The following is a 113,124-nucleotide window of genomic DNA, read 5'->3' as shown; positions in this document are numbered from 1 at the left end:
GGGCACCAGGAGGGTGAGTCCGGTCTGGAGCGTGGCGTCCCCCAGGAGTCCGATGAGCTTGTTGGTGAGCCAGCCGAGCACCAGGCCGACGACCGTGGCGACCACCGCGGACAGCACGAACTCGCCGATCGCCTCGGGCCAGGAGAAGGAGCCGCTGACGACGGCGGCGATCGCCACGTGGTAGAGCACGATCGCGGTGACGTCGTTGAAGAGACCCTCGCCCTCCAGGATCGACACGAGCCGCCGCGGCAGCCCGAGCGAACCGGCGACGGCGGTCGCCGCGACCGGGTCCGGCGGTGCGACGAGGGCGCCGAGCGCGATCGCGGCGGCCAGCGAGATACCGGGCACGAGCGCGTGCGCGACCGCGCCGACGGCGGCGGTGGTCACGAAGACGAGGGCGACCGCGAGCAGGAAGATGGGCCGTCTGTTCGCCGCGAACTGGCGCCAGGACGTGCGCTGCACGGAGGCGTACAGCAGGGGCGGCAGCACCAGCGGGAGGATGAACTCCGGCGAGATCTCGACGTTCGGCACGAACGGCAGGAGGGCCAGCACGATCCCGATGAGGGTCATCAGGACGGGCGCGGGCAGTCCGAGCCGGTCGCCGAGGGGCACGGTGAGCAGAGCGCCGAGCAGCAGCAAGAACAACAGGGCCAATTGATCCACGGACACACCCTGCCACGTATGTCCGTTTTCACAGCAACTGCCCCCGTGGCCGTCCCGACGCAGCCCGGAAGGCGGACACGGCGCCCGGCCCGCCCCCCGGCTGCGCCTCCGGCCTACAGAGCCCTTCGCATGGCCCGGTGCGGCATGTCCGCGTCCGGGAACTCGGGGCCGTACGCCTCGTAGCCGAGCCGCTCGTAGAAGCCGAGGGCGTGGGTCTGCGCATGCAGGTCGACGGCGGTCAGACCGCGCTCCCGCGCCGCGTCCTCGATGCCCCGCACAAGGGCCGCGCCGACGCCGAGGCCGCGCGCGGCCTCGGAGACCGCGAGCCTGCCGAGCGAGCCCACCGAGGTGTCGGCGCCGGTCTTGCCGACCGCGTCCGCCCCGAGGAGAAGCCGGCCGGTGCCCAGCGGCAGCCCGTCCTCGCGCACCGCGAGCACATGCACGGCGGTCGCGTCGTACGTGTCGTACTCCAGCTCCTGCGGAACGCCCTGCTCCACCACGAAGACCTCGCGGCGGACCGCGAAGCAGGCCTCCCGGTCCTCGGGGCCGAGCGCCTCACGGACGCGGTAGGCGGCGGTCACTGGCTCTCCGCCGCGATCCGGTCCAGGGCCTTCTGGAGGTCCTCGGGGTAGGTGCTGGCGAACTCGACCCACGAGCCGTCGCCGGGGTGCTCGAAGCCGAGGCGGACGGCGTGCAGCCACTGCCGCGTCAGGCCGAGGCGCTTGGCGAGCGTCGGGTCGGCGCCGTAGGTGAGGTCACCGACGCAGGGGTGGCGGTGGGCGGACATGTGCACCCGGATCTGGTGGGTGCGGCCCGTCTCCAGCTTGATGTCGAGCAGCGAGGCCGAGCGGTACGCCTCGATGAGGTCGTAGTGCGTCACGGAGGGCTTGCCCTCGGCGGTGATCGCCCACTTGTAGTCGTGGTTCGGGTGCCGGCCGATCGGCGCGTCGATGGTGCCGCTCATCGGGTCGGGGTGGCCCTGCACCAGCGCGTTGTAGCGCTTGTCCACCACGCGCTCCTTGAACTGGCGCTTGAGCGAGGTGTACGCGTACTCGGACTTGGCGACCACCATCAGGCCGGAGGTGCCGACGTCGAGGCGGTGCACGATGCCCTGGCGCTCGGCGGCGCCGGAGGTGGAGATGCGGTACCCGGCGGCGGCGAGGCCGCCGATGACCGTGGTGCCGGTCCAGCCGGGGCTGGGGTGCGCGGCGACGCCGACCGGCTTCATGATCACGACGATGTCGTCGTCGTCGTGGATGATCTCCATGCCCTCGACGGGCTCGGCGACGATCTGCACGGGCGCGGGCGCCCCCGGCATCTCGACCTCGAGCCACGCGCCGCCGCTGACCCGCTCGGACTTGCCGACGACGGAGCCGTCGACCTGGACCTTGCCTGCGGCGGCCAGTTCGGCCGCCTTCGTGCGGGAGAACCCGAACATCCGGGCGATGGCGGCGTCGACTCGCTCGCCCTCCAGGCCATCGGGAACGGGCAGCGTGCGGATCTCGGGACTCGTACTCACCCGTCGAGTATGCCTTGCGCGGGAGGTACTCCGTACTGGCCGGGCCCCGCGCCCGGCCCCTGCCCGGCCCGCGCCCGGTCCCGCTCAGTCCTTGTGGACGGTCCCGTCCGGGTCCACGCCGCGGAAGGACAGGAACACGATGAGGATGCCGCCGCAGACGATCGCCGAGTCGGCGAGGTTGAAGACGGCGAAGTGCGCGGGGGCGATGAAGTCCACGACCGCGCCCTCGAAGACGCCCGGCGAGCGGAAGATCCGGTCCGTGAGGTTGCCGAGCGCGCCGCCGAGCAGCAGACCGAGGGCGATGGCCCAGGGCAGGCTGTAGAGCTTCCGCGCCAGCCGGAAGATCACGATGATCACGACGGCGGCGATGCAGGTGAAGACGATCGTGAAGGCCTCGCCCATGCCGAAGGCGGCGCCCGGGTTCCGGATGGCGTCGAGGCGCAGCAGGTCGCCGATGAGCGGAATGGCCTCGCGGCCCTCCAGCTTGGCGACCACCAGCATCTTGCTGCCCAGGTCGAGCAGGTAGGCCAGCACGGCCACCACCAGCAGCGCGACGATCCTGCGCCTGCCCTTGGGCTGCTCCTCGGGAGCGGCCGTGCCGTCGTCGGAGGCGGCCGACTCGTCGGCCCCTGCTGAATCCGGCGTACCGATGATGCGCTCCGCCTCTGCCACGTGAGTGAGTCCCTCGACCTCGATGCCTGACCGTGCCCCGAGGGTACGGCACAGGCGTACGAGACCGGCAGCCGAGATCGTCAGCCGCGCCGCTCCTGACGCTGCTTGTCCTCGACGCAGAGGGTGGCCCGGGGGAAGGCCTGCATCCGCGCCTTGCCGATCGGCTTCCCGCACACCTCGCAGAGGCCGTACGTGCCCGCGTCGAGCCGCTCCAGGGCGTGCTCGGTCTGCTCCAGCATCTCCCGGGCGTTGGCGGCGAGCGCGAGCTCGTGCTCGCGGGTGATGTTCTTGGTGCCGGTGTCGGCCTGGTCGTCGCCCGCGCCGTCGCCCGAGTCCCGCATGAGGCCGGTGAGCTCCTCCCGCGAGTGGACGAGCTCGCTGCGCAGCCGCAGGACCTCCGCCTGGAGCGAGCTGCGGGCCTCCTCGACCTCCTCGGGCGTCCAGGGGTCCTCGCCGGGACGCACGGCGAGCTCACCGGTACGGGCCGAGGGCACCGCGGCCTCGTCCTCTGCGGTCGTCACGCCACCCGCGGTCTTCTTCGCTGCCACCGTCCTGGCTCCTGTCTGCTTCTTCGCGGCGGTCGCCTTCCTGGCGGCCGTCTTCCTCGCCGGGGCCTTCTTGGCCGGGGCGTGCGCGGCGGGGGTCTCCTCGGCGGCCTCCTCGGCCACGGCCGCCGCCTTACGGGCAGGGGCCGCCGTACCCGTCTTCTTCGCCGCGGCCTTCTTGCCGACCGCCTTCCCGGCGGTCGACTTCTTCCCGGCCACGTCCTTGCCGTCCACGGCCGTCGCACCGGTGGCGACGGCGGTCGCGGACTTCTTCGCGGCGGTCTTCTTCGCCACCATGTCGCGGCCCCTTCACATTTTGTGATCTTGCTCGCGAATCGTGCTGGGACGATAAATCGGCCCAGGGCCCGCGGCAACGGGGCACGCCGCCGTTCCCACCCGCCCCCGCTCCCCACGGGGCGGGCCTGCCTCCGTTGTGCCCAGCTCCCCGCCGGGTAATCCGCCCCGCCCCTCCCCCACATGGCCGTAACGGAACTCCGCCCCGCTTCGTATGGCCATTCGGGTGGCGGTTCGGGTGGCCGTGCGGGGCTCGGGAAAACGGGTCGGCCACCCCCCGTCGCGGCCCGTACACTGGGCACAGCGAAAGGCTTGGATGGGGACGAGTAGCGTCGTACGCAGCCATGAGCGACCCGGGGACGGTGAGAGCCCGGGGGCCAGCCCGATGTGAAGCATCACCCCGGAGCCGTCGGAAGAAAGCCGTGCGAGAGCGCGGTGACTAGACCCGGTGTCGCGACCCCAATGAGGGGGCTCAGGGCGCGTGCCTGCCCGGAGCCAAGGAGGGTGGTACCGCGGGAGCAGCGCTCTCGTCCCTCCGACGGAATGACGACAGTCCGCCGGAGGAATCTCGATGACACCGCCGCAGTACCGCCAGGTGCCCGCCCAGGTCGACCTGCCCGCGCTGGAGCACGACGTGCTCGACTTCTGGCGCGACAACAAGGTCTTCGCGAAGACCCTTGAGCAGTCCGAGGGACGCCCCGAGTGGGTGTTCTACGAGGGCCCGCCCACCGCGAACGGCATGCCCGGCGCGCACCACATCGAGGCCCGCGTCTTCAAGGACGTCTTCCCCCGCTTCCGGACCATGCGCGGCTACCACGTGGCCCGCAAGGCCGGCTGGGACTGCCACGGCCTGCCGGTCGAGCTCGCCGTCGAGAAGGAGCTCGGCTTCTCCGGCAAGAAGGACATCGAGGCGTACGGCATCGCCGAGTTCAACGACAAGTGCCGCGAGTCGGTGACCCGCCACACCGACGCCTTCGCCGAGCTGACGACCCGCATGGGCTACTGGGTCGACCTCGACGACGCCTACCGGACCATGGACCCCTCGTACATCGAGTCGGTCTGGTGGTCCCTGAAGCAGATCTTCGACAAGGACCTGCTGGTCCAGGACCACCGGGTCGCCCCCTGGTGCCCGCGCTGCGGCACCGGCCTCTCCGACCACGAGCTGGCGCAGGGCTACGAGACGGTCGTCGACCCGTCCGTCTACGTCCGCTTCCCGCTGACCTCCGGCCCGCTGGCCGGCAAGGCGGCGCTCCTCGTCTGGACGACGACCCCCTGGACCCTGGTGTCCAACACGGCGGTCGCCGCCCACCCCGAGGTCACCTACGTGGTCGCGACCGACGGCGACGAGCGGGTCGTCGTCGCGCAGCCGCTGCTTGAGAAGGCGCTCGGCGAGGGCTGGGTGACCACCGGCGAGTCCTTCACGGGCGCCGAGATGGAGCGCTGGACCTACCAGCGCCCCTTCGAGCTGGTCCCCTTCGACGCCCCGGCCCACTACGTGGTGAACGCCGAGTACGTGACGACCGAGGACGGTACGGGTCTGGTCCACCAGTCCCCCGCCTTCGGTGAGGACGACCTCAAGGTCTGCAAGGCGTACGGCCTGCCGGTCGTGAACCCGGTCCGCCCCGACGGCACCTTCGAGGAGGACGTGCCGCTGGTCGGCGGCGTCTTCTTCAAGAAGGCCGACGAGGCGCTCACCGCCGACCTGGACGCGCGCGGCCTGCTCTTCCGCCACATCCCGTACGAGCACAGCTACCCGCACTGCTGGCGCTGCCACACGGCCCTGCTCTACTACGCGCAGCCGTCCTGGTACATCCGCACGACCGCGGTCAAGGACCGCATGCTGGCGGAGAACGAGCGGACGAACTGGTTCCCGGACTCGGTCAAGCACGGCCGCTTCGGCGACTGGCTCACCAACAACGTCGACTGGGCGCTCTCCCGGAACCGCTACTGGGGCACCCCGCTGCCGATCTGGCGCTGCGAGGACGACCACCTCACCTGCGTCGGCTCCCGCGCCGAGCTCACCGAGCTGACGGGCACCGACCAGTCGGAGCTCGACCCGCACCGCCCGTACATCGACGCGGTCACCTTCGGCTGCCCGACGGAGGGCTGCTCGCTGGAGGCCACCCGCGTACCGGAGGTCATCGACGCCTGGTACGACTCGGGCTCGATGCCGTTCGCGCAGTACGGCTACCCGTACCAGAACAAGGAACTCTTCGAGTCCCGGTACCCGGCGCAGTTCATCTCCGAGGCCATCGACCAGACCCGCGGCTGGTTCTACACGCTGATGGCCGTCGGCACCCTGGTCTTCGACAAGTCGTCCTACGAGAACGTGGTCTGCCTGGGCCACATCCTCGCCGAGGACGGCCGGAAGATGTCCAAGCACCTGGGCAACATCCTCCAGCCGATCCCGCTGATGGACCAGCACGGCGCCGACGCGGTCCGCTGGTTCATGGCGGCCGGCGGCTCGCCGTGGGCGGCCCGTCGCGTCGGTCACGGCACGATCCAGGAGGTCGTCCGCAAGACCCTCCTGACGTACTGGAACACGGTGGCCTTCCAGGCGCTTTACGCCCGTACGTCCGGCTGGGCGCCGAGCGCCGCGGACCCGGCCCCGGCCGACCGCTCGGTCCTCGACCGCTGGCTGCTCTCCGAGCTGAACACCCTGGTCGCCGAGACGACCGAGGCGATGGAGACGTACGACACCCAGCGCACCGGCAAGCTCGTCTCGGCCTTCGTCGACGACCTCTCCAACTGGTACGTGCGCCGCTCCCGCCGCCGCTTCTGGCAGGGCGACAAGGCGGCCCTGCGCACCCTCCACGACGTCATCGAGACGATCACGCGCCTGATGGCCCCGCTGACCCCGTTCATCACGGAGCGGGTCTGGCAGGACCTCGTGGTGCCGGTGAGCCCTGAGGCCCCGGAGTCGGTCCACCTCGCCACCTGGCCGGAGGCGGACGCCGGACTGATCGACAAGACGCTCTCCGAGCAGATGCTCCTGGTCCGCCGTCTGGTGGAACTGGGCCGGGCGACGCGCGCCGAGTCGGGCGTGAAGACCCGCCAGCCGCTCTCCCGGGCCCTGGTGGCGGCGACGGGCTTCGCGGCCCTCTCCACGGACCTCCAGGCCCAGATCACGGAGGAGCTGAACGTCTCCTCCCTGGCCTCCCTCTCGGAGGTCGGCGGCTCGCTCGTCGACACGACGGCGAAGGCCAACTTCCGGGCCCTGGGCAAGCGCTTCGGCAAGGGCGTCCAGGACGTGGCGAAGGCGGTCGCCGCGGCGGACGCGGCGGCGCTGTCGCTGGCGCTCCGCTCGGGCGAGGCGACGCTCACGGTGAACGGCGAGGAGATCACCGTCTCCCCCGACGAGGTCATCATCACGGAGACCCCGCGGGAGGGCTGGTCGGTGGCCTCGGACGCCGGCGCGACAGTCGCCCTGGACCTGGAGATCACCCCGGAGCTGCGCCGCGCCGGCCTCGCCCGCGACGCGATCCGCCTGATCCAGGAGGCCCGTAAGAACAGCGGCCTGGACGTGGCGGACCGGATCGCCCTGCGCTGGACGTCCACCTCCCCGGAGACGACGGAGGCCCTGGCGGCCCACGCCGAGCTCATCGCGGACGAGGTCCTCGCGACGGACCACGCCGAAGGCGAAGCGGACGCCACGTACGGCACCCCGTTCACGGACGACTCCCTCGCCCTGACGTTCCGCCTCCGCAAGGCGTAACCACCCCCGAAAAGGCCCGGCCCCTCCTGGGAGCCGGGCCTTTTCCGTTCCCCCACCCCACCCCTTCCCGAAACCCTGCCGGGGGCGGGTGGGGGTGACGACGACTGCCGGCCGTCAGGGAGGGGCTGGGTGGGTGCCGGGGCGGAGGGGTCGAGCAGGCTCGTTCAGGGGCGCCTGGGGCGCGGAGCGGCCGCGGTCGCCTGGGGTTCGGGGCGGAGCGCCGGGCCGTTCCCGGGGTCTGGGGCGGGGCTGCTGCTGTCGCCGGGGAGGCCGGGGCGGGCCTCCCTGCGGTCCGGCGGCGGAGCCGCCGCTGTCGCCCGGGAGGCCGGGGGCGGAGGCGGGGCCTGCCTGTGGTCCGGCGGCGGAGCCGGCGTGGTCGCCTGGGGTCCGGGGCAGGAGCCGGGCCCTTGCCTAGGTTCGGGGCGGGGCAGCCGCTGCCTGGGGGCTGGGGCGGAGCCCGGGGGGGGTTCGGGGTCCGGGGCGGAGCCCCGGTTTCGGGAAGGGGCGGGGTGGGGGGAGGCCCGCCGCAGGCGCCACCCGGCCACCCGCAGCCGTGCGACCGCGTACCGGCCGCCCCGGGCCGGCCGCCCCCGCCGGCCGCCCCCGCCGGCCGCCCCGGGACCGGCTCGCCCCCGGGACCGGCCCGCCCCCGGGTACGGCGAAGGGCCGGGGCCCGGTGTTACCCGGGGCCCGGCCCTTGCAGCCTGCCGACGGCTACGCGCTCATCGCGCGACCGCCCGCCGTCAGTTGTCGTCCTCGTCGATCAGGAAGCCCCGCATCGGCGCCGGCGCCTGCTGCATCGGCTGGGGAGCCTGCGGCCTGACCGGAGCCATCGGCTGCGTCATCGCCGGGGACATCTGCTGCTGGCCGCCGTAGGAGGGCGCACCGCCCATGGACGGCGCGCCGCCCATGCCGCCGTTGCCACCGTAGGACGGGGCGCTCGCGCCGGCCGAGGCCATCGAGGGCGCCGGCGGCAGCGAGGCCGTCGCCGGGGTCCGCGGCGGAGCCAGCGAGTCGTCGGCCTGGGTCTCCAGCTGACGCAGCTGCGACTCCAGGTACGACTTCAGGCGCGTGCGGTACTCGCGCTCGAAGCCGCGCAGGTCCTCGACCTTGCGCTCCAGCGTGGCGCGGGCGGACTCCAGGGAGCCCATCGCGACGCGGTGCTTCTCCTGGGCGTCCCGCTCAAGGGCGTCGGCCTTGGCGCGGGCGTCCCGCTCCAGGCCCTCGGCGCGCGAGCGCGCCTCGCCGACGATCTTGTTGGCCTCGGAGCGGGCCTCGGCGATCGCCTGGTCGGCGGTCTGCTGGGCCAGCGAGAGGACACGCGCGGCACTGTCGCCACCCGGGGCCTGCGGAGGCTGCTGCTGCATCTGCTGCTGCTGCATCTGCTGCTGCGGGTGACCCATGGGGCCGCCCTGCATCGGGCCGGGACCCATGGGGCCGCCCTGCATGGGGCCACCCTGCATCGGGCCGGGGCCCATGGGGCCGCCCTGCATGGGGCCGCCCTGCATCGGGCCGGGGGGAAGCGCGGGGGCACCGGAGGGCAGCTGCGGCGGGCCCATCTGCGGCGGCTGCTGCTGGACCGGCGGTCCGGATATGGCCGCGGGCACGGGCGCGCCGGGACCGACGGGACGATCCTGCGGCTCCGGGGGCTTACGCATGCCCTGCTGCTGCTGGTTCTGCGCGGCGGCACGCGTCGCGGCGGCCAGCTTGGCGCGCAGGTCCTCGTTCTCCCGGAGCAGGCGGGTCAGCTCGGCCTCGACCTCGTCGAGGAAGGCATCGACCTCGTCCTCGTCATAGCCTTCTCGAAGGCGGACGGTCGTGAACTGCTTGTTCCGCACGTCCTCGGGGGTCAACGGCATCTCTTCTTCACCTCTACGTAGTCGTCGGCAGTCGGCAAGACCGTATCGTCCACATTCACCCGGCGAACCTGCTCACGAGGGAGATCAGGATGTAGACGATGATCATCAGAACGAAGAAGGACAGGTCGAGTGCCACGCCCCCGAGACGCAGCGGCGGGATGAGTCGCCGCAGAAGCTTGAGCGGTGGATCGGTGACAGTGTAAGTGGCCTCCAGAACGACCACCATCGCCTTACCGGGTTGCCATGAACGCGCGAACTGGAAGACGTAGTCCATGACCAGCCGGACGATCAGGAGGACGAGGAAGCACATCAGCACGATGTAGACCACCTGTAGTGCGACGCCCATCCCGCGTTTCCCTCTCCCCTGGCTTACGTGCTCTCACTTGCCCGGCCGCGTCGCGGCCGGTCCGTCCGGTTCCGTTCTCAGCTCTGGTTGAAGAATCCGCCCTCTGCGATCCGGGCCTTGTCCTCCGCCGTGACATCGACGTTAGCAGGCGACAACAGGAACACCTTCTGCGTCACGCGCTCAATGCTGCCATGGAGCCCGAAGACGAGTCCGGCGGCAAAGTCGACAAGTCGCTTCGCGTCCGTGTCGTCCATCTCCGTGAGGTTCATGATCACGGGGGTGCCCTCACGGAAGTGTTCCCCGATGGTACGGGCCTCGTTGTAGGTCCGGGGGTGCAGCGTGGTGATGCGGTAGGGCTCCCGCTCGGACACGACCTTGGGCATGATCACCGGTGCGTTCTTCTCCAGGCTCGGGCGTTCGGGTGTGATGGATGCCACGGGGGCAATTCGGGCCGGACGTCCGCTTTCGGCGAGTACCGGGACAGAATGAGCGACCGGTTCCCGGGGCGCCGGAGGCTGCTGCACCACACGCACCGGTTCCTCGCGCTCCATCTGTCGCGGAGGGGTGTGGCGCCGTTCACGCTCGGGCTCCGGCTCCAGCTCGGGTTCGAAGTCGTCGTCGGGGTCGAAGCCCCGGCCGTCGTACCCATCGTCCTCCACGAGGCCGAGGTAGACCGCCATCTTGCGCATCGCGCCGGCCATTCTCTGAGTCCTCCGCTCTGTGGTGGATCGCCGTACAGGCCAATGTCGCAGCGTCACGAAGTGCCCGCGATCCACAGGCCACCCCGCCGTTCTGCGGAATGACCATATTTTCTGCTGTGGTCCGACTTGCTTCGCGACGTTACCCGAGCTTCGGGCGGACGCCGAGTACCGCCGTACCGACGCGTACGTGTGTCGCCCCGGCAGCGACGGCCTCTTCGAGGTCCGCACTCATCCCTGCTGACACCATGTTCGCAGCCGGACGGGTCGCGCGCAGGGCAGTCGACAAATCCATCAACCGGTCGAAGGCGGCGCGTTGTCTGCCCGCGTACGGGCCGGAGAGCGGCGCGACGGTCATCAGGCCGTCCAGCCGCAGCCCGGGGGCGCCGTCCACCGCGGCCGCCAACTCCTCGACGCCCTCCGGCGAGACACCGCCACGGGCGCCGCGCTCCCCGGACTCGGCGTCGAGCGCGACCTGGAGCAGACAACCGAGCTCCCGCCCCTCCTTCTCCGCGGCCGCGGAGAGAGAGGAAACGAGCTTCAATCGGTCGACGGACTGCACCACATCGGCATAACCCACCACGGATCGGACCTTGTTGGTCTGCAACTGGCCCACGAAGTGCCAGGTCAGATCAAGGTCCGCACACGCGGCGGCCTTGGGAGCGGCGTCCTGGTCCCGGTTCTCGGCGACATGACGCACGCCCAGTCCGTGCAGCAGGCGCACATCGCTCGCGGGGTAGGTCTTGGTGACCACGATCAGGGTCACCTCCTCCCGCGCGCGCCCGGCGGCGGTGCAGGCGGCGGCGATGCGCTCCTCCACCCCGGCGAGATTCTCGGCGAGTTGCGACTTCCGGTCCGTCATGTCTCTTCCTGGGTCAACCAGACATATCCCGCGAGTCGCCCGGTGGTGCGGTCGCGGCGGTACGAGTAGTGGTCACCGGATTCCCGGGTGCAGACCGGGTCGGCCCGCCGGTCCGTGACGCCGAGCCGTTCGAGCTGGGCGTGCACTCCGGCGGTGACGTCGACGGCGGGGGTGCCCCAGCTCGTCTCGGCCCACGCGGCGGGCTCGGTCTCCGCGACCTCGGCCCGCATCGCCTCCGGCACCTCGTAGCACCGCCCGCAGACGGCGGGGCCGGTGCGGGCGACGATCCGGGCCGGGTCGGCGCCGAGGCGGATCATGGCCTCGACGGCGGCGGGGACGATCCCGGCGACCATGCCGGGCCGCCCGGCGTGGGCGGCGGACACGACCCCGGCGACGGGATCGGCGAGCAGGACCGGGACGCAGTCCGCGGTGAGGACGGCGAGGGCGAGGCCGCGGGTCGCGGTCACGAGACCGTCGACCGCCGGGACGGCCTCCCCGGTCCACGGGCCCTCGACCTCGGCGACGTCGGCGCCGTGCACCTGGTTCATCCAGACGACCCGCGCCGGGTCGAGCCCGAGGGCGCCGGCGGCCAGCGCCCTGTTGGTCCGTACGGACTCGGGGTCGTCCCCGACCGCGCCGCCGAGGTTGAGCTCCTCGTACGGAACGGCGCTCACCCCGCCCCACCTGTCGGTGAAGGCGAAGTGCGCGCCGTTCGCGTCGAAGGACTGCCCTATCACTTCAGAAAGTCCGGGACGTCCAGCTCTTCGGCCTGGGAGTCCGCGTACGGACGGGCCGGCGGGACGACCGGCGGGGCCGGCGTCAGCGGGGTCTCGTTGACGACCGGGAGCGGCTCGACCGGGACGGAGACCGGCTCCTCGCGGGGGGCCACCGTGCCGAGTCCACCCATCGGGCGGGAGGGCTCGCTGATGCGGGGCGCCGGAGCCGGCTCCTCGCGCTTGGCCGAGACCGAGCCGATGATGTTGTCCCGGCGGGCCGGCGGCTGGCCGCCGTCGAAGCCGGCCGCGATGACGGTGACCCGGACCTCGTCGCCGAGGGCGTCGTCGATGACGGCGCCGAAGATGATGTTGGCCTCGGGGTGGGCGGCCTCGCTGACCAGCTGCGCGGCCTCGTTGATCTCGAAGAGACCGAGGTCGCTGCCGCCGGAGATGGAGAGCAGCACGCCGCGGGCGCCGTCGATGGAGGCCTCCAGGAGCGGCGAGGAGATCGCCATCTCCGCGGCGGCCACCGCGCGGTCGTCGCCACGGGCGGAGCCGATGCCCATGAGGGCGGATCCGGCCTCGGACATGACCGACTTGACGTCGGCGAAGTCGAGGTTGATCAGACCCGGGGTGGTGATGAGGTCCGTGATGCCCTGGACGCCGCTCAGCAGCACCTGGTCGGCCGACTTGAACGCGTCGAGCACGGAGACCTGGCGGTCCGAGATCGACAGCAGTCGGTCGTTCGGGATGACGATGAGGGTGTCGACCTCTTCGCGGAGCTCGGCGATGCCGTCCTCCGCCTGGTTGGCGCGACGCCGGCCCTCGAAGGTGAAGGGTCGGGTGACCACACCGATCGTCAGGGCGCCGAGCGAGCGCGCGATGTTGGCGACGACGGGTGCGCCGCCGGTGCCGGTGCCGCCGCCTTCGCCGGCGGTGACGAAGACCATGTCGGCCCCCTTGAGGACCTCCTCGATCTCCTCACGGTGGTCCTCTGCCGCCTTGCGACCGACGGCCGGGTTCGCCCCGGCGCCCAGGCCGCGGGTGAGTTCACGACCGACGTCGAGCTTGACGTCGGCGTCGCTCATCAACAGCGCTTGCGCGTCGGTGTTGATCGCGATGAACTCGACGCCCTTGAGGCCGACCTCGATCATTCGGTTGATGGCATTGACACCACCGCCGCCGACACCGATGACCTTGATGACTGCGAGGTAGTTCTGCGGTGCTGCCACGTCGAAGGCCTCTCGCCTCGAGTTACGTGTCGCCGCTACGCGGTGGTTGGTCGCGCTGCGACGACGGATGCCGATTGGGGCGGTCCGGAACGCCGACCCAAACCCTAACGTTGAAGTTTAGGGTTACCAGTGTCTCTGTTCGCTGGACTCTTCCGAACGAGACACTAAGTCGACAAGCGGCGCACGTTCAACGAACACGCCGAACCTCCCGTTTTTCTTTTCACCCTATGTGATCACCCAGAGCGCTGGCCAACCAGGGTGCTGGCCAGGGCCGATACCCGTCAACTGCCGGACGACGCGGGTGCCGTGGGGGCACTTACATCGAAGTGCCCCGCTTTGGGCGAGGCCTTCATGAGAGCGGTCAGCACCCTGGCTTTCACCGGGCCGTGCTCGACGCTCCCCCAGAAGACGCTGCGCCCCTTGGTCAGTTCCAGAGTGACGGAGTCGTACGAGGTGACGCGGACGACACGAGTGTTCCGGGCGATTTCCTCCGGGAGTTCACCCCTGACGCGGACCGCCTCGCCCAGCAGCCGGTCCGCGTCGAAACGGCGCAGGCTGGGCGAGGAGGCCGCGTCGAGGACGAGCCGGGGGACGCCCTTGGGGGCGGTGTCGACGGTGGCGAACCGGACGCCGGTCGCGTCCACTTCGACGAACTTCGTGCCCTTTTCCAGCAGGAGAACGGGCTTCCGTTCTGTCACTTTCAGACCGATTCCGTGCGGCCAGGACCGCACGACGTCGACCGATTCGATGCGCGGGAGCGCCTGCCGGAGCCGTGCCTCGATCGCCTCGACGTCGACGGAGACGAGCGGCGCGCCCGCCGGAACGGCGGCTACCGCCTCGACCTCGCCCGGGGTCAGGACCCGGGTGCCGGAAGTCTTCACACGTTCCACACGGAACCAGGTCGACCCGTAGAGAGCCCAGACCACCCCGGCCGTGAGCAGCGCGATGCCGAGCACGACGAGGAGCACGCGGGGGGCGGGCACCCGGAATCGACGATTCCGGGCGCCTGTGCGGGACGGCCGCTCCGACGACCCCTTCGACTTCTTCGCGCCGCTCTTCTCGGCGGTCGTCGATCCGGCTGCCACGCTTCCGCCTTTCGCCGCCGCTACGCCTGTCGGCGGGCGGCGATCGCCTCGTACACCATGCCGACGAGCAGGTCGTCGGCGTCCCGGCGGCCGAACTCGGCGGCGGCACGGGACATCTCGTACAACCGGTGCGGATCGGCCAGTACGGGCAGGACGTTGCCCTGCACCCACTGCGGCGTCAGCTCCGCGTCGTCGACGAGGAGTCCGCCGCCCGCCTTGACCACCGGCTGGGCGTTGAGCCGCTGTTCGCCGTTGCCGATGGGCAGCGGGACGTACGCGGCCGGCAGCCCGACGGCGGAGAGCTCGGCGACGGTCATCGCACCCGCACGGCAGAGCATCATGTCGGCGGCGGCGTACGCGAGATCCATCCGGTCCACGTACGGTACCGGCACGTACGGCGGCATACCGGGCATGTTGTCGACGCGCGGCATTTCGTTCTTCGGGCCGACCGCGTGCAGGATCTGGATGCCGGAGCGCTGGAGCACCGGGGCGATCTGCTGGACGACCTCGTTGAGCCGCCGGGCGCCCTGCGAGCCGCCCGAGACGAGCAGCGTCGGCAGGTTCGGGTCGAGCCCGAAGGCGGCGCGCGCCTCGGGGCGCACCCGGGCGCGGTCGAGGGTCGCGATGGTGTGCCGCAGCGGGATGCCGATGTAGCGGGCGTTGCGGAGCTTGCTGTCCGGGGTGGCGACGGCGACCCCGGCCGCGTACCGCGAACCGATCTTGTTGGCCAGGCCGGGCCGGGCGTTGGCCTCGTGGACCACGATCGGCACCCCGAGCCGCTTGGCCGCGAGGTAGCCCGGCAGCGCCACGTAGCCGCCGAAGCCGACGACGCAGTCGGCCTTCGTGCGCTCCAGGATCTGCTCGGCGGCCTTGATGGTGCCGCGGAGCCGTCCGGGGACGGTGATCAGCTCGGGGGTGGGCTTACGGGGCAGCGGTACGGCGGGGATGAGCGCCAACTCGTAGCCCCGCTCGGGCACGAGCCGGGTCTCCAGACCCTTTTCCGTGCCCAGCGCTGTGATCCCCACGCTGGGGTCCTGCCTGCGCAGGGCGTCCGCGAGGGCCAGCGCGGGCTCGATGTGGCCGGCGGTCCCCCCGCCGGCGAGTACGACATGCACCGAAATTCACCGCTCTCCGGACGGGCGCTTCTTGACGCGCCGTCGCATCGACTTCCATCTCACCCCGGCCCGCTTGCCCCAGCCGGGGCGGCGCATGGCCAGGGCCGCTTTCGCGGCGGGATCCTGTCGCGCGAAGGCGATGAGGAGCCCGACGGCGAACATGGTCGGCAGCAGGGCCGACCCCCCGTACGAGAACAGCGGGAGCGGGACTCCGGCGATCGGCAGCAAGCCGAGCACCGCACCGATGTTGATCACGGCCTGCGCCGTGATCCAGGTGGTCACGCCTCCCGCGGCGTACCTCACGAAGGGGTCCTCCGTGCGTCCGGCCACGCGGATACCCGCATAGCCTAGAGCCGCGAACAGGGCGACTACCGACAGCGTCCCCGCGAGACCCAGTTCCTCACCGGTGACCGCGAAGATGAAGTCGGTGTGCGCTTCGGGGAGTTGGCCCCATTTCTCCACACTGGCACCGAGCCCGGAACCGAACCATCCGCCCGAGGCCAGAGCATAGATTCCGTGCGCGGCCTGGAGGCAGGGGGCTCCCTCGCCGCCTGGGTCGGTCGCGCCGATGCAGTCGAAGCGCTTCATCCTGTTGTCACTCGTCTTGATCAGCAGCACGCCGATCGCGCCGGCGACGGAGAGCACTCCGACGAAGAGCCGGGTGGGCGCGCCGGCCGTCCACAGCAGGCCGAAGAGGATCGCGGCGAGGATGATCGAGGTGCCCATGTCGCCACCGAGCATGATCAGACCGAGCAGCATGAAGGCCACCGGGACCAGCGGGACGAGCATGTGCTTCCACTGGGACAGCAGCCGCATGTCCTGCTTGCGGGCGAGCAGGTCGGCCCCCCACAGGATCAGCGCCAGCTTGCCGAACTCGCTGGGCTGGAGCTGGAAGGGGCCGCCGAGCGAGATCCAGTTCTGGTTGCCGTTGACCGAGTGCCCTATCCCGGGGATCTGCACGAGCACCATCAGGAAGACCGCGCCGACCAGAATCGGGTAGGCCAGCGCCCGATGCAGCTTCACCGGCATCCGGGAGGCGGCCAGGAGCAGTCCGGTGCCCAGGAGCGCGGCGAAGAACTGCTTCCGGAAGAAGTAGGAGGGCACGAGGTCGTAGCGGAGGGCCGTGATCATCGAGGCGGAGAAGACCATCACCAGGCCGAGCATGGTGATGAGCAGGGCCGCACCGATGATCACGTAGTACGCCGTGAGGGGCCTGTCCCAGGCCTTCAGCGCCCGCTCGTAGAGCCGCCGTACGCCCCCGCCGCGGGTCCGCCGCGGGGTCGCTGGGGCCCGCCCTCCGCCGCGTACGGCGGAAGGCCGGCGTGTCCCGGCGATCTTGCTCGGCATGGTCGCTGCCCCCTCCAGTCGTGCCCGGTCCGGCCGGACCCTCCCACTGGTCGGGTCAGGCGTCCCGGGTGGCGGCGAGGGCGCGGACCGCGTCCGCGAAGGCCTCGCCGCGCTTGTTGTAGTTGGTGAACATGTCCATCGAGGCGCAGGCCGGGGCGAGAAGCACCGTGTCCCCCGGGCGGGCCAGCCGGGCCGCTTCCCGGACCGCCTCGGACATCGCCCCAGTGTCGGTCCGGTCGAGGTCCACCACCGGTACCTCCGGGGCGTGTCGCGCCAGGGCTTCGCGGATCAGCGCGCGGTCGGCGCCGATCAGGACGGCCCCGCGCAAGCGCTTCGCCGACCTCTGTACGAGCTCGTCGAAGGCGGCCCCCTTGGCGAGGCCGCCGGCGATCCAGACGATCGGGTCGTAGGCCGCCAACGAGGCTTCCGCGGCGTGGGTGTTGGTGGCCTTGGAGTCGTCGACGTACGTGACTCCCTGGACCTCCTCGACCAGTTCGATGCGGTGCGGGTCGGGCCGGAAGGCCTTCAGTCCGTCCCGTACGGCCTTCGCGTCGACGCCGAAGGCTCGGGCGAGGGCGGCCGCCGCGAGGGCGTTGGCGATGTTGTGCGGGGCCGGGGGCTGCACGTCGGCGACCTCGGCGAGCTCCTGGGCGTTCTTCTGCCGGTTCTCGACGAAGGCGCGGTCCACGAGGATGCCCTCGACGACGCCCAGTTGGGACGGGCCGGGGGTGCCGAGGGTGAAGCCGATGGCACGGCAGCCCTCCTCGACGTCGGCCTCGCGGACCAGGTCCTCGGTGACCTTGTCCGCGACGTTGTAGACGCAGGCGACCTGGTTGCCCTCGTAGATCCGGCCCTTGTCGGCGGCGTACGCCTCCATCGAGCCGTGCCAGTCGAGGTGGTCGGGCGCCAGGTTGAGCACGGCGGCCGAGTGGACGCGGACCGAGGGCGCCCAGTGGAGCTGGTAGCTGGAGAGCTCGACGGCGAGTACGTCGAGATCGCGGTACGTCTCGTCGCAGACGGCGTCGAGGAGCGACACCCCGATGTTGCCGACGGCGGCGGTCCGCAGACCGGCCGCCTCCAGGATCGAGGCGAGCATCCGCACGGTCGTGGTCTTGCCGTTGGTGCCGGTGACCGCGAGCCAGGGGGCGGCCCCGGGGCCGCGCAGGCGCCAGGCAAGCTCGACGTCGCCCCAGACCTCCACGCCCGCCTCGGCGGCGGCCGCGAAGAGCGGCTTGTCGGGCCGCCAGCCGGGGGTGGTGACGATCAGCTCGGTGCCGGACGGCAGGGTGGCCCCGTCGCCGAGGCGGACGGTGATGCCCTCCGCCTCCAGGTCGGCCGCCTGGGCCCGGGAGCGCTCGTCGTCGCCGTCGTTGACGACGGTCACGAGCGCGCCGAGGCCGTGCAGGACGCGGGCGGCCGGGATGCCGGACACCCCGAGCCCCGCGACGGTGACCTTCTTGCCGTTCCAGTCGAGCTGTTCTGTCACTTCTCTGCTGCCCATCCCGCGTAGAAGAGGCCCAGGCCCACGATCACGCACATGCCCTGGATGATCCAGAACCGGACGACGACCAGGACCTCGGACCACCCCTTGAGTTCGAAGTGGTGCTGGAGGGGGGCCATCCGGAAGACGCGCTTGCCGGTCATCTTGAACGAGCCGACCTGGATGACCACGGACATCGTGATCAGCACGAACAGGCCGCCGAGCAGGGCCAGCAGGAGCTCCGTACGGGAGCAGATGGCGAGACCGGCCAGCGCGCCGCCGAGGGCCAGCGAGCCGGTGTCACCCATGAAGATCTTGGCGGGCGAGGTGTTCCACCACAGGAAGCCGAAGCAGGCACCCATCAGCGCGGAGGCGACGACCGCGAGGTCCAGCGGGTCGCGCACCTCGAAGCAGGCGTTGGGGTTGGTCAGGGTCAGGGCGTTCGCACAGGACTCCTGGAACTGCCAGAGCCCGATGAAGGTGTACGCGCCGAAGACCATCACCGAGGCGCCGGTGGCCAGGCCGTCCAGACCGTCCGTCAGGTTCACGCCGTTGGACATGGCGAGAATCATGAAGAGCGCCCAGATCACGAAGAGCACCGGGCCGATGGTCCAGCCGAAGTCCGTGATGAACGAGAGCTTCTCGGAGGCCGGGGTGAGACCGCGCGAGTCGGAGAACTGGAGCGCGAGCACCGCGAAGGCGATGCCCACGATCAGCTGGCCGGCCATCTTCGCCTTGGCCCGCAGGCCCAGCGAACGCTGCTTGACGATCTTGATGTAGTCGTCGAGGAAGCCGACCAGGCCCATGCCGGCCATGAGGAACAGCACCAGGACGCCCGAGTACGTCGGGTCCTCACCGGTGATGACCTTGGCCAGGGCGTACGCGATGAGCGTGGCCAGGATGAAGGAGATGCCGCCCATGGTGGGCGTGCCCTTCTTCCCGGCGTGGCCGCGCGGGCCGTCGTCGCGGATGAACTGCCCGTATCCCTTGCGGGCGAGCAGCTTGATGAGCAGCGGGGTGCCGATCAGGGTCAGGAAGAGCCCGATGGCCCCCGCGAAGAGGATCTGCCTCATCGTCCGGCGACCTCGCCCTCGGTGTCGAGGAGGGCCAGCGCGACCCGTTCGAGACCGACCGACCTGGAAGCCTTCACAAGGACGACGTCCCCCGGGCGCAGCTCACTGCGCAACAGGTCGACAGCCGCCTGCGCGTCGGACACGTGCACCGACTCCTCACCCCACGAACCCTCGTTATATGCGCCCAGTTGCAGCCAGGACGCTTCCCTGTCCCCGACCGCGACGAGCTTGCTGACGTTGAGCCGGACGGCAAGCCGTCCGACCGCGTCGTGCTCGACGAGCGATGCGTCACCGAGCTCGGCCATCTTGCCGAGCACCGCCCACGTACGAGCCCCTCGGGCCTGTGCGGCCCGGCCCATGGACGCGAGCGCGCGCAGGGCGGCTCGCATGGACTCGGGATTCGCGTTGTAGGCGTCGTTGACGATCGTCACGCCGTCCGGACGCTCGGTGACCTCCATGCGCCAGCGCGACAGGGTGCCGGCCTCGGAGAGCGCGGTGGCGATCTCTTCGACAGGCATGCCCAGCTCGTGCGCGACGGCGGCCGCGGCGAGCGCGTTCGACACGTGGTGCTCACCGTACAGGCGCAAGGTCACGTCACTGCACCCGGTGGGTGTGTGAAGCCTGAAAGAAGGCTGTCCGTTCTCTGTGAGGAGGACGTTCTCGGCCCGTACGGCCGCTTCGTCCGCTTCGCCGAAGAGGATCACGCGGGCCTTGGTGCGGCTCTCCATCGCGCGGACGAGCGGGTCGTCGGCGTTGAGGACCGCGACACCGCCCTCCTCGGCGGAGGGCAGGCACTCGACGAGCTCGCCCTTGGCCTCGGCGATCTGCTCCCGGCCGCCGAACTCGCCGATGTGGGCGGTGCCCACGTTCAGGACGAGGCCGATACGGGGTGGGGTGAGGCCGGTGAGGTAGCGGATGTGCCCGATGCCGCGGGCGCCCATCTCCAGGACCAGGTGCCGGGTCTCGTCGGTGGCCTTCAGCGCGGTGAGCGGCAGGCCGATCTCGTTGTTGAGGGAGCCGGGCGTCCACACGGTGGGCGCGTGCCGGTCGAGGACCTGGGCGATCAGGTCCTTCGTGGAGGTCTTGCCGGCGGAGCCGGTGAGGGCGACGACATCGGTGCCGAGCCGCCGGACGACCGCGCGGGCGAGGGCCCCCAGCGCGGCCTGGACGTCGTCCACGACGATCGCGGGGACGCCGACGGGGCGGGCGGCGAGTACGGCCGCCGCTCCCGCCTCGACGGCGCGCTCCGCGTAGTCGTGGCCGTCGACGTGCTCGCCGGCGAAGGCGACGAAGAGGCTGCCGGGCCGCACCTCGCGGGAGTCGATGACGACGGGCCCGGTCGCCCGGGCGGCCGGATCCGGTATGTCGTGCGTCTGCCCGCCGACGATTTCGGCGATCTCGGCGAGGGAGAGGGCGATCACTGCTTCATCCCTGACTGTTCTGGTGGCTGTCTGTGTCCTTGCCGCCCACCAGGGCGGCCCGGCCGTTCTGTTCGAGGATCGCCGCGCGCAGGACCTGGCGGTCGTCGAAGGGGCGTACGACCCCGGCGATCTCCTGGCCCTGCTCGTGGCCCTTGCCCGCGACCAGGACGGTGTCGCCCGGCTGCGCGCGGGCCACGGCTGCGGCGATGGCGGCGGCGCGGTCGGCGATGACGAGGACCTCGCCGCGGCCTTCTGCCGGGACCCCGGCGGCGCCCGCGAGCATGGCGGAGAGGATCACGAGGGGATCCTCGGAGCGGGGGTTGTCGGAGGTCAGGACGGCGGTGTCGGCGAGCCGGGCCGTCGCGGCGCCCATCGGGCCGCGCTTGGTGGTGTCCCGGTCGCCGCCGCAGCCGATGACCACGTGCAGCTTGCCCTCGGTGACCTCGCGCAGGGAGCGCAGGACCGATTCGACGGCGTCCGTCTTGTGGGCGTAGTCGACGACCGCGAGGTACGGCTGGCCGGCGTCGACCCGCTCCAGGCGGCCGGGGACGCCGGGGACGGCGGCGATGCCGTCGGCGGCGCTCTTCGCTTCGAGGCCGGCGGTGGCCAGGGTGGCGAGGGCGGCGAGGGTGTTGGCGACGTTGAACGGGCCGGGCAGCGGGGCGGTGGCGGAGATCCGCTCGCCCTTCGGGCCGACGGCGGTGAACGTCGAGTCGTGGGAGCCGAGGACGAGGTCCTCGGCGCGCCAGTCGGCTTCCGCGCGGCCCTCGGCGGAGAAGGTGACGACCGGGACGGTGGCCTCCTTCGCGAGCCTGCGGCCGTACGCGTCGTCGAGGTTCACGACGCCGAGCCTGCTGCGCTCGGGCGTGAAGAGCGCGGCCTTGGCCCGGAAGTAGTCCTCCATGTCGGAGTGGAACTCCATGTGCTCCGGGCTGAGGTTGTTGAAGACGGCGACGTCGAAGACGCAGCCGTCGACCCGGCCGAGCACGAGGGCGTGGCTGGAGACCTCCATGGCGACCGCCTCGACGCCCCGCTCGCGCATGACGGCGAAGAGCGCCTGGAGGTCGGTGGCCTCGGGGGTCGTGCGCTCCGACTTGATGCGCTCGTCGCCGATGCGCATCTCGACGGTGCCGACGAGGCCGGTGCTCCGTCCGGCGCCGCGCAGGCCGCCCTCGACGAGGTAGGCCGTGGTGGTCTTGCCGGAGGTGCCGGTGATGCCGATCTGGAGGAGGTCGGCGCCCGGCCGTCCGTAGATCTCGGCGGCGAGCTCGCCCATCCGGCCGCGTGGGTTCTCGACGACGAGGACCGGCAGGCCGGTCGCGGCGGCGCGCTCGGCGCCCGCCGGGTCGGTGAGGACCGCGGCGGCTCCGAGCCCGGCGGCCTGGGCGACGAAGTCGGCGCCGTGCGCGCGGGCGCCGGGCAGGGCCGCGTACACGTCGCCGGGGCGTACGGCCCGGGAGTCGTGTGTGATGCCCGTGATGACCACGGGGCCGGGGTCGGCGCCGGAGGTCTCGACGCCCAGCTGTGCGGCCAGGTCGCCCAGGGGTGTCGGGCGGGCCTGCTCCGGCCGGGGCGGGGTGGTTCGGTACTGATCAGCGTGTGGCACGGCGGTGAGCGTACCGGGCGCACCCTGTGCGGGGCCAAAAGAGCCCGGGGCGTCGCCGGAGTTCGATTTCCGGTTCCCGGAATGGTTGGTGATCGTTGTCACTGGTGCTCCCGGAGTGTCACGGGGTGGGTTCGAAGGTGACCGGCAGGCGGGCGGGCTCGCCGCCCGTGGGGGCGGTGTGCAGGGTCTTGAGGGCGAACTCCATGACCTTCTTGTAGATGGGGCCGCAGATCTGGCCGCCGAAGTAGCTGCCCTTGGTGGGGTTCTGGATGGCGCAGTAGACGGTGACCTGGGGGTTGTCGGCGGGGGCGAACCCGGCGAAGGAGGCGGTGTAGCCCTTGTAGCGGCCGAGCTCGGGGTCGACCCGGTTGGCGGTGCCGGTCTTGCCGGCGACGCGGTAGCCGGGGATGGCGGCCCGGTTGCCGGTGCCTTCCCGGTCGTCGACGACGGACTCCAGCATCTTGGCGAGGGTGTCGGCGGTCTTCTCGCTGACGACCCGGCTCTCCTTGGGGGCGGCGGCCGGGCTGAAGCGGCCGTCGGGCCCCTTGGTGCCGCGGACGAGCGTCGGCTCGATGCGTACGCCCTTGTTGGCGATGGTCGAGTAGACGGAGGCGGCCTGCATGGCGTTCACGGAGAGGCCCTGGCCGAAGGAGATTGTGTACTGCTGCGAGGTGGACCAGTCCTCGGGTTTGGCGAGGATGCCCGGGGTCTCCCCCGGGAAGTCGAGGCCGGTGGGACTGCCGATGCCGAACTTGCGCAGGTAGGTGTGGAGGATCCGGTTGGACTCGGGCTGGGTGGCGCCGAGCTGGCCGGTGGCGAGGATCGTGCCGATGTTGCTGGACTTGGCCAGGACGCCGTTGAGCGTCAGGTACCAGGTCGGGTGGTCGATGTCGTCCTCGAAGAGCCGGTCGCCGCGGTGGAGCCGGTTGGGGACGGTGACATGGGTCCCGGGGGTCGCCTTGCCCTCCTCCAGGACGGCGGCCATGGACATGACCTTGCTGGTGGAGCCGGGCTCGTAGGCGTCCTGGAGGGCGGCGTTGCCCATGGAGGCCGCGTTGGCGGCGGAGAGGTCGTTGGGGTCAAAACCGGGGGCGTTGGCCATGGCGAGGACCTCGCCCGTCCTCGTGTTCTGCACGACGACGTAGCCCCGGTCGGCCTTGGACTTCTTCACCTGCTCGGTGATGGCCTGCTGGGCGGCCCACTGGATGTCCCGGTCGATGGTGAGCTCGATGTCGGAGCCGGGGACGGCGGGAGTGCCCTGGGAGCCCGCGGTGGGCACCTGGCGGCCGCCGGACTCGGTGAAGCGGACCTTGCCGTCCTTGCCGGCGAGCTCCGGGTCGAGCATGGACTCGACGCCGCCGGCTCCCTTGCCCTCGGCGTTGACGTAGCCCAGTATCCCGGCGGCGAGCTCGCCGTTCGGGTACACGCGCTTGGTGCTGGGCTCGCTGAGGATGCCGCCGAGCAGATTGACGCCGGTGCCGCCGGTGGCGCGGGCCTTCTCCCCGTAGACCTTCCTGAGGTCCTTGATCTGGTTCCAGACCTGCGGGGTCTGCTTGCGCGCGAGCAGGGTGTAGCGGGACTTGGGGGTACGGAGCTTCTTCGCGAGCTCGGCGGGCTCCTTGCCCAGGATCGGGGCGAGGAGGGCCGCGGCCTGCTCGGGCGCGTCGGGGACCTTGGACTCCTCGGGCGTGAAGAGCTTGGGGTCGGCGGTGATGTCGTACGCGTCGACGCTGGCGGCGAGCGCGATGCCGTTGCGGTCGGTGATCTCGCCCCGCTCGGCGGAGAGCGTGTGGTCCTGGAAGCGGTACTTGTCGGCCTTGGCCGCGTACGCGCTGGCGTCGACGGCCTGGACCTGGAGCAGCCGGACGACGAAGACCAGCATGACGAGGGTCAGGCCGAGGGAGATCAGCCGGAGCCGGGGCCGGGGGCTGCCGAGCCGGATGGTGCGGGGCTGCCGGGCCGGGGGCCGGGGCGCGGGGCGCCTCGCGGCCGGGCGTGGCGCGGGGCGCGAGGCGGCGGGACGCGAGGGGCGGGCTCCGGCGGAGGCGGGCCGGGGGCGGGTGGGCCGGGCGGGTCCGGGGACGCGGCGGCGGGGTGGCTCCTTGGAGGGCACTGCTCGGTCACCTGCCGGAGGATCGTCGGGGGTCCGGGACCTCTGGTACCGGCGTTGTCCGTGCGGGGCTGGTGCCGGTGAGGCCCGGGCCGGTGGGGGTCGGGCGCGTGATGGCGGTGTTCGCCGCGGGCTGCTGGGCGCCGACGGGCGGGGGCTTCGGCGTGGAGGTCGGCGTGGGGGTCGGCTTCGGGGTGGGCGTGGGCTTCGGGGCGACCGCCACCGAGGGCTCGCCGAGCACCTTGCCGTCCGGGCCGAGGAAGGCGGGGCTGCCGCCCGGGACCATGCCCAGCTCACGGGCGCGCCGCTCCAGGGCGTCGGGGGCCGCGTAGTCGTCCACGTCCCGCTGGAGCGCCTGTTCCTCGTCGGTGAGCTCGGTGGTCCTGTCCTTGAGCTCGCGCAGCTTGAAGGAGCCCTGGTTGAGGGCCGAGTTCAGCAGGAGCAGGGCGATGAGCCCGCCGCCGAGGAGCACGAAGACGAGCAGGACGAAGGGGGTACGGGCGGCCGAGCTGGGCCCCGACGGCATGAGCCGACCGAGTCGCGCGGCCCGCCCTTTGAGGGGCCCCTTCGCCGTGCTCACAGCACGTCCTCCCGGATGCGCTGCGCGCCGCGGAGACGGGCGGGCGCGGCGCGCCGGTTCTCGGCGACCTCTTCCTCGGTGGGGAGCTCGGCGCCCCGGGTGAGCAGCTGGAGGCGCGGCTGGTACTTCTCCGGGACCACGGGCAGTCCGGGCGGCGCGGTGGTCGCGGCGCCGGCGGCGAAGACCTGCTTGACGATGCGGTCCTCCAGCGACTGGTACGAGAGGACGGCGACCCGGCCGCCGACGGCGAGGGCCTTCACGGCCGCCGGGATCGCCTTCTCGACGCTGTCGAGCTCGCGGTTGACCTCGATGCGCAGGGCCTGGAAGGTCCGCTTGGCCGGGTTGCCTCCGGTGCGCTTGGCCGCCTGGGGCAGGGAGTCGCGGATGAGTTCGACGAGCCGGGCGCTGTTGGTGAAGGGCTCCTTCTCGCGCTCGCGCACGACCGCGGAGACGATCCGCTTGGCCTGCTTCTCCTCGCCGTACGCGCGCAGGATGCGGACGAGTTCGCCGGCCGGGTAGGTGTTGAGGACCTCGGCCGCGCTGATGCCGGTCGTCTGGTCCATGCGCATGTCGAGCGGGGCGTCCTGCGCGTAGGCGAAGCCGCGGTCGGCCTCGTCCAGCTGCATCGAGGAGACGCCCAGGTCGAAGAGGACGCCGTCCACCTTGGGGATGCCGAGCCGGTCGAGGACCTCGGGCAGCTCGTCGTACACGGCGTGGACCAGCGTGGCGCGCTCCCCGTAGGGGGCGAGGCGCTCACCGGAGAGGCGCAGCGCCTCCTTGTCCCGGTCGAGGGCGACGAGCCGCACCTCGGGGAACCGCTGGAGCAGGGCCTCGCTGTGGCCGCCGAGGCCCAGGGTGCAGTCGACGACGACCGCGCCGGGGCGCTCCAGTGCGGGGGCCAACATGTCCAGGCACCGCTGGAGCATCACCGGGACGTGGCGGTCGTTGCTCAATGCGCCCTCTCAGATCCGGCGCGGTGGTACGTACCGCCGGGCTCTCGCCCCGCGCCGGCCGCCGCGCGAGCGGGAGCAGGCCGAGTCGTGGGTACCGCCGCGCACACGGGGGAGAAACCGCGGAAACCGCTCGATGTCTCCGTGAACTTCGCGTCACTTTAGTCCACGTGACCCGCCGGTCAATCAACCGGCTGGCGCGTCGCCCGGAGCCGGTGGAGCCGTGGGACATTCCGGACGGCTCACTCGTTCGGGGCCCTGCTTTCGACACCTGTGGGTTAGCTCACAACAAGGCTCATTGACGTTCTTTGTCCCCTCTCACACCAGGCCAGGCGGCCCTGTGCCCGTTAACGTCGGAGCCATGTCGACCTCCGCGCACCCCTCTGCCGACGCCATACGCACCGCCGGCACGGTCACCGACCGTCTCGTCGAGGCGAACGAGCGCTACGCCTCCGACTTCACCGACCCGGGAATGGACGCGCGGCCCGTGCTGGGCGTCGCCGTCGTCGCCTGCATGGACGCCCGTCTCGACCTGCACGCCGCCCTCGGCCTGGAGCTCGGCGACTGCCACACCATCCGCAACGCGGGCGGCGTGGTCACCGACGACGTGATCCGGTCCCTCACGATCAGCCAGCGCGCCCTCGGCACCCGCAGCGTCATGCTGGTCCACCACACGGGCTGCGGTCTCGAATCGCTCACCGAGGACTTCCGGCACGAGCTGGAGGACGAGGTCGGCCAGCGGCCGGCCTGGGCGGTCGAGGCCTTCCGCGACGTCGACCAGGACGTCCGGCAGTCGATGCAGCGGGTGCGGACCTCCCCCTTCCTGCTGCACTCCGACGATGTCCGGGGCTTCGTCTTCGACGTGACCTCCGGCCTGCTGCGCGAGATCGACCCCGCCTAGTACAGGCCCCGGGACCTGCTCCGGAGCCTGTCCGCTCCGGCTCGACCCGCCCGGCGTCGAGTCGGCATACCGGATCAAACCCCGGCATTTCCCTCGCACTTGTCCACAGGCGAGTGACACGACACGGCCACGCCAACAAGAATGCTCGCGTGACACCCCCCGAAACATGTCCCCGGGGGCAGGTGTCCGTGTTCCGGAAGGCCGAGGAGGGCCGGGTGACGACCTATGACGATCGAGCGAGCCTCACTGATCTGACCACGACCGCGGAGCGTGTCCGCGGGTCGGTGGAGAGTGTGATCGAGGGCAAGCCCGAGGTCGTACGGCTTTCTCTGACCGTGCTGCTCGCCGAGGGGCACCTCCTCATCGAGGATGTCCCCGGCGTCGGCAAGACCATGCTCGCCAAGACCCTGGCGCGGTCCATCGACTGCTCGGTGCGCCGCATCCAGTTCACCCCCGACCTGCTGCCCTCGGACATCACGGGCGTGTCGATCTTCGACCAGCAGCGTCGGGAGTTCGAGTTCAAGCCGGGCGCGATCTTCGCGCAGATCGTGATCGGCGACGAGATCAACCGCGCCTCGCCGAAGACCCAGTCCGCGCTCCTGGAGTCCATGGAGGAGCGGCAGGTCACCGTCGACGGCCAGACCTACGAGCTGCCCAGCCCGTTCATGGTCGTCGCCACCCAGAACCCGGTGGAGATGGAGGGCACCTACCCGCTGCCCGAGGCCCAGCGGGACCGCTTCATGGCCCGGGTCTCCATGGGCTACCCGAGCGCCGAGGCCGAGCTCCAGATGCTCGACGTGCACGGCTCGGTGTCCCCGCTGGACGACCTCCAGCCGGTCGCCCACGCCCACGACATCACCAAGCTGATCGAGGCCGTGCGCGCGGTGCACGTCGCCGACGCCGTCCGCCGGTACGCGGTCGACATCGTCGCCGCCACCCGCACCCACCCCGACCTGCGGCTCGGCGCCTCCCCCCGGGCCACGCTCCACCTGCTGCGGGCCGCCAAGGCCTCCGCCGCGCTCAGCGGCCGCGAGTACGTCCTGCCGGACGACCTCCAGGCCCTCGCCGCGCCCGTCCTCGCCCACCGGCTGCTGCCGACGGCGCAGGCCCAGCTGAACCGGCGCACCGCCGAGCAGGTCGTCCAGGACATCCTCCAGCGCACCCCCGTCCCGGCCGCGGCCCCGCCCGCCGGACCTCTCTACGGCCAGCAGCAGCCCGGCGCCCGGCGGCTGTGATGACAGGCGCTGCCGTACCGGACGGGCAGCGGGGCGACGACGACCGGGGCGGTCTGCGGGCCGCCTTCGGCGGTCTCACCACCCGCGGCCGGTCCTTCCTCGCCGCCGGGGTGGCCGCCGCCGTCTGCGCGTACGTGCTCGGCCAGGCCGATCTGCTGCGCGTCGGGCTGCTCCTCGCCGCCCTGCCGCTGATCTGCGTCCTCGTGCTGCACCGCACGCGCTACCGGGTAGCGGCCTCCCGCCGCCTCACCCCGCAGCGGGTGGAGGCGGGCTCCGAGGCCCGGGTCCAGCTCCGGATGGAGAACGTCTCCAAGCTCCCCACCGGGCTGCTCATGCTCCAGGACCACGTGCCGTACATGCTGGGGCCCCGCCCCCGCTTCGTCCTCGACCGGGTCGAGGCGGGCGGCCGGCGCGAGGTCTCCTACCGGGTCCGCTCCGACCTGCGCGGACGCTTCCCGCTGGGCCCGCTCCAGCTCCGGCTCAACGACCCCTTCGGGATGTGCGAGCTGACCCGTGCCTTCAGCGCGTACGACACCCTCACCGTCGTCCCGCGCACGGAGCCGCTGCCCCCGGTGAAGCTCGCCGGCGAGGCCGCGGGGTACGGCGAAGGGCACCAGCGCTCCCTCGCGCTCGCCGGCGACGACGACGTCATCCCCCGCACCTACCGGCACGGCGACGACCTGCGCCGGGTGCACTGGCGCTCCACCGCCCGCTACGGCGAGCTGATGGTCCGCCGCGAGGAGCAGCCGCAGCGGGCCCGCTGCACCGTGCTCCTGGACACCCGCCGGGTCGCCTACCAGGGCACGGGCCCCGACTCCGCCTTCGAGTGGGCCGTCTCCGGCGCCGCCTCCTCCCTGGTGCACATGCTGGAGCGCGGCTACGCGGTCCGGCTGCTCACCGACACCGGCAGCGCCGTGCCCGGCGAGGGCTCCGAAGGCTTCGCCGGTTCGGCACACGACTCGGCCGACACGGCCGGTCTGATGATGGACACCCTCGCGATCGTCGACCACTCCGAAGGGGCCGGGCTCTCCCGCGCCTCCGACGTCCTGCGCGGCGGGAACGAAGGACTGCTCATCGCCTTCCTCGGCGACCTCGACGAGGAGCAGGCGGCCCTGACCGCCCGGATGCGCGGGCGGTCCGGCGCGGCCGTCGCCTTCTTCCTGGACTCGGGCACCTGGCTGACCGGCGGCGCGGTGAGCGGGCGGGTCGAGAAGCGCGTACGGCAGCTGCGCGAGGCGGGCTGGACGGCGCTGGCCGTACCGCCGGGGGCGCGGATCGCCGACCTGTGGCAGCAGGCGGCGGGAGCCCGTACGGAATCCGCCGCCGACAGCTACGGAGGTTGGTCATGAGCGGCCGCGCACGGCTGACCCTCGCCTCCTGGGGCGCCACCCTGATGGCGGCCGGGGCGCTGCTCCCGCTGGTGAAGCCGGCGACCTGGATCTTCACGGCGGCCTTCGTCCTCGCCCTGGTGAGCGGTGTGGGCACGCTGGCCCGGCGGGTACCGCTGGCCCGGCCGCTGACACTCCTCGCGCAGGTGGCCGTCGTGCTGCTCGCGCTCACGGTGTTCTTCGCCCGGGAGCAGGCCGTCCTCTGGCTGATCCCCGGTCCGCAGGCCGTCTCGCACGCCGTCGATCTGTTCCAGGCGGGCGCCGAGGACGTCGGCCGGTACGCCATCCCGGCGCCGGACACCGAGGGCATCCGGCTGATGCTCGTCGGCGGGGTCGTCGCGATCGGGCTCCTGGTGGACACCCTCGCGGTCACCTTCCGCAGGGCGGCCCCGGCCGGCCTTCCGCTGCTCGCGCTGTACTCGGTGGCGGCGGGTCTCTCCGGTGGCGGCGCGGGCTGGCTCTGGTTCCTCCTCGCGGCCTCCGGCTATCTGCTGCTGCTCCTCGCGGAGAGCCGCGACCGGCTCTCCCAGTGGGGGCGGGTCTTCGGCGGCGCCCAGCGTTCGGGTCGGCCGGGCTCGGCGGTCGCGAGCGGCGGTCCCGCCTTCGCCCCCGCCCGCACCGGTCGCCGGATCGGCGCCGTCGCGATGGGCGTCGCCCTGGTGGTACCGCTCGCGCTGCCGGGCCTCTCCGGCGGTCTGTTCGGCGGTGGCGGCGGTGAGGGCGGCGGGGGCTCCGGCCCCGGCGGCACGATCTCCGCCGTGAACCCGCTGGTCTCCCTCCAGGACAATCTGCGCCAGCCGGAGGACCGGGAGGTCCTGCGCTACCGGACCAACGCCCGCGACACCAGCGGCCTGTACCTGCGGCTCGTCGCCCTCGACCAGTTCGACGGCGCCTCCTGGAAGTCCTCGGTCCGCCCGATCGAGGACGTGCCGAAGCAGCTGCCGTGGCCCGAGGGGCTCGCTCAGAACGTCAAGGTCAGCGAGGTGACCACCAATCTCGTCGCCTCCGAGGCGTACCAGCAGCGGTGGCTCCCCATGCCGTACCCGGCGGGCCGGGTCGACATCAGCGGGAAGTGGCGCTTCGAGCCGGCGGGCCGGATGCTCGTCGGCGACGAGAAGCAGACCACCAGCGGCATCCGCTACCAGGTCTCCAGCCTGGACGTGCAGCCCACGTCCGGACAGCTGGCCGCGGCAGGGACCGCCCCGGAGAAGCTGCGCGCCGAGTACACGAAGATCCCCGCGTCCCTCCCCGCCGATGTGAAGGCGACGGCCCGGGAGGTCACGAAGGGTGCGCGCAACGACTACGAGAAGGCGGTGAAGCTCCAGAACTGGTTCGCCGACGACGGCGGCTTCCGCTACGACGTCGAGGTGAGCTCCGGCACCGGGGTGCAGGCGATCTCCCGCTTCCTGAAGGACAAGGAGGGCTTCTGCGTCCACTTCTCCTTCTCCATGGCGGCGATGGCCCGCTCGCTCGGCATCCCCGCGCGGGTGGCCGTCGGCTTCATGCCGGGGACGACGCAGACCGACGGCTCGGTCTCTGTGGGCATCCGGGACGCGCACGCCTGGCCCGAGCTGTACTTCGACGGGGCGGGCTGGATGCGCTTCGAGCCGACGCCGTCGCGGGGCTCCACCCCGGCGTACACCCGGCAGGACACGCCCTCGGGTACGGCCACCGGTCCCGCGCAGCCCGAGCAGAGCGCCTCGGCGCAGCCGTCCGCCGCGCCGAGCGCCTCGGAGAGCTGCACGCCGCAGATGAAACGGCTCGGCGACTGCGGTCCCGACGCGGCGGTGGCCGGTGCGGAGGCGGACGGCTCCGGCCCGAACCCCCTGACGGCCGTGCTGCTGACGCTCGGGGCGCTCGTGGTGCTGGCGCTGCCGTTCCTGCCGGCGCTGTGGCGGACCCGTGTGCGGGCCCGGCGGCTCGGTCCGGGCGGCGGACGCGGTCCGGAGGACCTGGCGGCGCGGACCCTCGCGGTCTGGCAGGAGATCACCGACACGGCCTGGGACTACGGGGTCGAGCCGGACGAGTCGATGACGCCGAGGAAGACGGCGGCGCGGATGGTCCGACTGGGTGAGCTGAGGGGCGAACCGGCGGACGCGGTGCACCGCGTGGCCCGTGCGGTGGAGGAGGTGCTGTACGCGCCCCGGCCCGTGCCGGCCGCGGGTCTCGCCGAGGAGGCCGCCCGGGTCAGGGCGGGTTTCCACGCGAGCGCCGACCGCCGTGCGCGGCTGCGCGCGGGGCTGGCCCCGCGCTCTGCGGTCCGTCTCCGCTGGGAGGCCTCGGCCCGCTGGTCGGCCGCGACGACGGTGTGGTCGGTACGCCGCCACACGCTGGTCTCGCGTACGGCCTCGCTCCTCCGCCGCACCCCGCGCGAAGCGGGCTGACGGCCCTGGTGGACCGCCGCTCCGGCGGAGTGGCGGTCCACCAGGCGGCCCCAGGCAGACACACGTCGGGGGCCAGGTGAGCGCAAGTCGGGTGCGAGGCGGGCTCAAGTCGGGCTCCAGGAGGCACCGGCGGAACGACGAAGCCCCGCAGGGCATCGCGCCTCATGGCGCGGGCCCTGCGGGGCTCGATCGTTGTCAGGGTGCGGGGCTACCGCTCAGGGGGCCGTCAGTGGCCGCCGCCCTGCTGTTCGTCGCGGCGGCGCTGCCACCGCTCTTCGATCCGATTCATGGCGGAGCGTCGCTGCCGGGTCTGGCGACCACCGGTCGCCGTCCCACCCCTGGCCTGCTGTTCGCCCGGCTTGGGCGCCTTGCGCCATCCGGTGACCGCCAGGACCGCGCAGCCCAGCATGACGAGGAATCCCACCACGCTGATCCAGATCTGCTGTGCGACCATTCCGGCCATGAGGAGCGCGATACCCACCAGGAAGCCGGCGACTGCCTGGTAAACCCGTCGGCGGGTGTACGTACGCAGCCCGCTTCCCTCGAGCGCTGTCGCGAACTTGGGATCTTCGGCGTACAGCGCTCGCTCCATCTGCTCGAGCATTCGCTGCTCGTGCTCCGAGAGCGGCACGGAGTCCTCCTAGTCGTCGGTCGCGGGGGCGACCGGTTTGCGGCCCTTTCAGGATAGGCAGGGAATCGCCCCCGTGAAACCCGCCCACAATGCCGAATAGCCAATCCGGGCCGCCATGCGGATCGGTTGCTGAGGCGTTGATTCCCCAGCACCATCTCCGTCATGCCGGATGGTGTCCCCCGATCATACGGGGCGGAACCCCACATCGGGCGGGCTGTGGCGTACTCCATCGCCGTCTGCGGCCCGCACCGCCGAACGAGTGCCGGTGGCTGTCAGGCGCGCTTCTCGCCGAGAACGTGCAGCTGGGTGGCGATGGCGTGGAAGGAGGGCAGCTCCGCGGCCGCGGCCTCCAGCTTGAGGAGAGCCTCCGCGGCGCCCGGCTCGGTGTCCACGAGGACGCCCGGAACCAGGTCGGCGAAGACCCGGACGCCGTGCACGGCGCCGATCTCGAGACCGGCCTCCGCCGTGAGCTCGGCGAGCTGCTCGGCGGTGAAGCGGCGGGGCACCGGGTCGCCCGCACCCCAGCGGCCGTCCGGGTCGGTGAGCGCGTGCCGGGCCTCGGTGAAGTGCCCGGCGAGCGCGCGTGCCAGCACGGCGCCGCCGAGCCCGGCGGCGAGGAGGCTGAGGCTGCCGCCGGCGCGGAGCGCGGCGACCGCGTTCCGCACGCCCTCGGCGGGGTCGTCGACGTACTCCAGGACGCCGTGGCAGAGCACGACGTCGTACTGCTCGCGCTCGACCACGTCGAAGAGACCGCGGACGTCGCCCTGGACACCGGTGACCCGGTCCGCGACCTCGGCCTCGGCGGCCCGGCGCTCCAGCGCGAAGAGGGCGTTGGGGCTGGGGTCGACGACGGTGACGCGGTGTCCGAGGCGGGCCACCGGCACGGCGAAGTTGCCGGAGCCGCCGCCCGTGTCGAGGACATCGAGGCTGTCCTTCCCGGTGGCCTTGACCCGACGGTCGAGGGCGTCCTTGAGGACGTCCCAGACGACGGCGGTACGCAGGGAGGCGCGCGACGGTCGCGACGACGTCTCTCGACCGAAGACAGGGGAAGGGTCCGGCACGGCTGTTGACTCCTCGGTGACGGGTACGGACGCTCCCCACCCTATGGCCTCCGGCCTGCGTTTCGGATCATCCGTCGGCCTCTCCGGCCCCCGGCTGACGGGGCAGCACCGGCTGGAGGACGAGCAGCCGCTCGACCAGCCGCAGGAACAGGGCGGCGTCCCGCAGCAGGTCGTCGGCCTCGCGCCGGCTCGCCGCGCTCGTGATCCCGGCCTCGGCGCGGGCCCTGCGCTGGGCGCCGGAGGCGAAGAGGGCGCTCCACTCGGTCAGCTCGGGCGCGAGCTGGGGCAGCAGCTCCCAGGCGCTCCTTATGCGCTGCCGGTGGCGAGGCGCGGTCTCGGGCCTGGCCCGGGCGGCGAGCACGGCGGCCGCGGCCCGCAGGGCGGCGAGGTGGGCGGTGGCGTACCGCTCGTGGGGCCGGTCGAGGACGGCGGCCTCGGCGAGTCCGGCGCGGGCCTTGGCGAGCAGGTCGAGGGCGGCGGGCGGGGCGCCGGCGCGACGCGGGACGGGGTGGACGTCGGAGGCTGGTCCGGACCGTGCGGGAGCGGCGGTGCCGCCGGGGCGGGGGCGGGGCGCGGCTGCTGCGGAAGGGCTGGCCATGACGTGCCTCCTGTCGTCGCGTGACGGCGCTGTGGCCGTATGTGTCCATCGTGCAGGGCCCCACTGACAACGCGGGCTGACCTGGGCTTTTGCGTGATCCACTACCCCGGGGTAACTTTTGAACTGACCAGTCAGTTCAAAAATGGGGAAGTGGGGGGGTGGGCCCGTGGGAGCGGAGGCAGAGGAGCAGCCGCACGGCGCCGCCGTCGTCGCGGACGGCTTCGGACTGAAGGGGCCGCGCGGCTGGGCCTTCCGGGAGGTCTCCTTCCGGGCGGAACCGGGCGCGCTGGTGGCGATCGAGGGCCCGTCCGGCTCAGGTCGTACGTGCCTGCTGCTCGCCCTCACGGGCCGCATGAAGGCCACGGAGGGGCATGCCGAGGTCGGCGGGGTGCGGCTGCCCCGCAAGCTGGGCGCGGTGCGCCGGATCAGCGCGCTCGGGCAGGTGCCCGGCGTGAGCGAGCTGGACCCGGCCTTCACGGTCGCCGAGCACCTGCGCGAGCGGGTGCTGGTCCAGCGCCGCTTCGACGGTTCCGTGCGGGCGCTCCTGCGGCGCCCCGCCGAGCGGGCGGCGGAGGCCCGGACCCGGATCGACGAGGCCGTCGCGGCCTCCGGTCTCGACCTCGACGCCCTCCCGAAGGGCGAGCGGACCTCCGTACGCGATCTGGAGCGGCTCGAGGCGCTGCGGCTCTCGATCGCGCTGGCCCTCATCGGCCGGCCCCGGCTGCTCGCCCTGGACGACACGGACCTGAAGCTCTCGGACGCCGACCGGGCCGAGGCCTGGGCGCTGCTGCGCTCGGTGGCCGAGGCCGGGACGACCGTCCTCGCCGTCTGCGCCGAGGCCCCGGCGGACGCCCAGCGGATCACGACGATCGCCGACGCGGCGGAGCCGGAGCGAGCCACGGAGCCGAACGCCACGGAGCCGGAGCAGGCTACCGAGCCGAAGGCCACGGAGCCCGAGAAGGCCGCCGAGCCGAAGAAGGCCACGGAGCCCGAGAAGGTCGCGAAGCCCGAGAAGGCCACGGAACCGGAGACGCTCGCGAAGCCCGAGAAGGCCGCGAAGCCTCAGAAGGCCGCGAAGCCGGCGAAGCCCGCCGAGGCGGCGCCCGCGCCCGAAGCGGCAACCGAGCCGGAGCCCGGCGAGGCCGAGCCCGCCGCGGCCACCACCGAAGACGACACCCAGGACGACACCGAGGAGGGGACGGCCGATGCGCTCGCCGAAACTGGCCGCTCTTGAGCTGAAGCGCTTCGGCAGGGGAAAGCTGCCGCGCGCCGCGCTCGTCGCGATCCTGCTGCTGCCGCTGCTCTACGGCGCCCTGTACCTGTACTCGTTCTGGGACCCGTACAGCAGGCTCGACAAGATCCCCGTCGCCCTCGTCAACGAGGACCGGGGCGCCACCACCGACGGCAAGAAGATCAACGCCGGTGACGACATCGCCGAGGGGCTCCTGGAGAGCAACACCTTCGCGTGGCACCGGGTGAGCGACGCCGAGGCGCGCAAGGGCGTCGAGGACGGGACGTACTACCTGTCCCTCACCATGCCCGGCGACTTCAGCTCGCGGATCGCCTCCAGCTCCGGTGACTCCCCCGAGACCGGCGCCCTCCGGGTCCGGACGAACGACGCCAACAACTACATCGTCGGCCAGATCTCCCGCACGGTCTTCTCCGAGGTGCGCACGGCGGCCTCCACCAAGTCCTCGCGCACCTTCCTCGACAAGATCTTCATCTCCTTCTCCGACATCCACGAGGCCACCGCGAAGGCCGCCAAGGGCGCGGACGACCTCAAGGACGGTGTGGACAAGGCGAAGAAGGGCTCCAAGGACCTGGCCGCCGGCCTCAAGGACGCCAAGGAGGGCAGCGGCGACCTGGCCGCCGGGCTGAAGAAGCTCGACAAGGGCGCCAAGGACCTGGAGAGCGGCTCCCGCAAGGTCGCGAAGGGCACCCAGGAGCTCGCCGACAAGGTGAACGGCACCGCCGACAAGGTCCGCCCGTACCTCGCGAACAACGGCAGGTCGATCCGCGACACCGCCCGCCTCGCCTCGGACTCCATCACCGCCGTCCGCAACAACCTCGACGACCTCGTCAGGCGCGCCCCCGTGGTCCGCGCCGGCGCGCACGCGGCGGACGACGGGCTCGCCGCACTCCACCGCGAGGAGTGCGAGAAGAACCCGGAGCCCGACGCCAAGGTGTGCGGGGTGCTCAAGAAGGCCACGGTCTCCGCGAACGACGTGGCCACCATCGCCGACGACGTGCACACCCTGACCAAGGACAGCACCGGCGACCTCAAGACCCTGGACGCGCGGCTCGTCAAGCTCAAGAAGCAGGCCGACGAGCTGGCCGTCCGCGCCCCGCACCTCGACGAGGACGTCGAGGACGCCATCAGGAAGATCAACGAGCTCAACGCGGGCGCCAAGAAGGTCGCCGACGGCGCGGACAGGCTCCACACCGGCATCAGCGGTGCCAAGAGCGGCTCGGCCGGCCTCGACACCGGCATCGGCAAGCTCAAGAAGGGCGCGGGCGAGCTCGACGGCGGTCTGTTCAAGCTGGCCGACGGCTCCGGCGCGCTGGCCGTCGGTCTGCACGACGGGGTCAAGCAGATCCCCGACTACGACGAGCAGGACCGCGACCGGCGCACGGAGGTCATGGCCGACCCGGTGCAGCTGGCCTCCCAGTCCCTGCACAAGGCGCCGAACTACGGCACGGGCTTCGCCCCGTACTTCATCCCGCTCTCCCTCTGGGTCGGCGCGATGGTCGCGTACATGATCATCCAGCCGCTGAACCGGCGCGCCCTCGCCGCCGGCGGTTCGGCCTGGCGGATCGCGCTCGCGGGCTGGCTGCCGGTGGCGGCGATCGGCATCCTCCAGGTCGGGGCCCTCATGTCGGTCCTGCACTGGGGCCTCGGCCTCCAGATGGCCAGGGCCGCCGGCACGATCGGCTTCCTCGCCCTGGTCACCTGCTGCTTCGCCGCGATCATCCAGTGGCTGAACGCCCGCTTCGGCGCGGCGGGCCGGATCCTCGTGCTCGCGGTGCTGATGCTCCAGCTGACCTCGGCGGGCGGCACCTACCCCGTCCAGACCAGCCCGGGCTTCTTCAACGCGATCCACCCCTTCCTGCCGATGACGTACGTGGTCGAGGCGCTGCGCCGGCTGATCACGGGCGGCGGGATCGAACCGGTCTGGCAGGCCTGCGCGGTGCTGGCCGCGTTCACCCTGGGCGCCCTGGCCCTGACCGCCGTCTCCGCCCGCAAGCGGCAGGTCTGGACGCTCGACCGACTCCACCCCGAGCTGACCCTGTGAGACAGGGCCCGGTGACACCCGCGACACCTGTGAGAATCGACCCCATGGACAGCAGCAGCACCCGACGCCAGGCCACGCGCGCGAAGCTCTACGAGGCGGCCGTCACGCTCATCGCGGAGCAGGGCTTCTCCGCGACGACGGTGGACGAGATCGCCGAGCGGGCCGGAGTGGCCAAGGGCACGGTCTACTACAACTTCAAGAGCAAGACCGAGCTCTTCGAGGAGCTGCTGCGGCACGGGGTCTCCCTGCTGACCGCCTCGCTGCGGGCCGCGGCCGAGGAGACCGACGAGCGGGGCGGCAGCCGGATCGACGCGCTGGACGCGATGATCCGGGCGGGACTCGTCTTCATCGACCGCTACCCGGCCTTCACCCAGCTGTACGTGGCCGAGCTCTGGCGCACCAACCGGGCCTGGAACTCGACGCTCCTGGTGGTCCGCCAGGAGGCCGTCGCGGTGGTCGAGGGGGTCCTGCGGGAGGGGGTCGCGGCCGGCGAGCTGAGCGAGGACATCGACGTCCAGCTGACGGCGGCGGCCCTGGTCGGGATGGTGCTCGTGGCGGCGCTCGACTGGCAGGCCTTCCAGAGCGAGCGTTCGCTCGACGACGTGCACGCGGCGCTCTCGCGCCTGCTCCACGGCCGGGTCGGCGGCCGGTAGGCCCCTAAGGGCGGCCCGACAGCAGGTGCCGCCCACCGTCCGTCGGACCGTCCACGGCACGCGAAAAGGCCGGTGCGGTGAGGCTCGATCCCCCCGAGCCTCACCGCACCGGCCTTCCTTCTTCGCGTGCACCCCCGTGCACCCCCGTGGCACATCCCCCGTACCCCGGAGTCGGTAGGCGCGCGGCCCCGTTCCGCAGCCCCGTGCCGGCGGTGCCGGAGCCGCGCCCCTTCCGTGGTCACCACTCTTCCGTCCGGAGGGGCCCCGGCCCATCCGCGCATCTACTCATCTCGCCCTCTAGGTACGGATACTCAGTCCTGGTTACGATCGCGGGCGTGTCGGTACTCCCTCTGGTGTTCACGAGCGGCTGGGCGAGCGGGATCAACGCGTACGCGGTGGTCCTGTTGTTCGGCATCTTCGGCGCGACCGGGCTGACCGACGAGGTGCCCGAGTCCTTGCAGCGCACCGATGTCCTCGTCGTCGCGGGCGTGCTGTTCCTGTGCGAGGCGGTGGCGGACAAGATTCCGTACGTCGACTCGGCCTGGGACTCCGTCCACACGGTGATCCGGCCGATCGCGGGGGCCGTGGTCGCCGCTCTCCTCGCCGGTCAGGACGGTTCGCTGCCGCAGCTCGCGGCGGGCGCGGTCGGCGGCACGACGGCGCTCCTGAGCCACTTCGTCAAGGCCGGGACGAGGATGGCGGTCAACACCACGCCCGAGCCGTTCTCCAACGTCGCGCTGAGCCTGGCGGAGGACCTCGGCGTGGCCGCGATCGTCACCTTCGCGATCTTCAACCCGGTGGCGGCGTCGATCATCGCGGCCGTCCTGCTCACCCTCGGCCTGGCGATACTGTTCTTCCTCGCCCAGAAGATCCGCCGCTTCCTGCGCCGCCGGTCCCAGCGCCGCGAGGAGAAGCAGCTGGCGTACGCGGGGAGACGCGCGGCACGGACACAGCCCCCGCCGGACGAGTCCGACCACTTCTGAGCGCTGTCCGACCCGCCGGATAGGGTCGCTGACATGGCACGGATTGTGGTGATCGGCGCGGGACTCGGCGCCATGGCGACGGCGGCCCGACTGGCCGTGGCGGGCCACCGGGTGACGGTGTACGAGCGGACGGCGACGTACGGCGGGGCGGTCGGCCGCTTCGCCCGCGAGGGCTTCGCCTTCGACACCGGCCCGGGGCTGCTGCACCTGCCCGCCGTCTACCGGGACCTGTTCGTGAAGACGGGCAAGGAGCCCCTGGAGGAGTGCCTCGCACTGACCCAGGTCGATCCGGCGAGTCGTCATGTCTTCGCGGACGGCACGCGCGTCGACCTGCCGAACGCCTCCCGGGCCGGCACGGTCGCCGCCCTGGACGCCGCGCTCGGCGCGGGCTCGGGCGAGCGCTGGGGCGAGTTCCTGGTGCGGGCCCGAGAGGCCTGGGACCGGACCCGGCGCCCGCTCCTCGAGGAGCCGCAGCCGGCCGACCCGGCGCCGCTGGCCCGGGAGCCGTACCCGGCGCTCAAGACGGGCCTGCTGCGGCGTCCGACGACGACGCTCGCCCAGGTCGGGGCGCGTGAGCTGCGCGATCCCCGGCTCGTCGCCCTGCTCGACGCCTACGCCTGGTCGTACGGCTTCGACCCGGCGACCGCCCCGGCCGCCGCGGCCGTCCTGCCGTACATGGAGCAGACCTTCGGCAGCTGGTACGTCGGCGGGGGCCTGCGGGCCCTGGCCGACGCGGTGTACGAGCGCTGCCGCAAGCGGCGGGTGGAGTTCGTCTTCGAGGCGCCCGTGGAGGAGGTCCTGGAGAAGAACGGCCGGGCGGCCGGCGTCGGGCTCGCCGGAGGCGAGACGGTCGAGGCCGACCACGTGGTCTCCGGCGCGCCGGTCCCAGTGCTCTACAGCGACCAGGTCATCGGTTGGGAGCGGCAGGACGACTGGCCGCTCCACCAGGAGATCGGGACGAGCCGGGTGACGGTGTGTCTGGCCCTGCGCGGCCCCCGGGAGGCGACGGCGGTCCACCGCACGGTCGTGCACGGGGCCGGCGAGCGGCCGACCGTGACGGTCCTCCGGCCGGACGACCCGGCGCTGCGGCCCGACGACACCCACGAGGCTGTGACGGTCACGGCGACGGTCCGCGCGGCTTCGGGAGAGGACTGGGACACCTTCGCCGACCGGATGGTCGACGCGGCCGGTCTCGCCGTTCCCGGCCTGCGCGAGCGGCTGCTGTGGCGGCACGTCCGCACCCCGGAGGACGTACGGCGGGACACCGGGATCGCCGAGGTGCCGGGCCCCGCGCTCGGCGGGGCCGACGGCCGTCTGCTGCCCGCCGCGAACGTCTCCCCGCTGCCCGGCCTGTACTTCGCCGGCGGCTGGTCCCACCCGGGCGGCGGGCTCGCCCACGCGGGCATGTCGGGCGCGCTGGTCGCGGGTCTGATCGTGGAGGGCGCGGACTTCCGCGGCTCGCGCTGAAAAGGACCTGGGGGGTGTCTCGTCGATCAGGCCGGGCCTGATCGACGAGACACCCCCCAGGGCACGCCCGGTCAGTAGCGGTACTGCTGCTGCTCGTCCGGGTGCTGCTCGTAGCCGTACGGGCTCTGCTGCTGCGGCGCCTGCTGCGGGGGCTGTTCGGTGTCGCGCTGCTGCGGGACCCAGACGCCGCCGGGCGGGGTGTCGTAGGTGTACGAGGGGGCGTAGGGGTCGCCGTAGTACGAGGTGTACTGCTGGCCGTCCGTGCCCGGGCCGATGTACGGGTCGGAGTAGGCGGCGTACTGCTGCTGCGCGGCGGGCGTGCCGTAGTCGTAGGCCGGCTGCTGCTGCTCGTACGCCGGGGCGTACGGGTCGTAGGCGGGCTGCTGCGGCTGCTCGTATCCCGTGCCGTAGCCCGCGCCCTGGCCGGTGTCGTGGTGCCCGGTGTCGTGGTGACCGGTGTGGCCCGCGTCCTGGTGGCCGAGGTCGTAGATCCCGTACTGGCCGGTCTCGTCCGGCAGCGGCTGGGGCTCGTAGACCGCGGTGGTCTCGGCGGCGGTGGCGGGGTCTTCGTGGCGGTGGCCGTCCGCCGTGTCATAGGCGTCGGCGGTGTCGTACGAGAGCTCGGTGACCTCCAGCGTCGGCCCGGCCTGCGCCGGGGAACCGGCCTTGCGGCGGCGGCTCGCGCCGGGGTTCCCGCCGATCGCCCAGCCGGTGGAGAAGCCGCGGCGGAAGGAGAGCGTCACATAGGTCTGGCCGACGGCGAAGGCGACCGCGCCGGCGATGATGACCGCCACCGAGGGCAGCAGGACGCCCAGGACGACACCGAGGAAGCCGGTGAAGGCGAGCAGTCGCCAGCGCAGCCGCGCCTTGTACTGGAGGAGCACCTCCCCCAGCAGCCACAGCGCGACCACGCCGAATGCGATGTAGAGGACCGTCCACCCCATGCCCCGCCGCCCCTCTCCACGGTCACCGCCGCGGGTCGGGGCGGGTACGACCGGTCACGACTGCTGGTGCAGTCCGAGATTCTCGTAGATCTCGAGCGTCGCGGTGGAGCTGTTCAGCGTGATGAAGTGCAGTCCGGGGACACCCTCGGAGAGCAGACGCGCGCAGAACTCCGTCGCGAACTCGATACCGATGGAGCGTACAGCGGCGGGATCGTCCTTGACCGCGAGGATGCGGTCTTTCACATGCGCCGGGAAGGTGGCGTTGCTCAGCTGCGGCAGCCGGTCGAGGGTCTTCACGTTCACAACGGGCATGACCTCGGGGATGATCGGGGTCTCGCAGCCCGCCTTGGCGACGCTGTCGCGCAGCCGCAGATAGTTCTCCGGATCGAAGAACATCTGGGTGATCGCGTAGTCGGCGCCCGCGCGGCACTTGTCCACGAAGTGCCGGATGTCCTTGTCCCAGTCGGTGGAGCGGGGGTGCATCTCGGGGAAGGCCGCGACGCCGACGCAGAAGTCTCCCGACTCCTTGATGAGCCGGACCAGGTCGGCGGCATACCGGACGCCCTCCGGGTGCTCGACCCACTCCCCCAGCGGGTCGCCGGCCGGGTCGCCGCGCAGCGCGAGCATGTTGCGGATGCCGGCGTCGGCGTACTGGCCGAGGACGTTGCGCAGTTCGGCCACCGAGTGGTCGACGGCGGTGAGGTGCGCGACGGGGGTGAGCGTGGTGTCGGAGGCGATCTTCTGGGTGGCCTTGACGGTGCCACCCCGTGTGGTGCCACCGGCGCCGTAGGTCACGGAGACGAAGCTGGGGCCGACTGCCTCGACCCGGCGCATCGCGTTCCAGAGGACCTGCTCGCCCTTCGCGGTCCGGGGCGCGTAGAACTCGAAGGAGTACGACGTGCCGCCGGAGGCGAGGATCTCGCGGACCGTGCGTGCGCGGTCCGAGCGGACGGAAGCGGTACCTAGGGCCATACGGGCAGGTTAGACGGGGGACGAGGACCCGCGTAGACGGCGTCCGCGTTGTGGACAATTTTTCGGACAATCTCGCGGGCGCCGTTTCGGGGCGCCCGGAGAACACCCGCCCGCGAACGGGCTCAGGCCGTGGCCCGCTCCCGGACCCGCTTGGCGAGGGCGGTGGTGGCGGCCGCCGGGTCGTCCGCCTCGGTGATCGCGCGGACGACGACGATCCGGCGGGCGCCGGCGTCCAGGACCTCGTCGAGGTTGGTCTCGTCGATGCCGCCGATGGCGAACCACGGCCGGTTCTGGGCCAGACCGGCCGTGTACCGCACGAGGTCGAGCCCCGGCGCGTACCGCCCGGGCTTGGTGGGGGTGGGCCAGCAGGGCCCGGTGCAGAAGTAGTCCACGCCCGGTTCGACGGCGGCCGCGGCCGCCTCGGACTCGGCGTGGCAGGAGCGGCCGATCAGTACGCCGTCACCGCCGCCGAGGATCGCGCGGGCGGCGGGCACGGGCAGGTCGCCCTGGCCGAGGTGGAGGACGTCGGAGCCGATGGCGTGGGCGACGTCCGCCCGGTCGTTCACCGCGAGGAGCTTGCCGTGCCGGCGGGCGGCCTCGGCGAAGACGGCGAGGTGCTCCAGCTCCTCGCCGGCCTCCATGCCCTTGTCGCGGAGCTGCACGATGTCCACGCCGGAGGAGAGCACGGCGTCGAGGAAGGCGGGCAGGTCGCCCTGGCGCTTCCGGGCGTCGGTGCACAGGTAGAGCCGGGCGTCGGCGAGCCGCTCACGAGGCGTGGGCATGGGTGGGTTCCCCCCGTCGGTGTCGCCGGTGCCGCGGCGGCCGGCCCGGGGAGGGCCGGTCGCCGCGACACCCGCTGGTGGTGTCTTCGGTGCGTCAGCGCACCGCCGCCTGATGGCGTACGGGCGTCAGATGGCGAGCGCCTGGGCGCGGCGCTTCACCTCCGTGCCGCGATTCTCATTGAGGGCCTGGGCGGGCGTGCCCGGCAGGCTCTCGTCCGGAGTGAAGAGCCACTCCAGCATCTCCTCGTCGCTGAAGCCGTCGTCCCGCAGGACGGTCAGGAGGCCGACGAGGCCCTTGACGATCTTGTCGCCCTGGATGAAGGCGGCGGGAACCTGCAGGGACCTGTTCTCGCCGCGGCGCACGGCGATGAGCTGGCCATCCTTGATCAGCTGTCGCACGCGCACCACGTCGACATCGAGCGCCTCCGCGATGTCGGGCACGTAGAGCCAGGCGGGGACGAGCGCATCGATCTTTACGTCAATCTCGGTCACAGGACAAGCCTGCCATCCCGGACCGACAGCCGGTACCCGGGCCCTGCCCGACTGCGCCTTCAGGGGGGTCGGGCCCTATCGGACCGCCGCCTTCAGGGGGACGGACGGGTCGGCGGCGCGCGCGGGATCGACGGCGGTGGCCGTCTCGATGAGCTTGCGGCCCTGGGCCAGGTCGCGGGGGCGGCCGACGGCGAGGAGGGCGACCGGGACCCCGGCGCGCAGCCAGAGCACGGACCAGGTGTCCTCGGCCGGGTCGCCGCGCCACAGGAGCTCGTCGGCGTCCGCGTGGTGTCCGGCGTACTGGACGAACCGGCCGAACTGCTCGGACCAGAAGTACGGCACGGGGTCGTACGGGCCGGTGTCGGCGCCGGTGATCGTGGCGGCGACGGTGCGCGGGCCCTGGAGGGCGTTGTCCCAGTGGTGGACGAGGAGGCGCTTGCCGTAGCGGGCCGAGGGGTAGGAGGCGCAGTCGCCGACGGCGTACACGTCGGGCAGGGAGGTGCGCAGCCGCTCGTCGGCCGTGATGGCGCCGCTCGGGTCGAGGGCGATGCCGGAGCCGGCGAGCCAGCCGGTGGCGGGACGGGCGCCGATGCCGACGACGACGGCGTCGGCGGGCAGCTCCCGGCCGTCGGCGAGGACGACCCGGCCGGTTTCGACCGTGTCCACGCGCGCGTGGGTGAGGAGTTCGGCGCCGTTCGCCCCGTACCAGCCGGCCATGGGGGCGGCGACCTCGGCGGGCAGGGCCCCGGCGAGGGGGCGGTCGGCCGCCTCGACGACGGTGACGGCGCAGCCCGCCTCGCGCGCGGCGGTGGCGAACTCGGCGCCGATCCAGCCCGCGCCGACGACCACGACGGTGTGGCGGCGCTCCAGGACGGGGCCGAGGCGCACGGCGTCGTCGAGGGTGCGCAGCAGATGCACCCCGGGGACGCCCTCGGCGCCGGGCAGGGTGATCGGGTGGGCCCCGGTGGCGACGACCAGGACGTCGTACGGGACGGGTCCGGCCTCGGTGTCGATCTCGTGGTCGGCGGCGCGCAGCCCGGTGACGTCGAGGCCGAGGCGGAGTTCGACGTCGAGGGCCTCGAAGTCGACGTCGAAGGCGGAGTCCTCGGCCTTGCCGAGGAGGATCGCCTTGGAGAGCGGGGGCCGGTCGTAGGGCTGGTGGGGCTCGGCCCCGATGAGGGTGACGGGGCCGGTGAAGCCCTGTTCGCGCAGGGCGACGGCGGTCTGCACACCCGCCATTCCGGCGCCGACGATCACGACCTGCTGCTGGGCCTGCTTCTGCTCGCTCACCCGTCCACCTTACGCATCTGACGGACCGTCAGGAAGGGAGGGGCCCGGTGACGGTCCGGGGAGCGTCCGGGGAGGGGTCTGTGGCCGGCCGCGGGCGGAAGCTAGTCTGGCGGGCGTAAAGCACTCGCGGGAGCCCGGACGCACCGGGCTGAGAGGGAGGCTGGGCGGCCTCCGACCGTACGAACCTGATCCGGGTCATGCCGGCGAAGGGAGGGGCTGGACGCCCATGCGTTCTTCCGATGTCCTCGTGGTCGGGGGCGGCATCATCGGCCTGGTCACGGCCTGGCGGGCCGCGCGGCGCGGGCTGCGCACCGCCGTGGTCGACCCGGACCCGGGCGGCGGCGCCGCGCGGGTCGCGGCCGGGATGCTCGCCGCCGTCACCGAGCTCCACTACGGCGAGGAGACCCTGCTCGGGCTCAACCTCGCCTCCGCCGCGCGCTATCCCGCGTTCGTCGCCGAACTGGAGGAGTCCACCGGCCACGACGTGGGCTACCGCGCCTGCGGGACGCTCGCCGTCGCCCTCGACGCCGACGACCGGGCCCATCTGCGGGAACTCCACGCCCTCCAGACCCGCTGCGGCCTCTCCTCGGAGTGGCTGAGCGGGCGCGAGTGCCGCCGTCTCGAACCGATGCTCGCCCCCGGCGTGCGCGGCGGACTGCGCGTGGACGGCGACCACCAGGTCGACCCGCGCCGGCTGGCCGCCGCGCTCCTCGTCGCCTGCGAGCGGGCCGGGGTGGTCTTCCACCGCGTCCTCGCGGAGCGCCTCACGGTCGTCCGCGACCGGGCCCGCGGGGTCCTCCTCACCGATGGCGAGGAGCTGACGGCCGACCAGGTCGTCCTGGCCGCGGGCAGCCTGAGCGGGCGGCTGGCGGGCGTGCCGGACGAGGTGCTGCCGCCGGTCCGCCCCGTGAAGGGCCAGGTCCTGCGGCTGCGGATCCCGGCCGCGTACGCCCCCTTCCTGTCCCGTACCGTCCGGGCCGTCGTCCGCGGCAGCCACGTCTACCTCGTGCCGCGCGCGAACGGCGAGCTCGTCGTCGGCGCCACCAGCGAGGAGCTCGGCTGGGACACCACGGTGACGGCCGGCGGGGTGTACGAGCTGCTGCGCGACGCCCACGAACTCGTCCCCGGCATCACCGAGCTCCCGCTCACCGAGACGCTGGCCGGACTGCGCCCCGCGTCCCCGGACAACGCGCCGCTGCTCGGCCCCAGCGCCCTGCCCGGCCTGCACCTGGCCACCGGCCACTACCGCAACGGGGTGCTGCTCACCCCGCTCACCGGCGACGTCATGGCGGAGCTGCTCACCACGGGCGCCCTCCCCGACGAGGCGCGCCCCTTCACCCCCCGCCGTTTCTCCACCACCCCTCCCGTACGTCAGGAGCAGCCCGCATGAACGTGTCCGTGAACGGAGAGGCGCGCGAGCTCACCGGCCCCGTCTCCCTCGACGCCCTCGTCGCGAGCCTGAGCACGGCCCCGTCCGGGGTGGCCGCGGCCGTGAACGAGGCAGTCGTCCCGCGCAGCGAGTGGGCGGCGACGCTGCTCGGCGAGGGCGACCGGGTCGAGGTCCTGACCGCGGTGCAGGGAGGCTGAGCGCGATGTCCGACGACCTGTTCGTCCTCGGCGGTACGGAGTTCTCGTCCCGCCTGATCATGGGCACCGGCGGCGCGCCGAGCCTCGACGTCCTGGAGCGCTCGCTGATCGCCAGCGGCACCGAGCTGACCACCGTCGCGATGCGGCGGCTCGACCCGACGGTCCAGGGCTCCGTCCTCTCCGTCCTGGAGCGGCTCGGCATCCGGGTGCTGCCCAACACGGCGGGCTGTTTCACGGCGGGCGAGGCAGTCCTGACCGCCCGGCTCGCCCGGGAGGCGCTCGGCACCGACTGGATCAAGCTGGAGGTCGTCGCCGACGAGCGGACCCTGCTGCCGGACGGCGAGGAGCTGCTGGCCGCGGCCGAGACGCTCGTGGACGACGGCTTCACCGTCCTCCCGTACACGAACGACGACCCGGTCCTCGCGCGGAAGCTGGAGGACGTGGGGTGTGCGGCGATCATGCCGCTGGGCTCCCCGATCGGCTCGGGGCTCGGCATCCGCAACCCGCACAACTTCCAGCTGATCGCGGAGCGGGCGGGGGTGCCGGTGATCCTGGACGCCGGGGCGGGCACAGCCTCGGACGCGGCGCTCGCGATGGAGCTGGGGTGCGCGGCGGTGATGCTGGCCTCGGCCGTGACGCGGGCGCAGGAGCCGGTGCTCATGGCGTCGGCGATGCGGCACGCGGTGGAGGCGGGCCGCCTCGCGCACCGGGCGGGCCGTATCCCCCGCCGCCACTTCGCGGAGGCCTCGTCCCCGGTGGAGGGCCGCCCCCACCTGGACCCGGAACGCCCGGCGTTCTGATCCGGCCCGGCGGCGGCGCTCGTCACAGGTGCGCTGCAGTACCGGGGCACCCGCACAGGGGCCGTGTCCACGGCTCGTAGACTCGACGCCGTGGACACGACCCTTCAGGACCCCCTCGTCGGGCGGCTGCTCGACGGCCGCTACCGCGTCGACGCGCGCATCGCCGTCGGCGGGATGGCCACGGTCTACCGGGCCGTCGACACCCGCCTCGACCGCGTCCTCGCGCTCAAGGTGATGCACCCCTCCCTCGCGACGGACGCCGCCTTCGTCGAGCGCTTCATCCGCGAGGCGAAGTCCGTCGCCCGGCTCGCCCACCCGAACGTCGTGGGCGTCTTCGACCAGGGCGCCGAGGGCGCGTACGTCTACCTGGCGATGGAGTACGTCGCCGGCTGCACCCTCCGCGACGTCCTGCGCGAGCGCGGCGCCCTCACGCCCCGCGCGGCGCTCGACATCCTGGAGCCGGTCCTCGCCGCGCTGGGCGCCGCGCACCGGGCCGGGTTCGTGCACCGGGACATGAAGCCGGAGAACGTCCTGATAGGGGACGACGGCCGGGTGAAGGTGGCCGATTTCGGTCTCGTACGGGCCGTGGGCTCGGCCACCGCCACCACCGGCTCGGTCCTCGGCACGGTCTCGTACCTCGCGCCGGAGCAGATCGAGCACGGCACGGCGGACACCCGCGCCGACGTGTACGCCTGCGGTGTCGTGCTGTACGAGATGCTGACCGGCGGCAAGCCCCACGCGGGCGACACCCCCGCCCAGGTCCTCTACCAGCACCTCCACACGGACGTGCCCGCCCCTTCCGCCACCGTCCCCGGGCTCGCCCTCGAACTGGACGAGCTGGTCGCAGCCGCCGCCGCCCGCAACGCCGACCTCCGCCCGCACGACGCCGTCGCGCTGCTCGCCCTCCTCCGGGAGGCCCGCGCCACGCTCGGCGACGCGCAGCTGGACGCCGCGCCGCCGCAGGCGCGCGCCGAGGACCGGGACACCGCCGAGGACCGGACGAGCGTGATCGCCCGCGTCGTACCGGCCGAGTCCGACGTCCAGCAGGTGCAGCACACGAACCGGCTGCCGGCCCCGGAGCCGCCCCCGGCCGCGCCCCGCAGGCGCGTCCAGGCCCCCCGAGCCCCTCGCGGCCCACTCCTGATCGTCCTCGGCGTCCTGCTCGCGCTCGGTCTCGGCACCGGTGTCTGGTACATCAATTCCGGCCAGTTCACCCGTGTCCCGGCCGTCCTCGGCCAGACCGAGGCCGCCGCGACACAGCGGGTCAAGGACGCGGGCCTGGACGTGGGCACGACGAAACGTGCCTTCAGCGACGTGTACGAGCGCGGCACGGTCATGGCCGTCGACCCCGCCCCCGGCGAGCGCGTCCGGGGCAACGCCACGGTCGTCCTCACGCTCTCCCGGGGTCCCGAGATCGTGAAGGTCCCCAACCTCAGGAACAAGCCGCTCCCGGAGGCCAAGCGCCTCCTGGAGAAGGAGGGGCTGGCCCCCGGGGTGATCACGAACGAGTTCAGCGACTCCGTCGCCCAGGGCGCCGTGATCAGCTCCGACCCCGAGCCCGGCACCGAGCGCCGCCCCGATTCGGCCGTCGCCCTGGTGGTCAGCAAGGGTGCGCCGATCGACGTCCCCGACGTCACCGCCGAGACCGTCGCCGACGCCACGGCCACGCTCCAGGAGGCCGGCCTCACCGTGCGGGTCGCGCCGGAGCGGATCAACTCGCCCGAGGACGCCGGCACGGTCGCCGCCCAGTCCCTCGCCCAGGGCAGCCGAGCCGCCGAGGGCGACACGATCACCCTCACCGTCTCCAAGGGCCCGAAGCTGATCGAGGTCCCGGACGTCACGGAGGAGAGCACCGAGGACGCCCGGACGATCCTGGAGGACGCGGGCTTCGAGGTGGAGGTCAAGAAGTCCTTCCCCTTCCTCGGCGACACGGTCGTGAGCCAGTCCGTCGAGGGCGGCGAGACCGCACCCGAGGGCTCCACCGTCACCATCACGATCAAGGGACTCTAGAGCTCATGCGCAACCCCGTCGGCGGCCACGTCCCCGTGGCCGGTGGCCTCGCCACGACCGGCCTCGCCTACGCCCGCGTCCTCGGCGCCGAGACCGTGCAGGTCTTCGTCGCCAACCCGCGCGGCTGGGCCACCCCGGTCGGCAACCCGGCCCAGGACGAGCGGTTCCGGGCCGAGTGCGAGGCCGGGTCGATCTCGGCCTGGGTCCACGCCCCGTATCTGATCAACTTCGGCTCCCACACCGAGGCCACCGTGGAGAAGTCGGTCGAGTCGCTGCGGCACTCGCTGCGCCGGGGCCGCGAGATCGGCGCGAAGGGCGTGGTGGTGCACACCGGCTCGGCGACCGCGGGCCGCCCGCGCGAGGTGGCCCTCGCCCAGGTCCGGGAGCGGATGCTGCCGCTCCTCGACGAGCTGACGCACGAGGACGACCCGTATCTGCTCCTGGAGTCGACGGCCGGCCAGGGCTTCTCGCTCTGCTCGCGCGCGGAGGACTTCGGCCCGTACTTCGACGCGCTCGACCGCCACCCGAAGCTCGGCATCTGCCTCGACACCTGCCACATCTTCGCGGCGGGCCACGATCTCGCGGAGCCGGGCGGCGCGGTGCGGACGCTCGACGAGCTGGTGGCGACCGTCGGGGAGGGCCGGCTGAAGCTGATCCACGCCAACGACTCGAAGGACGTCGTGGGCGCCCACAAGGACCGCCACGCCAACATCGGCGCCGGCCACATCGGAGAGGACGCCTTCCGCGCGCTGCTGCGCCACCCGGCGACGGACGGCGTACCACTGGTCATCGAGACCCCGGGCGGCACGGCGGGACACGTCGCCGACGTGGAGCTCCTCAAGAAGCTTCGCTGTTGAGGAATACCCCAGGGGGGTATACGGTTCTTGCAACGGCAGGAACCGCTACCCGGCTTTGGGGGCACCGATGCAGCACGAAGCGCACGCCCATCACGACCACACCGCCCACGAGGGTCACGAAGGCCACGGCGGCCACACCGCTCACGAGGGCCACGGCCACCACCAGGCCGACGGCAAGGTCTCCTGGGGCATGGCCGCCAAGGCCACGCTGCACTGCCTCACCGGCTGCGCCATCGGCGAGATCCTCGGCATGGTCATCGGCACCGCGCTTGGCTGGGGCAACATGCAGACGATGATCCTCGCGATCATCCTGGCGTTCTTCTTCGGCTACGCGCTCACCCTGCGCGGCATCCTGTCCGCCGGCGTCGACTTCAGGACGGCCTTCAAGGTCGCGCTCGCCGCCGACACCCTCTCCATCGCCGTCATGGAGATCATCGACAACGGCGTCATCGCCCTCTGGCCGGGCGCCATGGACGCGCACCTCGACGAGCCGTTCTTCTGGATCGTGCTCGCCATCGCGCTCGCCGCGGCGTTCGTGATCACCACCCCGGTGAACAAGTGGATGATCGGCCGCGGCAAGGGCCACGCGGTGGTCCACCAGTACCACCACTGAACGAACCGGCCGAGACACTCCCCGGCGGTCCGGAGCGCTACAGCTCCGGGCCGTCCCCCGGTTCCTCCTGGTACGAGTAGCGCTGCTCCGTCCACGGGTCACCGAGGTTGTGGTAGCCGCGCTCCTCCCAGAAGCCCCGGCGGTCGGCCGCCATGTACTCCACGCCCCGGACCCACTTGGGCCCCTTCCAGGCGTACAGGTGCGGGACGACGAGCCGCAACGGGAAACCGTGCTCCGCGGTGAGCAGCTCGCCGCCCTTGTGGGTGGCGAAGATCGTGCGGTCGTCGGCGAAGTCGGCGAGCCGTATGTTGGCGCTGTAGCCGTACTCGGCCCAGACCATCACATGCGTGACCTGCGGCGCGGGCGGAGCCAGTTCGAGGATGGTCCGGGCGGGCACCCCACCCCATTCGGCCCCGAGCATGCTGAATTTCGTGACGCAGTGCAGATCGGCCACGACCGTGGAGAACGGCAGGGCCGAGAACTCCTCGTGGTTCCAGCACCGCTTGTCGCCGTCCGCCGTCGCGCCGAAGACGCGGAACTCCCAGCGGTCCGGCTTGAACTTGGGGACAGGCCCGTAGTGGGTGACCGGCCAGCCGCGCTGCAGCCGCTGACCCGGCGGAAGATCCGGCGAACGATCCGCCTCCCCCGCTTCCCCTTCCCGGCGTTCTCCGCTCTCCGGCTGACCCATGTCATCCATGGTGACAGACGGCGAGGGGTGGTCATGACCAGTCAACCTCGCACCCGTGCAGGATTCGGGCAACTCCCACTAAGCCTGCACTTACTGGACGCCCCCCATTCGGGGTGCGAGGATGCGGCCATCCTGCCCAGTGACGGCACAGACACGCAACGTGGAAGTGGAAGGAGCCTCTGCGATGCAGGGCGACCCCGAGGTCCTCGAGTTTCTCAACGAGCAGCTGACCGGCGAGCTGACGGCCATCAACCAGTACTGGCTGCACTATCGCATCCAGGACAACAAGGGGTGGACGAAGCTCGCCAAGTACACCCGCGAAGAGTCCATCGATGAGATGAAGCACGCGGACAAGATCACCGAGCGCATCCTGATGCTCGACGGTCTGCCGAACTACCAGCGGCTCTTCCACGTCCGGGTCGGGCAGACGATCACCGAGATGTTCCAGGCGGACCGCCAGGTCGAGGTGGAGGCGATCGACCGCCTCAAGCGCGGGATCGAGGTCATGCGCGCCAAGGGGGACATCACGTCCGCCAACCTCTTCGAGGAGATCCTCGCCGACGAGGAGCACCACATCGACTACCTGGACACGCAGCTGGAGCTGATCGAGTCCCTGGGCGAGGCGCTCTACATCTCGACCCTGATCGAGCAGCCGAGCTAGCGGACCCGAGCCGGCGGACCCCTAGGCGGCTTCGTCGAGCTCCGTGAAGGTCTCAGCGACCAGGGCCGGCATGCCCTGGTCCAGGAGCTCGCGGCGAGGGCAGTTGCCGCGCCCGAGGATGGCCTGGATGCGACGGACGCAGGAACCGCAGTCAGTTCCGGCCTTGCAGGCCGAGGCGATCTGGCGCGGCGTGCAGGCGCCCGCGTCCGCGTGCTCCTTGACCTGCTTCTCCGTGACACCGAAGCATGAGCAGACGTACACGCGGTTCACCTCCCGCCGAGATCGATAAGGCTAACCTAACCTTACCCGGCGGACCTGAGCCTCAAAAGCCCTGGCTACGACGATGGGGCGCGGATCACATGGATCCGCGCCCCATCGTCGTAGGTACCTACCGACTGATCACGTCACTGGTCGCGGTACATCTCCGCCACCAGGAACGCCAGGTCGAGCGACTGGCTCCGGTTGAGGCGCGGGTCGCAGGCCGTCTCGTAGCGCTGGTGCAGGTCGTCGACGAAGATCTCGTCGCCGCCGCCCACGCACTCGGTGACGTCGTCACCGGTGAGCTCGACGTGGATGCCGCCCGGGTGGGTGCCGAGCGCCTTGTGGACCTCGAAGAAGCCCTTGACCTCGTCGAGCACGTCGTCGAAACGGCGCGTCTTGTGGCCGGAGGCGGCTTCGAAGGTGTTGCCGTGCATCGGGTCGGTGACCCAGGCGACGACCGCGCCCGAGGCGGTGACCTTCTCGACGAGCTCGGGGAGCTTGTCGCGGACCTTGTCGGCGCCCATGCGGACGATGAAGGTCAGCCGGCCCGGCTCGCGGTCCGGGTCGAGGCGGTCGACGTACGTCAGCGCCTCGTCCACCGTGGTGGTCGGGCCGAGCTTGATGCCGATCGGGTTGGCGATCTGCGAGCAGAACTCGATGTGCGCGTGGTCGAGCTGGCGGGTGCGCTCACCGATCCAGACCATGTGGCCGGAGGTGTCGTACAGCCTGCCGGTGCGCGAGTCCGTACGGGTCAGGGCGCCTTCGTAGTCGAGCAGCAGCGCCTCGTGGGAGGCGTAGAACTCGACGGCCTTGAACTCGGCCGGGTCGGTGCCACAGGCCTTCATGAAGTTCAGCGCGTTGTCGATCTCCCGCGCCAGCTGCTCGTAGCGCTGGCCCGAGGGGGACGACTTCACGAAGTCCTGGTTCCAGGCGTGCACCTGGCGCAGGTCGGCGTAGCCACCGGTGGTGAAGGCGCGCACCAGGTTGAGCGTGGAGGCGGAGGCGTTGTACATCCGCTTCAGGCGCTCGGGGTCCGGGATGCGGGACTTCTCGTCGAAGCCGAAGCCGTTGACCGAGTCGCCCCGGTACGTCGGCAGGGTCACGCCGTCACGGGTCTCGGTCCCCTTGGAGCGGGGCTTCGAGTACTGGCCGGCGATGCGGCCGACCTTCACCACGGGCACGGAGGCCGCGTAGGTGAGGACGGCGCTCATCTGGAGCAGCGTCTTGAGCTTGGCCCGGATGTGGTCGGCGGACACGGCGTCGAAGGCCTCGGCGCAGTCGCCGCCCTGGAGGAGGAACGCCTCGCCACGGGCGACGGCTCCCATCCGGGCGCGCAGCTGGTCACACTCGCCGGCGAAGACGAGCGGAGGATAGGACTCGAGGTCCGCGATCACATCGCGCAGAGCCTCGGCATCGGGGTACTCGGGCTGCTGCGCCGCGGGCAGGTCTCGCCAGGTCGCCTTGGCGACGGCGTGGGTATCAGCGTTCACGGTCACGCACACCACAGTACGGGGTTCCAGGCCCCGTCTCGGCCCCCTGCCCAGTGACTGAGACGCGCGCCCGAAATGTCCGTCGACGAACTTCAAGCCTTCGGGTGGTGTTACCCTCTGGCCCGTTTCACTAGTTGACAGTCGAATCACAGGGGTGGGCGTGACCCAGAGTCACCGCAGGGACCGTAAGAAGAAACGCCTTATGTACGGAGCGGCGGCCGCGGTCGTCGCCACCGCCACGCTCGGCACGATCGCGGTCGCGTCCCCGGGCCTCCTCGGCGCGACGGGCGACGCCAAGGCTGCTGCCGGTGACGTTTCCCTCCAGTCGCAGTTCGCAAACGCGGCGCGTGAGTTCGACGTGCCGCAGAGCGTGCTGATGGCGGTGTCGTACCGCCAGACGCGGTGGGAGTCGCACGACGGGCTGCCGAGCACGACCGGCGCGTACAACGTCATGGGTCTGACGGACGTCGACCCGGAGGACGTCGAGCAGCACGACGACAAGGAGCGGCTCGCCCACCTCAACGCGAGCGGCAAGGCCGAGATCGAGAAGACCTTCGACAAGGCCAAGGCCCTGGCGGCGCTGCCGAAGGAGACCGTCGACACCGACGACCCGCGGCTGCACACCCTGGACAAGGCGGCCGAGCTGATCGACAGCTCCGCCGAGGCCGTCAAGGACGACACCGCCGCCTCGATCCGCGCCGGTGCCGCGCTGCTCGCCGAGTACCAGAAGCAGGCCGGCGCCGAGCTGTCCGAGGACCCGGCCGACTGGTACCCGGCCGTGGCCCGCTACAGCCAGTCCCCCGACAGGAAGGGCGCCGACCTCTTCGCGGAGCGCGTCTTCGAGTCGATCAAGACGGGTGAGCGCGCGCTCACGACCGAGGGCCAGCCGGTCACCCTGCCGGCCGCGCCCGAAGTGGAGCCCGCCAAGCCGTCGAACGTGCCGCTGGCCGCGAGCTTCGCGAGCACCACGGCGACCCCGACGCCCGAGTGCCCGCCGACCGGCCTGGTGTGCGACTTCCGCCCGGCCGAGGTCCCGAGCACCGGGCAGCGGAACTACACGCTCGCCAACCGGGCCAAGGACACCCAGCTGGACGTCCGCCGGATCGTGATCCACGACACCGAGGGCAGCTACGAAGGCACCATCGCGACCTTCCAGAGCGCGACGGCCAAGGGCAGCGCCCACTACCTGGTCCGCGCGAGCGACGGTCTGGTCACCCAGATGGTCGAGAACAAGAACATCGCGTGGCACGCGGGCAACTGGACCGACAACATGCACGCCATCGGCGTGGAGCACGAGGGCTACGCCATCAAGGCGGGCAACTGGTACACCGAGCCCCAGTACGAGTCCTCCGCCAAGCTCGTGAAGTTCCTCGCGGCCCAGTACGGGATCCCGCTGGACCGTGAGCACGTCATCGGCCACGACGAGGTCCCGGGCCACGTCAACGCCAAGGTCTCGGGCATGCACTGGGACGCCGGTCCGTTCTGGGACTGGAACCACTACATGTCCCTGCTCGGCGCCCCGACCGGTGCCGGCGGCGCCGGCGGTCTGCTTCAGGCCGGCCAGCTGGTCCGCGTCGTCCCGCCGTACACCTCGGCGAACCAGCCGACGATCACCTACGGCGGCAGCACCGTCCCCGCCCAGCCGGCCAACTTCGGCTACCTCTACACGGGGCCCTCGACCACGACGCCGATCAAGGACGCGTACATCCCCAACGTCCTGTGGAGCGACGGACCGAACTGGGGCAACAAGGTCCGCGCGGGCGGCACCTACGTGGTGACGGCCGTCCAGACCAACTGGACGCAGATCTGGTACGGCGGCCAGAAGGCCTGGTTCTACAACCCGGGCGGCCAGTACACGTCCGTCGTCAAGGACAGCACGCAGCGGGTCCTGAAGGCCGCACCCGGCAAGACCCCACTGATCTACGGCCGCGCCTTCCCCGAGAAGGCCGCGTACCCCGGCACCAACGGTGTCACCGCCCCCACGGACAACCCCAACTACCTGTCGCTGTACGCCTTCGGCGACGGCGGCGCGTACGTGAAGGCCGGCCCGGCGGTCAAGGGCGACGACTACTTCGGCTCCGCCCAGACGAACGTCGTCGGCACCGACATGTACATCCCGATCCGCTACAACCACCGCATGGCGTGGGTGAAGGCCTCGGACGTCGTCGAGTCCGCCCCGGCCCCGGCGGTGAACGCCACCAACCGCTACAACGTCCTCGCCCGTGACGCCTCCGGTGTCCTCTGGCAGTACCAGGGCACCGGCAACGCCTCCGCGCCGTTCCTGAACCGGTACCGGGTCGGGCCCGGGTGGCAGGCCTACAACGCCGTCACTCCCATGACCGCTCTCCGTGCCGACGGCACCGGTGACGCCGTGGCCCGGGACGCCTCCGGTGTCCTCTGGTACTACCAGGGCAGCGGCAACCCGGCCGCGCCGTTCAAGGCGCGGCTGCGGACCGGTGGCGGCTGGGGCGTCTACGACAAGATCATCGCCGTCCGGGACGTGACCAACGACGGCAAGCCCGACCTGATCGCCCGTGAGAAGTCGGGTGTCCTGTGGCTGTACAAGGGCACCGGCACCCCGGCCACTCCGTTCGCCACCCGCATCCGGGTCGGCGGCGGCTGGCAGACCTACAACGCGATCGTCAGCACCGGCGACCTGTCCGGCGACGGCAAGGCCGACCTCATCGGCCGCGACGCCTCCGGTGTCCTGTGGTCGTACAAGGGCACGGGCAGCTCCACCACGCCGTTCGCCACGCGGTACCGGGTCGGCGGCGGCTGGGGTGCGTACAACAGCATCGTCGGTCCGAGCGACCTGAGCACCGACGGCAAGGGCGACCTCATCGCCCGCGACTCCTCCGGCACCCTCTGGTCGTACAAGGGCACCGGCAGCCTCACCGCGCCGTTCGCCACGCGCGTGAACGTCGGCCCCGGCTGGCAGATATACAACCTGATCTTCTGATCGGGTAGTTCGCCCAGAGCAGGCTCGGGGCCCGGCTCGCACCGTCCACGGTGCGGACCGGGCCCCGTTTCCGTGGCCCCTCGGCTTCCCGCTGGGTTACAGTGCTCGCATGTTCGCGCCGCAGATCCAGAACTGGTGGTGGACCGCTCATCCGGCGGCCCACTGATCGCGCGTACACCGAACGACACGCGAAGGCCGCCCGAGGGCGGCCTTTTCTCGTACCCGGGGCCGCTCCTCCTCTCCGTACTCCTCCCGGAAGGAACGACACGCCCCATGGACTCCCTGGACCTCTCCCGTCTCCTGGACGACTCCTGCCCGCCCTTCGCCCTGCTGCGCAGGCGCACCCCCGGTCGTGACCACGACACCGTGGAGGTGCTGATCGGCCGGGTCCACGAGGCCGAACGGCTCGCCGAGCTCCCCGTGGGCCCGCTGCCGACGCTCGCGCTCGTGCCCTTCCGGCAGATCCGGGAGCGCGGCTTCGACGTGCGGGACGACGGCACCCCGCTCTCCGTGCTCGTCGCCGAGGAGTCGTACGAGCTGCCGCTCGACGAGGCGCTCACCCGGCTGCCCGCGCACGACGTGACGGTCGAGGGCGGCGCGTTCGACGTCTCGGACGAGGAGTACGCCGGGACCGTGCGCCGGGTCATCGAGGAGGAGATCGGCTCCGGCGAGGGCGCGAACTTCGTCATCCGGCGGACGTACACGGGTGAGATTCCCGGCTTCGGGCGGGCCGACGCGCTCGCCCTGTTCCGGCGGCTCCTCGCGGGCGAACGGGGCGCCTACTGGACCTTCGTCGTGCACACCGGCGACCGGACGCTCGTCGGGGCGAGCCCCGAGGTGCACGTGCGGATGTCGGGCGGCACGGTCGTGATGAACCCGATCAGCGGCACGTACCGCTACCCGGCCGGGGCCGCCCCGACCGCCGAGGACCTGCTGACCTTCCTCGCCGACCGCAAGGAGACCGAGGAGCTCTCCATGGTGGTGGACGAGGAGCTCAAGATGATGTGCACGGTGGGCGACATGGGCGGGGTCGTGATCGGGCCGCGGCTCAAGGAGATGGCCCATCTCGCGCACACCGAGTACGAGTTGCGCGGGCGCTCCTCGCTCGACGTGCGGGAGGTGCTGCGGGAGACGATGTTCGCGGCGACCGTGACGGGCTCGCCGGTGCAGAACGCCTGCCGGGTGATCGAGCGTCACGAGACCGGCGGGCGCGGCTACTACGCGGGCGCGCTCGCCCTGCTCGGTACGGACGAGAACGGGGCGCAGATGCTGGACTCGCCCATCCTCATCCGTACCGCCGACATCGACGCGGCCGGGCGGCTGCGGGTGCCCGTCGGGGCGACCCTCGTCCGGCACTCGGACCCGGCCGGCGAGGTGGCCGAGACGCACGCCAAGGCGGCCGGGGTGCTGACCGCGCTCGGGGTGCGGGAGGGCCGGCCGACGGACGGCCCGTCGGCTCCGGCGCCCGCGCGTCTCGCCGACGATCCGCGCGTGCGGGCCGCCCTGGACGCGCGGCGGGCCGATCTCGCGCCGTTCTGGCTGCGGATGCAGGTCAAGTCGGCGGAGCTGTCGGGTCACGCGCTGGTGATCGACGCCGAGGACACGTTCACGGCGATGCTCGCGCACGTCCTGCGCTCCTCGGGCCTCGAGGTGTCGGTGCTCCGCTACGACGAGCCGGGGCTGCGGGAGCTGGCCCTCGCCCACGAGGGGCCGGTGGTGCTCGGTCCCGGCCCCGGGAACCCCTCGGACGCCGCCGACCCTAAGATGCGCTTCCTGCGCGGTCTGACGGCCGAGCTGGTGCGGGACCACCGGCACGGTCTGCTCGGGGTGTGCCTGGGGCACGAGCTGATCGCCGCCGAGCTGGGCCTGGAGATCGTCCGCAAGCGGACCCCGTTCCAGGGGGCCCAGTTGCGGATCGACCTCTTCGGGCAGGAGCAGACGGTCGGCTTCTACAACAGCTTCACGGCCCGCTGCGACGACCGGACGGCGACGGAGCTGGCCCTGCACCGGATCGAGGTCAGCCGCGACCCGGAGACCGACGAGGTGCACGCGCTGCGCGGGCCGGGCTTCGCGGGCGTGCAGTTCCACCCGGAGTCGGTGCTCACGCTGGACGGGGCCACCCTGACGGCCTCGCTGCTTGCGGGAGTGCTCGTCTAGAACGGCTTCAGGCCTCAGGCCTCAAGAAGCCCGCGGGACCAGGACGTTCTCGCTGCGCCGGCCTGCGGTGTAGTCGAGGACGTTCCGGACCGTGGTGTCGATGATCTGGGTGACGGCGTCGACCGTGTAGTACGCCTGGTGGGAGGTGACCACCACGTTCGGGAAGGTGACCAGGCGGGCCAGGGTGTCGTCCTCGACGGCCTCCAGGGACTTGTCGAGGAAGAAGAGCCCGGCCTCCGCCTCGTAGACGTCGAGCCCGACCCCGGCGAAGCGGCCCTTCCTGAGCTCGGCGACGAGGGCCTCCGTGTCGACGAGGCCGCCTCGGCTGGAGTTCACCAGGATCGCGTCGTCCTTCATGGCCCGGAGGGCGGCGGCGTCGATGATGCGCTGAGTGGACGGGAGGAGCGGTACGTGGAGGCTGAGGAGGTCGGCCTCGGCGAAGATCCGCTCCTTCTCGACGTACGTCATGCCGAGCTCGACGCACGCGGGGTTCTCGGCGACGTCCCAGCCGAGCAGGTTCATGCCGAAGCCGTGGGCGATCCGGGTGAAGGCCTCGCCGATCTTGCCGGTGCCGAGGACGCCGACGGTACGGCCCCGGAGGTCGCGGCCCATCAGCCCGTCGAGGCGGAAGTCGAAGTCACGGGTGCGGTTGGAGGCGCGGACGATCCGGCGGTTGACGGTCATCGCGAGCGTCCAGGCGAACTCGGCGACGGAGTAAGGCGAGTAGTACGAGACGCGGGCGACGGTGAGACCGAGCCGCTCGGCGACCTCCAGGTCGATGTTGTTGAAGCCCGTGGAGCGCTGGGCGATCATCTGCGTGCCGCCGGCGGCGAGGGTCTGCAGGACCCTGTGGTCGAGGATGGCGTTGACGCTGGTGGAGATGACCTCGTAGCCCGCCGCGATCGGCGCGGTGTCCTCGGTGAGGAAGACGCCCAGGCAGCGGACGTCGTGGTGCCCTTCGAAGGCCTTCTCGATCATGGGCTTCTCGTCCGCCTGCACGCCGAATGCCAGGATTTCCACGAGTTTCCCCCATAAGCGGTGAAGGGCCGGATATGCGCGGTCCTCGCGAATATACGGCCCCTCACGTCACCGCGCCCGGCCTACGCGTCGTCGAGACCGCGCTCGATGGCGTACCGGACGAGCTCCACCCGGTTGTGCAGCTGGAGCTTGCCGAGCGTGTTCTGGACGTGGTTCTGGACGGTGCGGTGCGAGATCACCAGACGCTCGGCGATCTGCTTGTAGCTGAGCCCCTTGGCGACGAGCCGCAGGACCTCGGTCTCGCGCTCGGTCAGCTGCGGGGCCTTCGGCTCGTCGGCGCCGGCCGCCGGGGCGGGCTCGGAGGCCAGCCGGCGGTACTCGCCGAGGACCAGGCCGGCGAGGCCCGGGGTGAAGACGGGGTCGCCGACGGCCGTCCGCCGCACGGCGTCGATCAGCTCCTCCGTACTGGCCGACTTGAGGAGGTAGCCGGTGGCACCGGACTTGACCGCCTCCAGGACGTCGGCGTGCTCGCCGCTCGCCGACAGGACCAGGACCCGCAGCGCGGGGTGCGCGCCGACGAGCTCCTTGCAGACCTGGACGCCCGGCTTGACCGGCAGGTTCAGGTCCAGGACGAGGACCTCGGGGTCGACCGCCGTGGCCCGGCGTACGGCCTGCTCGCCGTCGCCCGCCGTGGCGACCACGTCGAAGCCCGCCTCCGCGAGGTCGCGGGCGACCGCGTCCCGCCACATCGGATGGTCGTCGACGACCATCACCCTGATCCGCTGCCGCTCGGCCTGCTGCTCGCTCATCTTTCCTGTCCTGCCTTCCCCCGAGGGACCTTCAACTCGACTTCCGTGCCCTGCCCGGGGACCGAGATCAGCTCGGCCGAGCCGCCCAGGTCCCGCAGTCTGCCCCGGATGGAGAGGGCGACCCCCATCCGGCCCTCGCCCCAGGCCTCCGCGAGGCGGCCCTCCGGGATGCCGGGGCCGTCGTCCCGGACGGTGACGATCACCTCGTCCGTCCAGTCCTCGACCAGGATCCAGGCCTGGGCCTCCTCCCCCGCGTGCACCCGGACGTTGTCCAGGGCGGCGCCGACGGCGGCGGCCAGCTCGCGGGCTGCGGGCGGCGGCAGCATGACCGGGGCGCCCGGCTCGGAGAGGGTGACCTTCGCCCCGGCCCGCGGAGCGAGCAGGAGGCGCAGGTCGACGGGGGTGTCGTCGTCCGGCTCGTCGTCCACGTCGACGACCCGGACCACGGCCCCCTCGGACTCGTCCTCCGAGACCAGGCTGGGCCGGGTGAGACCGCCCGCGACGAGCGTACGGAGCGCCACCTCCTGCTCCCCCGCCATCCTGGCGATCTCGGCGGCCTCGCCGCCCATCGCCGTGCCGCGCCGCTGCACCATCGCGAGGACCTGGAGGACGCTGTCGTGGATGTCCCGGGCTAGCCGCTCCCGCTCCCGGGTCGCGGCCTCGATCTCCAGGGCGCGGGCGAGGGTGCGCTCGGAGGCGCGGGCCACCTCGACGACGTATCCGATGGCGATGGAGGCCACCCAGACGAGGAGCACGTTGTGGAGGGTGTCCCGGCTGGGGTGACCGCGCTCGACGAGGTTGGCGACGGCGACCAGGGAGGAGGCGACCCCGGCCCAGCGCCAGCCGCCCTTGATGGCGAACGCGAGGACGGAGCCGGCGGTCCATATCGTCGGCAGGGTCGCGTGGTCGACCGACTGGGCCTGGGCGTCGGCGAGCGGGGTGAGGAGGATGCCGACGAGGGCGATGGTGAGGTCGACGCCGAGGAAGCGCTTGGTGCAGCTGGCCGCGTTCGCCACCTTGGGGAGGGTCGCGAGGGTCCAGACGCACATGACCGCCAGATAGGCGACGGCGATCCAGGGCCGCTCGTACTGCTGCCGCCCGAAGGCGAAGAGCAGGACGGCGTAGATCATCGTCAGGACGCGGTAGCCGGTCAGCGCACGCCACAGCGGCTGCTCGACCGACATGCGCACGACACGCTCGCGCTTGGCCATCTCCCCCACCCCCCGAACACCCCCAGGGGGCGCCCAACCGCCGGACCGCTTACGCGCCGGACTCTTCCCGCGCCGCGATCTCGGCCTTGACGGCCTCCTTGGCCGCCTTCTCCGCGTCCGCGATCTGTCGCTTGGCGGCCGTCGCGTAGATGTCGACGTACTCCTGGCCGGACAGCTTCATGATCTCGTACATGACCTCGTCGGTCACCGAGCGGAGGATGAAGCGGTCCCCCTCCATGCCCTGGTAGCGGGTGAAGTCCAGCGGCTTGCCGATCCGGATGCCCGGGCGCATCAGCTTGGGGACGACCTTGCCGGGCGGCTGGATCTTCTCCGTGTCGATCATGGCGACCGGGATCACGGGCGCGCCGGTGGCCAGGGCCACCCGCGCCAGACCGCCGGGCTTGCCGCGGTAGAGCCGGCCGTCGGGCGAGCGGGTGCCCTCGGGGTAGATCCCGAAGAGCCCGCCCTTCTCGACGACCTCGATACCGGCCTTGATCGCCGCCTCGCCGGCGCCGCGGGCACCCGAGCGGTCGACCGGAAGCTGGCCGACGCCCTTGAAGAAGGCGGCGGTGAGCTTGCCCTTGACGCCCGGCGAGGTGAAGTACTCGGCCTTGGCGATGAAGGTGACCTTGCGGTCCAGGACGGCGGGGAGGAAGAAGGAGTCCGAGAAGGAGAGGTGGTTGCTCGCCAGGATCGCGGGACCCTCGGCCGGAATGTTCTCCAATCCCTCGACCCAGGGCCGGAAGGCAAGCTTCAGGGACCCTCCGATGGAGAACTTCATTGCGCCGTAGATCAACTCGCCATGCCTTCCGTGTGCCGTCGCGACGACTTTATCCCGTACCTGCCCACGGCCCCCGCTGCGGCCCTGGTCGGTGTCGGTCCGGTCGCGTACCGTGAAGGTCCTTCCCCATTTTCCGTCGCTTCGGCGCACCCGCAGCGCCGAAGTCGCAACCGAACAGGAGACCCCGGTGCCGGTCCTTCCCGGAGCCGAGCCGTACCGCCACGAAGGCGGAGAGGTCGGCGTCCTTCTCTGTCACGGATTCACCGGTTCCCCGCAGTCGATGCGCCCGTGGGCCGAGTATCTGGCCGCCCGCGGACTCACCGTGTCGCTGCCGCTGCTGCCGGGCCACGGCACCCGCTGGGAGGACATGCAGCTCACCACCTGGCGCGACTGGTACGCGGAGGTGGACCGGGCCCTGCGCGAGCTCCTGGAGCGGTGCGAGACCGTCTTCGTCTTCGGTCTCTCGATGGGCGGCGCGCTCTCGCTGCGGCTGGCCGCGCAGCACGGGGACGCCGTGCGGGGCCTCGTCCTCGTCAACCCGGGCAACAAGGTGCACGGCCTGGCGGCGCACGCGCTGCCGGTCGCCCGGCACTTCGTCCGCACGACGAGCGGCATCGCCAGCGACATCGCCAAGGAGGGCGTGGCGGAGATCGGCTACGACCGGGTCCCGCTGCACGCCGCGCACTCGCTGCGCCAGTTCTTCCGCACGGTGGACGCGGAGCTCCCGCAGGTCACGCAGCCGCTGATCGTGCTGCACAGCCCGCAGGACCACGTGGTGCCGCCGGCCGACTCGGCGCGGGTCCTCAGCCGGGTGTCCTCGACGGACGTGAAGGAGATCCTGCTGGAACAGAGCTACCACGTCGCGACGTTGGACCATGACGCGGAGCGGATCTTCGAGGAGAGCTGGGCGTTCGTCGAGCGTCTCGCCCCGAGTCCGGTCGACGGGAAGAGGAGCAGCAGCGGTGGCTGATCAGCAGGACGGCGGCGAGCGGGAGCCGCAGCCCATCGACGAGGAGGCGGCCTGGGCCGCGATCGTCGCCGGGTACGGGGACGAGCCCGCGGATCCCCCGGGGGCGAGGCCGTTCCGGCCGATCGAGAACCTCGCGCTGCCCGAGCCGGAGGACGAGCCCGCGAAGCCGGACACCAGGACCGAGCCGGGCCCGGGAACCACGTCCGGTACGGGTACGGGGCCGGGGACCACATCCGGTACGGGGTCGGGGTCGGGGACCACATCCGGTACGGGGTCGGGGTCGGGGTCCGCGTCCGGAGCCACGTCGGGCGGTACCGGTTCCGGTACCGGCGCCGGTTCCGGTACGGGCGCCTCTTCCGGTAGCGATACGGGCTCCGCGTCCGACGGCGAGCCGGGGGCGACCGGGCCGACCGGGGCCGACGGCGAGCTCTCGGCCGATCCCGACCGGAGGCCGGAGGCCGGCGCGGAGAAGCCCGCGCTGGGCAGCTCCGTCGTCTTCGCGCCCGGGGTGCGCCCGAGCGGCCCGCGGGACTACTCCCCGGCCGAGCCGGAGCAGGGCCCGGACGGTGCCGAGGAGGGACACTTCGTCCCGCCGGAGCCCCCGCCGCTCCCGGAGGCGGACGCGACGACCAAGTTCGCCTGGCTGGGCGTGATCGGCGGCCCGGTGCTGATGCTGGTGGCCGTCCTGTTCCAGTGGGACATGACCTGGTGGCTGACGACGCTCTGCGTGGGCGGCTTCCTGGGCGGCTTCGCGACCCTGGTGGCGCGCATGAAGCACGACGACGACGATGACGACGGCTTCGGCGACCCGGGCCGCGGGGCCGTCGTGTAGCTCACCGCCCGCGCCCCGCCCCGCCTCCCCCGTCCGACGGAGGACTCCCGCCCTACGAGGCGGGCACACGGACCGCCGCCAGTACCGGCAGGTGGTCCGTGGCCGTTCTCAGGTCCTCGGGGTCGAGGTGGGGTGGGACCCCGCAGCCGAGGAACTCGACGCCCGGGGTGGCCAGGATCGCGTCGATGCGCTGGTGCGGGTCGGCCGGGGTCGAGGTGTGCTCGCCGCCCCAGGGGCTGACCGCCCAGCCGTCCCGGAGCTCCGCCGCGAGCCGGGTGAAGGCGGGACCGCCGGGCCGTTCGTTGAGGTCTCCGGCCACGAGGGTGTGCGGGGTGCCCAGCGCGGCGACCCGGTCGAGGACCATCCCGGCCTGCGCGTACCGCTCGTCCTTCCGCAGGCTCAGATGGCAGCTGATCAGTCCGATCCTGGCCCCGGCGAAGCGGACGACGGCCGTTGCGAGGCCGCGGCGGTGCAGGCCCGGGGTGAGTGGCAGCAGCACGTCCTCGGTGCGTTCCACGGTGGCCCGCAGGGAGCAGAGGAGCATCGGCCCGGCCGCGGTGGCACCGCCGCTCAGCATGACGAGCTCGCTCTTGGCTGCGAGCCGGGCCGCGTGCTTGCGCCAGCGGAAGAAACGCGGGGCCTCCTGGACGAAGACGAGGTCCGGGGCGCAGGCGCGGATCACCCGGGCGAGGGCGTCCTCGTCGTCGCGCATCGAGCGGACGTTGTAGCTCAGCACCCGGAGGACGGCCGAACCGTCCGCCTCGGTGCGGGAGTTGGGCAGCTCACTGATCGCCATGCCGGTCAACATACGACGACCGCCCGCCGTGTCCGAGAGGACGCGGCGGGCGGTCGTCGTATGCCTTCGTACGTGTGTCAGCCTTGGCGGGCCAGATCGGCCGCGCCGACCAGGCCGGCCTTGTTGCCGAGCTGGGCCGCGAGGACCTGCGCGTGCGGGCGCCACTGGCCGCCGATCAGCCAGCGCCGGAAGGACTTCCGGATCGGGTCGAGGACGAGGTCGCCCTCGTCCGAGACGCCGCCGCCGACGATGAACGCCGAGGGGTCGAAGAGCGAGGCCAGGTCCGCGAGACCGGCGCCCGCCCAGCGGGCCAGCTCGCGGAAGGAGTCGACGGCGACCGGGTCGCCGGCGCGGGCGGCCTGGCTGACGTGCTTGCCCTCGATGCCCTCGGGGGTGCCGTCGCCGAGGCCCAGCAGGACCGCGGCGCGCTCCGGGGTGGCGTTGGCGCGCTGCTTGGCGTACCGGACGAGCGCACGCCCGGAGGCGTACTGCTCCCAGCAGCCCTGGCTGCCGCAGCCGCACAGCAGGCCGTCCGGGACGACCCGGATGTGGCCGAACTCGGCGGCCACGCCGAAGCGTCCGCGGCGCAGCTTGTTGCCGATGATGATGCCGCCGCCGAGGCCGGTGCCGAGGGTGATGCAGATGACGTCCTCGTGGCCCTGGCCGGCGCCGAACTTGTACTCGCCCCAGGCCGCCGCGTTGGCGTCGTTCTCGACGACGACGGGGAGGCCGACGCGCTGCTCGACCTTGTCCTTCAGCGGCTCGTGCCGCCAGTCGATGTTCGGCGCGAAGAGGACGGTGGCGCGCTTGTCGTCGACGTAGCCCGCGGCACCGATGCCCACGGCCTCGATCGAGTGTCCCTTGCCCGCCTCGGAGACGGCGGCGCTGATCGCGTCGACGATTCCCTCGGGGGTCGGCGGGGTGGGCACCTTGTGCGTGTCGAGGATCTTGCCCTCCTCGTCGACCACGCCGGCCGCGATCTTGGTGCCGCCGATGTCGACGCCGATGGTGAGTCCCATGTGTCCCTCAGTATTCGGTCGAGCCCCGCTACGGCCCACCGTACCCGAGGGGAGGGCTCGTCCCGATCAGTCCCGATCAGTCGAGGTCGATGTGCTGGCCCGTTCCGGGCCCTTCGTCGTCGCGGCGCGGCTCGTCCCCGCCGTCCTCGCCGTCCCGGTCGCCGCGGGTGTCGGCCTCGCGGCGCGGGTCGTCCTCGGCGACGGTCCCGCCGCGGGTCCAGCGGGTCTCGTGGCTCTCGACGGCGGAGCGGTAGGCGGCGAGCAGCTCGTTCCCGGCGGCGGCGAGGTGGTCGAAGACCTGCGGGTTGCGCTCGATGACGGGCTCGACGGCGGCCTTCGCCTGGTTGACGAACTGCTGGACGGTCTGCCCGCCGAGACCGCCGAGCAGCGGCCCGCCGAGTCCCCCGGCGACCTTGTCGGCGACGGCGTCGAAGAGCTTGCGGAGTTCCTCGGCGGCCGAGCCGGGCTCGGCGCCGCGCTCCGCGCGGCGGCGGGCCTTCTCCGCCTCCAGGTCCTCGGCGCACGCCTTGGCCCAGGCATCCGAATCGCTCATGGCGTACTCCTCAGTGGCTGGTACTTCGACGGTACACGCCCTCAGGGGGTCCGTGGCCAGAGTCCCGGGTCGGGGGTGAAGCGCACCCTGAGGTCCCCTTCGACGAGCCCGGCGCCGGTCACGGTGCAGCGGCGCAGGGCGGGCGGCAGGGGCAGATGGCGGCGGAACGGTCCGACGGTCAGGAGCAGTTCGTCGCCGCGGCGGACGAGGGCGAGCTCCTCCTTGACGGCGCCGGGCAGCGCGATGTGCCAGACGAGGACGCCGTCCTCCTCCCTGCGGTCCTCGACCTGGGGGCCGGGTGCGGGGGCGGGGGCGGCGGCGGGCGGGACGGGCGCCAGGAGGGCGAGGTCCTCGGCGCCGCGGGGGTCGCGGCCGAGGTGCGGCAGCTCGTGCACGACGCCCGCGGCGGTACGGAGCTCCGCCAGGTGCCGGTGCTGCTGGGCGGTGAGCCCGGCGAGCCAGGGGTCCTCGGAGTCGGCGGGGAGCAGCCGGTTGGCGACGACGGCGTCGAGGGCGAGGCCCTGGAGGGCGAGGCCGAGCCGGGCGGTGCGCAGGGCGCGGACGGCGGCGGGTCCGGGTTCGAGGACGAGCCGGACGCGGGTGGTGGGGGCGTCGGCGACGGCCTGGGCGGCGGCAAGCTCGGTCTCCCAGCGGGCGGTGGTCTCGTACAGCCACTGCGCGGGCATGGGGACCCCGGCGAGCTGGGCGAGCATCGGGCGCAGCGCGCGGGCGGCCTGCCGTTCGGGGGGCAGGAGGCGGCGCAGATAGCGGCGGAGCTGCTCGGGCAGGGCGAGGAGGGCGAGGGCCTCGGGGAGCGGGGGCAGGTCGACGACGGCGAGGTCGTGCTCGCCGTGGGCGGCGTCGCGCAGGGCCCTCAGCAGGGCGAACTGGCGGCTGCCGGGGAGCTCGGTGAGCTCGGCGTCCTCGAAGGGCGCGGCGCCGAGGAGGTCGAGGGCGGCGCCGGAGCGGGCCTGGAGTGCGAGGAACTCGCGTCGGAAATCCTCGGCGGGGTCGGGGCGCAGGATGCTCAGGCCGTCCCCGGCGAGCCGGGGGTCGGCCTCCTCGGAGACGAGGAGGACCCGGCGGCCCGTACGCGCCTCGGCCAGGGCGGTCGCGGCGGCGACGGTGGTGCGTCCGGCGCCGCCGAGGCCGGTGACAAGGATGATCCGCATGCGGAGGACGTTACCGCCGCCCTCCGGGGCATCACACGCCGGATTCGACGCGCTTCTTCAGGCCGGCCAGGGCGCGGTCGATGATGACCTTCTCGGCCTTGCGCTTGATCATGCCGAGCATGGGGATCTTGACGTCGACGGTCAGCTGGTACGTGACCTCGGTGCGGGTGCCGCCGCCGAGCGCGGCGAGCCGGTAGGAGCCGTCGAGGGAGCGGAGCATCTGGGACTTGACCAGGGTCCAGCTGACCTCGTCGGCGCCGGTCCAGGTGTACGCCAGGGTGTGGTCGTCCTTGATGGCGCCGGCGTCGAGGAGCAGCCGGACCTTCTCCGCGCGGCCGGAGGCGTCCTTCTCCAGGACCTCGGCCTCCTTCACCTCGCCCGTCCACTCGGGGTAGCGGGCGAAGTCGGCGATCACACCCATGACGTCGGCCGGCGCCGCCTCGATCGTGATGCTGGAGCTGGTGTGTTCGGCCATCGCGGTGGCTCCTCCACTGTGCGGTCCGGCGAGAACTCGAAGGAAAACAAGGGCACAAACGTACAGATGTGCCGACGGAAGGCTATCGCGCCGCGACTGGGCGCCTGTCACCACTCCAGGGCGAAGGGCCTGCCGGCCGAGGCGAAGTGGCCGACGTTCACACACTCGGTCGCGGCGATCCGCATCCGCCGGGCGAGCGGCTGGTGGACGTGACCGAAGAGGGCGTAGCGGGGCCGGGTGCGCCGGATCGCGTCGAGCAGCGCGCGGCTGCCGCGCTCGAAGCGGCGGGCCACCGTGTCGTACGTCAGCTCCGGCACGTCCGGCGGGATGTGGGAGCAGAGGACGTCGACGTCCCCGAGGGCCTCGACCTTGGCCGCGTACTCCTCGTCCGAGATCTCGTACGGGGTGCGCATCGGGGTGCACAGTCCGCCGCCGACGAAGCCGAAGGTGAGGCCGCCGAGCTCGACGCGCTGCCCGTCGAGGACGGTCGTGCCGGGTCCGGCGTACTCGGGCCAGAGCCGGGGGATGTCGACGTTCCCGTAGGTGGCGTAGGTGGGGGTGGGGAAGGCGGCGAAGAGCTCGGCGTACTGGCGGCGCACGGCGGCCTCGATGGCGGTTTCGCGGTCGACGTCCAGCTCGGCCCAGAGGCGGCGGCCCAGGTCACGGGCCTCGTCGAAGCGGCGGGCGGTGCGCAGTTCCACGAGCCGGTCGGCGTTCTCGACGCCGAAGAGGTCGGGGAAGATCCCGCGGCTGTGGTCGGCGTAGTCGAGGAAGAGGACCAGGTCCCCCAGGCATATGAGGGCGTCGGCGCCCTCCCCCGCCTTGGCGAGGTCTTCGGCGTTGCCGTGCACGTCACTGACCACATGGACTCGCATGAGCCCACCTTAGGGGGTGTCACCTGCGGTTACTTCCGAGTCGGGAAACCCGTGGATTACTGTGCGCACAGCACCGTCATGCATGTGTGACGCACGGAACATCTGGCCGGGACCCCCTATCGGAACCAACTACTGATGGGTAACGTCCGGTCGGTCCAGTCGTGCTCACCCCCACTGAGCACCTGCCCGATCATGGACCACACCGGTGCATCACACAGAGCCGTGGCGCCGGCGCCCGATGAGGAGCAGCAGTCTTGCGCGAGTTCAGCCTTCCGGCCCTGTACGAGGTCCCCACGGACGGCAATCTGACCGATCTCATCCGCCGCAACGCCTCCCGGCATCCAGACGTCGCCGTGATGGGTCGCAAGGTCGACGGCGTCTGGACGGACGTCACGGCCACGCAGTTCCTCGCGGAGGTCCGCGGGGTCGCCAAGGGGCTGATCGCCTCGGGCGTCGAGGCGGGCGACCGGGTCGCGCTGCTGTCCCGTACGCGCTACGAGTGGGTGCTGCTCGACTTCGCGATCTGGAGCGCGGGCGGCGTGACCGTGCCGGTCTACGAGACGAGCTCGGCGGAGCAGATCCAGTGGATCCTCGGCGACTCGGGCGCCTCGCTGGCGCTCGTGGAGAGCGCGGCCCACGAGGCGTCGGTGGAGTCCGTCCGGGCGGAGCTCCCGGACCTCAAGGGCGTCCGGCAGATCGACGCCGGCGCGGTCGAGAGCTTGACCGCCGAGGGCACGGACGTCTCCGACGAGCTGCTCGACGCGCGGATGTCGGCGGCGAACGCCGACGACCCGGCCACGATCGTCTACACCTCGGGCACGACCGGCCGCCCCAAGGGCTGCGTCCTGTCCCACCGGGCCTTCTTCGCCGAGTGCGGCAACATCGTGGAGCGGCTGAAGCCCCTCTTCCGTACCGGCGAGTGCTCGGTGCTCCTCTTCCTGCCGGCCGCGCACGTCTTCGGGCGGCTCGTCGAGGTCGCGTCCGTCATGGCGCCGATCCGGCTCGGCTGCGTCCCGGACATCAAGCACCTCACCGACGAGCTGGCCTCCTTCCGGCCGACGCTGATCCTGGGTGTGCCGCGGGTCTTCGAGAAGGTCTACAACTCGGCTCGGGCCAAGGCGCAGGCCGACGGCAAGGGCAAGATCTTCGACAAGGCCGCGCACACGGCGATCGCGTACAGCCGGGCCATCGGGACCCCCGAGGGCCCGTCCTTCGGCCTCAAGCTCAAGCACAAGGTCTTCGACAAGCTGGTCTTCAGCAAGCTGCGAGCGGTCCTCGGCGGGCGCGGCGAGTACGCGATCTCGGGCGGCGCGCCGCTGGGCGAGCGGCTCGGCCACTTCTTCCGGGGCATCGGCTTCACGGTCCTGGAGGGCTACGGCCTGACGGAGTCGTGCGCGGCGACCGCGTTCAACCCGTGGGACCGGCAGAAGATCGGCACGGTCGGGCAGCCGCTGCCGGGCTCCGTGGTGCGGATCGCCGACGACGGCGAGGTGCTGCTGCACGGCGAGCACATCTTCTCGCGGTACTGGAACAACGAGGCGGCGACGGCCGAGGCGCTGGCCGACGGCTGGTTCCACACGGGCGACATCGGCACGCTCGACGAGGACGGCTACCTCGCGATCACGGGCCGCAAGAAGGAGATCCTGGTGACGGCGGGCGGCAAGAACGTCGCCCCGGCGGTCATCGAGGACCGCATCCGTGCGCACGCGCTGGTCGCGGAGTGCATGGTGGTCGGCGACGGACGCCCGTTCGTGGGCGCGCTCGTCACCCTGGACGAGGAGTTCCTCGGCCGCTGGGCGTCCGACCACGGCAAGCCGGCCGGCTCCTCGGCGGCCTCCCTGAGCGAGGACGCCGACCTCCTGGCGGAGGTCCAGCGCGCGATCGACGACGGCAACGCCGCGGTCTCCAAGGCCGAGTCGGTCCGCAAGTTCCGGGTGCTCCCGGCCCAGTTCACGGAGGAGGCGGGCCACATCACCCCGTCCCTGAAGCTGAAGCGCAATGTCGTGGCGCGGGACTTCGCGGACGAGATCGAGGCGATCTACCAGGGCTGAGCCCGGTCGGTCGTACGCACACGACGGAGAGGGGCCCCGGGCGGTTGTCCGCCCGGGGCCCCTCTCCGTACTCCGTACCGCCGTGTCAGAGCAGCTCCCTGAGCCGCTCCGCGAGGAGGTCCCAGCGCCACTTCTCCTCGACCCAGGCCCGCCCGCGCTCGCCCATGCGGGCGCGGAGTTCGGGGTCGAGGAGGAGCGTGGCGACGCGGTCGGCGGTCTCCTCGGCGGAGTCGCCGCGGACGACCCAGCCGGTCTCGCCGTCGAGGACGGCGTCGGGGGCGCCGCCGGAGTCGCCGGCGACGACCGGGAGGCCGGTGGCCGAGGCCTCCAGGTAGACGATGCCGAGGCCCTCGACGTCGAGGCCGCCGCGGCGGGTGCGGCAGGGCATCGCGAAGACGTCGCCGGCCCCGTAGTGGGCGGGGAGTTCGGCCCAGGGGACGGCGCCGGTGAAGCGCACGGATCCGGCCACGCCGGTCTCGTCGGCGAGGCGGCGCAGGTCCTTCTCGTACGGTCCGCCGCCGACGATCAGGAGGACCGCGTCCGGCACTCGGCGCAGGATCGCGGGCAGGGACCGGATCAGGGTGTCCTGGCCCTTGCGCGGGACGAGCCGGGAGACGCAGACGACGACGGGCCGGTCGCTGAGCCCGAGGCGGGCGCGGACCTCGGCGCCGCCCGAGTCGGGGTGGAACGTCTTCTCGTCCACACCCGGCGGGAGCTGCACCATCCGCGCGGCGGCGGCGGGCGTGAGGGCCTCCGCGATCCGGGAGCGGGTGTACTCGCCGAGGTACGTGAGGGTGTCCGTGCCCTCGCCGATCCGCCGCAGGAGCTGTCGGGCGGCGGGCAGCTGGGCCCAGCCCGCCTCGTGTCCGTGGGTGGTGGCGACGAGCCGCTTCGCGCCCGCCCGACGCAGCGCCGGGGCCATCAGGCCGAGCGGCGCGGCGGCGCCGAACCACACGGACCGGCAGCCGTGCTCGCGCAGCAGGGCGGTGGCGCGGGCGGTGACCCGGGGTGTGGGCAACAGCATGGTGGTGCGATCGCGGACAACCGTGAAAGGCTGTTCGGCGTCAAACAGAGCGGTCGCTTCGACCCCTTCGCGGCTTCGCTTCCATGTGGAGGCGTAGACCACGATCTGCTCGGGGTCGAGGCGCAGCGCCATGTTGTGCAGGAACGCCTGGATTCCGCCGGGTCGCGGCGGGAAGTCGTTGGTTACGATCAGGGTCTTGTCCATCGTGGCCGACAGTACGCGATGGCACTCACCGCCCGGCACCACCACTCACCGCGTGAGCGGACCGACAGGACAAGGACGATTCAGCGATGACGGGCGGGGCAGTGAAGAACGGTTCACTCACGAGTCTGCGGCTTCCGCTCTCTCTCTGGGCTCTCACCAGGGTCATCCTGCTGATCTGTGTCTTCAAGGTCGTGGTCGTCCCCGGGCCGGACATCACCTTCGACGTCTCGAACATCTACCAGGGCTGGTACGAGGTCCTGCGGACGGGCACGTACCCGCTGGACGACGTCACGTGGCAGTACCCGCCGGCCGCGGCCTTCCCGATCCTCGCGCCCGGGCTGCTGCCGTTCCTCGACTACGCGTCGGCCTTCTTCGTCCTCGCCTTCCTCTGCGACGCGTTCGTCTTCGGGCTGCTCGTGCGCACGGGCCGCCGCGCGGGCCGGAGGCTCGACGGTGCCTGGATGTGGCTCGCCGGCGTCCCGCTGCTCGGTCCGACCGCGTACGCCCGGTACGACGTGATGGTGACCGCCGTCGCGGTGGCGGGGCTGCTCGCGGCCGGCCGGAGCCCGCGCGTCCTCGGCGCCCTCGCCGGCTTCGGCGCGGTCCTGAAGGTGTGGCCCGCGCTGATCCTGGTGGGCACCGCCAAGGGCCGCGCGACCTTCCGCGCCTGGTCGACGGCGGCGGGCGCGGCGGCCGCCGTCCTGCTGCTGTGCGTGCTGTGGATGCCGGGGGCGCTGGCCTTCCTCTCCTTCCAGCGCGACCGGGGCACCGAGGTCGAGTCGCTGGGCGCGATGGTCTTCCACGTCGTCCGGCACTTCGGCTGGGAGGGCGAGGCGCGGATGAACTACGGCTCGATCGAGTTCCTCGGCCCGTACGTCTCCGCGGTCTCCACCGCCGCGCTCGCGCTCACCATCGCCGCCTTCGGCTGGCTGCTGCTGTGGCGGATCCGCTCCCGCCGCTTCGTCTCGTCGACGGTGGCGGACGCGGCCTTCGTGGCCGTACTGCTGTTCACGGTGACGAGCCGGGTGCTCTCCCCCCAGTACATGCTGTGGCTGGTCGGTCTGGGCGCGGTCTGCCTGGCCTACCGGTCGAGCCGGATGCGGGTCCCCGTGTACCTGGTGATCTGGGCGACGGCGGTGACGCATTTCGAGTTCCCGGTGTGGTTCTCGCACGTGACGCGGAGCGATCCGCTGGGCATCGCGGTGCTGTTCACGCGGAACGGCATGCTGATCGCCGCCGCGCTGATCGCCTGCCGGATCCTGTGGCGCCAGACGGTGACCGAGCCTCGTCTCACCGAGGTCGCCATCCCCGCGCAGGCGGTTCAGCCGGAGCGCGAGAAGGCCCTGTCCGGCTCCTTCTGAGAGCCGGTGCCGCGGCGGTGCAGCAGGCCGAGGGCCGCGCACTGCACGGCCATGGCGAGGGCCATGGCCACACAGATCCCGGCGAGCCCGAGTCCTGACAGGGCGTAGGCGAGCGGCAGTTGGACGAGGACGCCGGCGATGGTGATCCGGGCGAGGTACGGACCGGCCCCACTGCCCTCGAAGACCCCGGCGACCCCGATGAAGCAGGCCATGAGCAGCAGGTAGGGGCCGAGGCAGCGCAGGAAGAGCGCGCCCGCCTCCGCCACCGCCGGCTCGGCGCCGAAGGCCCGCATGACCGGTCCGGCGCCGAGGAGCAGCAGTACGGCGGCGGTCGCGCCGAGGACTGCGGCGAGGACGAGGGCCTGCCGCGCGACGGCCTGCCGCTCCTCGTTCCCCTTGTTCCCCTCGCCGCCGGCCCGCTGGGGGGCGGCGGGTGTCCCCAGGGCGCCGAGGAGGTGCGCCGTGTGGATCGCGGCGGCCTGCCGGACGGCGTAGAAGGCCATCGTCGCGACGTACATGGCCTTGGTGGCGATGCCGTAGGCGGCGGTCTCGGTGACGCCGAGCCGGGCGACGACCGAGACGAGCGCGAGCGCTCCGGTCATCCGGACGGTGAAGTCCACGGACATGGGCAGCCCGGTGGTGGCGGTACGGCGCAGGGCGGCGGCGGTCGACAGGGCGGGCCGGGTGGTGCGCGCCGCCTTGAGCAGGGCGGTGCGGCGCAGGACGAGCAGCCCTGCGGCGAGGGCGACGGTCCGGCCGATGACGGTGGCGAGGGCGGCGCCCGCCACTCCGTGGGCGTGGATGAGCAGCGGGTCGAGGACGAGGATCAGTCCGTTGGCGAGGAAGGCGAGCCGCATGGGGGTGCGGGTGTCTCCGGCGCCCTTGAGGATTCCGTCGAGGACGTTCGTGGCGAAGAAGACGGCCGTGCCGGGGAGCGAGATCGCGAAGTAGGCGGTGGCCAGGGCGTGGGCGGGATGGCCCGGGCCGCCGAGGAGCAGGGCGGCGAGCGGTTCGCGCAGCAGGTATCCGCCGAGCGCGACGGGCGGCACGAGCAGCGCGCAGAGGGCGGTGCCGCCGCGGACGGCGGCGCGGACGCCGCCCGGGTCGCCGGCTCCCCGGGCGCGGGCGACGAGCACGGTGGTGCCGGATCCGGCGAGGAGCACGACGCCGAGGAGGAGGTTCTCGACGTTGGTGGCGACGGCGACGGCGGCGACCGCGTCCGCGCCGAGCCGGGCGACCCAGACCATGTTGATGACGCCCGCGGCGACTCCGGCGAGGAGTTCGAAGTACACCGGGCGGGCGAGCCGGACGAGTGTGCGGCGGTGTTCGGACATGCGAAAGAGTCCCCCCTCTTTTCGATGTACCTCGAATAGAGGCACCTCGAAAAGAGGTAGCATGGCGGCCGGTCCCACGACAAGCGCGAAGGAGGGCCCCCGGTGCTGGAGCTGTCGATCCTGGGCTTCCTGTACGAGAAGCCGCTGCACGGGTACGAGCTGAAGGAGCGCATCCAGGGCCTGAGCGGCCACGTCCGCCCGGTCAGCGACGGCGCCCTCTACCCGGCGATCACCCGCCTGGTGAAGAACGGCCTGGTCGACAGCCGTACGGAACCCGGCGCGAGCGCCGCCCCGCGCCGCACGCTCTCGCTCACCCCCGAGGGACGCCAGGAGCTGCTCGCCCGGCTGCGCGCCCCCAAGGACGCCGAGATCACCGACGGCCAGCGCTTCTTCACCCTGCTCGCCTTCCTCGGCCACCTCCCCGACCCGGCGGACCAGGCGGCCGTCCTCCGCCGCCGCCAGGAGTTCCTCACCGCCCCGGCCAGCTTCTTCTACGAGGGCGGGACTCCGGTGCGCGCCGAGGAGGAGTCCGACCTCTTCCGCCGGGGGATGCTGCGGATCGCCCGCGCGACGGGCACGGAGGAGAAGGCCTGGCTGACGGAGGCCCTCGCCGAACTGGACGCGCGCGCGGAGCGCGTCAGCCGAGCCGCTCCCCCAGGTACGTCCGCCACGCGGCCGTGAACTCCTCCGGCGTGGTGTCCAGGACCTCCTGGAGCGCCTTCTCCACCGCGCCGTCCCGGCCCGGGTGCGCCCCCACCGCGCGGTAGAACTCCGTCAGCTCCTTCTCGCCCCAGCGCTCCGCGATCAGCGCGCACGCCAGCCAGCCGCCCTCGTAGGCCCGGGCGAGCGCCTCCGCGTCGCCGCCGAAGCCGAAGTCCGCGTCCTCCGGGAGCCGGGCGGGCAGCTCGCCCGCACGGACCGCGCGGGCCAGCTCGGGGGCCGCCTGGGCGGGTGTCCGGCCGGTGCCCCGGTAGGCGGCCCAGTCGGCGAAGCCCTCGGAGAGCCAGACCGGGGTGGACGCGGAGGTGTGGGCCCGGGTGGCGACATGGACCGTCTCGTGGGTGAGGACCAGCTGCCGGCCGAAGTCGCCGAGGGCGCCGTACGCCTCGGGGTTGACGATGACCCGATCCGCGGGCGCGTCCGCCCCGCCCGCCGTCTCCCCCGTGGTGACGGCGGCGATGCCCCGGTAGGAGCTGCCCGGCGCCCCGAGGAGGCCGCCCATCGCGTCCAGCGAACCGGGGACGAGGACGACGACCTCGCGGGCCCACTCCGAGGGCCAGGCCGCGCTCACGGCGGGGACCGCCCGGTCGGCGGCCGCGGCGATCGCCCGGAGCCGCACCGGGTCCTGGCCGACGCCGAGGACCAGCGAGCGGGCCCCCCGGACCGCGGTGACGTCCCCCTGCTCCCAGAGCTGCCGGGGCGCGCCCTCCGCGGGCCGGTCACCGGTCACGTACCAGCGTCCGTCCCGCTCGGCCAGGTCCAGGACGCGGCCGCTGGTGACGGGCCCCCTGTCGTGGCCCCGCAGCCGGTAGCCGAGCTCGGTGCGCGCGGTGACCCGGTCGTCGCCGGTGCGGTCGATCCCGGTGACCCTGTACGTCCAGTCGTCGAGCGGCACCTGCGCGAGCCGCCGGAACCCGGTCAGGGCGGTCGGCGCGTACGCGGGGTCGAGGGCGGCCCGGAAGGAGGCCTCGTCACGGTCGAGGAGCGCCCTGGCGTGCGCGTCGAGGAGCGTCTGTATCTCCCGGGACACCGCGGACGTGGCCGCGGTGCCGGGGCTGCCCGCCGAGCAGCCGGCGAGCGCCGTGAGCGTGAGCAGCAGGACGAGCAGACAGGCCACGGCCGGCCGCCTCGCTCCACACCCCTGACCTGCCACGCCTCAAATCGTACGGTCGGACGGGCCGGTGCCGCTTCCGGTACGGCGGGATCGGCGCCCCGCCCCGGCCTCAGACCCGCGTCACCGTCACGTTCGACATCATGTTCACCGGGTCGTAGCGGACCCGCGCCCCCGGGTAGGGCGCGTGGATGACCTGACCGTTGCCCGCGTAGATCCCCACATGGCTGGCGTCGCCGCGGTACGTGACCAGGTCGCCGGGCTGCGCCTGCGAGAGCGGCACCTGCCGGCCCGCGTGCCGCTGGCCCTGGGAGGTGCGCGGCAAGCTGATCCCGGCCTGCCGGTACGACCAGACCATCAGGCCCGAGCAGTCGAAGCCGGAGGGCCCGGTCGCCCCCCACACGTACGGCTTGCCGATCGCGCTGCGGGCGGCGATCACCGCGGCGGAGGCCCGGGAGGAGCCGGGGGCGAGGTCGGCGAGGGGCGGCAGCTCCTCCGCGCGCCCGCCGGAGCGGGAGGCCCGGTCGTAGTCGGCGCGCTCCGCGACGGTGAGGGAGGCGAGGATCCGGCGGGCCTCGGCGAGCTTGCGCTCGACGGCGCGCTTGTGGCGGGCGACGTCGGCCCGGCTGCGCTCCAGCTCGGCGAGGGCGGTGCGCGCCTCGTCCCGCTTCTGGTTCAGCCGGCGCTGCTCCCGCCGCAGTTCGCCGAGCGCGACGCCCTGCCGGGCGGTGACGCGGTCGAGGGCGGAGGCGCGTTCGAGGTAGCTGTCCGGGTCGGAGGAGAGCAGCAGCGCGAGGGCGGGGTCGATGCCGCCGGAGCGGTACTGGGCCCCGGCGACCGAGCCGAGGGCGCCCCGCATGTGGTTGATGCGGTCCTGGCCCCGGGCGAGTCCGTCCTGCGCCCGGGAGACCGTCCTGCGCAGCGCGTCCGTCTTCTCGTCCGCCTTGTTGTAGCCCTCGGTGGCCTTCTCGGCCTCCTCGAAGAGGCGGTCGACCGTGGCCCGGGTGGCGGCGCTGTCGCCGGGCCCCGGGTCGGCGCTCGCGGGGACGGCCCCGAGGGACGCCGCCGCGGTGGCCGCGGCGGCTGCGGTCAGGACGGTGACCCTCGCGGGTCGGCGGTGGGACGCCACTAATCGCGCTCCGTTCGGCTCGACGCAGACTGGCGCGGCAGACAGTAGCCGCTGATCACGCCGTGTCCAACGAAGCCGACGGGCACACAAAGTGACGCCCCGCCGGAGAACACAGGTCACCGGCGGGGCGTCAGGTCAGCGCGGGTCCGGGCGAACCACCCGTTTGGGCGGCATGCCGGGGCGGGGCGTGTCAGCCTCCGATGCGGACACCGAACTGGAACGTGCCCATGTAGTTCATCGACTCGTAGCGGACGCTGGCGCCCGGCTTGGGAGCGTGGAGGATCGTGTTGTTGCCCGCGTACAGACCCACGTGCGACAGGCCGTTGAAGAAGACCAGGTCGCCCGGCTTGAGCTGACTGCGGCCGATCTTCGTGCCGTCGTTCTGCTGGGTGTAGGTGACGCGGCTGAGCCTGGCACCGGCCTGGCCGTAGGCCCACTGGGTCAGACCGGAGCAGTCGAAGGACGTGGGGCCCTCGTGGCCGGACTGGTACGGCATGCCCTGGCGGGTGGCGGCGGCGGCGAGCGCGGCGGCGCCGAGGCCGCTCGCGGGGGCCTCGTTGCCGAGGTCGATCCGCTCGCCGGCGGCGCGGCTGGCGCGCTGCTCCTTCGCCCGCTCCTCCTGCTCCAGCTTGGCCTTCTCGGCCGCCGTGAGGGTGTTGAGGAGCTTCTGCGCCTCGGCGAGCTTGCCCTGGAACTTCTTCTTCTTGGCACCGAGGGTCTTGCGGACGTCCTCGAGGTCGGCGAGCTTCGTGGTCGCCTCGGCGCGCTGCTGCGCGAGGGTCCGCTGCTTGGCCTGGATCGAGGTGAGGACGTCGGCCTGCTGGGCGCTCAGCTGGTCGATCGCGGACGCCTTGTCGAGGTAGGTGTCCGGGTCGGCGGAGAGGAAGAGCTGGAGCGCCGGGTCGATGCCGCCGGAGCGGTACTGGGCGCTGGCGACCGAACCGATCTGGTCGCGCAGGGTGTTGAGCTCCTGCTGACCGCGGGCCACCTTGTCCTGGAGGTTGCCGATCTCGTCCTGCAGCTTGCCCCGGCGCTCTTCGGCCTGGTTGTACTGCTCCGTGGCCTCTTCGGCCTCGTGGTGCAGCGCGTCGACCTTGGACTTGACCTCGTCGATCTTGGGCTTGGGGGCCGCCTGGGCTCCGGACTGGGCGGAGAGGGCTACGGCGGCGGCCGCGGCCGCGGTGAGCACGGTCACACGGGCCCGGCTCGGCTGCTTGGGTCGACGGTGGGACGCCACGAAGGCGATCTCCTTCTTCCTCAGAGCCGCCCGACCGGTTGAGAGGCAGGCGGTTCCTCCGCCGCCACCCCGGATGAGTGATCGACCGTGCGAAGGTTCGAGCCCTGACCCTAGTGACCAAGTTGTGATCAGTTCAAATCCCACCGGCAAAAATATCGCTCGCGCAGCACTTTATTCACACGCACCCCACGGCCAGTGATGGCCACTTGACGGTGTGCCATCCAGAATTCGGGCATACCGCCCAGGAGTTACGAGGTCGCTACGAGAGCCGCGAAAGCCGCTTCAGCAACAAGGCGGACGCCACCGGCCGCGCCCCCGCCTTCGCGACACCGTCGGCCACCTCGCGGTCGGTGGAGACCACCACCACGGGCCGCCCCGGCGGCTCGGCCCGGACCAGCTGCCGGATCAACTCGTCGGCCGTGACACCGGGCTTGGAGAAGAGCACCCGCACCCCGCGCGGCGGCGCGAGCAGCACCGGGGCCGCCAGCTCCGCCCCGTCGAAGACACACGTGACCTCGGCGCCCGAACGGGCCGCGAGGGCCGACAGGCTCCCGAGCAGCCGCAGCCGCTGCTTCTCCAACGGCATCGTCGGATAACCGGTCTTGGTGACGTTGTAGCCGTCGACGACCAGATGGGCCTGGGGCAGCGCGAGCAGCTGGTCGAGCAGGGCCGGGTCGGTCTCGGAGAGCGCCCGCGCCGCGATGTCCTTCGGGGACATCCGCCCCGGCTCCACCGCGTCCACAGTGTCCGCCGGGAGCACGGAGACGGGCGGCAGCGCCAGTTCGCGCCGCAGCCCCTGAGCCGCGTCCAGGACCGTGTCGAGCAGCAGCCGCAGCCGCATGTCCTCCACCGAGCGGCCCTCGCGGGCGGTCCTGCGGCTCGCCTCCAGTGCCGCCTCGACCTCGCCGAGCCGGGCCTTGAGCCGCCGGCTCTCGCTCTCGGCGGCCGACACCTGGGCCGCCGCCTCCGCCCGCGCCGCGTCGATCTCGCCCTGCGCGCGGCGCATCGCGGCCTCGCCGCGCTTCACGTCGCTCTGGGCGCTGCGCAGCTTGCGATGAAGCGATTCCGCTTCCTTCCGGGCGGCGTCCAGATCGTGGCGCAGCTGCTCCGTCTCGCCGCGGGAGCGGTCCCTGGCGGTGGCGAGCTCCTCACGCAGCCGCTCCAGCTCGCGCCGTCCGGCCTCGTCGGCCCGCTCGGCGTCCGCCCGCAGTGCCTCCTCGCCCGCGGCGGCCACGAGCTTGACCCAGCCGACCGGACGCAGCACATAGGCGGCCGCGGCCACGTCGACCGGGTCCGCGGCGGCGGGCGGGGTGCCCGTCTCGACGGCCCCGGCCAGTTCGGGCTGGGCCTGCTTGAAGCGCTCGCCGATCCGCTGCCGGAAGAGCGGATCGCTCTCCAGGGCGGCCGCCATCGCGTTGCCGGCGAACTTGGCCCGCCGGCTCGCGGTGAACCGGGCGTACTGCCGCAGGGGGGCCGGCAGCTCCGCGACGGTCAGCCCGCCGAAGGCGTCCGCGACCAGCGCGACGACCCGCCGACGTACGCCTTCCGTCAGTGGGTGGTCGAGCGTCTCGGCAGCGTCACCTGCCGCGCCGGCCGGCTCTCCACCGTGCGCGGGCTGCTCCACGATCCGTCACCCCTATGTCGTCCGCGCCGTCCCTCAGGAGGCGGCGCCCGGCCTGTCCACCAGTTCGATCTGGTCCACCGCGTTGCACCAGCGGCAGCGGACCGACTCGATGGTCTCACTGACCACCTGCCGCTCCTCGACCGTCGGGTCACCCGCGAGGTCCAGATGGACGTACTCCACGACCTTCGAGGAGCGGGTCACGTCGAATCGGGTCAGGTTGCCGCAGAGCGTGCAGCGCCAGCGGGTCTCGTCGGTCGGCAGGGGAACCGTCGTCATCGGTCCGTTCCTTCTTCCTGTCGGGTCGTACCAGGTGCGGGAGCCGCGGTGCGCCGTCGAACCGCTGTCGTACTGCCCGTTACCCTACGGCCTCGTCGGTGCGCCGGGACACGGCGAGGCACTCTGTCCAGTTCGGCCCCGGTACGCCATGATCTGTCCATGATCGACTGGCGAGCGGCGGCTCTCGGCGCCTGGCGGGGCACCCGCGGCGGCCCCACGGTGACCTACGGCCTGATCGCCGCCTGCTGTCTGCTCTTCGCGGTGAGCCCGGTCTCCGGTCTCAACCCGGTGTACGGCACGGGCGACGCGCTCCTGGCGGCCCAGGGCACGTACTTCCGCCGCTGGGGCGTGGTCCCCGCCGAGCTGATGAGCGGCGAACCCCGCGCCCTGCTCACCCCGTTCACCGCGCTCTTCGTCCACGGCAGCTGGCTCCACCTGCTGGGTAACATGCTCTTCCTCTACGTCTTCGGCGCGATGGCCGAGGAGCGCATGGGTCCGGTCGGGTTCGGCCTCTTCTACCTGGGCACCGGCTACCTCGCCCTCGTCGGGTACGCGGTGGCGCACGCGAACAGCGAGCAGACGCTGGTCGGGGCGTCCGGGGCGATCTCCGGGGTGCTCGGGGCCTTCCTCTTCCTCTTCCCGCGCTCCCGGGTGACCAGCCTCTTCCCCTTCCTCTTCTTCCTGCCGCTGCGCTTCCCCGCCTGGATCGTGCTGATCTTCTGGTTCGTGCTCCAGTGGCTGGCGGCGCGGGCGGCGGGACCGGGGCCCGGCGTCGCCTATCTCTCCCATGTGGTGGGCTTCTCCGTCGGCTTCCTCTACGCCTGGGGCCGCTACCGGGGTGGGGATAGAGTGAAGGCACCAGCCGCGGCGACCGAGGGAGAAAGCCAGCCGTGATCACCGCGATCGTGCTCATCAAGACCAGCGTGGACCGCATCCCCGAGATCGCCGAGTCGATCGCCGCGCTCGACAGCGTCAGCGAGGTCTTCTCGGTGACCGGCACCTACGACCTGATCGCCATGGTGCGGGTGCCGCGCCACGACGACCTGGCGGACGTCATCCCGGGAAGCATCAGCAAGATTCCCGGCGTCGAGGCCACGGACACGCACGTGGCGTTCCGCACGTACTCCCAGCACGACCTGGAGGCGGCCTTCGCCATCGGCCTGGAGTCCTGAGGCCGCGCACGCGTCATGAGTGAAGGGGGTCTCCCGATCGGGAGGCCCCCTTCACCCGTACGAGTGAGTGATCAGCCGCGGTCCGGGACGCAGCGGCCGTCCTCGGTGCGGTACTTCCACTGCGCGCCGTCCCGGACGAGCTCCTTCACGGCGCCGACGAACCGCTCCACGTGCTCGTCCGGCGTACCGGCGCCGAAGCTCACCCGGATGGCGTTGAGCGAGCGCTCGCCGGGCGCGGCCTCGGGGGCGCCGCACTCGCCCGGGTCCTGCGGGTCGCTGCCGAGGAGGGTGCGGACCAGCGGGTGGGCGCAGAAGAGACCGTCGCGGACGCCGATGCCGTACTCGGCGGAGAGCGCGGCGGCGAAGTGGGAGCTGTTCCAGCCCTCCACGACGAAGGAGATGACGCCGACGCGGGGCGCGTCGTCGCCGAAGAGCGAGAGCACCTTCACCTCGGGAACCTCGGCGAGCCCCGCGCGGACCGTGTCGATCAGGTGCTGCTCGCGGGCGACGAGCTCGTCGAAGCCGGCCTCGGTGAGCGCCTTGCAGGCGGAGGCGATGGAGTAGACACCGATGACGTTCGGGGAGCCGGCCTCGTGGCGGGCCGCGGTCGTGTGCCACTCCACGTCCACGCCGCCGTCGGCGCGGCGCGCCACCTTGCGGGAGGCGCCGCCGCCGGCGAGGTACGGCTCGGCCTCCTGGAGCCAGTCGGAGCGGCCCGCGAGGACGCCCGAGCCGAAGGGCGCGTACAGCTTGTGCCCGGAGAAGGCGACCCAGTCCACGTCCAGTTCCTGTACGGAGACGGGGTGGTGGGGCGCGAGCTGGGCGGCGTCGAGGACGATCCGGGCGCCGTGGGCGTGCGCGGCGGCGGCGAGCTCCTTCACCGGCCACAGCTCACCGGTGACGTTGGAGGCGCCGGTGACGCAGACGAGGGCCGGGCCGTAGGGGTCGCGCCCGGCGAGGGCGAGCTCCAGGGTCTCGACGGCCTGGGCGGGGGTGCGGGGCGCGTTCAGGTAGGTGACGCGAGCGTCCTGCCAGGGCAGCAGCGAGGCGTGGTGCTCGGTCTCGAAGACGAAGACCTCGCAGCCGGACGGGATGGTCCGGGCGAGCAGGTTGAGGGAGTCGGTGGTGGAGCGGGTGAAGACGACCTGGTCGCCGGGGCGGCAGTCGAGGAACTCGGCGACGGTGACGCGGCTGTTCTCGAAGAGGTCGGTGGAGAGCTGGGAGAGGTAGCCGGCGCCGCGGTGGACGCTGCCGTAGTAGGGGGCGTACGCGGCGACGTCGTCCCACACCCGCTGGAGCGCCGGGGCGCTGGCGGCGTAGTCGAGCGCCGCGTAGGTCACTTCGCCGCCGGTGACGAGCGGGACGGTGACGTCACGGCCGAGGACCGGAAGCGGGGCGGCGCAGCAGGGGTCGGCGGACTCGGAGCCAGTGGTCTCGACAGCGGTGTTCGGGTATGCGGACATGGCGGTATCTCCCGGCGGGCGGTGCGGAATGGCTTCGGAAATCCCGTACGCGGCCGGACACGGCGGGGCACGGGTGATGCCTCGGAGGACACGGGGGTACGCGGAAGCGACCCTGATCCGAGGGTGAAGTAGGGGCGGATTCGCCCTATCGCATTCGCTTGCTCACGGAAAAAGCTCCTCGAGAGACCAGGACCCCTGGTGTGTCGAGGGGCCCGCGCTTGCCGTAGACCTTTTTGTCTACGGCCTGGTCTTCACCCGGGGCACCCCGCCACGGACGGAGGGTTGCCGGACAGCAAGCCGGGGCTTCGTAGCTGTCACTCATGACCTGGCATGCATCCTGCCACATGATCGCGGAAGCGCAAGACCCCGGTCCGCATGCTGGACCGGGGCCTCGGGGGTGAACTACGCGTTGCTGACGGCGATCCAGCGTTCCAGGGCCTCGCGGGCCGCACCGGAGTCGATCGCCTCCGCGGCCTTCGCCATGCCGGCCCGCAGCTGCTCCACGAGGGTGCCGTCGCCCGGTTCCAGGGCGGTGAGCGCCGCCGCGGAGTTCAGGAGCACCGCGTCCCGTACGGGCCCGGTCTCCCCCGCGAGCAGCCGCCGGGCGACGTCGGCGTTGTACGAGGCGTCCGCGCCGCGCAGGGCCTCCACCGGCACGATCTCGATGCCCACGTCCCGGGGGTCGAAGGCCTCCTCCCGCACGGAGCCGTCCCGGACCACCCAGACCCGCGAGGTGGCCGTGGTGGTCAGCTCGTCGAGTCCGTCGTCGCCTCGGAAGACGAGGGCGGAGGAACCACGATCCGCGAGGACGCCGGCGACGATGGGGGCCATCCGGGGGTCGGCGACACCGGTCGCCTGGGCCCTGACCCGGGCGGGGTTGGTGAGCGGGCCCAGGAAGTTGAAGACGGTCCGGATGCCCAGCTCCTTGCGGGCCGTGGCGACGTGCCGCAGCGCGGGGTGGAACTTCACCGCGAAGCAGAAGGTGATCCCCGCCTCCTCCGCGACCTCGACGACCCGCTTCGGGGTCAGCTGCAGATTGACGCCGAGCTTCTCCAGGACGTCGGAGGCACCGGACGCGGAGGACGCGGCCCGGTTGCCGTGCTTGACGACCTTGGCTCCGGTGCCGGCGACGACGATCGCCGACATGGTGGAGATGTTGACGGTCTTGGCGCCGTCGCCTCCGGTGCCGACGATGTCGACGGAGGGGCCGGGGACCTCGATCGTGTTGGCGTGCTCGTACATGGTCCGGACGAGACCGGTGATCTCCTCCACGGTCTCGCCCTTGGCCCGCAGGGCGACGACGAAGCCGGCGATCTGGGCGTCGGTGGCCTCGCCGCGGAGGATGCGGTCCATCGCCCAGGCCGTGTCGTCGGCGCTCTGGTCGCGACCGGAGAGGAGACCGTCCAGGACGACGGGCCAGGAGCGGCCCGCCGCGAAGTCGCCTCCAGCGGGGTGCACAGCGCTCATGGCCGCTCCTCATGTCTGTTGCGCGCGTAACAGGTAACGACACTCACCCTATCGAGCCCCAGGGACGGCGAAGAGCCCCGTCCATCGAATGGACGGGGCTCTCACCGTGGCGACCTACATCAGTGGAAGGTCAGGGGATCAGTGGTGGCCGTGGCCGCTCTGGATCTCCTTGTACTCCTCCGAGGTGGGCTTGGCGATCTGGTTGTCCGCGCCGTAGTAGCCCTTGTTGAGCTTGACCCGGAGCTTCTCCATGGCGCCGATCTTGCGCTCCACGCCGTTCTCGTCGACGGCCGGCGGAAGCTCCGCGGGCTCGTACTGCTCGTGCGCCGTGAGGCGGTGCAGCTGGCCCTGACTGAGCGGCTCGTGGACCTCGACGAACTCACCGTGCGGCAGGCGCTTGATGATGCCCGACTCGCGGCCGTGCAGCACCTTGTCCTTGTCGCGGCGCTGGAGGCCGAGGCAGATCCGCTTGGTGACGATGAAGGCGATGACCGGGCCGAGGAAGAAGAAGATCCGCACGAACCAGGTGATCGAGTTGATCGACAGGTGGAAGTGGGTCGCCCAGAGGTCGTTTCCACCACCCACGAGCATGACCATGTACGCGGTGATCCAGGCGACACCGAAGGCGGTACGCGTCGGAGCGTTGCGCGGGCGCTGCGCGATGTGGTGCTCGCGCTTGTCGCCGGTGATCCAGGACTCGATGAACGGGTAGACCGCGATGGCCGCGAGGACCGCCGGGAAGATCGCCAGCGGGATCATCACGCCCAGGACCAGCGTGTGGCCCCAGAGGTTGATCTCCCAGCCCGGCATGACACGGATCAGGCCTTCGGCGAAGCCCATGTACCAGTCGGGCTGGGCGCCGGTGGACACCTGGTCCGGGCGGTACGGGCCGATGGCCCAGATCGGGTTGATCGAGGCGATCGCCGAGATGACCGCGATGACACCGAAGACCAGGAAGAAGAAGCCTCCGGCCTTCGCCATGTACACGGGCAGCAGCGGCATGCCGACGACGTTCTTGTTCGTCCGGCCGGGACCCTCGAAGTGCGTGTGCTTGTGCACGAACACCAGGATGAGGTGGGCGACCACCAGGCCCAGCATGATGCCGGGCAGCAGGAGCACGTGCGCCGAGTAGAACCGGGCCACGAAGTCGCCGCCGGGGAACTCCCCGCCGAACAGGAACATCGAGAGGTAGGTGCCGACGATCGGCACCGACAGGATCGCGCCCTGCATGAAGCGGACACCGGTGCCGGAGAGCAGGTCGTCCGGGAGCGAGTAACCGGTGAAACCGGTGAACATGCCCAGGAAGAACAGCAGGAAGCCGAACAGCCAGTTGATCTCACGCGGCTTGCGGAACGCACCGGTGAAGAACACGCGCATCATGTGCACGAACATGCCGGCGAGGAAGATCAGCGCCGCCCAGTGGTGGATCTGCCGGATCAGCAGACCACCGCGCACCTCGAAGGAGATGTGCATGGTCGAGTTGAACGCCTCGGACATCAGCTGTCCCTGGAGCGGGACGTACGGTCCGACGTACTCCACCTCGTTCATCGACGGGTGGAAGAACATCGTCAGATAGACGCCCGTCAGGATGATGATGAGGAAGCTGTAGAGGCAGATCTCGCCCAGCATGAAGGACCAGTGGTCCGGGAAGATCTTCCGCATGTTGGCCTTGGCCAGCGTGTAGATCCCCAGCCGGCCGTCGGCCCAGTCGGCGACCCGCTCACCGGCGGGCGCCTTCTTCGTCGTATCGGTCACGGTGCTCATCCGCGCTCCCAGAAGGCAGGGCCGACGGGCTCGTCGAAGTCGCCGAGCGCCTCCAGGAAGCCCTTGTCGTTCACGCCGATCCGCAGCTGCGGGAGGGCGTGACCGGCCGGGCCGAAGATGACGCGGGCGCCGTCGGAGAGGTCGAAGGTGGACTGGTGGCACGGGCAGAGCACGTGATGCGTCTGCTGCTCGTACAGGGAGATCGGGCAACCCACGTGGGTGCAGATCTTCGAGAAGGCGACGACGCCCTCGTGCGACCACTCGAGCTCGCGCTTGTCCTTGATGTCCTCCGGCTGGATCCGGACGATCATCAGGGCGGCCTTGGCGATCTCGACCTGGAAGTCGTGGTCGTGCTCCGACATGCCCTCGGGCATCGCGAAGGTCAGCGAACCGACCGCGACGTCCTCGGGACGCAGCGGCTCGTGCGTGTTCATGTTGATCAGCTGCTTGCCGCGGGCCCACTTGGTGGTCCGGAGCTTCTTCTCGGGCAGCGGACCCATGTCACGCAGGAGCATCACGCCGGAGAGCGGGACGAGCGCCAGCGCACCGAACATCGTGTTGCGGATGAGCTTGCGGCGGCCGAAGCCGGACTCGGCGGCACCGGCCGCGAAGTCCGCCATGACCTTCGCCTTGACCTCGGGCGACGCCTCCATCGGGTGACGCTCGTCGGCGACCTCGACGTCGGACATCAGGGTGCGGGCCCAGTGGACCGCCCCCGCGCCGATGAAGAAGAGGGCGAGACCGAGGGTCCACCCCAGGGCGAAGTTGAGCGCGGACACCCGGCCGAAGGGCCAGATGTACACGATCTTGTCGACCGGGAAGATCACGTACGAGGCGATGAAGCCGACAGTGGCCAGCATCGACAGCACGAACATGAAGGCGACCGCACGCTCGGACCGGCGGGCGGCCCGCTCGTCGATGTCCTGGATGCGCGGCTTGTGGGGCGGAAGGCCCGGGTCGGCGAACGGATCGTCGGCGACCTTCACCGCGCCGTGCGCGGTGTCCTGCCCCGCGGGCAGGTTCTCTTCTGGAATCTCTTGGGTACTCATGACTTCTTGGCCTTAGCGGTGTGGGCCGCGACCCAGATGGCAACTGCGATGAGCGCGCCCAGACCGAAGACCCAGGCGAACAGACCCTCGGAGACGGGGCCGAGGCCACCGAGCGAGAGACCGCCCGGGTTGTCGGCCTTCTCGCCGTTGACGGCCTGGACGTACGCGATGATGTCCTTCTTCTCCTGCTCCGGCATGGTCGTGTCCGGGAAGGAGGGCATGTTCTGCGGGCCGGTCTGCATGGCCTCGTAGAGGTGCTTCGGGCTCACGCCTTCGAGGCTGGGGGCGTACTTGCCGTTGCTCAGCGCGCCGCCCTCACCGGTGAAGTTGTGGCACTGGGCACAGTTGCTGCGGAACAGCTCGCCACCCTTGGCGATGTCGGCTCCGGCAGGGTTGTACTGGGCCTCGGTCGGCGTGATCGGACCGGCACCGAGAGAGGCGACGTACGCCGCGAGCTGATCGATCTCAGCCTGCGAGTAGATGACCTTCTTCTTCGGGACCTGGGCGCCCGGCTGCTGGGCCGGCATGCGGCCCGTGCCGACCTGGAAGTCGACTGAGGCCGAGCCGACGCCGACCAGGGACGGGCCGTCAGTGGTGCCCTGACCGCCGGTTCCGTGGCAGCTGGCGCAGCCGACGGAGTAGAGCTTCTTGCCCTCCTCGATCGCGAGGGACTGGGCGGTTTCATCGGCCTTCGCCGTGCCCGCGGGCGCGAACGCGGCGTACAGCCCCCCAGTGGCCGCCAGCGCGAGTAGGAGGACGACGACCGCCGCCAGCGGATGGCGTCGTCGTGCGGAGAGCTTTTTCACGGATTACCCCGGTGTCAGGATCTTCTGCGTCGATGCTTGCTGGATGTCTCGGTCCGCCATGAGGCGGTGACCGATTACTTGATCATGTAGATCGTGGCGAAGAGGCCGATCCAGACGACATCGACGAAGTGCCAGTAGTAGGACACGACGATGGCGGCGGTTGCCTGCTCGTGGGTGAACCTCTTGGCGGCGTACGTCCGGCCGAGGACCAGCAGGAAGGCGATGAGACCGCCCGTCACGTGCAGGCCGTGGAAGCCGGTGGTCAGGTAGAACACCGAGCCGTACGGGTCCGACGAGAGCGAGAGGCCCTCGTGCTTGACCAGCTCGGTGTACTCGAAGACCTGGCCGCCGATGAAGATCGCACCCATCACGAACGTGATGATGAACCACGTCCTGAGCTTCTTCACGTCGCCCCGCTCGGCGGCGAAGACGCCGAGCTGACAGGTGAGGGAGGAGAGCACCAGGATCGTGGTGTTGGTCGCCGAGAACGGGAAGTTCAAGGCCGAGGCCTTTTCCGCCCAGAACTCGGGACCGGTCACCGATCGCAGGGTGAAGTACATCGCGAAGAGGGCCGCGAAGAACATCAGCTCGGAGCTCAACCAGATGATGGTTCCGACGCTGGTGAGGTTCGGTCGATTGACCGACGGGTGCGCGTGCCCTGTTTCTACTGTCGTTACTGTCGCCACGACCGACATTATGTCGGTCGCTTATCCCGCCCTCACTCCGGGGGGTGCCGTTCGGAGTGTCAGGGGGGTGTGTCCAGCCCGAACGGCCCATCGGAAGGCCCTTCGAACAGGTGCTGAACGGGTGTTGACGGGGTGTGGACCGGAGTAGCATCCCGCGCATCGATCGACGACCTTCCCACGGACTTCCCCACGGAGGAACGATGCAGTCGAGTGCCACGGTCCTGGTCTACAGCGACGACGCGAACACCCGCGCGCAGGTGCGCCTCGCCGCCGGGCGCAGGCCCGCGGCCGACGTCCCCCCGGTCGAGTTCGTGGAGTGCGCGACTCTGCCGGCGGTGCTGAAGCGCCTGGACGAGGGCGGTGTGGACGTGTGCGTCCTGGACGGCGAGGCGGTGCCCGCCGGCGGCATGGGCGTCTGCCGGCAGATCAAGGACGAGATCTTCCGCTGCCCGCCGGTGCTGCTGCTCATCGGGCGCCCGCAGGACGCCTGGCTGGCCACCTGGAGCCGCGCGGACGCCGCGATCACCCTTCCGGTGGAACCGGTGGAGTTCGCGGCGTCCCTGGCGTCCCTGCTGCGTTCCCGCCTGTCCCTCGACGCGTAACCCAGCCCTAGAAGGAGAGGGGCCGCAGGCGGGCCTTGGCGTCCTCGGTGGCGGTCGGGTCTCCCGACTGTTCCACCAGGGCGCTGCCCTTGCGCCACTTGTCCCACGGCATGTTCCAGTCGCCGAAGCCGTTGCCGAAGGTGTCCATCGTGTTGCCTGAGCTGTTGACGGTCTTCACGATGTCGCCGGGGCGGACGGTCTCGTAGAACCAGGCCGCGTTCCCGGTCGACATGCCGACACAGCCGTGGCTGACGTTCGCCACGCCCTGCGAGCCGACGGACCAGGGCGCGGCGTGGACGTATTCGCCGCTCCATGTCACCCGCGTGGCGTAGTAGACCGGCAGGTCGTACGACTCCGAACTGCCTTCCGCGATGCCGACGCTGGTGCCCCGCATCCGGACGTAGTACTCCTTGCCGAGCACGACCTTGATGCCGTTGCGGGTGGAGAAGCCCGGCTTGCCGGTGGTCACCGGAATGGTGTTGATCACTTCTCCGTTGCGCCGGACGGTCATGTAGTGCGACCCGGCGTCCGCGACCGCCTCGACGCGGTCGCCGATGGAGAGCTTCAGCGGCTTGGACGCGCCGCCGTAGAGCTTGTCCCCCACCTTGAGGCCGTCCAGGTTGGCGGTGGCCGTGACGCGCGCTCCCGCGGGCCAGTACTCCTTCGGGCGGAAGTGCAGCTTCTTGTCGTCCACCCAGTACCAGGAGCCTTCGACGGCGGGGGTGGAGCGGACCTTGAGGGCCCGCTCGACGACCGCGCGGGCCGCCCTGTCCTTCACGGGGAGGCTGAGGTCGGCGGTGAGGGGCTGTCCGACGCCGTACGTGCCCGTCTCAGGCCCGAAGGTGGCGGTCAGGGCCCGTTTGGCCGGTGCCGTCTCGAACGTGTACGTACGGGCGCCTGGAGCGCCGTCCTCGTCCTCGGTGGCCACCCGGACGGTGTAGTGGGTGCCGGCGGCCAGGGCGGCCGTGGAGCGCCAGCGCTGCCCGTCCGCGGTGAGTTCGCCTGCCAGATGGCGTCCTGCGGTGTCTATGGCGGTGACGTCGGTGATCCGACCGTCCTCGCCCTTGGCGGAGATCTCCAGGGGCTTCTCCGGGTCCGCCTTGGCGCCGCCCGTCCCGGCGCTGATGGCGAGCTGGTCCGCCGCGTCGTAGGGCTTCACCGACAGGGGATGGCCGTCGGAGCCCGCGCAGGCCGTGGCGGCCGCGGTGACGGTGACGGCCAGAAGAGTGCAGCTCAGAACAGTCCGAATGCGCGGCGTGTCGTTCATGACTTCACGCTAAGGACTGTCCTCGGCAGCAGCGCGCCGAGTGCGGCAAAAGAGGGGCCCGGACACTTCGGTGACGAAGTGTCCGGGCCCCTCTGGGTGCTCCGTTACGGAGCGGGGTACCGCTGCGGCGTTGCCGCTACTGGTTCTGGTTCTCGCCGCGGTAGAACTCGAAGACCCAGCCGAACAGGCCGACGAGGATCAGCGGGGCGGAGAAGTACAGGATCCACCAGCCCATCGCGACGGCGAGGAAGGCGAGCGCACCACCGACGGCCAGCGAGAGCGGCTGCCAGCTGTGGGGGGCGAAGAAGCCCACCTCGCCGGCCTCGTCCGCGACGTCGGCCTCCTTGTTGTCCTGCGCCATCGCGTCGACACGCTTGGCCGTGAAGGCCAGGTAGTAGCCGATCATGATGGACAGGCCGAAGGCGAGGAACAGCGCCGTGGTGCCGACCGGCTCCTTCGACCACACGCCATACAGGATGGCCACGGCGAGGATGAAGACGCTCAGCCAGATGAACATCTTGCCTTGGATCTTCACTTGCCGGCCTCCTTGCCGCTCGTGAGGGCCTCGGCCACGTGCCCCTTGTTCTCCAGCTGGTCGACAGCGGCGATCTCAGGGTGGTGCAGGTCGAAGGCCGGGGACTCGGAGCGGATCCGCGGCAGCGTGAGGAAGTTGTGCCGCGGCGGCGGGCAGGACGTCGCCCACTCGAGCGAACGGCCGTAGCCCCACGGGTCGTCGACCTCGATCTTCTTGCCGTACTTGGCGGTCTTCCAGACGTTGTAGAAGAACGGCAGGATCGACAGACCGAGCAGGAAGGAGGAGATCGTCGAGATCGTGTTCAGCGCGGTGAAGCCGTCGGCGTCGAGGTAGTCCGCGTAACGACGCGGCATGCCCTCGGCACCGAGCCAGTGCTGCACCAGGAAGGTGCCGTGGAAGCCGATGAACAGCGTCCAGAACGTCATCTTGCCGAGTCGCTCGTCCAGCATCTTGCCCGTGAACTTCGGCCACCAGAAGTGGAAGCCGGCGAACATCGCGAACACCACGGTGCCGAAGACGACGTAGTGGAAGTGCGCGACGACGAAGTACGAGTCCGAGACGTGGAAGTCCATCGGCGGCGAGGCCAGGATGACACCCGTCAGACCACCGAAGGTGAAGGTGATCAGGAAGCCGATCGTCCAGAGCATCGGTGTCTCGAACGACAACGAGCCCTTCCACATCGTTCCGATCCAGTTGAAGAACTTCACGCCTGTCGGTACGGCGATGAGGAACGTCATGAAGGAGAAGAACGGTAGGAGCACACCGCCTGTGACGTACATGTGGTGGGCCCACACGGTCACGGACAGGCCGGCGATCGCGATGGTCGCGGCCACCAGACCGATGTAGCCGAACATCGGCTTACGGCTGAAGACCGGGATGACCTCGGAGACGATGCCGAAGAACGGCAGCGCGATGATGTACACCTCTGGGTGTCCGAAGAACCAGAAGAGGTGCTGCCAGAGCAGCGCTCCACCATTGGCCGCGTCGAAGATGTGCGAGCCGAACTTGCGGTCCGCCTCCAGGGCGAACAGCGCGGCCGCCAGGACCGGGAACGCGAGCAGGACCAGGACACCGGTCAGCAGCACGTTCCAGGTGAAGATCGGCATACGGAACATCGTCATGCCCGGAGCGCGCATGCAGATGATCGTGGTGATGAAGTTGACCGAACCGAGGATCGTGCCGAAGCCGGAGAAGGCCAGACCCATGATCCACATGTCGGCGCCGACACCCGGCGAGCGGACGGCGTCCGACAGCGGGGAGTAGGCGAACCAGCCGAAGTCGGCCGCACCCTGCGGGGTGAGGAAGCCGGCCACCGCGATGATCGAGCCGAAGAGGTACAGCCAGTACGCGAACATGTTCAGCCGCGGGAACGCCACGTCGGGCGCGCCGATCTGCAGCGGCATGATCCAGTTCGCGAATCCGGCGAACAGCGGCGTCGCGAACATCAGCAGCATGATCGTGCCGTGCATCGTGAACGCCTGGTTGAACTGCTCGTTCGACATGATCTGCGTACCCGGACGGGCCAGCTCGGCGCGCATGAAGAGCGCCATGAGACCGCCGATGCAGAAGAACGCGAACGACGTGACCAGGTACATCGTCCCGATCGTCTTGTGATCGGTGGTGGTCAGCCACTTGATCACGACGTTGCCGGGCTGCTTGCGCCGTACGGGCAGCTCGTTCTCGTACGAGTCCTCAGCTGCGGCGGCACCCTGGGTTTCGTTGTGGATGCTCACAGTTGGTTCTTCTCCGCATTCCTGGCCGGGTCCGTCTGCTCGATGCCAGACGGGATGTAGCCGGTCTGCCCCTTCTCGGCCAGCTCCTTCAGGTGCTGCTGGTAGCGCTCCGGAGAGACCACCTTGACGTTGAAGAGCATCCGGGAGTGGTCGACACCGCACAGCTCGGCGCACTTGCCGAGGAAGGTGCCCTCCTGGTTCGGAGTCACCTCGAAGACGTTGGTGTGACCCGGGATGACGTCCTGCTTGAACAGGAAGGGGACCACCCAGAAGGAGTGGATGACGTCGCGGGAGGTCAGGACGAACCGGACCTTCTCGCCCTTGGGCAGCCACAGGGTCGGGCCCGGGTTGCCGGTCTGCGGGTTCCGGTCGCCGGGGATACCGGCGTCGTAGACGCCGCCGGCGTTCTCCGGGAACGCCTCGAGGTACTTGTCCGGGATCGAGGAGAGGTTCTTGTCCGCCTTGGCGTCACCCTCGACACCGGGCACGTTCTCGACGTAGTTGAAGCCCCAGCTCCACTGGTAGCCGACCACGTTGATGGTGTGGGCGGGCTTGGGGGAGAGGCTGAGGAGCTTGGACTCGTCGCGCGCGGTGAAGTAGAAGAGCACCGAGACGATGATGAGCGGGGTGACCGTGTACAGCGCCTCGATGGGCATGTTGTAACGGGTCTGCGGAGGTACCTCGACCTTGGTCCTGCTCCGCCGGTGGAAGATGACGGACCAGATGATCAGGCCCCACACCAGGATTCCGGTGATGAGCGCGGCGGCCCACGAGCCCTGCCACAGGGAGAGGATCGTGGGAGCCTCTTCCGTGACGGGGGTGGGCATGCCAAGGCGGGGGAAGTCTTCCCAGTTGTACGAGCAGCCCGTGGCTGTCGCCAGGATCAGGCCCGCAGTCAGCACCTGCGGCAGCTTCCGCCGCATCGGGCGCCGCGACGAGCGGTCGGAGCCGTTGGGACTCACGTAGCGCCTTCCCGAGAGTCTCGGCCCGCAGTGGTCGGCCACGGCCGTCCGTCTCGCTGGTCGGTCGCCGCCCCGGCCGCGGGCAGGGGTTTGGATGTTTATGCGGACCAAACCCTACTGGACGCTATTTGGGGTCGCGCGGGGAGGGTGCCCAACGCGCCGCCCGAGCCCCCGAAGGGGTGGACTCCGAGGTTCCGGAGGGGGGTCCCGGGGGCCCGTCCGGCGGTCTGGCGTCGTACCGGGAGGGCCTTCTGACGAGGGCTCACGAGAAGCGCACGGATGTGCGGACGGATGTGTGGGCGGTGGTGCGGGCCGGGCGCGTCGGGCGTGTCGGCCGGGCGCGGGACGGGGGTCGGCACGGCGGGTCGGGGCGGGTCCGCCGGGCAGGGCGGGGAGGGGTCGCCCGGCAGGTCGGGGCGAGGCCGCGCGGCGGGTCGGAGAGGGGTGCCCCGGCGGGTCGGGGACGGACGGCCCTACCGTGGGCGGATGCCGTACTTCGATGCCGCGTCCGCCGCGCCCCTGCACCCCGTCGCCCGCCAGGCGCTGCTCGCCTCCCTGGACGAGGGCTGGGCCGACCCGGCCCGGCTGTACCGGGAGGGGAGGCGGGCCCGGCTGCTCCTGGACGCGGCGCGGGAGGCCGCGGCGGAGGCGGTGGGGTGCCGTCCCGACGAGCTCGTGTTCACTCCTTCGGGGACGCGCGCGGTTCACGCCGGAATCTCCGGGGCCCTCGCGGGCCGTCGGCGTGTCGGGACCGGTCTCGTCGTCTCGGCGGTCGAGCACTCCTCCGTCCTGCACGCGGCCGAGCGGCACGCGGCGGCGGGCGGCGCGGTGACCGAGGTGCCGGTGGGCCGGTCGGGCGCGGTGGACCCGGAGGGCTTCGCCACGGCGCTGGACGCCGGGACGGCCCTGGCGTGTCTCCAGTCGGCCAACCACGAGGTGGGGACCGAACAGCCGGTCGCCGAGGTCGCCGAGGCCTGCCGGGCGGCGGGGGTGCCGCTGCTCGTGGACGCGGCCCAGTCGCTGGGCTGGGGGCCGGTGGAGGGCGACTGGTCGCTGCTCGCGGCGAGCGCGCACAAGTGGGGCGGCCCGGCGGGCGTGGGGCTCCTCGCCGTACGGAAGGGGGTGCGGTTCGCTCCCCAAGGCCCCGCGGACGAACGGGAGTCGGGGCGGGCGCCCGGCTTCGAGAACCTGCCGGCGATCGTGGCGGCGGCGGCCTCGCTGCGGGCGGTCCGGGCGGAGGCGGCGGCCGAGTCGGCACGGCTGCGGGGCCTGGTGGACCGGATCCGGGCACGGGTGCCGGAGCTGGTGCCGGACGTGGAGGTGGTGGGCGACCCGGTGGCCCGGCTCCCCCATCTCGTCACGTTCTCCTGCCTCTATGTCGACGGAGAGACCCTGCTGCACGAGCTGGACCGGGAGGGTTTCTCCGTTTCGTCCGGTTCGTCGTGTACGAGCTCGACGCTGACGCCCAGCCATGTGCTGCGCGCGATGGGCGTGCTGAGCGAGGGGAACGTCCGGGTGTCGCTGCCGGCCGGCACCCCGGCGGAGGACGTGGACCGCTTCCTCGACGTGCTGCCGGGGGTGGTCGCGGGGGTACGGGAGCGGCTCGGCGCTCCGGCGACCCCGGCCGCGGCCCCGGCGGCCGGCTCCGGCTCGCTCGTGGTGGACGCGCTCGGCCGGCGCTGCCCGATCCCGGTGATCGAGCTGGCGAAGGTGATCGGCGACGTCCCGGTCGGCGGGACGGTGACCGTCCTCGCCGACGACGCGGCGGCCCGCCTCGACATCCCGGCCTGGTGCGAGATGCGCGGCCAGGAGTACGTGGGCGAGGAGCCGTCCGAACGGGGCGGCGTCGCGTACGTGGTGCGGCGGGTGGCCTGAGCCGCCCGCCGCACACCACCGCCAGGGGCGTCAGCCCAGGTGGGACTGGACCTCGGCGGCGGCCTCGTCGCCGTAGGCCTTGGTGAAGCGGTCCATGAAGTTGGCGCGGCGCAGGGTGTACTCCTGCGTGCCCAGGGTCTCGATGACGAGCGTGGCGAGCATGCAGCCGATCTGGGCGGCGCGCTCCAGGTCGACGCCCCAGTGCAGACCCGTCAGGAAGCCGGCGCGGAAGGCGTCGCCGACGCCGGTGGGGTCGACCTTGGCCGTCTCCTCGGGGCAGCCGACCTCGATCGGGGTCTCGCCGACGCGCTCGATGCGGACGCCGCGCGAGCCGAGGGTGGTGATCCGGTGGCCGACGCGGGAGAGGATCTCCGCCTCGGTCCAGCCCGTCTTGGACTCGATGAGGCCCTTCTCGTACTCGTTGGAGAAGAGGTAGGTGGCCCCGTCGAGGAGCGTGCGGATCTCCTCGCCGTCCATGCGCGCGATCTGCTGCGAGAAGTCGGCGGCGAACGGGATCGACCGGGAGCGGCACTCCTCCGTGTGGCGGAGCATCGCCTCGGGGTCGTCGGCGCCGATCAGGACCAGGTCGAGGCCGCCCACGCGGTCGGCGACGGCCTTGAGCTCGATCAGCCGGGCCTCGCTCATCGCGCCCGTGTAGAAGGAGCCGATCTGGTTGTGGTCCTTGTCCGTGGTGCAGACGAAGCGGGCGGTGTGCAGGACCTCGGAGATCCGCACGGAGGAGGTGTCGACGCCGTGGCGGTCGAGCCAGGCGCGGTACTCGTCGAAGTCGAAGCCGGCGGCGCCCACGAGGAGCGGGGTGCTGCCGAGCTGGCCCATGCCGAAGCAGATGTTGGCCGCGACGCCTCCCCGGCGCACGTCCAGGTTGTCGACGAGGAACGAGAGGGACACCGTGTGGAGCTGGTCGGCCACGAGCTGGTCGGCGAACCGGCCGGGGAAGGTCATGAGGTGGTCGGTGGCGATGGAGCCGGTGACTGCGATACGCACGGCGGGGTGCTCCTGCGGAAATCGATAGGGCGCGCGAAGCGCTCGACTGAAGGGTGGTGGTGGGCGACGGGCGGGCGACAGTTCACGCTACCGGGTGGGGGCGGTCCTGCCGAACAGTGGAAACTACCCCAGAGTAGGCCTTTTCTCCGGAGCGCTCGGATGCATACGGTGCGGCCATGACCACGTACCCCGCTCCTCGCGAGCGCCACGAGTCCGAGTTGAGCCTCGCCCAGCTGTGCGGCGACGGTGCTCGGATGGCCCCCCACTGGGTGTCCCCGGTCTCTCCCGCACCCGCCCCGGTCTCCCCCGCGCTGATCCACGGGGTCGTCATCCCGGCGGCCTCCGCGCGGCTGATCGCCGCCACCGCGGAGTACGGCGGCTGACGGAACCGTCCGCGCGTCCGCTCCGTCCCACCCGTGTCCGATCGATACGAGGGAGCGATGCGGTGAGCGGTACGGAGAACGGGCAGAGGCGGCGGAGGCTGCTCACCGCCTCGGTGGCGGCGGGTGTCCTGCTGGCCGGTGGCGGTGGGGTCTATCTCGCCGTGGCCGCGACGGCACCCGGCAAGGCCACACCGAGCGGGACGGCCGACGCGGCCCACGCGGCCGCGCCGCCGCCGTTGCGTCTGGAGAGCGGTACGGATGGCGGTACGGGCATCGCCCCCGGCGAGCCCGACCCCGGAGGCGGTCCGAACGGGACCGTCTACACAGCCAAGGGCCCCCTCCCCCAAGGGCCCTCCTCGGCCGCGGTCCACCGGCCCGAGGGCCTGGTCACCTCGGCGGAGGTGACCAGGCTGGCCGAAGCGCTGGGCATCTCCGGGAGCCCCGCCCTGGTCGGCGAGGTCTGGACGATCCGGCCGGAGAAGGACGGCTCGGGGGCGCGCCTCGACGTGGCGCGGAAGGCCCCGGGGAACTGGACGTACTCCTGGTACGACGGCGGTCCGGCCGGCGACGCCTGCCTCAAGGGCAAGGCCTGCCCTCCGCCGGGTGAGACGAAGCCCTCCCCCGGTGGTTCGCCGGTGAGCGAGGCGGCGGCGAAGGCCGCGGCGGCTCCCGTCCTGAAGGCGATCGGCCAGGACGACGCCAAGGTGACCGCGACCCAGGTGATGAACGGCTCGGTCCGGGTGGTCAACGCCGAGCCCGTGGTGGGCGGGCTGCCGACCTACGGCTGGTCGACGGGGCTCCACATCGGGCCGGACGGCCGGCCGGTCGCCGGGAGCGGGATGCTCAAGGAGCCGGCGAAGGGCGACACGTACCCGGTGATCGGGGCGGAGAAGGCGCTCGCCGAGCTGAACGAGGCCTCGAAGGGAACCGGCCCGATCGGCATCGGCGGCTGTGCCACCGACCCGCCGGCCGGGGTGCCGGAGGCCGGGAAGAAGACCGAGGGGGGCGTGCCCGACATCGGCAGGGACCTCGACGAGCCGGTGACCGGAGCGACCGACGCCCCGGGCGCGCCCTGCCAGTCGATCGCGGACCGGGTGGCGCCGGACGAGGTGCCGGTGACGCGGGCGGTGTTCGGACTGGCCGCGCAGGACGTGGCCGGTGAGCGGCTGCTCGTCCCGGCGTGGCTGTTCACGGCGGACCCCGCGGACATGGCGCCGTACACGGTGACGCAGACGGCGGTGGCCCCGGAGTTCCTGGCGCCGCCCGTGAAGCCCTCGCCCACGCCGACGCCGGAGCCCGACGAGGGCACGTCCCCGGCGCGGCAGATCGAGTCGTACCGGACCGAGGGGGACGGCCGGAAGCTGACCGTCACCTTCTGGGGCGGGGTGTGCAGCGAGTACACGGTGACGGCGACGGAGAGCGCGGACCGGGTCACGGTGCGGGTGAAGGAGACGCCGATCGACCCGGGCAGGGCGTGCATCGCCATCGCGGTCGAGGTGACGAAGCCGGTGACGCTCGACCGGCCGCTGGGCGACCGGCCCGTCGTCGACGGGGCGAGCGGGGAGGCCGTGCCGCGCCGCTGACCACAGCCGTAGGGGTACATGCCGCGAGGGCGGCGGTCCGGGAGTACCGGACCGCCGCCCTCGCGTTCGTGCGGGTGGTGCGACTTAGCTGAACGAGTCGCCGCAGGCGCAGGAGCCCGTGGCGTTCGGGTTGTCGATCGTGAAGCCCTGCTTCTCGATGGTGTCGACGAAGTCGATCGAGGCGCCGCCGAGGTAGGGGGCGCTCATGCGGTCGGTGACGACCTTGACTCCGTCGAAGTCCTTCACGACATCGCCGTCGAGCGAACGCTCGTCGAAGAACAGCTGGTAACGCAGGCCGGAGCAGCCACCGGGCTGTACGGCGACGCGCAGGGCCAGGTCCTCGCGGCCTTCCTGGTCGAGGAGGGCCTTGACCTTGGCCGCGGCGGCGTCGGACAGGAGGATGCCGTCGCTGACAGTGGTCTTCTCGTCCGATACGGACATCTGCTTCTCTCCCGGTGTGTACGGAGACTGCTTGCCGACGGTTGCAACCGGCGGTGTCCCGGATTCATTCCGGGGCGAGCGGGTCTTTCTTCTTTCATGCTCGCACACCCTGTCCTCGAGTGCGGACGGCGAATTCGTCACATCGACACTATGGACATCGTCAACGTGACGTGAAGCGGTTATGATAGATAGCGTCATTTCGACGAAAAGGCTTGTCCCGAAGACCCGAAGAAAGGGTGCGTGTCGTGACCACCGCCCAGCCCCTGGATGTCCAGCCGACGCCGCTCGCCCTGCTCCTGCTCGGCCGCGAGGCCGACCCGAAGAGCGAGCGCGGCGTGGAGTGCCCGGGCGACCTGCCGTCGCCCTCCGACCCGGACCTCGTGGAGCGCGCCCGCGCGGCCAAGGAGAAGCTCGGGGACAAGGTCTTCGTGCTCGGCCACCACTACCAGCGTGACGAGGTCATCCAGTTCGCCGACGTCACCGGCGACTCGTTCAAGCTCGCGCGCGACGCCGCAGCCAAGCCGGAGGCCGAGTACATCGTCTTCTGCGGTGTGCACTTCATGGCCGAGTCGGCCGACATCCTCACCACCGACGACCAGAAGGTCGTCCTGCCGGACCTGGCGGCCGGCTGTTCGATGGCCGACATGGCCACCGCCGAGCAGGTCGCCGAGTGCTGGGACGTGCTGACCGAGGCCGGCGTCGCCGAGCAGGTCGTGCCCGTCTCGTACATGAACTCCTCGGCCGACATCAAGGCCTTCACCGGCAAGCACGGGGGCACGATCTGCACCTCGTCGAACGCCAAGCGGGCGCTGGACTGGGCCTTCGAGCAGGGGGAGCCCGGCACAACAAAGGTTCTCTTCCTGCCGGACCAGCACCTCGGCCGCAACACCGCCGTCCGCGACATGGGCATGTCCCTGGACGACTGCGTGCTCTACAACCCGCACAAGCCCAACGGCGGGCTCACCGTCGAGGAGCTGCGCAACGCCAAGATGATCCTGTGGCGCGGGCACTGCTCGGTGCACGGCCGCTTCTCGCTGGACTCGGTCAACGACGTCCGCGAGCGGATCCCGGGCGTGAACGTGCTGGTCCACCCGGAGTGCAAGCACGAGGTCGTCGCCGCCGCGGACTACGTGGGCTCGACCGAGTACATCATCAACACCCTGGACGCGGCCCCGGCCGGTTCGAAGTGGGCGATCGGCACCGAGCTGAACCTGGTCCGCCGCGTGGCCAACGCGCACCCGGACAAGGAGGTCGTCTTCCTCGACAAGACGGTCTGCTTCTGCTCGACCATGAACCGCATCGACCTGCCGCACCTGGTGTGGACCCTGGAGTCGCTGGCCGAGGGCAACCTCGTCAACCAGATCCGGGTCGACAAGGAGACGGAGAGCTTCGCCAAGCTCGCCCTGGAGCGGATGCTGGCGCTGCCGTAACGGTTCTCCCGTACGTACGCCGAAGGGGCGCCCCGCGAGTTCGCGGGGCGCCCCTTCCGTCCGTCACCCGGTGATCAGTCGAGGATGTCCAGCAGGGTGGCGTCCACCGGGGTCACGTCCCCCTGCTCCGGGATCTTCGTCTTCTCGCCCTTCCCGGCCGCCTTCTTCGTCGCCTTCTCGCCCTTCTTCGCCGCCTTCTTCTTCGCGCGGCGCTCCTTGCGGAGCTCCACCATCGCGTAGAGCGTCGGGACGAGGAGCAGGGTCAGCAGCGTCGAGGTGATCAGGCCGCCGATCACGACCACGGCGAGCGGCTGGGCGATGAAGCCGCCCTCGCCGGTGACGCCGAGGGCCATGGGCAGCAGGGCGAAGATCGTCGCCAGAGCGGTCATCAGGATCGGGCGGAGCCGGTGCCGGCCGCCCTCGATCACCGCTTCGACGACGCCCAGGCCCTGGGCCCGGTACTGGTTGATCAGGTCGATGAGGACGATCGCGTTGGTCACGACGATGCCGATGAGCATCAGCATGCCGATCATCGCCGGGACGCCCATCGCGGTGTCGGTGACCACGAGCAGACCGATCGCGCCGGTCGCCGCGAACGGGATCGAGACCAGCAGGATCAGCGGCTGGATCAGCGACCGGAAGGTCGCCACGAGCAGCATGAAGACGATCGCGACGGCCGCGAGCATCGCCAGGAGCAGGCTGAGCTGGGCCTCGCTCGTGTCCTCGCTGACACCGCCGATGGTGGCGGTGGCGCCCTCGGGCAGCTCCAGGGACTTCAGCTTCGTCTCGAGCTCGTAGCCGGCCGCGCCGGTGTCGTCCCCCGTCGGCTTGGCCGTGACCGTCGCCGCGCGGGCGCCGTCGATCCGGGTCATGGAGACCGGGCCGGGGACCAGCTCGACGGTGGCGATGTCGCCCAGCTTCACCGGGCCGAGCGGCAGGGCCTTGAGCTCGGCGAGGGTGGTGGCGGGCTTCGCCGAGGTGATGAGGACGTCCCGCTCGCTGTCGTCGAGGATCGCCTTGGCGGCCGGGGTGCCCCGGACGGCCTGGGCGACGATCATGCCGAGCGTGCCGGTGTCGAAGCCCGCGTCGGCCGCCTTGGCGTTGGCCTTGACCGAGATGCGCGGGACGGACTGCGAGAGGTCGCTCTGGACGTCGGTGACGTCCTTCATCCCGGCGATCGCCGTGCGGACCTGCTCGGAGGCCTGCTCCAGGACCTTCGGGTCGGCTGCCTTGACGACCACGCTCAGGTCCTGGCTGCCGAAGCCGTCGCCGGCCGCGATGGTGGTGTCGCCGATGCCGTCGAGGCCCGCGAGCGCCTTGTCGAGGGAGTCACGGACCTTCTCGTAGGCGTCCGAGCTCTCCAGGCCGACCTTGTACGAGGCCTGGTTGGAGCCGGTGCCGCCGCCGAAGGCCGCCATGAAGCCGGAGGAGCCGACGGTGACCTGGTAGTCCTTGACGCCCTCGGTCTCCGCGAGGACCTTCTCGATCTTCTTCGCGGCCTCGTCGGAGGCGCTCAGGCTGGTGCCGGGCGCCAGCTCCTGCCGGATGCTGAGCACCTCCTGCTCGCCCGGGTCGAAGAAGTTCGTCTTCAGGAGGCCGCCCATGCCGAAGGTGAGGACCAGGACGACGAGGGCGATGGCCACGCTGGTGAGCCTGCGCCGGGTCGCGAAGCGCAGGACGGGCACGTACGCGCGCTGGAGCCTGCTCTTCTCCTCCTTCTCCTCGGCCAGTCGGCGGGCCTCCTCCGGGTCCTCCGACGTGCCCTTGGGGGCCCGCAGGAACCAGTACGAGAGGACCGGGACGACGGTCAGGGAGACGAGCAGCGAGGCGAGCAGGGCCGCCGTCACCGTCAGCGAGAAGGAGCCGAACAGCTCGCCGACCATGCCTCCGACCAGGCCGATCGGCAGGAAGACCGCGACGGTGGTGAGGGTCGAGGAGGTGACGGCGCCGGCTACCTCGCGGACCGCGGTGATGATCGCGGCCTGGCGCTCCTCGCCGTAGCCCAGGTGACGCTTGATGTTCTCCAGGACCACGATCGAGTCGTCGACGACCCGGCCGATGGCGATGGTGAGCGCGCCCAGGGTGAGCATGTTGAGCGAGAGGTCGCGGGTCCACAGCACGATCAGGGCCAGGACGACCGAGAGCGGGATGGAGACCGCGGTCACCAGGGTCGAGCGGATCGAGGTCAGGAAGACCAGGATCACCAGGACGGCCATGACGAGGCCCAGCGCGCCCTCCGTGGTCAGGCCGGAGATCGCCTTGGCGACGGCCGGGCCCTGGTCGGAGACGACGGTCAGCTCGGCGCCGGCGCCGAGGTCGCGGCGCAGGTCGGGCAGCTTCTCCTCGACGGCGTCGGAGATGGCGACGGCGCTGCCGTCCTTGTCCATGGTGGCCATGACGGCGAGGCTGGGCTTGCCGTTGGTGCGGGTGAGGGAGACGCGCTGGGACTCCTCCTGGCGGACGGTGGCGACGTCGCCGAGGCGGACCGCCTTGCCCTTGCCGGGGGTGGCCGAGGGGATGCGCAGGTCCTCGATCTGCCGCAGGGAGGTGTAGCCGCCGCCGACCTGGATCGTGCGGCTCTTGCCGGCCTCGGAGAAGGAGCCGGCCGGCATCGTGGCGCCGCCGGAGCGGAGCGCCTCGGCGAGCTTCATGGAGCTGAGGCCGGCCGCGGCGAGCTTGCGCTCGTCCGGGGTGACCGAGACCTGGAGGTCCTGGACGCCGTCGATCGAGACCTGGCCGACGCCCTCGATGCCCTCCAGGGCGGGGACGACGGTCTTCTGCAGCTGGTCGGCGAGTGCCTGCGGGTCCTGGTCCGAGGAGGCGGCGAGGACGACGGTCGGCATGTCGTCCGTCGAACCGGCCACGACCTGCGGGTCGACGGAGTCGGGCAGCTGGGCGCGGGCCCGGTTCACGGCCTGCTGGACGTCGGCGACGAGCTGCTTGGTCGACTCGTCGCCGTAGTCGAAGGAGGCCATGATGACGGCGCTGCCCTCGGAGGCGGTGGAGGTGACCGACTTCAGACCGTCGACGGCCTTGAGGCTGTTCTCCAGCGGCTCGACGACCTGCTTCTCGACCACATCGGGAGAGGCGCCCTGGTACGGGGCGAGGATCGAGACCATGGGGAGCTCGATCGAGGGCAGCAACTGCTGCTTCAGCTGCGGTATCGCGATCGCCCCGAAGACGATCGCGACGATGGACGTCAGCCCGATCAGGGCCCGTTGCGCGAGGCTGAATCTGGACAGCCAGGACATGGGGTCTCTCTTCTGTGGCGTACTCGTCGGCAGGCGGGAGCAGCCAAGACCCCGGCCGTCAACCGCCGGAGGTGCCCTCCCCGCCTATACGATCTGCCATCCCCGGCCGGAAGTCCTCGGCCCCCGGGTCCACATCCTTATCCCGCGCATACCGCGTCTGGAGTACGCCGGGGCCTTCGGTCACTCCACCCTCGGACGTACCAGTCCCGATTCGTACGCCGTGACGACCAGCTGGGCGCGGTCGCGGGCGCCGAGCTTGGCCATGGTCCGGTTGACGTGTGTCTTCACGGTGAGCGGGCTGACGTCGAGCCGCTCGGCGATCTCGTCGTTGGAGAGGCCGCCGCCGACGAGGACGAGGACCTCGCGCTCGCGGGCGGTGAGCGCGGCGAGCCGCTCGGAGTAGGGCCGGTCGCCGGTGGACAGGGGTTCGAGCCCGCCGCCCTGCGCGAGGAAGGTGGCGATGAGGCCCTTGGTGGCGACCGGGGAGAGCAGCGCCTCGCCGGCGTGGGCGATCCGGATCGCGCCGAGCAGCTCCTCCGGTTCGGCGCCCTTGCCGAGGAAGCCGGACGCCCCGGCGCGCAGTGACTGCACGACGTACTCGTCGACCTCGAAGGTGGTGAGCATGACGATGCGTACGGCGGACAGCTCGGGGTCCGCGGTGATCGCGCGGGTCGCCGCGAGGCCGTCCGTGCCCGGCATCCGGATGTCCATGAGGACGACGTCCGGCCGCTCGGCGCGGGCCAGGGCGACGGCCTGGGCGCCGTCGGCGGCCTCGCCGACGACCTCCATGTCCGGCTCGGAGTCGACCAGGACCTTGAAGGCGCTGCGGAGCAGGGCCTGGTCGTCGGCGAGCAGTACCCGGATCGTCATGCGTCCTCCCCCGTGCGGGTCGTCACGGGCAGTATCGCCTGCACGCGGAAGCCCCCGCCGTAGCGGGGTGCGGCGGTCAGGGTGCCGCCGAGGGCGCTGACCCGCTCGCGCATGCCGAGGAGGCCGTGGCCGCCTGGGGTCAAGGCGGGTGCCCCGGCCTGTGGTGCGCCATTGTCGAGGACGGTGATCTCGACCGTACGGCCCACCCTGACGACGCTCACCTCCGCCTCGGCGTCCGGTCCCGCGTGCTTGCGGACGTTGGTGAGGGCCTCCTGCACGATCCGGTACGCGGCCAGGTCGACGGTCGCGGGCAGCGCCCCGTCGCCGTCGGCGCGGGCCAGGGCGACCGGGAGGCCGGCCTTGCGGAAGCTGTCGAGGAGTCCGTCGAGGACGGCGAGGCCCGGGGCGGGCTCGGTGGGTGCCTCGGGGTCGCCGGACTGGCGCAGCAGCCCGACGGTGGCGCGGAGCTCGTCGAGGGCGGAGCGGCTGGCCTCGCGGACGTGCGCGAGGGCCTCCTTGGCCTGGTCCGGGCGCTTGTCCATGACGTGGGCGGCGACCCCGGCCTGGACGTTGACCAGGGCGATGTGGTGGGCGACGACGTCGTGGAGGTCGCGGGCGATCCGCAGCCGCTCCTCGGCGACCCGGCGGCCCGCCTCCTCCTCGCGGGTGCGCTCGGCCCGCTCGGCGCGCTCGCGGATCGCGTCGACGAAGGCCCGGCGGCTGCGGACGGCGTCCCCGGCGGCGGCCGCCATGCCGGTCCAGGCGAAGACGCCGAGGTTCTCCTGCGCGTACCAGTTGGTCGGGCCGAAGATCATCGCGGCGGCGGTGAGGAGCGCCATCGTGACGAGTCCGACGCGCCAGGTGGTGGGACGGTCGGTGCGGGAGGCGACCGTGTAGAGCGCGACGACGGCGCTCATCGCGATCGGGGCGGGCCGGACGTCGTCGACCAGCTCGACGAAGCAGATCGTGACCGTGAAGCAGAGCACCGCGAAGGGGCGCCGGCGGCGCAGCACCAGCGCGGCGGCCCCGATGACCATGATCAGCACGCTTCCCGCGTCGGGGGCGCGGTCACCGAAGGTCGGCCCTTCCGGGCTGCCGTGCGGGTCGGTGAAGGAGGCGGCGATCATGCAGACGAGCGTGCCGGCCGCGATGGTCGCGTCGAAGGCGAGCGGGTGGGCGCGGAACCAGTCGCGGAGGCGGGCGTAGAGGGTGCCGGTGGCGGGGCCGGTGGGGGTCACGTCGAAGAACGGTACGGGCAAAGCGCCCGCGGGGGGAAAGCACGGTGTCCCACCGCCCCGGTGGGGGCGATGGGACACCGAAGGGCGCCGGGTGGACGTCAGCCCGGGATCAGGCCGTCGTCGGAGAGCATGGCGCGGACCTCGTCGAGGCTCGCGTCCGGAGCCGGGAGGATCAGCTCGGAGGGCTCCAGGGCCTCGTCCGCGAGCGGCTCGCCGAGCCGGCGGACAGCTTCGAGCAGAGCGCCCAGCGTGCGGCGGAAGCCCTCGGTGTCCCCCGACTCCATCTCTTCGAGCAGCTCGTCGTCGAGCTTGTTGAGCTCGACGAAGTGGCTGTCGGCCAGCTTCCACTGGCCCTCCCCCATGATCCGAACGATCATGACGCGTCCTGTTCTGTTCGCGGGCTGTGGCCTGCTTCCCCGCGCCTACTTCTCGAAGCGCGGGTGGGACTGCTGCTGCGGCGTCTGGTCCTGCGGCGCGGCCGTGCCGCCGCCCTCGATCGCCTGCTTCTGCGCCGAAGGGCCTCCGGCCAGCTCGGCCTTCATCCGCTGGAGCTCCAGCTCGACGTCCGTACCGCCCGAGAGCCGGTCCAGCTCCGCCTGGATGTCGTCCTTGGCGAGCCCGGACTGGTCGTCCAGGGCGCCCGAGGCGAGCAGCTCGTCGATCGCGCCCGCGCGCGCCTGGAGCTGGGCGGTCTTGTCCTCGGCCCGCTGGATCGCGAGACCGACGTCGCTCATCTCCTCCGAGATGCCGGAGAACGACTCGGCGATCCGGGTCTGGGCCTGCGCGGCCGTGTAGGTCGCCTTGATCGTCTCCTTCTTCGTGCGGAAGGCGTCGACCTTGGCCTGGAGGCGCTGCGCCGCGAGCGTCAGCTTCTCCTCCTCGCCCTGCAGCGTCTGGTGCTGCACCTCCAGGTCGCTGACCTGCTGCTGGAGCGCGGCACGCCGGGACAGCGCCTCGCGCGCCAGGTCCTCGCGGCCGAGCGCCAGCGCCTTGCGGCCCTGGTCCTCCAGCTTGGCGGACTGGCCCTGCAACTGGTTCAGCTGGAGTTCGAGCCGCTTGCGGGAGGTGGCGACGTCGGCCACGCCGCGCCGCACCTTCTGCAGCAGCTCCAGCTGCTTCTGGTAGGAGTAATCGAGCGTCTCGCGCGGATCCTCGGCCCGGTCAAGGGCCTTGTTCGCCTTCGCGCGGAAGATCATCCCCATACGCTTCATGACACCGCTCATGGGCTTCGCGCGCCCCCTTCTGACGGACTTCGGCTCCAGCTCTCCAACAGGTCCACAGTACGGGCCCTGTCTCCATTACCGCACTGTTCGGAGCGCGATGCGCTCCTCCCCAAGGACGACTGCGCGTCGGTCTCCCTCCCGCCCAGGTTGTAGACGGATCTAGGGGGAACCCTTGCGCGTCCTCCGTACGTACCGCCGTAGACGCAGTCCGTTAGCGGATCGTTCCCGCCCGGGCTGGGGTCCATGCCCACCACCCCGTACCCTTGGGTTTTGTGTTCCGTAGCCGTTCGAAGGACGAGAAGGCCCCCACCGACAAGGTGACGGCGGACCTCTCCACCAAGCAGCCCCGCGACCCCGAGGCCCCCAAGGGCCGCCCGACACCGAAGCGGAGCGAAGCGCAGACCCAGCGTCGGCGTGCCGCGACGGTGCCGACCGACCGCAAGGAGGCCGCCAAGCGTCAGCGCGAGGCGCGTCGCTCGGACCTGGCCCGGCAGCGCGAGGCGCTGGCGAGCGGCGACGAGCGCTATCTGCCCGCCCGCGACAAGGGCGCGGTGCGCAAGTTCGTGCGCGATTTCGTCGACTCGCGCTTCGCGATCGCCGAGTTCTTCCTGCCGATGGCCGTGGTGATCCTCGTGCTGTCGCTCTTCGGGAACGCCAACCGCAGCCTGCAGAACATCTCCCTGCTGCTCTGGCTCGGCGTGATCATCCTGATCGTGATCGACTCGGTCGGCATCTGGATCCGGCTGCGCAAGCAGCTGAACGAGCGCTTCCCGAACGAGCCGAAGCGCGGAGCCGTGGCCTACGGCCTCATGCGTACGCTCCAGATGCGCCGACTGCGGCTGCCGAAGCCGCAGGTCAAGCGCGGAGAGCGGCCCTGAGCGCCGACAGCTCGGCCCTCGGCGGGCACGCCTTCGGCGAGCACGCTGTCGATGACCGTACGTCCGGCTTGGACGGGTCGGTGACGGGCGGCGCCGTGCTGCCCGCCGTCGCGCACTGGCCCGCCGGGTACGGCGGGCTGCGCGACACCATCCGGCAGGAGGTCATCGCCCGCCAGCTCGACGAGCAGATATCCGCGCGCTACCCCGTGGGGCAGCGGCTGCGGATCCTCGACGCGGGCATGGGCCAGGGCACGCAGGCGCTGCGCCTGGCCCGCGCCGGACACACCGTGACCGGTCTGGAGGCCGATCCCGAGCTGCTGAAGGCGGCGCGCGAGTCGCTCGCGACGGAGCCCGCCGGGATCCGCGAGCGGGTCCGGCTGATCGAGGGCGACGGACGCGAGACCGGCGTCCACTTCCTGCCCGGCAGCTTCGACGTGGTGCTCTGCCACGGCGTGCTCATGTACGCGGACGAGCCGGACGCGCTGCTCGCGGGTCTGGCCCGGATGCTGGCCCCCGGCGGCCTGCTCTCCCTCGTCGTGCGGAACGGCGAGGCACTCGCCATGCGCCCGGGGCTCGCCGGCGACTGGTCCGGGGCCCTCGCGGGCTTCGACACCGATGTCTACACCGACGACAACGGCGTGAAGGTGCGGGCCGACCGGCTCGACGCCCTGACGTCGACGCTCGCCGGGATCGCGGCGCCGCTGCACGCCTGGTACGGCGTGCGGGTCTTCACCGACGGCATCCCCGCCGAGACGGGCCTGCCGGCCGCCGAGGAGCTGGACCGGCTGCTCGCCGCCGAGGAGCGCGCGGGCCGCACGGAGCCGTACCGGCGGATCGCGGCGCTGCTGCACCTGTGCGGCGTGCGGGGCTGAGCCCGCGTCCGGGGTCCCGGGTGGGAACCCGTGCCTGCCGGTGCGTGCCGTATCTCACCGAGCCACGGGTGCGGGGTCCTCGACCCCGCACCCCTCGGCCGCCGGGTGCTCTAGCCCTCCGCGTCCAGCGGCATCGGGCCGTAGATCTTGGCGCCGTCCTCCGAGAGCGTCACCTGGTCCGCGCCGCCGCCCAGGAGGTCACGCCAGTGCTCTCCGATCCAGCTCTCGGCGTCGCCCTGCGTGGTGAACTCCTCGGGAGTCACCACCGGCTCGACCTCCGTGCCGTCGGACTTCTCGAACCGCCACGTCCATGCCATGTCCGCCTCCAGGCGCTCACCGGATGATCGGTTTCCTGCCCGCAGCGTAGCCGGGCGCGCACGCCTCGCGGTGGCGCGGGAGGATCTGAGGGTGGAACTGACTCTGCTCGGCACCGGCGCCCCCCTCGGGCTCCCCCGCCCCGACTGCCCCTGCGCCGTCTGCGCGCTCTCCCGCGGTACCCGGGTCCGGGCCGCGACCGCGCTGCTCGTGGACGGGGCCCTGCTGCTCGATCTCACCCCGGGGGCCGCGCTCGCGGCGGCCCGCTCGGGCCACTCGCTGGTGGCCGTGCGGCAGGTGCTGCTCACGCATCCGCACGACGGGCCCGCCGTGGAGGTGCCCGCCGGGCTGCCGACGGCCGGGCGGGTGCCGGACGGCAGGGAGTTGACGCTGATCAGCGGGCACCGGGTGCGGGCGGTGCCGATGGACTCCCCCGGTACCGGGTACGAGGTGACCTCCGCGGAGGGCGAGCGGCTGCTCTATCTGCCTCCGGGCGGGGCCCCGGCGGGGCTTCCGGAGGAACCCGGCCTGCCGTACGACATGGTCGTCGCCGATGTGACGGGCCGTCCGGACGCCATCGCACGGCTGCGGGCGACCGGGGCGATCGGCCCGGCCACCGAGGTCATCGCCGCGCACCTGGACCACGACGTGCCGACGGGGGCCGCGCTGGACCGGCGGCTCGCGGCGGCGGGCGCGCGGGCGGTGCCGGACGGGACGACGCTGTACGTGGGCGACTACCACGAGGTGCCGGACGTGCCGCGGCGGACGCTGGTGACGGGCGGGGCCCGGTCGGGGAAGTCCGTGGAGGCCGAGCGGCGCCTGGAGACCTTCCCCGAGGTGCTGTACGTGGCGACGGGCGGGACCCGGGAGGGCGATCCGGACTGGGCGGAGCGGGTGGGGCTGCACCGGGAGCGGCGGCCGGGTGCGTGGCGTACCGCCGAGACCTGTGATCTCGTACCGCTGCTCGTCGAGGACGGTCCCGCGCTCCTCATCGACTGTCTGTCGCTGTGGCTGACGGACGCCATGGACCGGGTGGGCGCCTGGGACGACGAGCGGTGGGCGGACGGCGGGCAGGCGGCGCTGCGGGAGCGGACGGCGGAGCTGGTCGCGGCGGTGCGGGCGACGCGCCGCACCGTGGTCGCGGTGACGAACGAGACCGGCTCGGGGGTCGTGCCGGCCACGGCGTCGGGGCGCCGGTTCCGGGACGAGCTCGGCCGGCTGAACGCGGCCTTCGCCGAGGAGTGCGAGGAGGTCCTCCTCGTGGTCGCCGGTCAGGCGCTGGTGCTGCGCGGGTAGGGTGCCAACACCGATGGCCCTCGCTGATTGTCACAAGGCGGAACCCGTGAACCTGGACGACTTCTCCGATCTGATCGAGCGCCCCGACGGGGGGATCCGGCGCGATGCCGAGGAGCGCCGCGAGCGGCTGACCGTGCCGCCGGGCGCGCTCGGCCGGCTCGACGAGCTCGGTGAGTGGCTCTCGGCCGCGCAGGCCTCGGTCAAGGTGCGGGCGATCGAGCAGCCGAAGGTGCTGCTCTTCGCGGGCGACCACGGGGTGGCCTCGCTGGACGTGTCGGGCCGCGCGCCCGGCTCCGCGCACGAGCTGGTGCGCGCGGTCCTGGACGGGGCGAGCCCGGTCGCCGTCCTGGCCCGCACGATGGGCGTGCCCGTACGGGTCGTGGACGCCGGTCTGGACTGCGATCCCGAGCTGCTGCCCGCCGAGGTGGTGCGCCACCGGGTGCGGCGGGGCAGCGGCCGGATCGACGTGGAGAACGCGCTGACGGTCGAGGAGACCGAGGCGGCGGTCCGGCTCGGCATCGCCATCGCCGACGAGGAGGCGGACTCGGGCACCGATCTGGTGGTGCTCGGGGACCTGAGCGTGGGCGGTACGACCCCGGCGTCGACGCTGATCGCGGCGCTGTGCGGGACGGACGCCTCCGTGGTGACGGGCCGGGGCGGCGCCGGGATCGACGACCTGGCGTGGATGCGCAAGTGCGCGGCGATCCGGGACGCCCTGCGACGGGCCCGGCCGGTCCTCGGCGACCAGCTGGAACTGCTCGCGGCGGTCGGCGGCGCGGACCTGGCGGCGATGACGGGCTTCCTGCTCCAGGCCTCGGTGCGGCGGATGCCGGTGATCCTGGACGGCGTGGTGGGGGCGGCCTGCGCGCTGGTGGCGCAGCGGGCGGCGTTCCGCGCGCCGGACTGGTGGCTGGCGGGGCAGGTGAGCGGGGAGCCGGCCCAGGCGAAGGCACTGGACCGGATGGCACTCAACCCTCTGCTCGACCACGGCGTCCATGTGGGTGAGGGAACCGGGGCATTGCTCGCGCTTCCCCTCGTCCAGGCCGCGGCGGCCTTCGCCGCGGAGCTGCCCGAGCGACCGGATCCGACCACTCCGGACGCCGAGGGCGCTTCCGAGCTCTGACGGGGAGAAGCGGGAAAGACGGATCGTCGACTCCGGGGCGGCCACGCGCGACGCGCGCGTGGCCGCCTCCGGCGTCTCCGCACGGCAAGCGATGCCCCATATGATCGCTTTTCATGGGAGAAGTCCGCTTGTCTGCCGAAGCAACACCCCGAGGCTCCACCGTCCGTTCGCGGCGGAGTGCCGCGTTCGCCGTCTGGTACCTGCGCATCGTCACGTTCATCAACTTCCTGAGCGCCGTCTGGGTCTCG

Annotated in this window: 104 protein-coding genes and 2 riboswitches (2 of these 106 cut by a window edge); of the genes, 37 read left to right on the top strand and 67 right to left on the bottom strand. The window is 71.8% G+C overall.

The window, feature by feature from the left end:
* The 5 genes from SGA01_RS11710 to SGA01_RS11690 all read right to left on the bottom strand — a co-directional run.
* Positions 1-663, bottom strand: the beginning of a protein-coding gene (locus tag SGA01_RS11710) for a Na+/H+ antiporter (RefSeq protein ID WP_141296257.1). Its footprint begins 924 nt before the window's first position; only the first 663 of its 1,587 coding nucleotides appear in the window; the start codon lies at positions 661-663; the stop codon falls past the left edge of the window.
* A 113-nt stretch (positions 664-776) separates the two neighbouring features.
* On the bottom strand, positions 777-1,244 hold the full coding sequence (locus tag SGA01_RS11705; RefSeq protein WP_141296254.1) for a GNAT family N-acetyltransferase: 468 nt from the start codon (positions 1,242-1,244) through the stop codon (positions 777-779).
* A complete protein-coding gene (locus SGA01_RS11700; RefSeq protein ID WP_055644060.1) occupies positions 1,241-2,182 on the bottom strand; it encodes an RluA family pseudouridine synthase in 942 nt (313 codons plus the stop codon). Before SGA01_RS11700 ends, SGA01_RS11705 begins: the two co-directional genes overlap by 4 nt.
* 84 nt (positions 2,183-2,266) lie before the next feature.
* Positions 2,267-2,854: a signal peptidase II gene (gene lspA / locus SGA01_RS11695; RefSeq protein WP_141296251.1), complete on the bottom strand. Its 588-nt coding sequence runs from the start codon at positions 2,852-2,854 to the stop codon at positions 2,267-2,269.
* Positions 2,855-2,934: 80 nt separating this feature from the next.
* Positions 2,935-3,696 carry a TraR/DksA family transcriptional regulator gene (locus tag SGA01_RS11690; RefSeq protein ID WP_141296247.1) on the bottom strand — a complete coding sequence of 254 codons (762 nt, stop codon included), beginning with the start codon at positions 3,694-3,696 and terminating at the stop codon, positions 2,935-2,937.
* 568 nt (positions 3,697-4,264) lie between these two features.
* Between SGA01_RS11690 and ileS the strand changes: the two genes are divergently transcribed.
* Entirely contained in the window at positions 4,265-7,408 is a 3,144-nt protein-coding gene (gene ileS / locus SGA01_RS11685; RefSeq protein WP_141296245.1) for an isoleucine--tRNA ligase, read from the top strand.
* Positions 7,409-8,151: 743 nt separating this feature from the next.
* On the opposite strand, the gene SGA01_RS11680 is transcribed toward ileS, so the two are convergent.
* The 16 genes from SGA01_RS11680 to rsmH all read right to left on the bottom strand — a co-directional run bounded on the left by SGA01_RS11680 (position 8,152) and on the right by rsmH (position 25,891).
* A complete protein-coding gene (locus tag SGA01_RS11680; protein WP_141296241.1) occupies positions 8,152-9,267 on the bottom strand; it encodes a DivIVA domain-containing protein in 1,116 nt (371 codons plus the stop codon).
* A 55-nt stretch (positions 9,268-9,322) separates the two neighbouring features.
* Complete coding sequence (locus SGA01_RS11675) at positions 9,323-9,613, bottom strand: YggT family protein (protein WP_055644055.1); 291 nt, start codon at positions 9,611-9,613, stop codon at positions 9,323-9,325.
* Between the two features lie 77 nt (positions 9,614-9,690).
* The gene (locus tag SGA01_RS11670) at positions 9,691-10,314 is read right to left on the bottom strand and encodes a cell division protein SepF (protein ID WP_141296238.1); all 624 of its coding nucleotides are present in this window, start codon (positions 10,312-10,314) and stop codon (positions 9,691-9,693) included.
* Positions 10,315-10,453: 139 nt separating this feature from the next.
* Positions 10,454-11,173: a YggS family pyridoxal phosphate-dependent enzyme gene (locus tag SGA01_RS11665; protein WP_141296236.1), complete on the bottom strand. Its 720-nt coding sequence runs from the start codon at positions 11,171-11,173 to the stop codon at positions 10,454-10,456.
* Positions 11,170-11,910: a peptidoglycan editing factor PgeF gene (gene pgeF / locus SGA01_RS11660; RefSeq protein WP_141296233.1), complete on the bottom strand. Its 741-nt coding sequence runs from the start codon at positions 11,908-11,910 to the stop codon at positions 11,170-11,172. Before pgeF ends, SGA01_RS11665 begins: the two co-directional genes overlap by 4 nt.
* Complete coding sequence (ftsZ, locus tag SGA01_RS11655; RefSeq protein WP_141296230.1) at positions 11,907-13,121, bottom strand: cell division protein FtsZ; 1,215 nt, start codon at positions 13,119-13,121, stop codon at positions 11,907-11,909. The genes pgeF and ftsZ overlap by 4 nt, the downstream gene beginning before the upstream one ends.
* Before the next feature lie 281 nt (positions 13,122-13,402).
* Positions 13,403-14,206 carry a cell division protein FtsQ/DivIB gene (locus tag SGA01_RS11650; protein ID WP_141296227.1) on the bottom strand — a complete coding sequence of 268 codons (804 nt, stop codon included), beginning with the start codon at positions 14,204-14,206 and terminating at the stop codon, positions 13,403-13,405.
* Positions 14,207-14,226: 20 nt separating this feature from the next.
* The gene (murG, locus tag SGA01_RS11645; protein ID WP_024757246.1) at positions 14,227-15,321 is read right to left on the bottom strand and encodes an undecaprenyldiphospho-muramoylpentapeptide beta-N-acetylglucosaminyltransferase; all 1,095 of its coding nucleotides are present in this window, start codon (positions 15,319-15,321) and stop codon (positions 14,227-14,229) included.
* A 6-nt stretch (positions 15,322-15,327) separates the two neighbouring features.
* Positions 15,328-16,668, bottom strand: coding sequence for a putative lipid II flippase FtsW (gene ftsW / locus SGA01_RS11640; RefSeq protein ID WP_141296225.1), 1,341 nt, complete (start codon positions 16,666-16,668; stop codon positions 15,328-15,330).
* Positions 16,669-16,723: 55 nt separating this feature from the next.
* Complete coding sequence (gene murD / locus SGA01_RS11635) at positions 16,724-18,169, bottom strand: UDP-N-acetylmuramoyl-L-alanine--D-glutamate ligase (RefSeq protein ID WP_141296222.1); 1,446 nt, start codon at positions 18,167-18,169, stop codon at positions 16,724-16,726.
* Positions 18,151-19,221, bottom strand: a complete 1,071-nt coding sequence (gene mraY / locus SGA01_RS11630; protein WP_141296219.1) for a phospho-N-acetylmuramoyl-pentapeptide-transferase — start codon at positions 19,219-19,221, stop codon at positions 18,151-18,153. Before mraY ends, murD begins: the two co-directional genes overlap by 19 nt.
* Positions 19,218-20,642, bottom strand: a complete 1,425-nt coding sequence (locus SGA01_RS11625) for a UDP-N-acetylmuramoyl-tripeptide--D-alanyl-D-alanine ligase (protein WP_055644046.1) — start codon at positions 20,640-20,642, stop codon at positions 19,218-19,220. Before SGA01_RS11625 ends, mraY begins: the two co-directional genes overlap by 4 nt.
* A 4-nt stretch (positions 20,643-20,646) precedes the next feature.
* Positions 20,647-22,350 carry a UDP-N-acetylmuramoyl-L-alanyl-D-glutamate--2,6-diaminopimelate ligase gene (locus SGA01_RS11620; protein WP_141296216.1) on the bottom strand — a complete coding sequence of 568 codons (1,704 nt, stop codon included), beginning with the start codon at positions 22,348-22,350 and terminating at the stop codon, positions 20,647-20,649.
* A gap of 16 nt (positions 22,351-22,366) precedes the next feature.
* Entirely contained in the window at positions 22,367-24,361 is a 1,995-nt protein-coding gene (locus SGA01_RS11615; protein ID WP_141296213.1) for a peptidoglycan D,D-transpeptidase FtsI family protein, read from the bottom strand.
* Between the two features lie 7 nt (positions 24,362-24,368).
* On the bottom strand, positions 24,369-24,938 hold the full coding sequence (gene ftsL / locus SGA01_RS41850; protein WP_255325179.1) for a cell division protein FtsL: 570 nt from the start codon (positions 24,936-24,938) through the stop codon (positions 24,369-24,371).
* Entirely contained in the window at positions 24,935-25,891 is a 957-nt protein-coding gene (gene rsmH / locus SGA01_RS11605; protein ID WP_141296210.1) for a 16S rRNA (cytosine(1402)-N(4))-methyltransferase RsmH, read from the bottom strand. Before rsmH ends, ftsL begins: the two co-directional genes overlap by 4 nt.
* A 358-nt stretch (positions 25,892-26,249) precedes the next feature.
* Here rsmH and SGA01_RS11600 point away from each other — a divergent pair, with 358 nt between their 5' ends.
* The 4 genes from SGA01_RS11600 (at position 26,250) to SGA01_RS11585 (ending at position 31,796) form a co-directional block, all read left to right on the top strand.
* Positions 26,250-26,789, top strand: a complete 540-nt coding sequence (locus tag SGA01_RS11600; RefSeq protein WP_055644042.1) for a beta-class carbonic anhydrase — start codon at positions 26,250-26,252, stop codon at positions 26,787-26,789.
* Positions 26,790-27,004: 215 nt separating this feature from the next.
* Positions 27,005-28,024: an AAA family ATPase gene (locus tag SGA01_RS11595; RefSeq protein WP_141296207.1), complete on the top strand. Its 1,020-nt coding sequence runs from the start codon at positions 27,005-27,007 to the stop codon at positions 28,022-28,024.
* Complete coding sequence (locus SGA01_RS11590) at positions 28,024-29,373, top strand: DUF58 domain-containing protein (protein WP_141296205.1); 1,350 nt, start codon at positions 28,024-28,026, stop codon at positions 29,371-29,373. Before SGA01_RS11595 ends, SGA01_RS11590 begins: the two co-directional genes overlap by 1 nt.
* Positions 29,370-31,796 carry a transglutaminase TgpA family protein gene (locus SGA01_RS11585; RefSeq protein ID WP_141296202.1) on the top strand — a complete coding sequence of 809 codons (2,427 nt, stop codon included), beginning with the start codon at positions 29,370-29,372 and terminating at the stop codon, positions 31,794-31,796. The genes SGA01_RS11590 and SGA01_RS11585 overlap by 4 nt, the downstream gene beginning before the upstream one ends.
* Positions 31,797-32,022: 226 nt before the next feature.
* Here the strand turns inward: SGA01_RS11585 and SGA01_RS11580 are convergent, their stop codons facing one another.
* The 3 genes from SGA01_RS11580 to SGA01_RS11570 form a co-directional block, all read right to left on the bottom strand.
* Positions 32,023-32,427: an SCO2097 family morphological protein gene (locus tag SGA01_RS11580; RefSeq protein WP_055644039.1), complete on the bottom strand. Its 405-nt coding sequence runs from the start codon at positions 32,425-32,427 to the stop codon at positions 32,023-32,025.
* Positions 32,428-32,699: 272 nt separating this feature from the next.
* The gene (locus tag SGA01_RS11575) at positions 32,700-33,488 is read right to left on the bottom strand and encodes a methyltransferase (RefSeq protein WP_141296199.1); all 789 of its coding nucleotides are present in this window, start codon (positions 33,486-33,488) and stop codon (positions 32,700-32,702) included.
* Between the two features lie 67 nt (positions 33,489-33,555).
* On the bottom strand, positions 33,556-34,086 hold the full coding sequence (locus tag SGA01_RS11570; RefSeq protein ID WP_141296196.1) for an SAV_6107 family HEPN domain-containing protein: 531 nt from the start codon (positions 34,084-34,086) through the stop codon (positions 33,556-33,558).
* A gap of 166 nt (positions 34,087-34,252) precedes the next feature.
* On the opposite strand from SGA01_RS11570, the gene SGA01_RS11565 reads away from it, so the two are divergent.
* The 5 genes from SGA01_RS11565 to SGA01_RS11545 all read left to right on the top strand — a co-directional run bounded on the left by SGA01_RS11565 (position 34,253) and on the right by SGA01_RS11545 (position 40,482).
* On the top strand, positions 34,253-35,320 hold the full coding sequence (locus SGA01_RS11565) for an ATP-binding cassette domain-containing protein (RefSeq protein WP_229917784.1): 1,068 nt from the start codon (positions 34,253-34,255) through the stop codon (positions 35,318-35,320).
* Entirely contained in the window at positions 35,292-37,379 is a 2,088-nt protein-coding gene (locus SGA01_RS11560; protein WP_141296190.1) for a YhgE/Pip family protein, read from the top strand. The genes SGA01_RS11565 and SGA01_RS11560 overlap by 29 nt, the downstream gene beginning before the upstream one ends.
* Before the next feature lie 44 nt (positions 37,380-37,423).
* Positions 37,424-38,032 (top strand): TetR/AcrR family transcriptional regulator, encoded by a 609-nt coding sequence (locus SGA01_RS11555; RefSeq protein WP_141296187.1) that lies wholly within the window; start codon positions 37,424-37,426, stop codon positions 38,030-38,032.
* Between the two features lie 335 nt (positions 38,033-38,367).
* Entirely contained in the window at positions 38,368-39,015 is a 648-nt protein-coding gene (locus SGA01_RS11550) for a DUF4126 domain-containing protein (RefSeq protein WP_141296184.1), read from the top strand.
* A gap of 33 nt (positions 39,016-39,048) precedes the next feature.
* A complete protein-coding gene (locus SGA01_RS11545; RefSeq protein ID WP_174867272.1) occupies positions 39,049-40,482 on the top strand; it encodes a phytoene desaturase family protein in 1,434 nt (477 codons plus the stop codon).
* Positions 40,483-40,553: 71 nt separating this feature from the next.
* Here SGA01_RS11545 and SGA01_RS11540 read toward each other — a convergent pair whose 3' ends face one another.
* The 5 genes from SGA01_RS11540 to SGA01_RS11520 all read right to left on the bottom strand — a co-directional run bounded on the left by SGA01_RS11540 (position 40,554) and on the right by SGA01_RS11520 (position 44,962).
* Positions 40,554-41,426 (bottom strand): hypothetical protein, encoded by an 873-nt coding sequence (locus tag SGA01_RS11540; protein ID WP_141296181.1) that lies wholly within the window; start codon positions 41,424-41,426, stop codon positions 40,554-40,556.
* Between the two features lie 54 nt (positions 41,427-41,480).
* Complete coding sequence (metF, locus tag SGA01_RS11535; RefSeq protein ID WP_055644031.1) at positions 41,481-42,398, bottom strand: methylenetetrahydrofolate reductase [NAD(P)H]; 918 nt, start codon at positions 42,396-42,398, stop codon at positions 41,481-41,483.
* Between the two features lie 122 nt (positions 42,399-42,520).
* On the bottom strand, positions 42,521-43,180 hold the full coding sequence (gene thiE, locus SGA01_RS11530; RefSeq protein ID WP_141296178.1) for a thiamine phosphate synthase: 660 nt from the start codon (positions 43,178-43,180) through the stop codon (positions 42,521-42,523).
* Between the two features lie 126 nt (positions 43,181-43,306).
* A complete protein-coding gene (locus SGA01_RS11525) occupies positions 43,307-43,672 on the bottom strand; it encodes an Rv2175c family DNA-binding protein (RefSeq protein ID WP_141296175.1) in 366 nt (121 codons plus the stop codon).
* 75 nt (positions 43,673-43,747) lie between these two features.
* Positions 43,748-44,962, bottom strand: a complete 1,215-nt coding sequence (locus SGA01_RS11520) for an NAD(P)/FAD-dependent oxidoreductase (RefSeq protein ID WP_141296172.1) — start codon at positions 44,960-44,962, stop codon at positions 43,748-43,750.
* 116 nt (positions 44,963-45,078) lie between these two features.
* A riboswitch (TPP riboswitch) is annotated at positions 45,079-45,191 on the top strand.
* Here SGA01_RS11520 and thiO point away from each other — a divergent pair.
* From thiO to SGA01_RS11490, 6 genes are all read left to right on the top strand, one after another.
* Entirely contained in the window at positions 45,189-46,352 is a 1,164-nt protein-coding gene (thiO, locus tag SGA01_RS11515) for a glycine oxidase ThiO (protein WP_141296169.1), read from the top strand. (Overlaps the previous riboswitch by 3 nt.)
* Positions 46,349-46,549 (top strand): sulfur carrier protein ThiS, encoded by a 201-nt coding sequence (thiS, locus tag SGA01_RS11510; RefSeq protein WP_055644026.1) that lies wholly within the window; start codon positions 46,349-46,351, stop codon positions 46,547-46,549. Before thiO ends, thiS begins: the two co-directional genes overlap by 4 nt.
* A gap of 5 nt (positions 46,550-46,554) precedes the next feature.
* On the top strand, positions 46,555-47,349 hold the full coding sequence (locus tag SGA01_RS11505) for a thiazole synthase (RefSeq protein WP_024755576.1): 795 nt from the start codon (positions 46,555-46,557) through the stop codon (positions 47,347-47,349).
* A 90-nt stretch (positions 47,350-47,439) separates the two neighbouring features.
* Positions 47,440-49,359 (top strand): Stk1 family PASTA domain-containing Ser/Thr kinase, encoded by a 1,920-nt coding sequence (gene pknB, locus SGA01_RS11500; RefSeq protein WP_167534061.1) that lies wholly within the window; start codon positions 47,440-47,442, stop codon positions 49,357-49,359.
* A 5-nt stretch (positions 49,360-49,364) separates the two neighbouring features.
* Positions 49,365-50,216, top strand: coding sequence for a deoxyribonuclease IV (locus SGA01_RS11495; RefSeq protein WP_141296166.1), 852 nt, complete (start codon positions 49,365-49,367; stop codon positions 50,214-50,216).
* Positions 50,217-50,283: 67 nt separating this feature from the next.
* Positions 50,284-50,829, top strand: coding sequence for a DUF4396 domain-containing protein (locus SGA01_RS11490; protein ID WP_141296163.1), 546 nt, complete (start codon positions 50,284-50,286; stop codon positions 50,827-50,829).
* A 37-nt stretch (positions 50,830-50,866) separates the two neighbouring features.
* Here SGA01_RS11490 and SGA01_RS11485 read toward each other — a convergent pair whose 3' ends face one another.
* Positions 50,867-51,517: a sulfite oxidase-like oxidoreductase gene (locus SGA01_RS11485; RefSeq protein ID WP_141296160.1), complete on the bottom strand. Its 651-nt coding sequence runs from the start codon at positions 51,515-51,517 to the stop codon at positions 50,867-50,869.
* Between the two features lie 184 nt (positions 51,518-51,701).
* On the opposite strand from SGA01_RS11485, the gene bfr reads away from it, so the two are divergent.
* Positions 51,702-52,178 (top strand): bacterioferritin, encoded by a 477-nt coding sequence (bfr, locus tag SGA01_RS11480; RefSeq protein ID WP_024755581.1) that lies wholly within the window; start codon positions 51,702-51,704, stop codon positions 52,176-52,178.
* A 21-nt stretch (positions 52,179-52,199) separates the two neighbouring features.
* On the opposite strand, the gene SGA01_RS11475 is transcribed toward bfr, so the two are convergent.
* Both SGA01_RS11475 and SGA01_RS11470 read right to left on the bottom strand, forming a co-directional pair.
* The gene (locus tag SGA01_RS11475; RefSeq protein WP_141296157.1) at positions 52,200-52,448 is read right to left on the bottom strand and encodes a (2Fe-2S)-binding protein; all 249 of its coding nucleotides are present in this window, start codon (positions 52,446-52,448) and stop codon (positions 52,200-52,202) included.
* A gap of 134 nt (positions 52,449-52,582) precedes the next feature.
* Complete coding sequence (locus SGA01_RS11470) at positions 52,583-53,935, bottom strand: class II 3-deoxy-7-phosphoheptulonate synthase (protein ID WP_055646367.1); 1,353 nt, start codon at positions 53,933-53,935, stop codon at positions 52,583-52,585.
* A gap of 154 nt (positions 53,936-54,089) precedes the next feature.
* On the opposite strand from SGA01_RS11470, the gene SGA01_RS11465 reads away from it, so the two are divergent.
* The 3 genes from SGA01_RS11465 to SGA01_RS11455 all read left to right on the top strand — a co-directional run bounded on the left by SGA01_RS11465 (position 54,090) and on the right by SGA01_RS11455 (position 59,045).
* A complete protein-coding gene (locus SGA01_RS11465) occupies positions 54,090-56,888 on the top strand; it encodes an N-acetylmuramoyl-L-alanine amidase (protein ID WP_141296156.1) in 2,799 nt (932 codons plus the stop codon).
* A 109-nt stretch (positions 56,889-56,997) separates the two neighbouring features.
* Positions 56,998-57,054 carry a trp operon leader peptide gene (locus tag SGA01_RS42825; RefSeq protein ID WP_071892416.1) on the top strand — a complete coding sequence of 19 codons (57 nt, stop codon included), beginning with the start codon at positions 56,998-57,000 and terminating at the stop codon, positions 57,052-57,054.
* Between the two features lie 107 nt (positions 57,055-57,161).
* Positions 57,162-59,045, top strand: a complete 1,884-nt coding sequence (locus tag SGA01_RS11455; protein WP_174867271.1) for an anthranilate synthase family protein — start codon at positions 57,162-57,164, stop codon at positions 59,043-59,045.
* Between the two features lie 21 nt (positions 59,046-59,066).
* Here the strand turns inward: SGA01_RS11455 and SGA01_RS11450 are convergent, their stop codons facing one another.
* The 4 genes from SGA01_RS11450 to SGA01_RS11435 all read right to left on the bottom strand — a co-directional run bounded on the left by SGA01_RS11450 (position 59,067) and on the right by SGA01_RS11435 (position 62,824).
* Complete coding sequence (locus tag SGA01_RS11450; protein ID WP_141296153.1) at positions 59,067-60,065, bottom strand: 2-hydroxyacid dehydrogenase; 999 nt, start codon at positions 60,063-60,065, stop codon at positions 59,067-59,069.
* An 80-nt stretch (positions 60,066-60,145) separates the two neighbouring features.
* Entirely contained in the window at positions 60,146-60,832 is a 687-nt protein-coding gene (locus SGA01_RS11445; RefSeq protein WP_141296150.1) for a response regulator, read from the bottom strand.
* Entirely contained in the window at positions 60,829-62,043 is a 1,215-nt protein-coding gene (gene macS / locus SGA01_RS11440; protein WP_141296148.1) for a MacS family sensor histidine kinase, read from the bottom strand. Before macS ends, SGA01_RS11445 begins: the two co-directional genes overlap by 4 nt.
* Positions 62,044-62,092: 49 nt before the next feature.
* Entirely contained in the window at positions 62,093-62,824 is a 732-nt protein-coding gene (locus SGA01_RS11435) for a lysophospholipid acyltransferase family protein (protein ID WP_055644018.1), read from the bottom strand.
* Between the two features lie 187 nt (positions 62,825-63,011).
* On the opposite strand from SGA01_RS11435, the gene SGA01_RS11430 reads away from it, so the two are divergent.
* Together SGA01_RS11430 and SGA01_RS11425 are read left to right on the top strand one after the other, a co-directional pair.
* On the top strand, positions 63,012-63,794 hold the full coding sequence (locus SGA01_RS11430; protein ID WP_141296145.1) for an alpha/beta hydrolase: 783 nt from the start codon (positions 63,012-63,014) through the stop codon (positions 63,792-63,794).
* The gene (locus SGA01_RS11425) at positions 63,787-64,626 is read left to right on the top strand and encodes a hypothetical protein (RefSeq protein WP_141296141.1); all 840 of its coding nucleotides are present in this window, start codon (positions 63,787-63,789) and stop codon (positions 64,624-64,626) included. The genes SGA01_RS11430 and SGA01_RS11425 overlap by 8 nt, the downstream gene beginning before the upstream one ends.
* A gap of 52 nt (positions 64,627-64,678) precedes the next feature.
* Here the strand turns inward: SGA01_RS11425 and SGA01_RS11420 are convergent, their stop codons facing one another.
* The 6 genes from SGA01_RS11420 to SGA01_RS11395 form a co-directional block, all read right to left on the bottom strand.
* The gene (locus SGA01_RS11420) at positions 64,679-65,422 is read right to left on the bottom strand and encodes an endonuclease/exonuclease/phosphatase family protein (protein ID WP_141296137.1); all 744 of its coding nucleotides are present in this window, start codon (positions 65,420-65,422) and stop codon (positions 64,679-64,681) included.
* Between the two features lie 77 nt (positions 65,423-65,499).
* Positions 65,500-66,441: an ROK family glucokinase gene (locus tag SGA01_RS11415; RefSeq protein WP_141296134.1), complete on the bottom strand. Its 942-nt coding sequence runs from the start codon at positions 66,439-66,441 to the stop codon at positions 65,500-65,502.
* Between the two features lie 76 nt (positions 66,442-66,517).
* On the bottom strand, positions 66,518-66,994 hold the full coding sequence (locus SGA01_RS11410) for a DUF5304 domain-containing protein (protein WP_141296131.1): 477 nt from the start codon (positions 66,992-66,994) through the stop codon (positions 66,518-66,520).
* Positions 66,995-67,035: 41 nt separating this feature from the next.
* On the bottom strand, positions 67,036-68,166 hold the full coding sequence (locus SGA01_RS11405; protein ID WP_141296128.1) for an ArsA family ATPase: 1,131 nt from the start codon (positions 68,164-68,166) through the stop codon (positions 67,036-67,038).
* 31 nt (positions 68,167-68,197) lie between these two features.
* Positions 68,198-68,641: an SRPBCC family protein gene (locus tag SGA01_RS11400; RefSeq protein ID WP_055644012.1), complete on the bottom strand. Its 444-nt coding sequence runs from the start codon at positions 68,639-68,641 to the stop codon at positions 68,198-68,200.
* A 107-nt stretch (positions 68,642-68,748) separates the two neighbouring features.
* Positions 68,749-69,516, bottom strand: coding sequence for a metallophosphoesterase family protein (locus SGA01_RS11395; protein WP_141296125.1), 768 nt, complete (start codon positions 69,514-69,516; stop codon positions 68,749-68,751).
* Positions 69,517-69,770: 254 nt separating this feature from the next.
* Here SGA01_RS11395 and SGA01_RS11390 point away from each other — a divergent pair, with 254 nt between their 5' ends.
* Entirely contained in the window at positions 69,771-71,567 is a 1,797-nt protein-coding gene (locus SGA01_RS11390; protein WP_141296122.1) for an AMP-dependent synthetase/ligase, read from the top strand.
* Between the two features lie 85 nt (positions 71,568-71,652).
* On the opposite strand, the gene SGA01_RS11385 is transcribed toward SGA01_RS11390, so the two are convergent.
* On the bottom strand, positions 71,653-72,795 hold the full coding sequence (locus SGA01_RS11385) for a glycosyltransferase family 4 protein (RefSeq protein WP_141296119.1): 1,143 nt from the start codon (positions 72,793-72,795) through the stop codon (positions 71,653-71,655).
* 86 nt (positions 72,796-72,881) lie between these two features.
* Here SGA01_RS11385 and SGA01_RS11380 point away from each other — a divergent pair, with 86 nt between their 5' ends.
* Positions 72,882-74,156, top strand: coding sequence for a glycosyltransferase 87 family protein (locus SGA01_RS11380; protein WP_141296116.1), 1,275 nt, complete (start codon positions 72,882-72,884; stop codon positions 74,154-74,156).
* Here the strand turns inward: SGA01_RS11380 and SGA01_RS11375 are convergent.
* Positions 74,117-75,490 carry an MATE family efflux transporter gene (locus SGA01_RS11375; protein ID WP_141296113.1) on the bottom strand — a complete coding sequence of 458 codons (1,374 nt, stop codon included), beginning with the start codon at positions 75,488-75,490 and terminating at the stop codon, positions 74,117-74,119. The two genes, SGA01_RS11380 and SGA01_RS11375, sit on opposite strands and share 40 nt — an antisense overlap.
* A gap of 102 nt (positions 75,491-75,592) precedes the next feature.
* On the opposite strand from SGA01_RS11375, the gene SGA01_RS11370 reads away from it, so the two are divergent.
* Complete coding sequence (locus SGA01_RS11370) at positions 75,593-76,171, top strand: PadR family transcriptional regulator (protein ID WP_141296110.1); 579 nt, start codon at positions 75,593-75,595, stop codon at positions 76,169-76,171.
* On the opposite strand, the gene SGA01_RS11365 is transcribed toward SGA01_RS11370, so the two are convergent.
* The 5 genes from SGA01_RS11365 to SGA01_RS11345 form a co-directional block, all read right to left on the bottom strand.
* Complete coding sequence (locus SGA01_RS11365) at positions 76,128-77,318, bottom strand: hypothetical protein (RefSeq protein ID WP_371866021.1); 1,191 nt, start codon at positions 77,316-77,318, stop codon at positions 76,128-76,130. The genes SGA01_RS11370 and SGA01_RS11365 overlap by 44 nt on opposite strands.
* A 115-nt stretch (positions 77,319-77,433) precedes the next feature.
* On the bottom strand, positions 77,434-78,450 hold the full coding sequence (locus tag SGA01_RS11360) for a C40 family peptidase (RefSeq protein ID WP_141296104.1): 1,017 nt from the start codon (positions 78,448-78,450) through the stop codon (positions 77,434-77,436).
* Between the two features lie 190 nt (positions 78,451-78,640).
* A complete protein-coding gene (locus SGA01_RS11355; RefSeq protein WP_141296101.1) occupies positions 78,641-79,687 on the bottom strand; it encodes a C40 family peptidase in 1,047 nt (348 codons plus the stop codon).
* A 259-nt stretch (positions 79,688-79,946) separates the two neighbouring features.
* Positions 79,947-81,311, bottom strand: a complete 1,365-nt coding sequence (locus SGA01_RS11350) for an NYN domain-containing protein (RefSeq protein ID WP_055644002.1) — start codon at positions 81,309-81,311, stop codon at positions 79,947-79,949.
* 33 nt (positions 81,312-81,344) lie between these two features.
* Positions 81,345-81,587 (bottom strand): hypothetical protein, encoded by a 243-nt coding sequence (locus tag SGA01_RS11345; protein ID WP_055644001.1) that lies wholly within the window; start codon positions 81,585-81,587, stop codon positions 81,345-81,347.
* A 159-nt stretch (positions 81,588-81,746) separates the two neighbouring features.
* Between SGA01_RS11345 and SGA01_RS11340 the strand changes: the two genes are divergently transcribed.
* Together SGA01_RS11340 and SGA01_RS11335 are read left to right on the top strand one after the other, a co-directional pair.
* Positions 81,747-82,481, top strand: coding sequence for a rhomboid family intramembrane serine protease (locus SGA01_RS11340; RefSeq protein ID WP_141296098.1), 735 nt, complete (start codon positions 81,747-81,749; stop codon positions 82,479-82,481).
* Positions 82,478-82,759, top strand: coding sequence for an Lrp/AsnC family transcriptional regulator (locus SGA01_RS11335; RefSeq protein WP_030205672.1), 282 nt, complete (start codon positions 82,478-82,480; stop codon positions 82,757-82,759). The genes SGA01_RS11340 and SGA01_RS11335 overlap by 4 nt, the downstream gene beginning before the upstream one ends.
* Before the next feature lie 71 nt (positions 82,760-82,830).
* Here the strand turns inward: SGA01_RS11335 and SGA01_RS11330 are convergent, their stop codons facing one another.
* From SGA01_RS11330 to ctaE, 6 genes are all read right to left on the bottom strand, one after another.
* Positions 82,831-84,222, bottom strand: coding sequence for an aminotransferase class V-fold PLP-dependent enzyme (locus SGA01_RS11330; RefSeq protein ID WP_141296095.1), 1,392 nt, complete (start codon positions 84,220-84,222; stop codon positions 82,831-82,833).
* Positions 84,223-84,431: 209 nt separating this feature from the next.
* A riboswitch (SAM riboswitch) is annotated at positions 84,432-84,548 on the bottom strand.
* Positions 84,549-84,624: 76 nt separating this feature from the next.
* Entirely contained in the window at positions 84,625-85,689 is a 1,065-nt protein-coding gene (gene trpD / locus SGA01_RS11325; protein WP_141296092.1) for an anthranilate phosphoribosyltransferase, read from the bottom strand.
* A 138-nt stretch (positions 85,690-85,827) separates the two neighbouring features.
* Positions 85,828-87,453 (bottom strand): cytochrome bc1 complex cytochrome b subunit, encoded by a 1,626-nt coding sequence (gene qcrB, locus SGA01_RS11320; protein WP_141296090.1) that lies wholly within the window; start codon positions 87,451-87,453, stop codon positions 85,828-85,830.
* Positions 87,450-88,502 carry a cytochrome bc1 complex Rieske iron-sulfur subunit gene (gene qcrA, locus SGA01_RS11315; RefSeq protein WP_141296087.1) on the bottom strand — a complete coding sequence of 351 codons (1,053 nt, stop codon included), beginning with the start codon at positions 88,500-88,502 and terminating at the stop codon, positions 87,450-87,452. Before qcrA ends, qcrB begins: the two co-directional genes overlap by 4 nt.
* Complete coding sequence (gene qcrC / locus SGA01_RS11310) at positions 88,499-89,308, bottom strand: cytochrome bc1 complex diheme cytochrome c subunit (protein WP_055643995.1); 810 nt, start codon at positions 89,306-89,308, stop codon at positions 88,499-88,501. The genes qcrA and qcrC overlap by 4 nt, the downstream gene beginning before the upstream one ends.
* A gap of 74 nt (positions 89,309-89,382) precedes the next feature.
* Entirely contained in the window at positions 89,383-90,003 is a 621-nt protein-coding gene (ctaE, locus tag SGA01_RS11305; RefSeq protein ID WP_141296084.1) for an aa3-type cytochrome oxidase subunit III, read from the bottom strand.
* Between the two features lie 191 nt (positions 90,004-90,194).
* On the opposite strand from ctaE, the gene SGA01_RS11300 reads away from it, so the two are divergent.
* Positions 90,195-90,596: a DNA-binding transcriptional response regulator gene (locus SGA01_RS11300; RefSeq protein ID WP_055643994.1), complete on the top strand. Its 402-nt coding sequence runs from the start codon at positions 90,195-90,197 to the stop codon at positions 90,594-90,596.
* Between the two features lie 7 nt (positions 90,597-90,603).
* Here the strand turns inward: SGA01_RS11300 and SGA01_RS11295 are convergent, their stop codons facing one another.
* From SGA01_RS11295 to ctaC, 4 genes are all read right to left on the bottom strand, one after another.
* A complete protein-coding gene (locus SGA01_RS11295; RefSeq protein ID WP_141296081.1) occupies positions 90,604-91,863 on the bottom strand; it encodes a L,D-transpeptidase in 1,260 nt (419 codons plus the stop codon).
* 136 nt (positions 91,864-91,999) lie between these two features.
* Positions 92,000-92,398, bottom strand: a complete 399-nt coding sequence (locus SGA01_RS11290; RefSeq protein WP_141296078.1) for a cytochrome c oxidase subunit 4 — start codon at positions 92,396-92,398, stop codon at positions 92,000-92,002.
* Entirely contained in the window at positions 92,395-94,131 is a 1,737-nt protein-coding gene (ctaD, locus tag SGA01_RS11285) for an aa3-type cytochrome oxidase subunit I (protein WP_141296075.1), read from the bottom strand. Before ctaD ends, SGA01_RS11290 begins: the two co-directional genes overlap by 4 nt.
* Positions 94,128-95,093: an aa3-type cytochrome oxidase subunit II gene (gene ctaC, locus SGA01_RS11280; RefSeq protein ID WP_141296072.1), complete on the bottom strand. Its 966-nt coding sequence runs from the start codon at positions 95,091-95,093 to the stop codon at positions 94,128-94,130. The genes ctaD and ctaC overlap by 4 nt, the downstream gene beginning before the upstream one ends.
* A 486-nt stretch (positions 95,094-95,579) precedes the next feature.
* On the opposite strand from ctaC, the gene SGA01_RS11275 reads away from it, so the two are divergent.
* Positions 95,580-96,968, top strand: a complete 1,389-nt coding sequence (locus tag SGA01_RS11275) for a cysteine desulfurase/sulfurtransferase TusA family protein (protein WP_141296070.1) — start codon at positions 95,580-95,582, stop codon at positions 96,966-96,968.
* Positions 96,969-96,998: 30 nt separating this feature from the next.
* Here SGA01_RS11275 and SGA01_RS11270 read toward each other — a convergent pair whose 3' ends face one another.
* Complete coding sequence (locus tag SGA01_RS11270) at positions 96,999-97,973, bottom strand: carbohydrate kinase family protein (RefSeq protein WP_141296067.1); 975 nt, start codon at positions 97,971-97,973, stop codon at positions 96,999-97,001.
* A gap of 176 nt (positions 97,974-98,149) precedes the next feature.
* Between SGA01_RS11270 and SGA01_RS11265 the strand changes: the two genes are divergently transcribed.
* Positions 98,150-98,356 carry a hypothetical protein gene (locus tag SGA01_RS11265; RefSeq protein WP_141296064.1) on the top strand — a complete coding sequence of 69 codons (207 nt, stop codon included), beginning with the start codon at positions 98,150-98,152 and terminating at the stop codon, positions 98,354-98,356.
* Positions 98,357-98,418: 62 nt separating this feature from the next.
* A complete protein-coding gene (locus SGA01_RS11260; protein ID WP_141296061.1) occupies positions 98,419-99,939 on the top strand; it encodes a hypothetical protein in 1,521 nt (506 codons plus the stop codon).
* An 84-nt stretch (positions 99,940-100,023) separates the two neighbouring features.
* On the opposite strand, the gene SGA01_RS11255 is transcribed toward SGA01_RS11260, so the two are convergent.
* The gene (locus SGA01_RS11255) at positions 100,024-100,380 is read right to left on the bottom strand and encodes a HesB/IscA family protein (protein ID WP_015033024.1); all 357 of its coding nucleotides are present in this window, start codon (positions 100,378-100,380) and stop codon (positions 100,024-100,026) included.
* A 236-nt stretch (positions 100,381-100,616) separates the two neighbouring features.
* Between SGA01_RS11255 and nadA the strand changes: the two genes are divergently transcribed.
* On the top strand, positions 100,617-101,810 hold the full coding sequence (gene nadA, locus SGA01_RS11245) for a quinolinate synthase NadA (RefSeq protein ID WP_141296055.1): 1,194 nt from the start codon (positions 100,617-100,619) through the stop codon (positions 101,808-101,810).
* Between the two features lie 74 nt (positions 101,811-101,884).
* Here the strand turns inward: nadA and SGA01_RS11240 are convergent, their stop codons facing one another.
* From SGA01_RS11240 to SGA01_RS11220, 5 genes are all read right to left on the bottom strand, one after another.
* Positions 101,885-105,061, bottom strand: a complete 3,177-nt coding sequence (locus SGA01_RS11240; protein WP_141296052.1) for an efflux RND transporter permease subunit — start codon at positions 105,059-105,061, stop codon at positions 101,885-101,887.
* Between the two features lie 180 nt (positions 105,062-105,241).
* Positions 105,242-105,931: a response regulator gene (locus SGA01_RS11235; protein WP_055643984.1), complete on the bottom strand. Its 690-nt coding sequence runs from the start codon at positions 105,929-105,931 to the stop codon at positions 105,242-105,244.
* A complete protein-coding gene (locus SGA01_RS11230) occupies positions 105,928-107,169 on the bottom strand; it encodes a sensor histidine kinase (protein ID WP_174867269.1) in 1,242 nt (413 codons plus the stop codon). Before SGA01_RS11230 ends, SGA01_RS11235 begins: the two co-directional genes overlap by 4 nt.
* 98 nt (positions 107,170-107,267) lie before the next feature.
* The gene (pspAA, locus tag SGA01_RS11225; RefSeq protein ID WP_141296049.1) at positions 107,268-107,546 is read right to left on the bottom strand and encodes a PspA-associated protein PspAA; all 279 of its coding nucleotides are present in this window, start codon (positions 107,544-107,546) and stop codon (positions 107,268-107,270) included.
* Positions 107,547-107,591: 45 nt separating this feature from the next.
* Positions 107,592-108,392 (bottom strand): PspA/IM30 family protein, encoded by an 801-nt coding sequence (locus SGA01_RS11220; protein ID WP_063785786.1) that lies wholly within the window; start codon positions 108,390-108,392, stop codon positions 107,592-107,594.
* Positions 108,393-108,664: 272 nt separating this feature from the next.
* Between SGA01_RS11220 and SGA01_RS11215 the strand changes: the two genes are divergently transcribed.
* Positions 108,665-109,270 carry a DUF3043 domain-containing protein gene (locus SGA01_RS11215; RefSeq protein ID WP_141296046.1) on the top strand — a complete coding sequence of 202 codons (606 nt, stop codon included), beginning with the start codon at positions 108,665-108,667 and terminating at the stop codon, positions 109,268-109,270.
* Between the two features lie 95 nt (positions 109,271-109,365).
* Positions 109,366-110,142, top strand: a complete 777-nt coding sequence (locus tag SGA01_RS11210; protein WP_229917808.1) for a methyltransferase domain-containing protein — start codon at positions 109,366-109,368, stop codon at positions 110,140-110,142.
* Positions 110,143-110,252: 110 nt separating this feature from the next.
* On the opposite strand, the gene SGA01_RS11205 is transcribed toward SGA01_RS11210, so the two are convergent.
* Entirely contained in the window at positions 110,253-110,459 is a 207-nt protein-coding gene (locus SGA01_RS11205) for a hypothetical protein (RefSeq protein ID WP_024758380.1), read from the bottom strand.
* Positions 110,460-110,550: 91 nt separating this feature from the next.
* Between SGA01_RS11205 and SGA01_RS11200 the strand changes: the two genes are divergently transcribed.
* From SGA01_RS11200 to SGA01_RS11190, 3 genes are all read left to right on the top strand, one after another.
* Positions 110,551-111,753, top strand: coding sequence for a bifunctional adenosylcobinamide kinase/adenosylcobinamide-phosphate guanylyltransferase (locus tag SGA01_RS11200; protein ID WP_167534060.1), 1,203 nt, complete (start codon positions 110,551-110,553; stop codon positions 111,751-111,753).
* Positions 111,754-111,799: 46 nt separating this feature from the next.
* Positions 111,800-112,876 carry a nicotinate-nucleotide--dimethylbenzimidazole phosphoribosyltransferase gene (cobT, locus tag SGA01_RS11195; protein ID WP_174867268.1) on the top strand — a complete coding sequence of 359 codons (1,077 nt, stop codon included), beginning with the start codon at positions 111,800-111,802 and terminating at the stop codon, positions 112,874-112,876.
* 113 nt (positions 112,877-112,989) lie between these two features.
* On the top strand, positions 112,990-113,124 hold the 5' portion of the coding sequence (locus SGA01_RS11190; protein ID WP_141296040.1) for a phosphatidylglycerol lysyltransferase domain-containing protein. 1,629 nt of this gene lie beyond the right edge of the window; only the first 135 of its 1,764 coding nucleotides appear in the window; the start codon lies at positions 112,990-112,992; the stop codon falls past the right edge of the window.

The sequence above is a fragment of the Streptomyces gardneri genome (assembly GCF_006539185.1).
In the GTDB taxonomy this organism is placed as follows: Bacteria; Actinomycetota; Actinomycetes; order Streptomycetales; family Streptomycetaceae; genus Streptomyces; species Streptomyces gardneri.
The sequence above is the reverse complement of the archived record's forward strand: the minus strand, read 5'-3'. Positions and strand labels throughout refer to the sequence as shown.

Excerpts from the sequence above, each read along its gene's own strand:
- SGA01_RS11690 (WP_141296247.1), bottom strand. The coding sequence starts at position 3,696 with ATGGTGGCGAAGAAGACCGCCGCGAAGAAGTCCGCGACCGCCGTCGCC.
- ileS (WP_141296245.1), top strand. The coding sequence starts at position 4,265 with ATGACACCGCCGCAGTACCGCCAGGTGCCCGCCCAGGTCGACCTGCCC.
- SGA01_RS11680 (WP_141296241.1), bottom strand. The coding sequence starts at position 9,267 with ATGCCGTTGACCCCCGAGGACGTGCGGAACAAGCAGTTCACGACCGTC.
- SGA01_RS11675 (WP_055644055.1), bottom strand. The coding sequence starts at position 9,613 with ATGGGCGTCGCACTACAGGTGGTCTACATCGTGCTGATGTGCTTCCTC.
- SGA01_RS11670 (WP_141296238.1), bottom strand. The coding sequence starts at position 10,314 with ATGGCCGGCGCGATGCGCAAGATGGCGGTCTACCTCGGCCTCGTGGAG.
- SGA01_RS11665 (WP_141296236.1), bottom strand. The coding sequence starts at position 11,173 with ATGACGGACCGGAAGTCGCAACTCGCCGAGAATCTCGCCGGGGTGGAG.
- ftsW (WP_141296225.1), bottom strand. The coding sequence starts at position 16,668 with ATGCCGAGCAAGATCGCCGGGACACGCCGGCCTTCCGCCGTACGCGGC.
- murD (WP_141296222.1), bottom strand. The coding sequence starts at position 18,169 with ATGGGCAGCAGAGAAGTGACAGAACAGCTCGACTGGAACGGCAAGAAG.
- mraY (WP_141296219.1), bottom strand. The coding sequence starts at position 19,221 with ATGAGGCAGATCCTCTTCGCGGGGGCCATCGGGCTCTTCCTGACCCTG.
- SGA01_RS11600 (WP_055644042.1), top strand. The coding sequence starts at position 26,250 with ATGTCGACCTCCGCGCACCCCTCTGCCGACGCCATACGCACCGCCGGC.
- SGA01_RS11590 (WP_141296205.1), top strand. The coding sequence starts at position 28,024 with ATGACAGGCGCTGCCGTACCGGACGGGCAGCGGGGCGACGACGACCGG.
- SGA01_RS11585 (WP_141296202.1), top strand. The coding sequence starts at position 29,370 with ATGAGCGGCCGCGCACGGCTGACCCTCGCCTCCTGGGGCGCCACCCTG.
- SGA01_RS11570 (WP_141296196.1), bottom strand. The coding sequence starts at position 34,086 with ATGGCCAGCCCTTCCGCAGCAGCCGCGCCCCGCCCCCGCCCCGGCGGC.
- SGA01_RS11560 (WP_141296190.1), top strand. The coding sequence starts at position 35,292 with ATGCGCTCGCCGAAACTGGCCGCTCTTGAGCTGAAGCGCTTCGGCAGG.
- SGA01_RS11555 (WP_141296187.1), top strand. The coding sequence starts at position 37,424 with ATGGACAGCAGCAGCACCCGACGCCAGGCCACGCGCGCGAAGCTCTAC.
- SGA01_RS11545 (WP_174867272.1), top strand. The coding sequence starts at position 39,049 with ATGGCACGGATTGTGGTGATCGGCGCGGGACTCGGCGCCATGGCGACG.
- SGA01_RS11540 (WP_141296181.1), bottom strand. The coding sequence starts at position 41,426 with ATGGGGTGGACGGTCCTCTACATCGCATTCGGCGTGGTCGCGCTGTGG.
- metF (WP_055644031.1), bottom strand. The coding sequence starts at position 42,398 with ATGGCCCTAGGTACCGCTTCCGTCCGCTCGGACCGCGCACGCACGGTC.
- thiE (WP_141296178.1), bottom strand. The coding sequence starts at position 43,180 with ATGCCCACGCCTCGTGAGCGGCTCGCCGACGCCCGGCTCTACCTGTGC.
- thiO (WP_141296169.1), top strand. The coding sequence starts at position 45,189 with ATGCGTTCTTCCGATGTCCTCGTGGTCGGGGGCGGCATCATCGGCCTG.
- thiS (WP_055644026.1), top strand. The coding sequence starts at position 46,349 with ATGAACGTGTCCGTGAACGGAGAGGCGCGCGAGCTCACCGGCCCCGTC.
- SGA01_RS11505 (WP_024755576.1), top strand. The coding sequence starts at position 46,555 with ATGTCCGACGACCTGTTCGTCCTCGGCGGTACGGAGTTCTCGTCCCGC.
- SGA01_RS11495 (WP_141296166.1), top strand. The coding sequence starts at position 49,365 with ATGCGCAACCCCGTCGGCGGCCACGTCCCCGTGGCCGGTGGCCTCGCC.
- SGA01_RS11490 (WP_141296163.1), top strand. The coding sequence starts at position 50,284 with ATGCAGCACGAAGCGCACGCCCATCACGACCACACCGCCCACGAGGGT.
- SGA01_RS11485 (WP_141296160.1), bottom strand. The coding sequence starts at position 51,517 with ATGGGTCAGCCGGAGAGCGGAGAACGCCGGGAAGGGGAAGCGGGGGAG.
- bfr (WP_024755581.1), top strand. The coding sequence starts at position 51,702 with ATGCAGGGCGACCCCGAGGTCCTCGAGTTTCTCAACGAGCAGCTGACC.
- SGA01_RS11455 (WP_174867271.1), top strand. The coding sequence starts at position 57,162 with ATGGACTCCCTGGACCTCTCCCGTCTCCTGGACGACTCCTGCCCGCCC.
- SGA01_RS11445 (WP_141296150.1), bottom strand. The coding sequence starts at position 60,832 with ATGAGCGAGCAGCAGGCCGAGCGGCAGCGGATCAGGGTGATGGTCGTC.
- macS (WP_141296148.1), bottom strand. The coding sequence starts at position 62,043 with ATGGCCAAGCGCGAGCGTGTCGTGCGCATGTCGGTCGAGCAGCCGCTG.
- SGA01_RS11435 (WP_055644018.1), bottom strand. The coding sequence starts at position 62,824 with ATGAAGTTCTCCATCGGAGGGTCCCTGAAGCTTGCCTTCCGGCCCTGG.
- SGA01_RS11420 (WP_141296137.1), bottom strand. The coding sequence starts at position 65,422 with ATGGCGATCAGTGAGCTGCCCAACTCCCGCACCGAGGCGGACGGTTCG.
- SGA01_RS11415 (WP_141296134.1), bottom strand. The coding sequence starts at position 66,441 with ATGGGACTCACCATCGGCGTCGACATCGGCGGCACCAAGATCGCGGCC.
- SGA01_RS11410 (WP_141296131.1), bottom strand. The coding sequence starts at position 66,994 with ATGAGCGATTCGGATGCCTGGGCCAAGGCGTGCGCCGAGGACCTGGAG.
- SGA01_RS11405 (WP_141296128.1), bottom strand. The coding sequence starts at position 68,166 with ATGCGGATCATCCTTGTCACCGGCCTCGGCGGCGCCGGACGCACCACC.
- SGA01_RS11400 (WP_055644012.1), bottom strand. The coding sequence starts at position 68,641 with ATGGCCGAACACACCAGCTCCAGCATCACGATCGAGGCGGCGCCGGCC.
- SGA01_RS11395 (WP_141296125.1), bottom strand. The coding sequence starts at position 69,516 with ATGCGAGTCCATGTGGTCAGTGACGTGCACGGCAACGCCGAAGACCTC.
- SGA01_RS11385 (WP_141296119.1), bottom strand. The coding sequence starts at position 72,795 with ATGGACAAGACCCTGATCGTAACCAACGACTTCCCGCCGCGACCCGGC.
- SGA01_RS11380 (WP_141296116.1), top strand. The coding sequence starts at position 72,882 with ATGACGGGCGGGGCAGTGAAGAACGGTTCACTCACGAGTCTGCGGCTT.
- SGA01_RS11375 (WP_141296113.1), bottom strand. The coding sequence starts at position 75,490 with ATGTCCGAACACCGCCGCACACTCGTCCGGCTCGCCCGCCCGGTGTAC.
- SGA01_RS11345 (WP_055644001.1), bottom strand. The coding sequence starts at position 81,587 with ATGACGACGGTTCCCCTGCCGACCGACGAGACCCGCTGGCGCTGCACG.
- SGA01_RS11340 (WP_141296098.1), top strand. The coding sequence starts at position 81,747 with ATGATCGACTGGCGAGCGGCGGCTCTCGGCGCCTGGCGGGGCACCCGC.
- SGA01_RS11330 (WP_141296095.1), bottom strand. The coding sequence starts at position 84,222 with ATGTCCGCATACCCGAACACCGCTGTCGAGACCACTGGCTCCGAGTCC.
- trpD (WP_141296092.1), bottom strand. The coding sequence starts at position 85,689 with ATGAGCGCTGTGCACCCCGCTGGAGGCGACTTCGCGGCGGGCCGCTCC.
- qcrB (WP_141296090.1), bottom strand. The coding sequence starts at position 87,453 with ATGAGCACCGTGACCGATACGACGAAGAAGGCGCCCGCCGGTGAGCGG.
- qcrA (WP_141296087.1), bottom strand. The coding sequence starts at position 88,502 with ATGAGTACCCAAGAGATTCCAGAAGAGAACCTGCCCGCGGGGCAGGAC.
- ctaE (WP_141296084.1), bottom strand. The coding sequence starts at position 90,003 with ATGTCGGTCGTGGCGACAGTAACGACAGTAGAAACAGGGCACGCGCAC.
- SGA01_RS11300 (WP_055643994.1), top strand. The coding sequence starts at position 90,195 with ATGCAGTCGAGTGCCACGGTCCTGGTCTACAGCGACGACGCGAACACC.
- SGA01_RS11295 (WP_141296081.1), bottom strand. The coding sequence starts at position 91,863 with ATGAACGACACGCCGCGCATTCGGACTGTTCTGAGCTGCACTCTTCTG.
- SGA01_RS11275 (WP_141296070.1), top strand. The coding sequence starts at position 95,580 with ATGCCGTACTTCGATGCCGCGTCCGCCGCGCCCCTGCACCCCGTCGCC.
- SGA01_RS11265 (WP_141296064.1), top strand. The coding sequence starts at position 98,150 with ATGACCACGTACCCCGCTCCTCGCGAGCGCCACGAGTCCGAGTTGAGC.
- SGA01_RS11255 (WP_015033024.1), bottom strand. The coding sequence starts at position 100,380 with ATGTCCGTATCGGACGAGAAGACCACTGTCAGCGACGGCATCCTCCTG.
- SGA01_RS11240 (WP_141296052.1), bottom strand. The coding sequence starts at position 105,061 with ATGTCCTGGCTGTCCAGATTCAGCCTCGCGCAACGGGCCCTGATCGGG.
- SGA01_RS11235 (WP_055643984.1), bottom strand. The coding sequence starts at position 105,931 with ATGACGATCCGGGTACTGCTCGCCGACGACCAGGCCCTGCTCCGCAGC.
- pspAA (WP_141296049.1), bottom strand. The coding sequence starts at position 107,546 with ATGATCGTTCGGATCATGGGGGAGGGCCAGTGGAAGCTGGCCGACAGC.
- SGA01_RS11220 (WP_063785786.1), bottom strand. The coding sequence starts at position 108,392 with ATGAGCGGTGTCATGAAGCGTATGGGGATGATCTTCCGCGCGAAGGCG.
- SGA01_RS11205 (WP_024758380.1), bottom strand. The coding sequence starts at position 110,459 with ATGGCATGGACGTGGCGGTTCGAGAAGTCCGACGGCACGGAGGTCGAG.